This window comes from Domibacillus sp. F004 (assembly GCF_057814295.1).
Genome location: NZ_JBVATB010000004.1, coordinates 1 through 115,343 on the forward strand (window position 1 = coordinate 1; position 115,343 = coordinate 115,343).

At 37.4% G+C, this 115,343-nt stretch carries 108 protein-coding genes, 2 tRNA genes, 11 pseudogenes and 1 riboswitch (1 of these 122 running past the window's edge); of the genes and pseudogenes, 36 read left to right on the forward strand and 85 right to left on the reverse strand.

Features of this window, described 5'->3' with window-relative positions; all coding sequences use genetic code 11:
* Positions 1-448 precede the first annotated feature (448 nt).
* Entirely contained in the window at positions 449-715 is a 267-nt protein-coding gene (locus ACZYRN_RS11520) for a hypothetical protein (RefSeq protein ID WP_488911764.1), read from the forward strand.
* A 127-nt stretch (positions 716-842) separates the two neighbouring features.
* Here the strand turns inward: ACZYRN_RS11520 and ACZYRN_RS11525 are convergent, their stop codons facing one another.
* Positions 843-1,022 (reverse strand): XtrA/YqaO family protein, encoded by a 180-nt coding sequence (locus tag ACZYRN_RS11525; protein ID WP_488911765.1) that lies wholly within the window; start codon positions 1,020-1,022, stop codon positions 843-845.
* 306 nt (positions 1,023-1,328) lie between these two features.
* Between ACZYRN_RS11525 and ACZYRN_RS11530 the strand changes: the two genes are divergently transcribed.
* From ACZYRN_RS11530 to ACZYRN_RS11540, 3 genes are all read left to right on the forward strand, one after another.
* Complete coding sequence (locus tag ACZYRN_RS11530; protein ID WP_488911766.1) at positions 1,329-1,499, forward strand: aspartyl-phosphate phosphatase Spo0E family protein; 171 nt, start codon at positions 1,329-1,331, stop codon at positions 1,497-1,499.
* A 595-nt stretch (positions 1,500-2,094) separates the two neighbouring features.
* The gene (locus tag ACZYRN_RS11535) at positions 2,095-2,397 is read left to right on the forward strand and encodes a hypothetical protein (protein ID WP_488911767.1); all 303 of its coding nucleotides are present in this window, start codon (positions 2,095-2,097) and stop codon (positions 2,395-2,397) included.
* Positions 2,398-2,478: 81 nt separating this feature from the next.
* Entirely contained in the window at positions 2,479-2,601 is a 123-nt protein-coding gene (locus tag ACZYRN_RS11540) for a YjcZ family sporulation protein (RefSeq protein ID WP_488911768.1), read from the forward strand.
* A 130-nt stretch (positions 2,602-2,731) separates the two neighbouring features.
* On the opposite strand, the gene ACZYRN_RS11545 is transcribed toward ACZYRN_RS11540, so the two are convergent.
* A complete protein-coding gene (locus ACZYRN_RS11545; protein WP_488911769.1) occupies positions 2,732-3,025 on the reverse strand; it encodes a hypothetical protein in 294 nt (97 codons plus the stop codon).
* Positions 3,026-3,245: 220 nt separating this feature from the next.
* Here ACZYRN_RS11545 and ACZYRN_RS11550 point away from each other — a divergent pair, with 220 nt between their 5' ends.
* Complete coding sequence (locus tag ACZYRN_RS11550; RefSeq protein ID WP_488911770.1) at positions 3,246-3,653, forward strand: MFS transporter; 408 nt, start codon at positions 3,246-3,248, stop codon at positions 3,651-3,653.
* 67 nt (positions 3,654-3,720) lie between these two features.
* Here ACZYRN_RS11550 and ACZYRN_RS11555 read toward each other — a convergent pair.
* A pseudogene (locus ACZYRN_RS11555) lies at positions 3,721-4,428 on the reverse strand (IS6 family transposase).
* Positions 4,429-5,027: 599 nt separating this feature from the next.
* On the opposite strand from ACZYRN_RS11555, the gene ACZYRN_RS11560 reads away from it, so the two are divergent.
* Positions 5,028-5,471 carry a GNAT family N-acetyltransferase gene (locus ACZYRN_RS11560; RefSeq protein ID WP_488911771.1) on the forward strand — a complete coding sequence of 148 codons (444 nt, stop codon included), beginning with the start codon at positions 5,028-5,030 and terminating at the stop codon, positions 5,469-5,471.
* 124 nt (positions 5,472-5,595) lie between these two features.
* Here ACZYRN_RS11560 and ACZYRN_RS11565 read toward each other — a convergent pair whose 3' ends face one another.
* Both ACZYRN_RS11565 and ACZYRN_RS11570 read right to left on the reverse strand, forming a co-directional pair.
* Positions 5,596-5,733: a hypothetical protein gene (locus tag ACZYRN_RS11565; RefSeq protein WP_488911772.1), complete on the reverse strand. Its 138-nt coding sequence runs from the start codon at positions 5,731-5,733 to the stop codon at positions 5,596-5,598.
* A gap of 453 nt (positions 5,734-6,186) precedes the next feature.
* The gene (locus ACZYRN_RS11570) at positions 6,187-6,732 is read right to left on the reverse strand and encodes a TetR-like C-terminal domain-containing protein (RefSeq protein WP_488911773.1); all 546 of its coding nucleotides are present in this window, start codon (positions 6,730-6,732) and stop codon (positions 6,187-6,189) included.
* 188 nt (positions 6,733-6,920) lie between these two features.
* On the opposite strand from ACZYRN_RS11570, the gene ACZYRN_RS11575 reads away from it, so the two are divergent.
* From ACZYRN_RS11575 to ACZYRN_RS11585, 3 genes are all read left to right on the forward strand, one after another.
* Positions 6,921-7,667, forward strand: a complete 747-nt coding sequence (locus tag ACZYRN_RS11575; protein ID WP_488911774.1) for an SDR family oxidoreductase — start codon at positions 6,921-6,923, stop codon at positions 7,665-7,667.
* 392 nt (positions 7,668-8,059) lie between these two features.
* The gene (locus ACZYRN_RS11580) at positions 8,060-9,232 is read left to right on the forward strand and encodes an MFS transporter (RefSeq protein ID WP_488911775.1); all 1,173 of its coding nucleotides are present in this window, start codon (positions 8,060-8,062) and stop codon (positions 9,230-9,232) included.
* A 141-nt stretch (positions 9,233-9,373) separates the two neighbouring features.
* A complete protein-coding gene (locus ACZYRN_RS11585) occupies positions 9,374-10,081 on the forward strand; it encodes an SDR family oxidoreductase (RefSeq protein ID WP_488911776.1) in 708 nt (235 codons plus the stop codon).
* Between the two features lie 305 nt (positions 10,082-10,386).
* On the opposite strand, the pseudogene ACZYRN_RS11590 reads toward ACZYRN_RS11585, so the two are convergent.
* Positions 10,387-10,560: pseudogene (locus ACZYRN_RS11590) on the reverse strand (hypothetical protein); the annotation flags it as partial.
* A gap of 284 nt (positions 10,561-10,844) precedes the next feature.
* Here ACZYRN_RS11590 and ACZYRN_RS11595 point away from each other — a divergent pair.
* Together ACZYRN_RS11595 and ACZYRN_RS11600 are read left to right on the forward strand one after the other, a co-directional pair.
* Positions 10,845-10,931 (forward strand) — tRNA-OTHER (locus tag ACZYRN_RS11595).
* A 650-nt stretch (positions 10,932-11,581) separates the two neighbouring features.
* Positions 11,582-13,138 carry a zinc-ribbon domain-containing protein gene (locus ACZYRN_RS11600; RefSeq protein WP_488911777.1) on the forward strand — a complete coding sequence of 519 codons (1,557 nt, stop codon included), beginning with the start codon at positions 11,582-11,584 and terminating at the stop codon, positions 13,136-13,138.
* Between the two features lie 234 nt (positions 13,139-13,372).
* Here ACZYRN_RS11600 and ACZYRN_RS11605 read toward each other — a convergent pair whose 3' ends face one another.
* The 4 genes from ACZYRN_RS11605 to map form a co-directional block, all read right to left on the reverse strand.
* Positions 13,373-13,621, reverse strand: coding sequence for a DUF3006 family protein (locus ACZYRN_RS11605; protein WP_488911778.1), 249 nt, complete (start codon positions 13,619-13,621; stop codon positions 13,373-13,375).
* Positions 13,618-14,136, reverse strand: coding sequence for an excalibur calcium-binding domain-containing protein (locus ACZYRN_RS11610; protein WP_488912029.1), 519 nt, complete (start codon positions 14,134-14,136; stop codon positions 13,618-13,620). The genes ACZYRN_RS11605 and ACZYRN_RS11610 overlap by 4 nt, the downstream gene beginning before the upstream one ends.
* Before the next feature lie 96 nt (positions 14,137-14,232).
* On the reverse strand, positions 14,233-14,589 hold the full coding sequence (locus tag ACZYRN_RS11615; protein WP_488911779.1) for an MBL fold metallo-hydrolase: 357 nt from the start codon (positions 14,587-14,589) through the stop codon (positions 14,233-14,235).
* 198 nt (positions 14,590-14,787) lie between these two features.
* Positions 14,788-15,531 carry a type I methionyl aminopeptidase gene (gene map / locus ACZYRN_RS11620; protein ID WP_488911780.1) on the reverse strand — a complete coding sequence of 248 codons (744 nt, stop codon included), beginning with the start codon at positions 15,529-15,531 and terminating at the stop codon, positions 14,788-14,790.
* A 155-nt stretch (positions 15,532-15,686) separates the two neighbouring features.
* On the opposite strand from map, the gene ACZYRN_RS11625 reads away from it, so the two are divergent.
* On the forward strand, positions 15,687-16,310 hold the full coding sequence (locus tag ACZYRN_RS11625; RefSeq protein WP_488911781.1) for an HAD hydrolase-like protein: 624 nt from the start codon (positions 15,687-15,689) through the stop codon (positions 16,308-16,310).
* Positions 16,311-16,381: 71 nt separating this feature from the next.
* Here ACZYRN_RS11625 and ACZYRN_RS11630 read toward each other — a convergent pair whose 3' ends face one another.
* The 6 genes from ACZYRN_RS11630 to parE form a co-directional block, all read right to left on the reverse strand.
* Positions 16,382-17,581, reverse strand: a complete 1,200-nt coding sequence (locus ACZYRN_RS11630) for an MFS transporter (protein WP_488911782.1) — start codon at positions 17,579-17,581, stop codon at positions 16,382-16,384.
* Between the two features lie 233 nt (positions 17,582-17,814).
* Positions 17,815-18,195 carry a large conductance mechanosensitive channel protein MscL gene (mscL, locus tag ACZYRN_RS11635; protein ID WP_488911783.1) on the reverse strand — a complete coding sequence of 127 codons (381 nt, stop codon included), beginning with the start codon at positions 18,193-18,195 and terminating at the stop codon, positions 17,815-17,817.
* A 97-nt stretch (positions 18,196-18,292) separates the two neighbouring features.
* The gene (locus ACZYRN_RS11640; protein ID WP_488911784.1) at positions 18,293-18,436 is read right to left on the reverse strand and encodes a hypothetical protein; all 144 of its coding nucleotides are present in this window, start codon (positions 18,434-18,436) and stop codon (positions 18,293-18,295) included.
* 10 nt (positions 18,437-18,446) lie between these two features.
* Entirely contained in the window at positions 18,447-19,895 is a 1,449-nt protein-coding gene (locus ACZYRN_RS11645; RefSeq protein ID WP_488911785.1) for an ATP-binding protein, read from the reverse strand.
* 224 nt (positions 19,896-20,119) lie between these two features.
* A complete protein-coding gene (gene parC, locus ACZYRN_RS11650; RefSeq protein ID WP_488911786.1) occupies positions 20,120-22,543 on the reverse strand; it encodes a DNA topoisomerase IV subunit A in 2,424 nt (807 codons plus the stop codon).
* Between the two features lie 3 nt (positions 22,544-22,546).
* Positions 22,547-24,523 carry a DNA topoisomerase IV subunit B gene (gene parE / locus ACZYRN_RS11655; protein ID WP_488911787.1) on the reverse strand — a complete coding sequence of 659 codons (1,977 nt, stop codon included), beginning with the start codon at positions 24,521-24,523 and terminating at the stop codon, positions 22,547-22,549.
* 233 nt (positions 24,524-24,756) lie between these two features.
* Here parE and plsY point away from each other — a divergent pair, with 233 nt between their 5' ends.
* Positions 24,757-25,356: a glycerol-3-phosphate 1-O-acyltransferase PlsY gene (plsY, locus tag ACZYRN_RS11660; protein ID WP_488912030.1), complete on the forward strand. Its 600-nt coding sequence runs from the start codon at positions 24,757-24,759 to the stop codon at positions 25,354-25,356.
* A 119-nt stretch (positions 25,357-25,475) separates the two neighbouring features.
* Positions 25,476-25,769: a HesB/YadR/YfhF family protein gene (locus ACZYRN_RS11665; RefSeq protein ID WP_488911788.1), complete on the forward strand. Its 294-nt coding sequence runs from the start codon at positions 25,476-25,478 to the stop codon at positions 25,767-25,769.
* A gap of 1 nt (position 25,770) precedes the next feature.
* Here ACZYRN_RS11665 and ACZYRN_RS11670 read toward each other — a convergent pair whose 3' ends face one another.
* Together ACZYRN_RS11670 and ACZYRN_RS11675 are read right to left on the reverse strand one after the other, a co-directional pair.
* Positions 25,771-26,076: a hypothetical protein gene (locus ACZYRN_RS11670; protein WP_488911789.1), complete on the reverse strand. Its 306-nt coding sequence runs from the start codon at positions 26,074-26,076 to the stop codon at positions 25,771-25,773.
* Positions 26,076-26,498, reverse strand: a complete 423-nt coding sequence (locus tag ACZYRN_RS11675; protein ID WP_488911790.1) for an acyl-CoA thioesterase — start codon at positions 26,496-26,498, stop codon at positions 26,076-26,078. Before ACZYRN_RS11675 ends, ACZYRN_RS11670 begins: the two co-directional genes overlap by 1 nt.
* Positions 26,499-26,619: 121 nt before the next feature.
* Here ACZYRN_RS11675 and ACZYRN_RS11680 point away from each other — a divergent pair, with 121 nt between their 5' ends.
* Together ACZYRN_RS11680 and ggt are read left to right on the forward strand one after the other, a co-directional pair.
* On the forward strand, positions 26,620-27,753 hold the full coding sequence (locus ACZYRN_RS11680; protein WP_488911791.1) for a M20 family metallopeptidase: 1,134 nt from the start codon (positions 26,620-26,622) through the stop codon (positions 27,751-27,753).
* Positions 27,754-27,774: 21 nt separating this feature from the next.
* Positions 27,775-29,457 (forward strand): gamma-glutamyltransferase, encoded by a 1,683-nt coding sequence (gene ggt / locus ACZYRN_RS11685; RefSeq protein ID WP_488911792.1) that lies wholly within the window; start codon positions 27,775-27,777, stop codon positions 29,455-29,457.
* A gap of 40 nt (positions 29,458-29,497) precedes the next feature.
* Here ggt and bluB read toward each other — a convergent pair whose 3' ends face one another.
* The 5 genes from bluB to ACZYRN_RS11710 form a co-directional block, all read right to left on the reverse strand.
* Positions 29,498-30,145 (reverse strand): 5,6-dimethylbenzimidazole synthase, encoded by a 648-nt coding sequence (gene bluB / locus ACZYRN_RS11690; RefSeq protein WP_488911793.1) that lies wholly within the window; start codon positions 30,143-30,145, stop codon positions 29,498-29,500.
* 14 nt (positions 30,146-30,159) lie between these two features.
* A complete protein-coding gene (gene cobT / locus ACZYRN_RS11695) occupies positions 30,160-31,209 on the reverse strand; it encodes a nicotinate-nucleotide--dimethylbenzimidazole phosphoribosyltransferase (protein WP_063964424.1) in 1,050 nt (349 codons plus the stop codon).
* A gap of 143 nt (positions 31,210-31,352) precedes the next feature.
* Positions 31,353-31,504: riboswitch (cobalamin riboswitch) on the reverse strand.
* Between the two features lie 76 nt (positions 31,505-31,580).
* Entirely contained in the window at positions 31,581-31,721 is a 141-nt protein-coding gene (locus ACZYRN_RS11700) for an FbpB family small basic protein (protein ID WP_488911794.1), read from the reverse strand.
* Between the two features lie 149 nt (positions 31,722-31,870).
* The gene (gene acnA / locus ACZYRN_RS11705; protein ID WP_488911795.1) at positions 31,871-34,597 is read right to left on the reverse strand and encodes an aconitate hydratase AcnA; all 2,727 of its coding nucleotides are present in this window, start codon (positions 34,595-34,597) and stop codon (positions 31,871-31,873) included.
* A 150-nt stretch (positions 34,598-34,747) separates the two neighbouring features.
* Positions 34,748-35,689, reverse strand: a complete 942-nt coding sequence (locus ACZYRN_RS11710; RefSeq protein ID WP_488911796.1) for a magnesium transporter CorA family protein — start codon at positions 35,687-35,689, stop codon at positions 34,748-34,750.
* 167 nt (positions 35,690-35,856) lie between these two features.
* Here ACZYRN_RS11710 and ACZYRN_RS11715 point away from each other — a divergent pair, with 167 nt between their 5' ends.
* Positions 35,857-36,150, forward strand: a complete 294-nt coding sequence (locus ACZYRN_RS11715; RefSeq protein WP_488911797.1) for a hypothetical protein — start codon at positions 35,857-35,859, stop codon at positions 36,148-36,150.
* A gap of 69 nt (positions 36,151-36,219) precedes the next feature.
* Here the strand turns inward: ACZYRN_RS11715 and ACZYRN_RS11720 are convergent, their stop codons facing one another.
* The 3 genes and pseudogenes from ACZYRN_RS11720 to ACZYRN_RS11730 all read right to left on the reverse strand — a co-directional run bounded on the left by ACZYRN_RS11720 (position 36,220) and on the right by ACZYRN_RS11730 (position 38,782).
* Complete coding sequence (locus ACZYRN_RS11720; RefSeq protein ID WP_488911798.1) at positions 36,220-36,816, reverse strand: lytic transglycosylase domain-containing protein; 597 nt, start codon at positions 36,814-36,816, stop codon at positions 36,220-36,222.
* A gap of 115 nt (positions 36,817-36,931) precedes the next feature.
* Positions 36,932-37,189: pseudogene (locus ACZYRN_RS11725) on the reverse strand (BCCT family transporter); the annotation flags it as partial.
* Positions 37,190-37,276: 87 nt separating this feature from the next.
* On the reverse strand, positions 37,277-38,782 hold the full coding sequence (locus ACZYRN_RS11730) for a hypothetical protein (protein ID WP_488911799.1): 1,506 nt from the start codon (positions 38,780-38,782) through the stop codon (positions 37,277-37,279).
* A gap of 230 nt (positions 38,783-39,012) precedes the next feature.
* Here ACZYRN_RS11730 and ACZYRN_RS11735 point away from each other — a divergent pair, with 230 nt between their 5' ends.
* The 3 genes from ACZYRN_RS11735 to ACZYRN_RS11745 are packed head-to-tail and all read left to right on the forward strand — an operon-like array spanning position 39,013 to position 41,639.
* Complete coding sequence (locus tag ACZYRN_RS11735; RefSeq protein WP_488911800.1) at positions 39,013-39,366, forward strand: DUF485 domain-containing protein; 354 nt, start codon at positions 39,013-39,015, stop codon at positions 39,364-39,366.
* On the forward strand, positions 39,363-40,886 hold the full coding sequence (locus tag ACZYRN_RS11740; RefSeq protein WP_488911801.1) for a solute symporter family protein: 1,524 nt from the start codon (positions 39,363-39,365) through the stop codon (positions 40,884-40,886). Before ACZYRN_RS11735 ends, ACZYRN_RS11740 begins: the two co-directional genes overlap by 4 nt.
* 60 nt (positions 40,887-40,946) lie before the next feature.
* Entirely contained in the window at positions 40,947-41,639 is a 693-nt protein-coding gene (locus tag ACZYRN_RS11745) for a L,D-transpeptidase family protein (RefSeq protein ID WP_488912031.1), read from the forward strand.
* Between the two features lie 43 nt (positions 41,640-41,682).
* Here the strand turns inward: ACZYRN_RS11745 and ald are convergent, their stop codons facing one another.
* The 6 genes from ald to ACZYRN_RS11775 all read right to left on the reverse strand — a co-directional run bounded on the left by ald (position 41,683) and on the right by ACZYRN_RS11775 (position 50,151).
* Complete coding sequence (gene ald, locus ACZYRN_RS11750; RefSeq protein ID WP_488911802.1) at positions 41,683-42,801, reverse strand: alanine dehydrogenase; 1,119 nt, start codon at positions 42,799-42,801, stop codon at positions 41,683-41,685.
* 109 nt (positions 42,802-42,910) lie between these two features.
* A complete protein-coding gene (locus ACZYRN_RS11755) occupies positions 42,911-44,137 on the reverse strand; it encodes a PucR family transcriptional regulator (RefSeq protein WP_488911803.1) in 1,227 nt (408 codons plus the stop codon).
* A gap of 440 nt (positions 44,138-44,577) precedes the next feature.
* On the reverse strand, positions 44,578-44,757 hold the full coding sequence (locus tag ACZYRN_RS11760; protein WP_488911804.1) for a hypothetical protein: 180 nt from the start codon (positions 44,755-44,757) through the stop codon (positions 44,578-44,580).
* Positions 44,758-44,942: 185 nt separating this feature from the next.
* The gene (locus ACZYRN_RS11765) at positions 44,943-45,530 is read right to left on the reverse strand and encodes an SCO family protein (protein ID WP_488911805.1); all 588 of its coding nucleotides are present in this window, start codon (positions 45,528-45,530) and stop codon (positions 44,943-44,945) included.
* A 102-nt stretch (positions 45,531-45,632) separates the two neighbouring features.
* Positions 45,633-48,749, reverse strand: coding sequence for an SbcC/MukB-like Walker B domain-containing protein (locus tag ACZYRN_RS11770; protein WP_488912033.1), 3,117 nt, complete (start codon positions 48,747-48,749; stop codon positions 45,633-45,635).
* A 289-nt stretch (positions 48,750-49,038) separates the two neighbouring features.
* The gene (locus ACZYRN_RS11775; RefSeq protein WP_488911806.1) at positions 49,039-50,151 is read right to left on the reverse strand and encodes an exonuclease SbcCD subunit D; all 1,113 of its coding nucleotides are present in this window, start codon (positions 50,149-50,151) and stop codon (positions 49,039-49,041) included.
* Positions 50,152-50,275: 124 nt separating this feature from the next.
* Between ACZYRN_RS11775 and ACZYRN_RS11780 the strand changes: the two genes are divergently transcribed.
* Positions 50,276-50,701: a DUF2621 family protein gene (locus ACZYRN_RS11780; protein ID WP_488911807.1), complete on the forward strand. Its 426-nt coding sequence runs from the start codon at positions 50,276-50,278 to the stop codon at positions 50,699-50,701.
* 13 nt (positions 50,702-50,714) lie between these two features.
* Here the strand turns inward: ACZYRN_RS11780 and ACZYRN_RS11785 are convergent, their stop codons facing one another.
* Entirely contained in the window at positions 50,715-51,239 is a 525-nt protein-coding gene (locus tag ACZYRN_RS11785) for a CcdC family protein (protein WP_488911808.1), read from the reverse strand.
* A gap of 13 nt (positions 51,240-51,252) precedes the next feature.
* Positions 51,253-51,960, reverse strand: a complete 708-nt coding sequence (locus ACZYRN_RS11790) for a cytochrome c biogenesis CcdA family protein (RefSeq protein ID WP_488912034.1) — start codon at positions 51,958-51,960, stop codon at positions 51,253-51,255.
* Positions 51,961-52,116: 156 nt separating this feature from the next.
* Between ACZYRN_RS11790 and ACZYRN_RS11795 the strand changes: the two genes are divergently transcribed.
* Positions 52,117-52,287: a Spo0E family sporulation regulatory protein-aspartic acid phosphatase gene (locus tag ACZYRN_RS11795; RefSeq protein ID WP_488911809.1), complete on the forward strand. Its 171-nt coding sequence runs from the start codon at positions 52,117-52,119 to the stop codon at positions 52,285-52,287.
* Positions 52,288-52,332: 45 nt separating this feature from the next.
* Here the strand turns inward: ACZYRN_RS11795 and ACZYRN_RS11800 are convergent, their stop codons facing one another.
* Together ACZYRN_RS11800 and ACZYRN_RS11805 are read right to left on the reverse strand one after the other, a co-directional pair.
* Positions 52,333-52,851 (reverse strand): hypothetical protein, encoded by a 519-nt coding sequence (locus ACZYRN_RS11800; RefSeq protein WP_488911810.1) that lies wholly within the window; start codon positions 52,849-52,851, stop codon positions 52,333-52,335.
* Between the two features lie 234 nt (positions 52,852-53,085).
* A complete protein-coding gene (locus ACZYRN_RS11805; protein WP_488911811.1) occupies positions 53,086-53,265 on the reverse strand; it encodes a YjzC family protein in 180 nt (59 codons plus the stop codon).
* A gap of 250 nt (positions 53,266-53,515) precedes the next feature.
* Between ACZYRN_RS11805 and ACZYRN_RS11810 the strand changes: the two genes are divergently transcribed.
* From ACZYRN_RS11810 to ACZYRN_RS11820, 3 genes and pseudogenes are all read left to right on the forward strand, one after another.
* On the forward strand, positions 53,516-53,860 hold the full coding sequence (locus ACZYRN_RS11810; protein WP_488911812.1) for a hypothetical protein: 345 nt from the start codon (positions 53,516-53,518) through the stop codon (positions 53,858-53,860).
* Positions 53,861-54,856: 996 nt separating this feature from the next.
* Positions 54,857-55,864, forward strand: coding sequence for an LLM class flavin-dependent oxidoreductase (locus ACZYRN_RS11815; protein WP_488911813.1), 1,008 nt, complete (start codon positions 54,857-54,859; stop codon positions 55,862-55,864).
* 108 nt (positions 55,865-55,972) lie between these two features.
* Positions 55,973-56,479 (forward strand): annotated as a pseudogene (locus tag ACZYRN_RS11820) (hypothetical protein).
* Between the two features lie 542 nt (positions 56,480-57,021).
* Here ACZYRN_RS11820 and ACZYRN_RS11825 read toward each other — a convergent pair.
* Complete coding sequence (locus ACZYRN_RS11825) at positions 57,022-57,324, reverse strand: YunC family protein (protein WP_488911814.1); 303 nt, start codon at positions 57,322-57,324, stop codon at positions 57,022-57,024.
* 669 nt (positions 57,325-57,993) lie between these two features.
* Between ACZYRN_RS11825 and ACZYRN_RS11830 the strand changes: the two genes are divergently transcribed.
* The gene (locus ACZYRN_RS11830; RefSeq protein WP_488911815.1) at positions 57,994-58,320 is read left to right on the forward strand and encodes a hypothetical protein; all 327 of its coding nucleotides are present in this window, start codon (positions 57,994-57,996) and stop codon (positions 58,318-58,320) included.
* 133 nt (positions 58,321-58,453) lie between these two features.
* On the opposite strand, the gene ACZYRN_RS11835 is transcribed toward ACZYRN_RS11830, so the two are convergent.
* From ACZYRN_RS11835 to ACZYRN_RS11865, 7 genes are all read right to left on the reverse strand, one after another.
* Positions 58,454-61,576, reverse strand: coding sequence for an AAA family ATPase (locus ACZYRN_RS11835; RefSeq protein WP_488911816.1), 3,123 nt, complete (start codon positions 61,574-61,576; stop codon positions 58,454-58,456).
* A gap of 5 nt (positions 61,577-61,581) precedes the next feature.
* The gene (locus ACZYRN_RS11840) at positions 61,582-62,154 is read right to left on the reverse strand and encodes an ABC-three component system middle component 1 (RefSeq protein WP_488911817.1); all 573 of its coding nucleotides are present in this window, start codon (positions 62,152-62,154) and stop codon (positions 61,582-61,584) included.
* Positions 62,147-63,475: an ABC-three component system protein gene (locus ACZYRN_RS11845; protein WP_488911818.1), complete on the reverse strand. Its 1,329-nt coding sequence runs from the start codon at positions 63,473-63,475 to the stop codon at positions 62,147-62,149. Before ACZYRN_RS11845 ends, ACZYRN_RS11840 begins: the two co-directional genes overlap by 8 nt.
* Before the next feature lie 4 nt (positions 63,476-63,479).
* Positions 63,480-64,535 (reverse strand): ComEC/Rec2 family competence protein, encoded by a 1,056-nt coding sequence (locus ACZYRN_RS11850; protein ID WP_488911819.1) that lies wholly within the window; start codon positions 64,533-64,535, stop codon positions 63,480-63,482.
* A 408-nt stretch (positions 64,536-64,943) separates the two neighbouring features.
* On the reverse strand, positions 64,944-65,030 hold the full coding sequence (locus ACZYRN_RS11855) for an HNH endonuclease (protein WP_488912035.1): 87 nt from the start codon (positions 65,028-65,030) through the stop codon (positions 64,944-64,946).
* Positions 65,011-65,277 (reverse strand): HIRAN domain-containing protein, encoded by a 267-nt coding sequence (locus tag ACZYRN_RS11860; RefSeq protein WP_488911820.1) that lies wholly within the window; start codon positions 65,275-65,277, stop codon positions 65,011-65,013. The genes ACZYRN_RS11855 and ACZYRN_RS11860 overlap by 20 nt, the downstream gene beginning before the upstream one ends.
* 324 nt (positions 65,278-65,601) lie before the next feature.
* Positions 65,602-67,392 carry a hypothetical protein gene (locus ACZYRN_RS11865; protein WP_488911821.1) on the reverse strand — a complete coding sequence of 597 codons (1,791 nt, stop codon included), beginning with the start codon at positions 67,390-67,392 and terminating at the stop codon, positions 65,602-65,604.
* 1,382 nt (positions 67,393-68,774) lie between these two features.
* Between ACZYRN_RS11865 and ACZYRN_RS11870 the strand changes: the two are divergent.
* A pseudogene (locus ACZYRN_RS11870) lies at positions 68,775-68,999 on the forward strand (site-specific integrase); the annotation flags it as partial.
* 825 nt (positions 69,000-69,824) lie between these two features.
* On the opposite strand, the gene ACZYRN_RS11875 reads toward ACZYRN_RS11870, so the two are convergent.
* From ACZYRN_RS11875 to ACZYRN_RS11945, 15 genes are all read right to left on the reverse strand, one after another.
* The gene (locus ACZYRN_RS11875) at positions 69,825-72,017 is read right to left on the reverse strand and encodes a CHAT domain-containing protein (protein WP_488911822.1); all 2,193 of its coding nucleotides are present in this window, start codon (positions 72,015-72,017) and stop codon (positions 69,825-69,827) included.
* A 591-nt stretch (positions 72,018-72,608) separates the two neighbouring features.
* Positions 72,609-75,458 carry an ATP-binding protein gene (locus ACZYRN_RS11880; RefSeq protein WP_488911823.1) on the reverse strand — a complete coding sequence of 950 codons (2,850 nt, stop codon included), beginning with the start codon at positions 75,456-75,458 and terminating at the stop codon, positions 72,609-72,611.
* A 34-nt stretch (positions 75,459-75,492) separates the two neighbouring features.
* Positions 75,493-78,321: a DUF1156 domain-containing protein gene (locus tag ACZYRN_RS11885; protein ID WP_488911824.1), complete on the reverse strand. Its 2,829-nt coding sequence runs from the start codon at positions 78,319-78,321 to the stop codon at positions 75,493-75,495.
* Between the two features lie 33 nt (positions 78,322-78,354).
* Positions 78,355-81,864 carry a helicase-related protein gene (locus tag ACZYRN_RS11890; RefSeq protein WP_488911825.1) on the reverse strand — a complete coding sequence of 1,170 codons (3,510 nt, stop codon included), beginning with the start codon at positions 81,862-81,864 and terminating at the stop codon, positions 78,355-78,357.
* A gap of 192 nt (positions 81,865-82,056) precedes the next feature.
* Positions 82,057-82,287, reverse strand: coding sequence for a recombinase family protein (locus ACZYRN_RS11895; RefSeq protein WP_488911826.1), 231 nt, complete (start codon positions 82,285-82,287; stop codon positions 82,057-82,059).
* 377 nt (positions 82,288-82,664) lie between these two features.
* Positions 82,665-83,225 (reverse strand): hypothetical protein, encoded by a 561-nt coding sequence (locus ACZYRN_RS11900; RefSeq protein ID WP_488911827.1) that lies wholly within the window; start codon positions 83,223-83,225, stop codon positions 82,665-82,667.
* A 133-nt stretch (positions 83,226-83,358) separates the two neighbouring features.
* Positions 83,359-84,240, reverse strand: a complete 882-nt coding sequence (locus ACZYRN_RS11905; protein WP_488911828.1) for a hypothetical protein — start codon at positions 84,238-84,240, stop codon at positions 83,359-83,361.
* A gap of 102 nt (positions 84,241-84,342) precedes the next feature.
* Complete coding sequence (locus ACZYRN_RS11910) at positions 84,343-85,011, reverse strand: YHYH domain-containing protein (protein ID WP_488911829.1); 669 nt, start codon at positions 85,009-85,011, stop codon at positions 84,343-84,345.
* A 520-nt stretch (positions 85,012-85,531) separates the two neighbouring features.
* Entirely contained in the window at positions 85,532-85,765 is a 234-nt protein-coding gene (locus ACZYRN_RS11915; protein WP_488911830.1) for a hypothetical protein, read from the reverse strand.
* A 77-nt stretch (positions 85,766-85,842) separates the two neighbouring features.
* Complete coding sequence (locus ACZYRN_RS11920) at positions 85,843-86,238, reverse strand: helix-turn-helix transcriptional regulator (protein ID WP_488911831.1); 396 nt, start codon at positions 86,236-86,238, stop codon at positions 85,843-85,845.
* 163 nt (positions 86,239-86,401) lie between these two features.
* Complete coding sequence (locus tag ACZYRN_RS11925; RefSeq protein WP_488911832.1) at positions 86,402-86,935, reverse strand: ERCC4 domain-containing protein; 534 nt, start codon at positions 86,933-86,935, stop codon at positions 86,402-86,404.
* Positions 86,936-87,224: 289 nt separating this feature from the next.
* Positions 87,225-88,595 (reverse strand): virulence-associated E family protein, encoded by a 1,371-nt coding sequence (locus tag ACZYRN_RS11930; protein ID WP_488911833.1) that lies wholly within the window; start codon positions 88,593-88,595, stop codon positions 87,225-87,227.
* Complete coding sequence (locus tag ACZYRN_RS11935; RefSeq protein WP_488911834.1) at positions 88,550-89,194, reverse strand: CHC2 zinc finger domain-containing protein; 645 nt, start codon at positions 89,192-89,194, stop codon at positions 88,550-88,552. Before ACZYRN_RS11935 ends, ACZYRN_RS11930 begins: the two co-directional genes overlap by 46 nt.
* Before the next feature lie 632 nt (positions 89,195-89,826).
* Positions 89,827-90,012, reverse strand: a complete 186-nt coding sequence (locus tag ACZYRN_RS11940) for a helix-turn-helix domain-containing protein (protein WP_488911835.1) — start codon at positions 90,010-90,012, stop codon at positions 89,827-89,829.
* A gap of 2 nt (positions 90,013-90,014) precedes the next feature.
* Positions 90,015-90,206 carry a hypothetical protein gene (locus tag ACZYRN_RS11945; protein ID WP_488911836.1) on the reverse strand — a complete coding sequence of 64 codons (192 nt, stop codon included), beginning with the start codon at positions 90,204-90,206 and terminating at the stop codon, positions 90,015-90,017.
* Between the two features lie 130 nt (positions 90,207-90,336).
* Between ACZYRN_RS11945 and ACZYRN_RS11950 the strand changes: the two genes are divergently transcribed.
* Positions 90,337-91,320, forward strand: coding sequence for a hypothetical protein (locus ACZYRN_RS11950; protein ID WP_488911838.1), 984 nt, complete (start codon positions 90,337-90,339; stop codon positions 91,318-91,320).
* A 92-nt stretch (positions 91,321-91,412) separates the two neighbouring features.
* Positions 91,413-92,603, forward strand: coding sequence for a tyrosine-type recombinase/integrase (locus tag ACZYRN_RS11955; protein ID WP_488911839.1), 1,191 nt, complete (start codon positions 91,413-91,415; stop codon positions 92,601-92,603).
* Between the two features lie 127 nt (positions 92,604-92,730).
* Here the strand turns inward: ACZYRN_RS11955 and ACZYRN_RS11960 are convergent.
* The 13 genes and pseudogenes from ACZYRN_RS11960 to ACZYRN_RS12020 all read right to left on the reverse strand — a co-directional run bounded on the left by ACZYRN_RS11960 (position 92,731) and on the right by ACZYRN_RS12020 (position 101,329).
* Positions 92,731-92,803, reverse strand: a tRNA-Val gene (locus ACZYRN_RS11960).
* 44 nt (positions 92,804-92,847) lie between these two features.
* Complete coding sequence (locus tag ACZYRN_RS11965) at positions 92,848-92,991, reverse strand: S-layer homology domain-containing protein (protein ID WP_488912037.1); 144 nt, start codon at positions 92,989-92,991, stop codon at positions 92,848-92,850.
* Positions 92,989-93,118 (reverse strand): annotated as a pseudogene (locus tag ACZYRN_RS11970) (undecaprenyl diphosphate synthase family protein); the annotation flags it as partial. The pseudogene ACZYRN_RS11970 and the gene ACZYRN_RS11965, both read right to left, overlap by 3 nt.
* Positions 93,119-93,214: 96 nt before the next feature.
* Complete coding sequence (locus ACZYRN_RS11975) at positions 93,215-94,087, reverse strand: ABC transporter permease subunit (protein ID WP_488911840.1); 873 nt, start codon at positions 94,085-94,087, stop codon at positions 93,215-93,217.
* Entirely contained in the window at positions 94,071-95,006 is a 936-nt protein-coding gene (locus tag ACZYRN_RS11980) for an ABC transporter ATP-binding protein (RefSeq protein WP_488911841.1), read from the reverse strand. Before ACZYRN_RS11980 ends, ACZYRN_RS11975 begins: the two co-directional genes overlap by 17 nt.
* Positions 95,007-95,070: 64 nt before the next feature.
* On the reverse strand, positions 95,071-96,204 hold the full coding sequence (locus ACZYRN_RS11985; RefSeq protein ID WP_488911842.1) for an anti-sigma factor family protein: 1,134 nt from the start codon (positions 96,202-96,204) through the stop codon (positions 95,071-95,073).
* Entirely contained in the window at positions 96,201-96,746 is a 546-nt protein-coding gene (locus tag ACZYRN_RS11990; protein WP_488911843.1) for an RNA polymerase sigma factor SigX, read from the reverse strand. The genes ACZYRN_RS11985 and ACZYRN_RS11990 overlap by 4 nt, the downstream gene beginning before the upstream one ends.
* A gap of 238 nt (positions 96,747-96,984) precedes the next feature.
* Positions 96,985-97,206 carry a helix-turn-helix domain-containing protein gene (locus ACZYRN_RS11995; protein WP_488911844.1) on the reverse strand — a complete coding sequence of 74 codons (222 nt, stop codon included), beginning with the start codon at positions 97,204-97,206 and terminating at the stop codon, positions 96,985-96,987.
* 10 nt (positions 97,207-97,216) lie between these two features.
* A complete protein-coding gene (locus ACZYRN_RS12000) occupies positions 97,217-97,699 on the reverse strand; it encodes a DUF2975 domain-containing protein (RefSeq protein WP_488911845.1) in 483 nt (160 codons plus the stop codon).
* 232 nt (positions 97,700-97,931) lie between these two features.
* A pseudogene (locus tag ACZYRN_RS12005) lies at positions 97,932-98,084 on the reverse strand (glutaredoxin family protein); the annotation flags it as partial.
* A gap of 41 nt (positions 98,085-98,125) precedes the next feature.
* Positions 98,126-100,585 (reverse strand): heavy metal translocating P-type ATPase, encoded by a 2,460-nt coding sequence (locus tag ACZYRN_RS12010; RefSeq protein ID WP_488911846.1) that lies wholly within the window; start codon positions 100,583-100,585, stop codon positions 98,126-98,128.
* An 18-nt stretch (positions 100,586-100,603) separates the two neighbouring features.
* Positions 100,604-100,819 (reverse strand): copper chaperone CopZ, encoded by a 216-nt coding sequence (copZ, locus tag ACZYRN_RS12015; protein ID WP_488911847.1) that lies wholly within the window; start codon positions 100,817-100,819, stop codon positions 100,604-100,606.
* Between the two features lie 21 nt (positions 100,820-100,840).
* The gene (locus tag ACZYRN_RS12020; protein ID WP_488911848.1) at positions 100,841-101,329 is read right to left on the reverse strand and encodes a CopY/TcrY family copper transport repressor; all 489 of its coding nucleotides are present in this window, start codon (positions 101,327-101,329) and stop codon (positions 100,841-100,843) included.
* A gap of 378 nt (positions 101,330-101,707) precedes the next feature.
* On the opposite strand from ACZYRN_RS12020, the pseudogene ACZYRN_RS12025 reads away from it, so the two are divergent.
* Positions 101,708-102,077: pseudogene (locus ACZYRN_RS12025) on the forward strand (ABC transporter permease); the annotation flags it as partial.
* Between the two features lie 190 nt (positions 102,078-102,267).
* On the opposite strand, the gene ACZYRN_RS12030 reads toward ACZYRN_RS12025, so the two are convergent.
* Positions 102,268-102,711 carry an Lrp/AsnC family transcriptional regulator gene (locus tag ACZYRN_RS12030; RefSeq protein ID WP_488911849.1) on the reverse strand — a complete coding sequence of 148 codons (444 nt, stop codon included), beginning with the start codon at positions 102,709-102,711 and terminating at the stop codon, positions 102,268-102,270.
* Positions 102,712-102,830: 119 nt separating this feature from the next.
* On the opposite strand from ACZYRN_RS12030, the gene ACZYRN_RS12035 reads away from it, so the two are divergent.
* The 3 genes from ACZYRN_RS12035 to ACZYRN_RS12045 all read left to right on the forward strand — a co-directional run bounded on the left by ACZYRN_RS12035 (position 102,831) and on the right by ACZYRN_RS12045 (position 106,075).
* Positions 102,831-103,379, forward strand: coding sequence for a cysteine hydrolase family protein (locus ACZYRN_RS12035; RefSeq protein ID WP_488911850.1), 549 nt, complete (start codon positions 102,831-102,833; stop codon positions 103,377-103,379).
* 474 nt (positions 103,380-103,853) lie between these two features.
* The gene (locus ACZYRN_RS12040) at positions 103,854-105,167 is read left to right on the forward strand and encodes an MFS transporter (RefSeq protein ID WP_488911851.1); all 1,314 of its coding nucleotides are present in this window, start codon (positions 103,854-103,856) and stop codon (positions 105,165-105,167) included.
* Between the two features lie 632 nt (positions 105,168-105,799).
* The gene (locus ACZYRN_RS12045; RefSeq protein WP_488911852.1) at positions 105,800-106,075 is read left to right on the forward strand and encodes a hypothetical protein; all 276 of its coding nucleotides are present in this window, start codon (positions 105,800-105,802) and stop codon (positions 106,073-106,075) included.
* 28 nt (positions 106,076-106,103) lie between these two features.
* On the opposite strand, the gene ACZYRN_RS12050 is transcribed toward ACZYRN_RS12045, so the two are convergent.
* On the reverse strand, positions 106,104-106,490 hold the full coding sequence (locus tag ACZYRN_RS12050) for a DUF5412 domain-containing protein (RefSeq protein WP_488911853.1): 387 nt from the start codon (positions 106,488-106,490) through the stop codon (positions 106,104-106,106).
* A gap of 35 nt (positions 106,491-106,525) precedes the next feature.
* Between ACZYRN_RS12050 and ACZYRN_RS12055 the strand changes: the two are divergent.
* Positions 106,526-106,621: pseudogene (locus ACZYRN_RS12055) on the forward strand (hypothetical protein); the annotation flags it as partial.
* Positions 106,622-106,651: 30 nt separating this feature from the next.
* Here the strand turns inward: ACZYRN_RS12055 and ACZYRN_RS12060 are convergent.
* The 9 genes and pseudogenes from ACZYRN_RS12060 to ACZYRN_RS12100 all read right to left on the reverse strand — a co-directional run.
* Complete coding sequence (locus tag ACZYRN_RS12060; RefSeq protein WP_488911854.1) at positions 106,652-107,440, reverse strand: alpha/beta fold hydrolase; 789 nt, start codon at positions 107,438-107,440, stop codon at positions 106,652-106,654.
* A gap of 326 nt (positions 107,441-107,766) precedes the next feature.
* Positions 107,767-108,123, reverse strand: a complete 357-nt coding sequence (locus ACZYRN_RS12065; protein WP_488911855.1) for a hypothetical protein — start codon at positions 108,121-108,123, stop codon at positions 107,767-107,769.
* Positions 108,124-108,529: 406 nt separating this feature from the next.
* A complete protein-coding gene (locus ACZYRN_RS12070) occupies positions 108,530-108,760 on the reverse strand; it encodes a hypothetical protein (RefSeq protein WP_488911856.1) in 231 nt (76 codons plus the stop codon).
* Positions 108,757-108,927, reverse strand: coding sequence for a hypothetical protein (locus ACZYRN_RS12075; RefSeq protein ID WP_488911857.1), 171 nt, complete (start codon positions 108,925-108,927; stop codon positions 108,757-108,759). The genes ACZYRN_RS12070 and ACZYRN_RS12075 overlap by 4 nt, the downstream gene beginning before the upstream one ends.
* Before the next feature lie 141 nt (positions 108,928-109,068).
* Positions 109,069-109,590: an SRPBCC family protein gene (locus tag ACZYRN_RS12080; protein ID WP_488911858.1), complete on the reverse strand. Its 522-nt coding sequence runs from the start codon at positions 109,588-109,590 to the stop codon at positions 109,069-109,071.
* Positions 109,591-109,679: 89 nt separating this feature from the next.
* On the reverse strand, positions 109,680-110,015 hold the full coding sequence (locus ACZYRN_RS12085; protein WP_488911859.1) for an ArsR/SmtB family transcription factor: 336 nt from the start codon (positions 110,013-110,015) through the stop codon (positions 109,680-109,682).
* Positions 110,016-110,541: 526 nt separating this feature from the next.
* On the reverse strand, positions 110,542-111,441 hold the full coding sequence (locus ACZYRN_RS12090; RefSeq protein WP_488911860.1) for a hypothetical protein: 900 nt from the start codon (positions 111,439-111,441) through the stop codon (positions 110,542-110,544).
* 72 nt (positions 111,442-111,513) lie between these two features.
* Positions 111,514-112,032 carry a TetR/AcrR family transcriptional regulator gene (locus tag ACZYRN_RS12095; RefSeq protein WP_488911861.1) on the reverse strand — a complete coding sequence of 173 codons (519 nt, stop codon included), beginning with the start codon at positions 112,030-112,032 and terminating at the stop codon, positions 111,514-111,516.
* Between the two features lie 452 nt (positions 112,033-112,484).
* Positions 112,485-112,757: pseudogene (locus ACZYRN_RS12100) on the reverse strand (WapI family immunity protein); the annotation flags it as partial.
* Between the two features lie 168 nt (positions 112,758-112,925).
* Between ACZYRN_RS12100 and ACZYRN_RS12105 the strand changes: the two are divergent.
* Complete coding sequence (locus tag ACZYRN_RS12105; RefSeq protein WP_488911862.1) at positions 112,926-113,744, forward strand: mechanosensitive ion channel family protein; 819 nt, start codon at positions 112,926-112,928, stop codon at positions 113,742-113,744.
* A 117-nt stretch (positions 113,745-113,861) separates the two neighbouring features.
* Entirely contained in the window at positions 113,862-114,092 is a 231-nt protein-coding gene (locus ACZYRN_RS12110) for a hypothetical protein (protein WP_488911863.1), read from the forward strand.
* Here the strand turns inward: ACZYRN_RS12110 and ACZYRN_RS12115 are convergent.
* Positions 114,080-114,420, reverse strand: a pseudogene (locus ACZYRN_RS12115) (IS6 family transposase); the annotation flags it as partial. The gene ACZYRN_RS12110 and the pseudogene ACZYRN_RS12115 overlap by 13 nt on opposite strands.
* 186 nt (positions 114,421-114,606) lie before the next feature.
* Positions 114,607-115,343, reverse strand: partial view of an amidohydrolase gene (locus ACZYRN_RS12120; RefSeq protein WP_488911864.1) — the 3' portion only. Its footprint extends 445 nt past the window's final position; the window shows 737 of its 1,182 coding nt (coding positions 446-1,182); the start codon falls outside the window, past its right edge; it ends in the stop codon at positions 114,607-114,609.

A 115,343-nucleotide genomic window follows, 5' to 3' on the forward strand; every position in this document is an offset into this window, starting at 1 on the left:
CTTTTATTTTATCATATCTTTTTATAATTACTCAGCTTCTTTGGTTAAATAAGACAATCAACATGACTGTTTAATAGATACATATTTCTTAGTCAACAGTTTCCGTCAACTGTTCATCAATCGTCTTCCCGACTGCCTATTTTAATTTCACTTAAACAACCAAATATGAGTACGATCCATAACGTCGTCCACCACGGATACTCGAAAAAGATTTCCACGTTACACCTTCCGTTTCTGTGTAGTCTCCAGACGGTCCACCTTGCCGTCCATCGTAATAACGACTGTTTCACCATAATCTCCGGTAGCTCATGCGGAATCAGCTAACCGTCGTTCACCAGGTGCGTTGTTTTGTTACTCATATGGAGTAATATATTTTCACCCCTTGGACATACTTACTGTTGTTAATGTTTAAATCATTCTTAATTTTTAACAAAAGGAGATATCTAATATGTCTAATGAAAATAATTCATCTATACAAACGAAACTAGAAAACATTTGGTTAAATACTTGTGGATCATGGCAAAATTGCACGAGTACAACTATCCAGTCGTTCCTAGCACAATCCCAAGAAAACAATATAGATCCGCAATTTTGTATGAGTTGGGTGGAACAACATAAAGCACAAATACCTGACTGGCCTGAGGTTTCAAAGGTATCGCTTGACTGGATTAATCGGCATACTTCAACTGGATCTCCCATTGCATTTACTGAATAGAATAGGATCCCAATTAATCAGTGGAGAGAGTATTTATACTCTCCACTTTAATTAAGCGGTTTGAGTTGATAATTATTTTATCAAACAATAACGTCCTCTCTTTTGTATATAATGGGGCAACTGTTAATCAAATTTTCCGTTTCTGTGTGGTCTCCAGACGATCCACTTTGCCGCCCATCGTAATAACGACTGTTTCTCCGTAATCCGGCAGCTCATGCGGAATCAGCTGACCATCCTTCACCACATACATTGTCTTGTTGCTCATCAGATCTATTTCAGCTGTCATTTTTTCATGATCAATCTTCATAGCGCAGGACGCCCCCAGTCTGTTAAAATAGAATTGCGAGTACTATTTCAAGAGCCGGGGACTTTCCCTGGCTTTTTTTGCATTATTTTCTTTTTTTAGGGTAAACTTATTTTAATTGGAACATTTTGCTATGATGATTCCTATGTTTTAAAGCTAGGATGACCTGGCTTTTTTCTTTTCTTCAACCTTTCAAAAATCGGAATGTTTTTAGATATTTTGTCGAATGTATAGTAATTCTTTCTATGTTATTTTATGATTTTTTTTGTTGCATCTTAGCAAACAAGCTCGCACAGGGAGTGTAATATAATGTTCTCTAATCAATTAAGTCCGGAAGACTTATCCGCTCAAATCAATGATATGCGTAAGTTACTGATAGCCGCAGGTTTGAAAAAGGGATTTACAGATATCGAAACCCTTAAATATAGTGAAGAGTTGGACAAGTTAATTATCCAATTTCAATTGCAAGGCAGACTTTAAAAAATCTATCAAAATACATATTATTTTTTGTATAATTTTCTTTTGATTGGTTAAACTGTTACTGTGTTAAGTTTTCTCATGAGTAAGAACCTTCCAGTATTTGTAGCCGGGGATTTTCCTCGGTTTTTTCGTATAAACTTTTCTGATAAGTGCATACTGTTTTTGTACGACGGTTCCCCGTCATACCCCGATTTTTTGTCACTTTCAACTCTTTTACAGTCAGGTGTTAACCTGGCTATTTTTTATTGCAAAATACATACCTGATCTTCTTTGCATAATCTTTTCTGACAGGGGCATACTGTTATTGCTTTGTTTCAACCTTCTACCTTTCAACCTTTTACAGTCAGGCCCTGGCCTGGCTATTTTTTTGTTTAAAACTCCACTTCCACTTTGATCTTCATCGGGATCTCTTCTGCCATCCGCATCGCTCTTTGTCCCTCGCCTCTCAATTCATCCTCGCTCCTGCTGTTTTTTAATGCAGTACTCCTTGCTTACTATAATCTTTTAAAACAAATTTAAAATCTCACCTGTGTTGTTTGTGCGTTTCAAAGTTACTAAGAGATGCATTTACTAGAGTAAACAAGGAGGTGTTTTTTTGAGGTGTCGTCCTGTTAGACCAATCATCTGTCCCCCAAAGTGTGTATTTCATGATTCCTACATTCAACGTGAGGTTCCAGTTATCCATCCAATCGTGAATGTTAATCGGCAGCACATTGTCAATGTCCCCCGTCATATTTATCAGCCAATGACAAGAAACGTCGTGGTAGATCCAGGCTATATGGATCCATCACAATGTCACATGGGTCCATCACAAAATTACATGAATCCATCACAAAATTACATGAATCCATCACATAGTCACATGAATCCATCACATGGCTGCAATCGCTGCAAATAATACTTTTTTATTTTTATAGGATCATTTGTACAAGATTTCATTGAATTTTTTCATACTATAATCAACAAAGAGGTGATAATTATGAGTTGCGAAAAATCTGGTGGATACGGCTCTGGCTTTGCGCTAGTTGTTGTCTTGTTCATTCTATTAATCATCATTGGAGCATCTTACATGGGTGGTGGATATGGCGGCGGATGCTGCTAAACACCAAACCATTATCTAGAATTAATCTAGCTCTGGCCATCTTCTCTTCCTGCTGTGGCCACTAATCCAATATTGTGCGACTGTATATGTAAATACAGCCGCTTTTTTTTGCTCAATATTTGTGAATGTTTTACACATTGGCCATCATCCTTTCTCTTAACTCTAAGAACCATTCCTTATCTGCATTCATGATTGCTAAATCGATAAGTTCGTCATAATCTTCTTTCAAAAGCGAGGAATCCAACGGCACAATTAAACTCATTGAGCACGTAGCTGGAGCTGGTTTGATGTTTTCGGGAATACCTCTTACAAACCTGGTTATTTTCGTCACATGCACCGTCTCTAAATCTTGTGAAAAGCTATCAATATAACTCATGTACCAATACCGGCCAGACACTGCTAAAACCCAATCTCCAATGTTCATTACGCCACCCCTTTTAATCAATATTTAGATGAATCGTATCAGTAGGTGTTAACTTCTAAATAACTGGGTATATATTTTCCTAGATTCTCTCGTTTGATCCTTTACACGAATTTTTCTCACTCCCTTTTCAGGTTTAGAGAAATCTTAGTGGGAGGTGATGAAATGAGAAGAATTCAAGGAGTACAAAAGCTAAATTGTTGCTTTTAGGCGGGGGGCCTTGATGCAGTTCTTTCCTTGGCCGCGTAATCCCGTTACACGGATGCGTATAGGGATCCTGTTTCTTGCCATTGGATCATGGGTTATTGTTTTTTCTGGTCAGACAGCGAATTTATTTTTGCTCTGGGCCGGCATATTCATTCAAGCAATTGGCGCCGGATGGACGTTTCAAGTTTCTTTAAGGTTTGCCAGCCAATTGCCGAAGCCGGAAGAACGTCCGCGAGCAATTTCGGCATTTTATTTATGCGCATATTCTGGATTTATTGTTCCCGTTATTGGAGTTGGAGTACTTACTCAATTTTTTGGTTTGATTTTTTCACTGATTTTGCTAAATTTATTTGCTTCAATTATTATTGTTTATGTTCTGATTTATTCAGTCAAATTTAACCGTTCTTTTCAGGGCAACTTATGATTAGGTCCTGGTGCAAATAATTGGGGAAGATATAAAGTGGCGAAAAGTTTCCTAGTGGAATCTGGTCTTAAGCAACAATTCCAAATAGTTGATGAATGAACGTTATTTGATTTTGGACAGAGTTATCCCTTAGAAGGAGTTGCTTCTTTTTCAGCATATGCATCGCTTCCACTCCATAAATAATCCGTTCAGCCGTTCGGAAGGACTTCAATCCTAACATAGAACGAACTCGCTTCTTGATAAAACGATGATCCTGTTCTACGATATTGTTTAATTATTTCTTTTGTCTGAGTTGCATGCCTATCGGCATGCTTTTTGTTTCTTTTAAGGCTTTGATGGCTAGAGGATAAGCAGGGTTTTTATCCACTGTTATGACACGAGGTTTCGAAACATGAAAAAACCGCAAAGCTTTCTTAAAAAAGCGTTTTGCAGCCTTGTAGTCTCTTGTTTTGCTTAGGTGAAAATCGATAGTGTTTCCTTTCGAATCGACAGCACGATACAGGTACATCCATTCACCTTTTACTTTGACATACGTTTCGTCGACTCTCCAAGAGTCATTTGTTGGTTGAAGATGACGCCGTACTCTTTCATCTAATTCCGGGCTATATTGATGAACCCAACGCATAATCGTTGTGTGAGCTATCGATAAGCCTCGTTCCTCCATCATCTCCACTACGTTACGAAAGCTCAAATTGTACCGCAGGTACCACCTCACTGTTAACAAAATAATGTCAGGCTGATAATGTTTCCACTTGAATAAATGTTGCTTTTCCATACTGATCACGCACCTTTTTTAAAGTAATAGTATCAGTATCTCCAAGATTTAAAGATGATTTGCAATTGTCCCTAAGTTCTTGCACCAGAACCAAACTTTGTCTACAGGCTCAACAAAGACATTCACTGGAGTCCGGAATGCCCTTGTTTTCTATCATCTACCGTTATTAAAGAATGACATGAAAGAACCAACCTGTCTTAACATATTGACTCCATTTGATACATTCCCCACATGTGTCATAACCCGATTTAGATTATTCCACATATCAGGAGATTGTTGCCCATTATACTGGTCTTGGCGCTGTCTAGGATGTAGACCAGACGGATAATACCCAGGCGGGCGGAACATTTGTCTAGGATAAGGCCGTGATGGTCTAGGACCGGGATTTGGAGGATAAAACGGCATTCTTCATCACCTCCCTTCTTTTAAAAGATTTTAGGTTAAATCTCGCAAGTGACCATTTCGCTCTTCATACTACCTATATCTTTATCATATGAAAAAAGCCATAGATTGACTGGGACACATTCATTTATCACACCTTTAGTTACAACTACACATATACTATCTTACTTCTTTAATTTGATAACGAGGTGTGTCTATTGCTTATTATTAGAAAAGCAAATGAAAGGGAAGAAGCTCGACTGTTTCAAAAGATGGGAAAAACCGTGGAAGAAAGCACAGTAGGGTTTGCGCAAAACGACAACCAGGCGTCTGCAGCTATGTTTGATCTTTTATTAAAAAGCGGGGCCTATTATCTTATTGCACAGGAACATAACCTGATAAAAGGGTGGATTTTAATTGGCCAGGATTTCAGCACGCTAAAACCTGTTCAAACGGCAGGCATATTCAGCCTATATGTGAGTCCTGAATATCGGTCTTCAGGGATTGGAAGGAAATTAATAAACGGTGCCCTTACTGAATTAAAACAGCAAGGCTATCAACAAGTACAGCTATATATATTCACTGGCAATCCGGCAAAATGTTTATACGAACAAATTGGTTTTAAAGACATTTGTACACTGATGTCATTAGAGATAAAATAAACCCTTTGTCGATGAAAACAAAACAGCCTGTAGACATCGCCTTCAAAATGAAGACTTTGTCTACACTATGAACAGTCTTCTGAGACACTAATAAAAACCCTTATCTTTTTAGCCAATTTAACTATTACCAGAAAAACGCTGTTGTAAGGGCAACCCCGGCAATGGCACCGAGAGCAAACGGAATGCCCAAACCGCGGCCATACCCATAGCTAAATCCTCCAGGTTTTCCAATAGGCTGGAGCCAAACATGTTCTCTCGTCACCCTAGTGATTTTCCCTACATGCACTCTGCCATCATGACATGTTAACCGCACATGCTTTCCATGATATTTGCAGCAAAGACTATACATTGAACTAGACATTTTTATTTTCCTTTGTATTTAATGGTACTGCGTACTATTACCTTATGCAGAAAGAAAGATTTTGTAGTAGACATGCGTCTACGTTTCTTCTTTTTAAAACTCAATCTTCACATCGCCTCTTACCCTCTTTTCTCAGTTTAAAATCACTTCTTTTTGTAGGCTCTGTTAAGATCCAGTGCTGATTTTTAACCAAAAAAAGACCGAAAAAATCGGCCTTTTTTTGTCTCTGTTGCTGAACTAACGCACTTGTTAGTTTAAGTGCAACCCTTCAAATACAACATTTTTATTGAAGAGGGAAGGACACATTATCCTCCTCATTTCTTAATAAATAATAGTGATTTTTTATGCATAAATCTATATAATCCTCTCTAATAAATCCCCCACTTTTTCTGCCATTTCCTGCGGTGGATAAGGTATGCCATTTTTTAGCCACCATTCCACTACACCTACGTAAGCATTTGCAACAAATTCGGCAACTATATCTTCGTTTTGACCGAGATTTTTGCCTTTTGTTACATCGACGTCTTTTTTGAACTCTTCGATATTATGTTGTACAAACCGGCTACGAAAATATCGTGCTCCTTCACTCGCCAACATCGTCGAAAAAAATAAATAATTACTTTCAAGATATTCCATGCAGATTACAGTCGATTCAATCCAATCCATTTCAGATTCCAACTCACAAAGATTAGCCATGTTATGGATATGTTCTTCTATGATCTTATCCAACAGATCGAATTTATCCAAGTAATGAAGATAAACAGTTGCACGGTTAATATTTGCCCTGTCAGAAATATCCTGAATGGTAATGCTATCGAAATTTTTTTCTGACATCAATTCAAGAAATGCTTTTTTAATTGCCTCTTGAGTTCTAACAATTCTTCTATCCACTTTTGCCATTGTTTCAACACCATACTTTCCTTGAGATAGTCTACAATTTTTATTGATTTGTTGTTTAAACAACAAAACTGATTAAATTAACGATTTATATGCCTTGTTTTGTTTATATTTATATTTTAAATTATAGACAGTTGTCGAGAAAACATCAATTGTAGTTTTATTTTAATTTGAAAGGATGAATAAACGAAATGACAATTGAAAACAAAGTAGTTATAATCACTGGAGCTTCATCTGGAATTGGTGAAGCAACTGCAAAATTATTGGCCAGTAAAGGTGCTAAAGTTGTTTTGGGCGCTCGTCGCGAAGACAAATTAAAAGCATTGACTGAGGAAATTCAAAAAGCTGGTGGACAAGCTACTTATCGCGTCACAGATGTTGTTAATCCAGATGATAGTCAGCAGCTTGTTCAACAAGCTAAAGACACTTTTGATGGTGTCGATGTAATCTTCTTGAACGCTGGAATAATGCCTAATTCACCACTTTCCGAATTAAAAACTGACGAATGGAACAGTATGGTTGACGTTAATATTAAAGGTGTATTGAATGGTATCGCCGCAGTATTGCCAACATTCACATCGCAAAAGTCTGGACATATCATCACTACTTCATCAGTAGCTGGGCTTAAAGCTTACCCAGGCGGTGCGGTTTATGGCGCAACAAAGTGGGCTGTTCGTGATTTAATGGAAGTTTTGCGTATGGAATCTGCCCAAGAAGGTACTAACATCCGCACAGCAACTATTTATCCAGCAGCGATCAACACGGAATTGTTGGATACGATTACTGATAAGAATATTTCAGAAGGTATGACTGCGTTGTACGAACAATATGGTATTTCACCTGATCGAGTTGCCAATGTTGTTGCATTCGCGATTGATCAGCCAGAAGATACGAACATTAATGAGTTTACAATTGGACCAACAAGTCAACCTTGGTAATAATTACAAGACAAGATAAAACTAAGAGCTATATGCAACGAATTGACGACAGAACCAAAAGAGCTGTACATCGTTCTAAACGCAGGACACGTTGATTTGTATGACAAGACGGATTTGATTCCATTCGACAAGTTGGAAGCATTCTTTACCGAGAATTTGAAGTAACAATCGTTTCGTTGGATCGGTGGTTCAGATTCCATCGCTAGCGCAGAACAGAAATTCGCAGAGCTTCAAAAGCAGATCAGTACCTATCTTGATCTTTCAACTTCCCTCACTTATGAGGATGCAAAAGCTTTCAGACCAAGTTAACTTTGAATTCTTCGGGAAGAAATTTTAACAAAATGCCTCCATTGCTTTTTGGGGGCATTTTATTGAAGATAGGAGTTGTTTTTTTGACTAAACGAAATAATTTGTTGATTTTCATATTGACCATAGGAGTTTTCGGCATTTTAAATACTGAAATGGGGGTTATTGGGTTATTGCCTTCCATTGCTGATCACTTTAATGTCAGCATATCAAAAGCAGGATGGCTGGTGAGTCTTTTTGCTCTTACTATTGCTGTATCTGGACCAACGATGCCGTTATTGTTTTCCGGGATAAATCGTAAGAAGGTCATGTTACTTGTATTAGGAGTTTTCGTTATTGGAAACATTGTATCCATATTTACATCTAATTTTACCATTCTATTAATTGCTCGTATAATTCCAGCCTTTTTTCATCCAATTTATTGTTCTTTGGCATTTACAGTAGCTGCTTCCTCAGTAAGTAAAGAAGAAGCTCCAAAAGCTGTTTCTAAAGTATTTATAGGAGTATCTGCTGGTATGGTAGCCGGCGTACCGATCGCAAGTTTTATTGATAGTGCCGTTTCGTATGAAATGGCGATGGCATTCTTTGCTATTGTTAATTCTATTGTATTCATTGCTACATTGATTTTTGTGCCATCTATGCCTGTTGAAGAAAGACTTTCTTATGGTACACAACTTTCCGTATTAAAAAAACCTATTATATGGCTTTCCATCGTGACTGTCATTTTATTAAACTCAGCTATATTTGGGGTTTATAGTTATTTTGCTGAATATCTGAAAACAGTAACGAATATGTCTCCGAATACCCTAAGTTTAACGTTATTCATCTTCGGTGGAGCCAGTATTATTGGAAACATTGTCGCAGGAAATTTACTTACTCATAGTGCCATTAAGTCTGTAGTATCTTTTCCTTTGTTATTAGGTGCTGTTTACATCATTTTATTCTTCACAGGACAGTTTACCGTACCTATGGCAATTATAACTTTAATTTGGGGAATATTGGCTGGAGGAATAATGGCAAATATTAATCAATATTTGATTGCGTCTTCAGCTCCCGAAGCGCCTGATTTCGCCAATGGCTTATTTATATCATCCTGTAACGTAGGAACAACAATTGGTGCAGCTGCAGGCGGGTTATTTATATCAGAAATGGGTACACAATACGTCGTATTAGTGGGAATCCTATCATTGATACTAAGTTTGGTAACTATCTTACTTAGAAACTACATGTTTACTCCTACACCACAACTTTCTAGATAGGGAATAAATTCAACATTCTTTAAGAGCTCTCTGTTCATTATTGCTTTATATTCCCTGTCCTACTTTCTTTTATTAAATTTCTAGGGTGTGGAAAAATCTACTCTAGCCCAAGATTAGTAGCCGAAAAAAGGAGGATATTAAATGTCAAAGGATATAAAAGTTGCACTTGTCACTGGCGGGAATCGAGGAATTGGATATGAGCTGGTCAAACAATTGGCTTTAAATAGTTTTAAGGTCATTTTGGCAAGTCGGGATCCAGAAATGGGTCATGAAGGTGCGCAAAAACTTAAGGTGTCAAATCTTGACGTGTCGTTTATGGTAATGGATGTAGACAATCAAGAAAGCATCCGTCAAGCTGCGATTACTGTAAATGAGCGATATGGAAGATTAGACTTATTGATTAATAATGCTGGCGTGTATTTGGATGATAATAAAAATTTAGTGACTATGGACCCTTCCATTCTGGAGAAAACAATGGCAACCAATTTCTTTGGAGTTTACCATGTGATCCGTTCTTTTATTCCCCTCATGGAAAAACAAGGCTATGGGAGAATTATTAATGTTTCCTCAAATTATGGGGCGATGAGCGAAATGTTATATCCAGGAGTAGGAGCTTATAAGTTGTCTAAATTTGCCCTGAATGGATTGACACGATTGGTAGCTGCAGAAATCAAAGGTGATATCAAAATAAATGCGGTCGATCCGGGATGGGTAAATACAGATATGGGTGGATCATCTGCTCCAAGAACACCCAAGCAAGCAGCTGAGTCTATCCTGTGGTTAGCAACTATTGGACCTGAAGGACCTAATGGCGGGTTTTTTAGAGATGGAAAACGAATCGATTGGTAACATTACAGTATAAACACATTATTCTGTGTTTAAGTGTGGTTCGATGAAACCGGATTTTTGTAATTGTTATTGTTTAAAATCGAATTAAAGAAAAAAAGCCGATTTTCCTTTTCCTGACTAGGATGATCGGCTTTTTCTGTAACTTTGTAAAGGGATATACTTAAACTAAACTGCTCCGTTAGTTCAATAAGGAAATTAACACTATTCACTAACAGAGCCTTAATCCAAAGTTTTGAAACTCCCCCCAAACCCTTATTTACATAGTGGAAAAGCCGTACCAGTATAATAACTGACACGGCTTTTACTTATTGATCTCGATTAAGCAGCTGTTCTTTGATTGCTCTAGCTCTCTCTTTAATGCTCTCCGTTTCTTCTTTTAAAATCTCCACTTTTGTGCCGTCTGGAAAGGATTCTATTCTGAGTAAGTCCCCTTCCTTCACATTAGATCCAAGCTTTTCAACTGATATTAACTCCTCATTTGATTCATTCTCGCACCAGAAGAGCTTTGCTGGAGGAAATGGGGCAGATCTGGGAAATAATCAAAAAACGAGGATTAAAAAATAAACACGTTGCGACGCAGCGGCGTGTTTATTTTTTTACATACGTTGTATTATAAGTATCCTTTATAAAAATTTATTAAAAATATATAATACCATATCAAATTACTCAATAATATTGAGTTTTAAAAATACTGAAAACATAATGTGTATCGTTTCTAATTTTTATCTGCATATTAATTCGTTCAGCTGCCCATACTAAAAATGGACTTGTAGCTCAGTGATCAGAGCAGCCAATAGCCCTACATACTGAACTATTGTGTGTCTCGTGGGTTTAAATCCCACCAAGTCCTTTTTTACAGCCACCTATGTGAAAAAGCCGTATCAGTCAGTATACTGACTGATACGGCTTTTACTTATTGATCTCGATTAAGCAGCTGTTCTTTGATCGCTTTTATTTTCTCTTTTATCCTTTTCGTTTCTACTTTTAAAAACTCAGCCTTCACATCGCCGTGGGGCTATTCAATCCTTATTAAGACCCCTTGCAACAGAACAGCTTTATTGGAGGAAATGCGGCAGTGAACTTTTGATCCGCTATGATACAATCCCCCTTACCTAAACATTCAAAACTTTGTATCCTTTATTATCTTAATAGTCTGATGACTTAGATTTGATTCTTCGAGGTATGAGAAGCATCTTAGCAAAGCTATTCAATATGAAAAATCTCTCTCTTACAAAAGAAAAAACACATCTATGATTCAGCGTGTTGGAAAGGCAATTTTACTTATAGAATTATTATTGTAATTGTACTAAATCATCACATCTCAATACTCTTCCATTTTGCGTATAACATTCATTTAATGTGACCAAGCCTTATTAACAATTGCCACTTTCCCACATACAAATCATAATTTCCTATCTAAATTCTACATTTACAGTAAGTACCAATAAATCACGATGTTTTTTTTGCTACAATTAGCAAGTTATAAAGGAGTGAGATTAAATGGGGAGTAACAAATTGACGGATGAGAATCGTTTATCCATCAAACGTCCAGACGTTGCAAAATGGCTTGCATCAACAGAAATAAATAAAAATATTACAGCTGATAAGTTAACGATCAATAGCAATAAAAAAGTGTCCTGGATTTGTGAAGATTGTGGATTTATTTATCCAATGATTGTTCAATCTAGAGTAAAAGGGAGTAAACCTAGACTATGTGATTGTAATAGACTTTCGATAAATAATCCTTACTTGTCAGCCCAGTGGCATCCAGATAAAAATGGGACACTTGTTCCGGAAGAAATTAGTACAGGAAGCCAAAGAAAAGTATGGTGGAAGTGTCATAGATGTAATTATGAATGGGAAACGACTGTTTGGCTACGCCATGTCAGAAATACAGGTTGTAAAAGGTGCAATAGTAAAGGCACCTCACTTCCAGAACAAGCTATTTTATATTACCTTTCCAAAGTCTATTCAGACATTCAACATCGACATATTTTAAAAATTGACAATAAATCTTTCGAAGCAGACCTTTTTATACCATCGTTAAGCGTTGTAATTGAATACGATGGTCACTATTTCCACTCTGGAAAAACTAAAGAGACATATGACATATATAAAAATAGACAATTATTTAGCGCAGGATTGACAACCATTCGTATTAGAGAGAAACTACCACCTTTAGAGCAATCAATTTGTTTCATTAGAAATAATCCTAATAGTCTTTCTTCGCTGGATGAAGTAATAAAAACCTTATTAACTTATCTGACAGAAAAAGATACCTCAAACACTGAGAAACTTAATGAAGTAAAGGTAAACACATTCGCAGACTTCATTGCAATCCAAAGCCAGTATTATAAAAGTGAAATCAGCAACAGTGTTCTGTATTCGCATAAAGAAATAGTGGAAACCTATTGGGACTTTGAAAAGAACCTGATTAAGCCTGAACATGTTTCTTCAGGAAGTAAGGTAAGGTTATTCTTTCATTGCAAAACACACAAGCAAAGTTGGCAAGCCTATGCTTATAACATTTTTAACGGTAACTATATTGGATGTACAAAATGTGAAGCGAACAAAAGTGCGAGTACCCGAAGAAGCAAAGTGGATTTTAAAGATAGTGTAGCCTTTACCCATCCTAAAATAGTCGAGCAATATTGGGACTTTGAAAAGAATAGAGTAAAACCCGAAGAGATTACAGCAGGTTCACACTTCAAGCTTGATTTGTATTGCAAAGAACACCATAAATCTTGGCAAGCAGTAGCATTTAGTGTTTTTGGTAATAATTCAAGCGGTTGTAAGGCATGTGAATCGAAAAAAAAGTCTGCTGCACGTCGAAGAGTTTCGTTTGAAAAAAGTGTCGCTAATACACATAGTGAATTAGTTGAAAAATATTGGGATTTTAAAAAGAATACCATCACACCTGATAAGATTTCCTATGGTCATAGTGGACGTATTTTCTTTTACTGTAAAGAACATCAAACGGCATGGGATAGCATTGCTTCTAACGTATTCCGTCTTGGAGCTATATCATGTCGTAAATGCAGAACTGCAAATAATTAAATATTATATGTTAGCACGAAGATCGCAAAACCATCCTATTTTGATGGTTTTGCGGTTTTTAATGATCTATATAATCCGGCTCTCAGCCAATTACTGTTTACTTGGAAGCCAATTGAAGTCTTCTCTACCGAGGAAGTTTAAAGTTTAAGAATCAATTTTAGAAATTTTGTTTATTATCTCTCTTACCAAACAGATAAAAAGCCGTACCAGTATACTGACTGATACGGCTTTTACTTATTGATCTCGATTAAGCAGCTGTTCTTTGATTGCTTTTATTTCCTCTTTAATACTCTCCATTTCTTCCTTTAAAAATGTAATCTTCACACCAGCATCAGACAATTCAATTCTTACCAAATCCCCTTCTTTTGCTGCGTAACTAATTTTTTCAACAGCTATTAACTCTTCAATCGATTCATCTTCTCGCCAGAGTAACTTTGCGTGACCTTTTTCAATAGAATCAATCGTGTAAATACCATTTCTCATCGCTCACACGCCCAGCCGTCGTTATCTCGATCCATTTTATCTTGGTAAGCAGGATGCCCCTTCGCTACACCATCTGGATATACTTCTCGAAGTTCAGTACAGTTGGCGAATCCTGTTTGAACAGGTGGTTCTGGAGTCGGTTCCGGTTCAGGCGTTGGCTCTGGTTCCGGAGCTGGAACAGTTCCTAAATTATCTTGTTCAAAGTAAATGTCTTGTCCATCTGTCCAGGTTTCAACCGTACCTTCTGGTGTATTCCATACATCGATTCCCTGTAAAAATAATCGTTTCAATACATCTGAAGTGGGATGACCATATTGGTTTCCTTCCCCATATGACAGAATCGCATCGAGTGGATCCACTGCATTTAAAAACGCCTGCGATGTGCCTGTTTCAGATCCGTGATGAGATACTTTCAATACCTCTGCATCTAAATCATATTTTTTAATTAATTCAGCTTCTACTTCTACGCCTGCATCACCAGTCAAGAGATAATCAACTTCACCATAGCTCACCATGAGCACAATGGATCCCTCGTTTAAGTCTGCCGCCGCCCCGTCTACGTGAAGTACTTTAACAGTAACCGTTGAATCAAGCGTGATGTTTTGTCCCTCTTATGCCACTTTAAACGCTGCACCTTTTGACTGAACCGCTGTTAAATAATCTAGATAGGTTTGCGTTGTGTGATCTTGGCCGGAATCAACGACAGTTTTAACGCCGTAGTTCTTAATGACATAATCCGCGCCGCCGATATGATCTGCATCAGGGTGTGTAGCTACGAATGTGTCGATAGATGAAACACCTAGCGCCTCAAGAGCTGTTTTAACCGCATCATCACTGCGGCTTGCGTCCACTAGCATGTTTTTACCATTCGGAAAGCCCAGCAAGATGGCATCGCCTTGTCCGACATCAAGGAAATCGACACTGAACGGTAGCAGTGTTTCACAGTGACAATGGATGTCTACACCCACCTTACGAAAGAAAGACGCACAAAGATCAATGACGTTCTTCGAAATTACATGGAATCAAATTAAATATGGTCAATTTATGGTCAGTGAGTGCAAAAAAGACAAAAAACAGCCCCATAATTTATTGTTATATGGGGCTTAAAACGTTGATATATAAGCATTTCGAACAATATCTATTGTATCTTGAGAAATAGAAACCGATTATTTCGTTAAAATAATCGGCTCACCTTTCGTTACAATAACAGTATGTTCAATTTGCGCTACTCGGCTGCCATCAGGTGTTTTGAACGTCCATCCGTCCCCTGATTCTTTAATCATATCTGCTTTTTCTGACACGAAAGGTTCAAATGCAAGTACCATTCCTTCTTTTAAAAGGGCATTGTCCCATGGATCAAAATAATTCATAATATGATCTGGTGCTTCATGAAGGGATCTTCCTATACCATGGCCTGTTAAATTTTTAATGACCGTAAATCCATTCCGGCGTGCTTCATTGGCAACGGCTTTCCCGATTTGATTTTGCTTGGTACCTGCTTTTATTTTCAGAAGACCGCGTTCAAATGACTGCTCTGCTGCTTCACATAATTTCGTCAAAATCGGTTCACCTTTACCAACAACGAATGAAATACCTGTATCTGCAAAATAGCCATCATAAGAACCGGATACATCAATATTCACAAGATCGCCTTCTTGAATCACACGGCTTCCCGGAATACCATGCGCTACTTCATCGTTAACACTAATACATGTATAGCCGGGGAAATCATATTCGCTTTTAGGACCAGAAATAGCCCCGTGCTCTTTAAATAAACGTCCTCCCAGCTCGTCAATTTCTTTTGTTGTAACACCTGGTTTCGTATAAGCGCGCATTTCATCTCGAATGACAGCCACAATGCCGCCAATTTTTTTTAATGCTCGCATTTCCTCATCTGTTTTTACGATCATATTGGTCATTCCTTCTCTTTTGATTTTCCAATTCTTATTATAACAGAATGGGCACATCGTGAAAAAAATCTTTTTTATGTGTGATGTACCGTTCCAGTGTTAAACTAACAGTATACACGGACAATTTTGTCCTTATTCGAAAGGGTGATATGCATATGGCAAAATGTGTAATATTTGATTTTGATGGAACACTTTCTGATTCTTTGCAAGTATTTATTAAAGCTTATAACAATTTCGCTGAAAAGGAAGGCTATACTAAAGTGAATCCAGAAGATTTGGATGATTTAAAAAAAATGAGTATTCCCGAGCGGTGCCATCATTTAAATTTCCCTATGCGCAATATACCCTTTGCCGCTCCGAAATTATACCGTTACATACGTGAATCTCGAGAAACACTTCCGCTTTTCCCCGGTGTAAAACAGATGCTTGATGAATTGAACAGCCGTGGCATTCATATCGCCGTTATCTCATCTAACGCAAGCGATATTATTAAAAATTGCCTTGAATCAAATGGCATCAACTATGTACATGATATTTTATCTTCTAAATACATTTTCAGCAAAGACAAACTTATTAAAAAGCTGCTTAAGCAGTATGGTTACACAGCTGAAGACGTCTTTTATGCCGGCGATGAACAGCGTGATATTGATGCAAGTAAAAAATCTGGCCTTCGTGTCGTCTGGACATCATGGGGCTATGACGACGAATCGTTAATCAATGGTCCTGATTTTAAAGCCGCGACACCTGATGATATTGTCGATTTTGCATCAAGAGGATAAAAAAGTGTCCCGGTTGCTAGACTATGTCTAACAACCGGGACACAGTTCAACTTCGCCTGTGCTCTTTTTGATTAGATAGAACTGGAGACGTTTTGTCTTTTCCGGCCTTTTGCCCAATTCATGCAAATAATAAGTGTAACACCGATAATAAGCGTACCGAATATATAAGGTAGGCCCATGCTTACATCAAATAACATTCCAGCCAGAGCTGGACCGATCATATTTCCGATGCTCATATACGCATTGTTCATTCCTGCAGCAAAGCCTTGCTCATTTCCTGCCATTTTGGAGACAGTCGTATTAATAGCTGGACGCAAAAGGGATGCTGCCGTAAAAAATACACCAGAAATAACTAATACCGATATAAATCCAGTCGCGAATAAAATACTAAGCATGGATATTCCCGCAACAATAAGCATTGTATTCATGACACGTACTTCCCCAAAACGCTCCAGTACACGATCGAGTACAAATGCTTGAACAATTACACCAACAAGACCACCGACAACCATTAAAATCGAAATATCTGATGGACTAAAGCCAAATTTTTCATCTGCATACAAGCTGATCGTTGATTGGTAATTAGCAAGACCGAACGAAAGAGTAAACATCATGACGAGTAAAATAAAATACGGCTTTTTTACTGAGAGAGCAAGCTGTTTCAATAAATTTTCTCGTTGCTTGATTGCTGTCTGCTCTGTTACCTTTTTTTCAGGCTCTTTCAAAAAGAAAATAGACAAAGCAGCTGCAATTCCTGCTACTATACCAGCTATGACAAATGGTGCCCGTAAACCGAAAGCTGCCAGAAAACCACCAATACCCGGGCCGACAACAAACCCGAATGACATCGCAGCACCAAGCCTTCCCATTCCTTTCGCGCGTGTTTCAAGTGTCGTAATATCCGCAACAAACGCCATCATAGACGGAATCATAAACGCTCCGCCAATCCCGCCGATTGCACGGGATATATATAACAATGCAAGATTATCTGAAAAGGCAAATAAAAACTGTGAGAATGCAAATAACACTAATCCGAAAATAATGGCTTTTTTACGACCGTAGCGATCAGATAAATCACCTGCTAATGGGGAGAATAAAAATTGTGCAAAAGCAAACGTAGCAATTAAAAATCCATATGTTTTTCCGCTTGCTCCAAATTCATGAATAATCGTCGGCATAATAGGAATGACAAGTCCGATTCCCATCATCACAATAAACATATTCATCATCAAAATGAATAACGGGAAATTTTGTATATTTTTTCTAGACACACTAAAACCTGCTTTCTTATTATCAAGGATTTCTAGCGTTTTTTTTGGTAGATGCCTGTTTTTGTGAAAATTTTATCTTTCCAAATACATCGCTTATTTCCCCTATTCTTATTTCATTTAAAATGGCTGAGCTTTTAATTCTACCATACGTAAATTAAATACGCACAAAATAGATGTCACTTTTACAAAGCTTTCATAAAAAAAAGATGCCAGACGGCTGCCTGAACATCTTTTTATAGCTGTTTTGTTTGTAATAGATCACGAATTTCAGTTAACAACTCTTCTTCTTTCGTTAAAGAAGGGGGTGCTTCTTCGACTTTTTTCTCACGAGTGTAAATTTTATTAAAAAGTTTAATAAACAGGAAAATAGAAAAGGCGATAATCATGAAGTCAACAATCGTTTGAATAAATAGTCCGTACTTTACTACCGCTTCACCAACAGTAAGTGACAAATTGGAAAAATCAATTCCACCAAGTAAAAGACCGATAAGCGGCATAATGATATCACTAACCAGTGACGCTACAATTTTCCCGAATGCTGCCCCGAGAATAACCCCTACTGCCAGATCAATGACGTTCCCTCGCATCGCAAATTCTTTAAATTCTTTGATCATCTTTTTCACCTTTCATTTTTTGTCTACTTCAATATATCATCACTTTATAGTAATGTAATCCATTTTTCGACAAAATAATGAAATCAGTGAAAAGGACTTATTCTTCTTTCTTCATCCGGTCTCTTTCACTTAAACGCCGATTCAATTTTTGTTCTGATTTAAATAAACGGACGAACAGCGTCACAAAAAAAACGGGAATGGCATAAATGAAAAGATGAATGAAAAAAGCAATAATCTGCACATTATTCACCTCACCTTTCTTTGCTTACAGGTAATGTGATCGTTGCTTTCGTTCCTTTTCCTTCTTCACTTGTAAAAGACAAATTGCCATTGTGATGATGAATCATCTTCATGCTGACCATTAGACCGAGACCTGTTCCTTTTTCTTTACTTGAATAAAATGCCTCCCCAAGGCGTGGAATAGCCTCTTCAGGAATACCCACTCCCTGATCAATGATATGAATGAAGATGGATTCCAGTGCAGAGGATGCTGAAACGATGACACATCCACCTTCACACATCGCCTCCATACCATTCTTTATCAAATTAATAAGGACCTGCTTAATTTGCTTTGGTTCCAGCTCAATCAATGGCAGCGATTTTTCTATATCCACTTTAATTTCAATATCCTTTAAAGACGCTTCCGCGCGCATAAATGTGACGACTTCATCAATCAGGTCATGCAAATTGACGACAGTCGTTTTTCTCACTTTCTGCGGCTTTGCAAGCATTAAAAATTCGTTCATAATAAACTCTACTCGAGCAAGTTCCGATAAAATAATTTCACTATAGGGATTGAACGATTCTTGCTGCCAAAGTTGTACAAAGCCTTTAATAGATGTCATTGGATTACGAATCTCATGAGCAATACCTGCTGCCAGCTGGCCAATTGCTCCAAGCGTATCAGCATTATGAATGAGCTCCTCTTTTTCTTTTAATTCCGTAATGTCTTCCGAAACACTAATTACACGTATAGGTTCTTTCTGATCATTATACACGACATTCTGACGGGAGCGAATCCAGCGTATACAGCCATCAGCTCGAATGATCCGATAATCAAAAGTGCCTTCGGGTTGGTGTATTTGTCTAATAAACATATCTCGGTCTTCTAGACATACCATCTCCATAAATAATGCAGGGTTTTTATAAATCATCTCTCTCTTAATTCCCCATATTTCTTCAATTGATTTGCTTATATATAATATCTCTCTATCCTTAACGGTGCGAATACAAAACATTTCCCGTATGTTTTCACTCATTTCTATCATTTGCTGTTCTATTTCCTGTAAACGCGTATACATCATATGTTGATCATGTATGTCTTTTATGAAAATAGACAGTCCGGTTAACTGAGGGAATGCACATACTTCAAAGTACCGATTATGCATTTTTGAAAAAATTTCAAACTTCATCACCTGTCGTGTTGTGGCCGCTTTTTTAAGATTTTGCTCATATAAACTACCAGCCCAATCCGGGAATATACTCCACATGGATTTTCCGATCAATGATCCGCTTTCAACATTCAGCAGTGATTCATACTGCTCGTTTATATATGTTAATCTCCATTCATCGTCAACAAATAAAGACCCTTCTGCTACATGTCCAAAAAGCTCTTCAAATTGATTTTCCTTATCGCGGGTAAAACGATTCACAGAGAGTGATTCCAGCTTCTGACATTCTGATTTTAAAAGTTTCTCCACTGACCACGTATTCCCCTTTCTTTCTACAAAAAAGTCAAGACGCTGTACTATTTAGTAACTTCATTTCGGCATATTTATAGAAAATCCCTCTTCACCTACCATAAATTATGCAATTGTTTTCACTTATATTATATCATTGGTTATTTTTATAAATTTTATTTTTGAATTTTGCATATAATGTATTTAAAAAAAGCTTTGCATCAGTATGACACAAAGCTTTTTCATTAATCAGCTATTTTTTTCGACAAAAGAAGACGCTCAACGGCTCCCTGTTCTTTTTCATCAATCACAAAAGAACCATTTGAATAGCGGTCTACTTTTTTAAATGACTGTACATCTATCTCATTATCTTCCCCTTTTTTCGTTCTCAACAAATACGTATACTGGTCATCAAGGAGGGCGGCACCAACAATACGATGTGGATTGTTTTTTAATTCTCTCAACAACACAACACCGCGCTTTGATCGTGCTGTTCGTTCAAATTGGTCAAATCCGCTCCGTTTTACAGCGCCGCGATTTGTCACCACGATAAATTGTGCTTGATCTCCATCTGAAGAGACAATTGCCGCAATAGCGTAATCATTTTCTTTTAAACTCAGACCTTTCACTCCAGCAGCTCGGGGACCAACAATTGGTATTTCTTCTTCTCCAAAGCGGACACCATAGCCAAAATATGTAACAATCATAACATCAGAATGGCCATCAGTCATCACAACTGTACATATTTCATCATCATCTTTTACATTCATTGCCATAAGCGGGCGCGAGTATCGCTGTACTTTAAATTGAGAAAGCCCCGTTCGCTTCACCATACCAGTTTTTGTTGCAAATAAAAGATAATTTGTTTTTGTGAAATCACGGATTGGAAAAACGGCTATAATGGATTCATCTTTCAATCCATTTATAAGCCCTGCTACGTGCTGGCCAGTATCTTTCCAACGAATATCTGGCAGCTCATGCACTGGTAAATACAAATAGTTGCCTTTGTTTGTGAACGCAAGAAGAACATCGGTTGTATTCATTTCTTGCTTAAATAAAAGACCATCTGATTCCTTCATTGCAGGAAGCCCTCCAGATGCCCCATAAGATCGGGTGCCCGTTCGCTTAATATATCCCTCACGTGTAACAGACACAATGACGTCTTCGCTTGGAATCATTGCTTCACGATCAATTTTTATTTCTTGAATTTTCTCTTCAATACTTGTGCGTCTCTCTGTTACATACATTTTTTTCAATTCTTTCAGTTCGCGTTTCACTACTAACACAAGTTTACTCGTACTTGCTAAAATGGCTTCTAGCTGCTCAATTGTTTTTTCAAGTTCTGCCGATTCTTTTTCAAGCGCGGTAATATCTGTATTTGTTAAACGGTATAACTGCAAGGTGACAATAGCTTCCGCCTGTGCTTCTGTGAAGGCAAATTCCGCTACAAGACGGTTTTTCGCATCCTGTTTATCTTTGGAAGCGCGAATACAGGCAATTACTTCATCGAGAATCGACAAAGCTTTTATTAAACCCGCTACAATATGATGTCGCGCTTTCGCTTTTTCAAGATCATATATAGACCGGTTTGTCACCACTTCTTTTCGATGTTCGATATACGCATCAAGCATGCGGCTCAGCCCCATTAAAACAGGACGTCTATTGTAAATTGCTACCATGTTGAAGTTATACGCTACCTGCAAATCTGTTGCTTTGTATAAATAGTTTAATGTAAGTTCAGCATCCGCTTCTTTTTTCAAATCAATAACAATACGAAGACCCGTTCGATCCGTTTCATCACGTACTTCTGAGATCCCATCAAGCTTTCGATCAATACGAAGTTCATCCATTTTTTTCACGAGCGATGCTTTATTCACTTCGTAGGGAATTTCCGTTACCACGATTCGTTGACGTCCGCCTCGGATGTCTTCAATTTCTGTCCGGCTGCGGATAACAATTTTGCCCTTACCTGTTTTATACGCTTTTTCAATGCCGTCAACGCCTTGAATAATACCACCCGTTGGAAAATCAGGGCCTGGAATAACAGTCATCAACTGTTCGACCGTACAATCAGGCTGTTCCATTCGCATAATGGCTGCGTCAATTACTTCATCAAGGCGATGCGGCGGAATTTCCGTTGCATACCCTGATGAAATTCCTGTTGATCCGTTAACGAGTAGATTTGGAAACCTTGCCGGAAGCACGATCGGCTCGCTCGTCGATTCATCGAAGTTTGGAATAAAATCAACCGTCTGCTTTTCAATATCGGTTAACAATTCACCCGCAATAGCAGATAATCTTGTTTCAGTATAACGCATGGCAGCAGGCGGATCCCCGTCTACAGAACCATTATTCCCATGCATTTCAATGAGCGGTGTTCTTATTTTCCAATCCTGACTAAGGCGGACCATCGCATCATAGACGGACGTGTCACCGTGAGGATGATAGTTACCAATAACATTCCCGACTGTTTTAGCCGCTTTTCGAAACGGCTTTTGATGTGTATTTCCTTCTATATGCATCGAAAATAAAATACGGCGCTGTACTGGTTTTAATCCGTCACGCGCATCAGGCAGTGCCCGCTCTTGTATAATATATTTACTGTACCGCCCGAATCGGTCACCAACGACGTCTTCAAGCGGTAAATCTTGAATGTTTTCCTTTTCCATTAATTATTCCTCCCTGATGCCGGACAACTGATCATTTTCTAAGAGCGCTGCTTCTTCTTCAAGTCCAAATGCAACATTGGATTCGATCCATTTCCTGCGCGGCTCCACTTTATCTCCCATTAAAACTGTAATACGGCGCTCTGCCCGGGCAATGTCGTCAATCGTTACTCGGATCAGCGTTCTTGTTTCGGGATTCATCGTCGTATCCCAGAGCTGATCAGCATTCATCTCACCGAGACCTTTATAGCGCTGAATTGTCGTACCCTTGCCCATTTTCTTCATCACAGCATCCAGTTCACGTTCTGTCCAAACATACTCAATAACTTCTTTTTTTCCGGTGCCTTTGCTTATTTTAAATAACGGCGGCATTGCAATAAATACTTTTCCATTATCAATGAGCGGCTTCATATATCGGTAGAAAAAGGTTAAAAGCAGCACTTGAATATGCGCACCATCTGTATCAGCATCTGTCATAATAATAACTTTATTGTAATTTGCATCTTCTACAGCAAAATCCGGTCCTACGCCTGCACCAACCGCATGAATAATGGTATTAATTTCTTCATTTTTGAAAATGTCCGCAAGTTTTGCTTTTTCAGTATTAATTACTTTCCCCCTAAGCGGCAAAACAGCCTGGAAACGGCGGTCTCTTCCTTGCTTCGCTGAACCGCCCGCCGAATCCCCTTCGACAAGGTACAACTCATTTCTTTCTGGATTCCGTGATTGTGCCGGTGTTAGTTTCCCAGATAAAATAGATTCGCCTTTTTTGCGTTTTTTTCCGCTTCTAGCATCTTCACGTGCTTTTCGAGCCGCTTCACGTGCCTGCGCAGCTTTTATCGCTTTTTTTATAAGTAGTGTGCTAATTTCCGGGTTTTCTTCTAGAAAATAAAGAAGCTTTTCCGATACGCTTTGATCAACTGCCGAGCGTGCTTCTCCTGTGCCAAGCTTTCCTTTCGTCTGTCCTTCAAACTGAAGCAAGTTTTCCGGCACACGGACAGATATAATTGCTGTCAGCCCTTCACGGATATCTGTTCCTTCTAAATTTTTATCTTTTTCTTTTAACAGACTGCTTTTGCGTGCATATTCATTAAATGTGCGCGTCATTGCTGCACGCGCCCCAGACTCATGTGTTCCACCGTCTTTCGTCCGTACATTATTAACAAATGAAAGAATATTTTCTGAAAAACCGTCATTAAATTGAAATGCAAAATCTACCTCAATATCATTTTGTATGCCGAAAAAAGACGCAACAGGATGAAGAGCATCTTTTTCTTCATTCAAGTATTTGACGAATTCTTCAATGCCGTTTTCATAATAATATTCTTCTATTTGTTCCTGGTCTTTTCGTTTATCTTCAAGCGTTATTTTTAATCCCTTTAACAAAAAAGCCGACTCACGCAGCCGTTCGCTAAGCGTATCAAATTGATACACAGTCGTTGAAAAAATAGTCCGATCCGGCTTAAAATGAAGTTTTGTTCCGGTCGTTTTCGCTTTCCCTTTTTTCTCAAGGGTTGTGGCAGGCTTTCCTCCATCTTGAAAATGTTGTTCATATTGAAAGCCATCTCGCCATATAGTAACAGTCAATGACTCGGACAAGGCATTTACAACCGATGCACCTACGCCATGCAATCCGCCGCTTGTTTTATAGCCACCTTGGCCAAATTTTCCACCTGCATGCAGAACCGTTAAAATAACTTCTGTTGTCGGTTTTCCTGTGCGATGCATCCCTGTCGGCATTCCTCGGCCGTAGTCACGCACACTGATCGAATTATCCTCGTGGATGATAACATTGATCTCTTTTCCATATCCACCGAGTGCTTCATCTACAGAGTTGTCTACAATTTCATAAACGAGATGGTGCAGTCCTCTCCCATCCGTCGAACCTATATACATTCCCGGACGCTTTCGGACTGCTTCAAGTCCTTCCAGCACCTGAATGGATTCATCATTGTATACTGTTTTTTGTTTTGAATCCGCCATAAAAATTTCCCTCTCTTTCTAAAAAACCCGTGCAGTGAAACGTATGTTCCTAACTATCATATCATACTTTTCAATCGTTCACCAATATGATCTCTATTTCGTTAAAAGAGTACGTCACTTTTAAAGGAGAATCAACCGAAATATTTTTCCCGCCGCATCAGTCATCATGGTAAAATGATGAAGGAACGTTATTCAAATGATTATACATTATGAAAAGGGAGATTGAGAAATTGATTCAAGCATTTATTTTAATTATCGCTTATTTACTCGGTTCAATCCCATCTGGACTCATTGCCGGCAAAGTCTTTTTCGGCCTTGATATACGTGAACATGGCAGCGGTAACCTGGGTGCGACTAATTCATTTCGTGTTCTCGGCAAAAAAGCGGGTGCAGCGGTCACGGCCGCTGATATTTTAAAAGGAACAGCCGCCACATTGCTGCCAATTTGGTTCGATGCAGGGATTCATCCACTGATTACCGGACTTATGGCGGTCATTGGGCATATGTTTCCTATTTTCGCCAGTTTTCGGGGTGGTAAAGCTGTGGCAACCTCCGCTGGTATTTTGCTCGCCTACAGCCCGCTTTTCTTTTTATTTTTAGCCACGATTTTTGTCATTGTCGTTTTACTGACCAAATATGTATCTCTTGCTTCTGTCTTAACCGCCGCGATCGCATTCATTTATACGATCATTCAGACGTTTTATACAAATGATCTCCCCTTTCTCGCAGCGATTACAGCCATATTCTTTTTCATTCTTTTCCGTCACCGTTCGAACATTGTTCGCATTAAAAACAAAACGGAGCCGAAAGCAAGTTTTGGTAAAAAAAATTGAAACAAGCGGTTTAACGTTATCGCGTTAAACCGCTTGTTTCTGTTCATTCATTTTTGAATACATATAACTGCACATCGTTTCATGATACACTAAGAAAAAAGGATTGGAGTTAATTCATCATGAAAATTGAATTGAACACTCTAGCAAAAAAATGGTTTGAACAAGAAATGTATGCAGCTAAAGGGGACTATATTCGTTTTTACGTACGCTACGGCGGATTTAGCCCGCTGCATGATGGATTTTCACTCGGCGTTTCAAAAGAAGAGCCAATTGAAGCGGCTGTGACAGCAAATCACGACGGCATTATCTATTTTGTCGAAGAAAAAGATTTATGGTATTTTAACGGGCATCATCTAGTCGTCGAATTTAATGAACAATTAGACGAACCCGCTTATAAATATATACGTGATTAATCTATTTCAGTTGAAATTTTTGAATATGATCGTCTAACCCTTCATGTTTTAAAATAATTAGCTGTTTTTCACCAAGTAAGTCAAAATGCGGCCGGGATGGGGTGCGCATATCAATCCATTCCGGCATCAATCCGTACGTATATCCCCATTCCACCAGCCTGTCTACGTATATACAGCCCGCTTTCGTTACCGTACAATACTGTGGAAACCGCTCATCGTACCAGTAATGTGTTAAAAAGGCAATATGACCTGCTTCCATTTCTTTCTTCCATCGCTCTATATCTGCCCGTTTAAGTCCAAATGCCATTAAACCGGTTTCTTTTCCTGTTCATATACATGATGCCATTCTGGAAATTCTTTTTTGAATTTCACTGGCCGAAATGTATCTTTATTTACAACCGTATGAACACTTGAACCTAACACACATACATCGCCCTTTTCATTCAAAATTTCATATCCATACGTCGTGCGGATACCATTGTGTGCCTCAATCCATGTTCGGACTGTCGCGATTTCTCCGTAGCAAAATGGTTTTTTATATGATAGGTGTATATCAACCACCGGTGACACAAAACCTGCTTTTTCCATTTCCGCATAATTAAAACCGAGATCTTTAATTAATTGTGTACGGCCGATTTCAAACCAAACCACATACTGGCCGTGGTAAACGACTTGCATCGCATCTGTGTCCGCATAGCGAACTTCTACCTTTGTTTCTGAAATAAACAATATAAAAAACTCCTTTATCCGATCTCGTTGCTTTATCTATTTTATCATGTTTTTGATTATCGTTTATCTTTTTTGTCTTTTGGGGTACATATATAGATCATCCTTAAGGAGGATTTTTATATTGATTGCATATTTGAAAAATGAAAAAGAGAACATGATTGCACTTCTTGAAAAACTCGTCAATACTGATAGTCATTCTTACAATAAACAAAATGTCGATAAAATAGGTTCGATTATTCAAGAAGAATTTGAAAAAGCGGGTATGAAAGTGGATGTGCATAGAGAAAAAGAATTCGGGAATCATTTAAGTATTACATCTCCAAATGCAAAAAAATCTAGTATTTTAATTATTGCCCACATGGATACCATATTTCCAGATGGTGAAGCTCAGGAACGGCCGTTTAAAATTATTGGAGACAGAGCGTATGGACCTGGTGTAAACGATGAAAAAGCGAGCCACGTTCAAGTTTTATATGCGATGAAAGCACTAAAAAATGCGGGATTATCATCCTTTCATAACGTCCATATTATCTTTAACAGCGATGAGGAAATTGGTTCCCCTTCTTCAAAATCAATTATTATAGAAGCAGCTAAAGGGAAAGACTACAGCCTTGTTGTTGAGTGCGGACGGCCAAATGAAGGCGTCATCACAGCACGAAAGGGCGTGGGACGATTCAAACTGAATGTGACCGGTAAAAGTGCCCATGCAGGTGTAGAGCCTGAAATTGGTCGAAGTGCCATTGAAGAAATTGCATATAAAGTAATTAAATTGCAGCAACTAAATGATATTGAAAATGGACTGACGGTCAATGTTGGCTTAATTACCGGAGGGGTGTCTGCGAACACTATTTCACCCGACGCCGAAGCAGTCATTGATGTACGTGTTCAAAACAAAGAACAAGCAGATGAGATCGTAAAAGAGATCTATACGATTGCGGAAGAAGATAATGTGCAGGGTACCAATACAAACGTGGAAGGCGAAATCTCAAGACCTCCAATGGAAATGACGAAGGAATCTCAAGAGCTTTTAGAACGTGTGAAAGAAGCAGGAAAAGAAATTGGTCTCGATATTCACGGTGAATCAACAGGCGGTTCATCCGATGCCTCTTTCACTTCAAGTATTGGGGTAGCAACGATTGACGGGATGGGCCCGATCGGTGAGTTTTCCCATAGTGAAACAGATGAATATACAGTAGTTGATTCTTTAATTGAACGAACAGCTCTTCTTGCTAAAACAATTGAGCGTTTGTCATAAACTGAGATGGAGGAAATGAGCATGACAATAGAAGAGATATGGGCCAATCAAAAAGAAGCATCACATAAACAGAGGGCACGCGGGAAAAACGGCATGACGGCCAGTGCAACAGAAGAAGCATCCCAAATTGGGGCAGATATTTTGTCAAATGGCGGGAATGCAATGGATGCCCTTGCTGCAATGCAGTTTGCTCTTGCAGTGTCAGAACCGTTCAACACAGGACTTGCCGCAAGTGGATTTATTATGTACTATGATGCGAAAAAGCAAAAAACATTTGTTGTTAATGGACATTCCATCGCCCCAAATAAAGCGCATAAAAATATCTTTGTGGACGAGCACCAGGATGTCATCTCATTTATCGAGCGGTCGACGCCTGGAACAGCTGTAGCGGTACCCGGTATTTTAAAAGGGGTCGAAAAAGCACTGAAAGAGTTCGGGACGATGAATTGGGCAGATGTAATAGCACCTGCTGTTAAATTATCTAAGGAAGGCGTTCGCGTCAATTTAACGTGGAATACTGGCCTTGAACGATTTAGTGATCGGCTTGGTGAAGAAGCCCGTACTTTTTTCTATCCAGATGGCATACCGCTGACAGAAGGTGAAGTAGTCGTAAATGAACAGTTAACGAAAACATTGATACTGTTACAAGAAAAAGGAGCAGATGCTTTTTATAAAGGTGAAATTGCAGATGCGATTATTAAGACCGTCCAATCATTTGATGGATTTTTAGAAAAAGAGGATTTATTAAAATATGAGGCAACGATTTCTGAAGCGATCACTGAAACTTATGGCACTTATAAGATCGCTGTCCCTTCCCCGCCAAATGGCGGCGGCTTTTCACTTCTCTATATGTTAAGACTAGTAGAAAAGCTGAATATCGCGCAATATGGCGTTCGCTCATGGGAGAAGTATTATATAATCGCTGAAGTGCTTCGCATCATGACTGCAGATAAACTTGCTTTTATGGGTGATCCCGCTTTTTATGATATCCCTCTTGCAGGACTTCTCCATGATGACTATTTGACAAAACGGGCAGAATTGCTTAACTTTAAATTCCGCAATGATTCAATAACAGAAGGTAATCCGTGGGATTATGATAAAGAAAAACAGCCGCATTATCAAAACCCAAATAAGAAAGAACCTGGACCGGAAACGACACATTTCATTGCGGTCGACAAGGAAGGCAATATTGCTACATGTACATCTTCTCTCGAACATTTTTTCGGTTCTGGCATTATGGTACCTGGTTATGGATTTTTACTGAATAATGATATGACTGATTTTGATCCCGATCCTGCTGGTATTAACTCTGTTGAGGCTGGCAAGTACCCTGTTAGCATGAAAACACCTACCATTGTATTTAAGGACGGGAAACCGATCTTAACACTCGGTTCACCGGGCGGTCCGACGATTCCTGCGTCGGTTTTACAAACGATGATCCATATTCTTGACTATGGGATGGATGTAAAAGATGCTATTGAAGAGCCTCGCATTTATAATGGGACCGGACCGCTTATCTGGCATGAAGATGGGATTCCAGAAAAAGCAAAGCGAAAGCTGGAGCAGATGAATTACCAGTTCGATAACATTGCACTTTCCATTGGCAATGTGCAGGCCGTATTATTAAACCCCAAAACAGGGGAATTATTTGGTGGCAGTGATTCTTCACGCCCTGGTATTCCAGTTGCCGTAAATCCATTTTAATATAAAAGGGATCCCGTTTATGTAAGGGATCCCTTTATCATTACGTTAATACCGGCCACTTATTATAGTATACTAATTTTTCTAGTTCTTTTCTTTTTTCCCATTTGGCTGTCTCCAAAATAGGAGCTTTCGGATAACCATCTGTATAACCTATGGAAATTAAGGCAACTGGATCTATATGAGGCGGTATCTCTAATATATCCCGTACATCGGATTTTTTATAAAAACTAACCCATCCCATTGCCAGCCCTTCGGCACAGGATGCCAGCCACATATTTTGAATGGCACATGCTGTCGACATAATGTCTGTTTCCGGTATTGAATTCCGTCCAAGTACGTGCGACCCTCCCCTCGTAGGATCGGCAGTGACGCATATCGTTAATGGTGCTTCCTTCATTCCCTCAATTTTCAAATTCAAAAATTTTGATGAACGATCATCGTTTTCATAATGAATCGCAAGGGCTCTTCGCTCTTTATCTGCCGCCCATGCTAACCGATGTTTGATTTCTTCCTCTTCGATCAAAATAAAATTCCATGGCTGCATAAATCCGACTGATGGTGCGTGATGAGCCGCTTCTAAAATCCGTTCTATCGCTGCTTTAGGAACTGGATCAGATGTAAAGCTTCTTACATCTCTTCTGGAATAAATTACTTTGTAAATCGCTTCTTTTTCTTCATTTGTAAACAAACATTGATCCTCCATTACTCCTTATTGGATACTTGGGCCGTTTCAAATGTGGCCATTTCTTTCACCATTAGTACAGCTGATTGTAATATTGGAAAAGAAACCGCAGCGCCACTGCCTTCTCCCAGTCTCATTTCGAGATCGAGAAGCGGCTTTTTTCCCAACAACTGAATGAGAACGTCATGCCCAGGTTCTAAAGAACGATGCCCCATAATCATATAATCGGCGACTTGACTGGAGATCATTTTCGCGATCAAAGCAGCAGTTGCAGAAATAAATCCATCGACAAGAATAGGTATCCGGTTACTTGCAGCAGCAAGCATTGCACCTGCCATTCCAGCAATTTCAAGCCCCCCAATTTTCGATAAAATGTCGATAGGATCATCTGCCCTCGGATTTCTTTTTTCAAGAGCACTTTTAATAATTTGTTGTTTATACTGAATTTTGTCCTTCTCAATTCCTGTGCCTGTTCCGACTAGCTTTTGAATATCTTGTTCGCTGACAGCAGCTGCAATAGCACTGCTTGTGGTCGTATTGCCGATTCCCATCTCACCGAGAATGAGGCATTTAGCTCCCTCGTTAATCATTTTTTGTGCCTGCTCATAGCCAACTTCAATAGCTTTAACTGCTTCATCAGGTGACATTGCGTTTTCCTTATAAAAATTAGCTGTTCCATATCGTACTTTTTTCTTTATCAACCCTTCCTCATCTATATCACTAGCTACCCCGATATCCACGATGTATAAGCTGGCGTTGATTGATTTACTAAATACATTAATGGCTGCGCCACCATTCAAAAAATTACGGACCATTTGACCTGTCACTTCCTGTGGATAAGCAGATACACCCTCATCAGTGATACCATGGTCCGCTGCAAACACAATAACCCCCGGCGGTGACACGTCCGGAAAAGGATCTCCTGTCATCTTTGCCAGTTCAATCGCCAAATCCTCCAATCGGCCTAAACTCCCAAGAGGTTTTGTCAGTGAGTTAACATATTGCTGTACATGAGCACCTGTTTTTTCATCAAGTTTGGGTATATGTATTGTTCGTAATAAGTTTCCCATCCCCCTATATCATCCTTTCTTCTTACAGAATTCTTATCTATGCAAAAAACCTTAACATGTGGAGTTAAGGTTTTAAATAAGCACTCAATTTGCAATAGAAACAAAGCGTGATTAAAAATCCTTTTCTTCCCTCCGAAGAATACAGAAACGTTCATTCATAAGCAGGTCTGCTGACTTAAGCCTATTTGGTTTAACAAAAAGCTTTTACAGTAGCGGGGGCTGCTCCGGCTTTTCACCGGATTCCCTATTATCTCTCAACACATTTGTTGCAAGCACTTACAAATTATTATTCAGTTCTAAATTCCATTAAACTATAATTACCTTTTAATAGCAACTAACAATTATGTATACAGTCCGGTACAAATACCGGCCTATTTTCCTGTTTTATCATATGCAAGCCACTTTAACTCAAGTCTTTCTTCAAGCGCTTTCATCGCTGCTGTATCTGCAAGTAACTCTTCCTTATTTTCTTTTATAAGATCTGCAAATGTTTTTTTCTGAATTTTGCGCATTTTCTCACTCCTTTCTTTATATTGCTATTATTTCCCGAAAAAATGATTTTATACAAAATATTCAATCATCTTGCCACAAAGAAACACCCCAATCATTAGATTTTTTCTAACAATTGAGGTGCAGTTCTGATCTGACTTTTTTGTATTACTTATTTGTTTGTATTTACATTTTGCAGTTTGCCACGAAGAACCATTTGTAAAATGCCACCATGACGGTAGTAATCTACATCTACTTCAGAGTCAAAGCGTACAAGCGCTTGGAATTCTGTTTTCTTTCCTTCTTTGTTTGTTGCTGTAACCGTTACAACTTCACGTGGTTTCACGTTGTCTGTAATTGCTACTTCAATTGTTTCTTCCCCTGTAAGTCCAAGCGTTATTGCATTTTCGCCCAATTTGTACTGAAGTGGAAGCACACCCATCATAACAAGGTTTGAACGGTGAATACGTTCATAGCTTTCTGCGATAACCGTTTTAACGCCAAGCAAGTTTGTACCTTTTGCTGCCCAGTCACGTGAAGAGCCCATTCCGTAATCTTTACCAGCAAGAACGACAAGTCCTGTTCCTTGCTCTTGATACTTCATGCACGCATCATAAATTGGCATCACTTCGCCTGTTGGCCAATAGGTTGTAAGACCGCCTTCTGTCCCTGGCGCAATTTGGTTACGAATACGAATATTCGCAAACGTACCGCGCATCATCACTTCATGATTGCCACGGCGTGAACCGTATGAGTTAAAATCACGTGGTTCAACCCCTTTAGAGCGAAGATATAAGCCTGCTGGTGTATCTTTACCAATTGCACCTGCTGGTGAAATATGGTCTGTTGTAACAGAATCGCCAAATTTGCCCATTACACGCAAGCCTGTGAGCGCTTGAATCGGCTCTGGATTTGTTGAAAGATCCTGGAAGAATGTTGGATTCGCAATGTACGTTGAATCTTCATTCCAGCTGTAAAGTGCTTCATTGCTCGTTTGAATTTGATTCCATTTCGCATTACTGTTGAATACTTGAGCATATTCTTTACGGAACAATTCAGGTGTAACGGTACGTTTCACCGCTTCTTTTACTTCAGCTGTTCCAGGCCAAATATCTTTAAAGAAGACGTCCTGTCCATCTTTGCCTTTACCAATCGGCTCATTTTGAAGGTCTACGTTTACATTACCAGCCAGCGCATAGGCAACAACGAGTGGTGGAGATGCAAGGTAGTTGCCTTTTACAAGCGGATGAATGCGGCCTTCAAAGTTACGGTTACCTGAAAGAACAGATGTAACGAGAAGATCCGAATCAACAATCGCTTTTTCGATTTCTTCTTTGAGCGGGCCAGAGTTACCGATACATGTCGTACAGCCGTAACCAACAAGGTTGAAACCGAGTTTCTCCATATATGGGAGGAGACCGGAATCACGAAGATAGCCTGTCACCACTTTTGAACCTGGTGCAAGAGACGTTTTTACATATTTAGGCACTTCAAGACCTAGTTCAACCGCTTTTTTTGCTACTAAACCAGCTGCAAGCAGAACATAAGGATTTGATGTATTTGTACATGATGTGATCGCAGCAATGCCGATCGCACCTGTTTTCATTTCTACTTTTTCCCCATCTTTGAATTTAACCTTTGTCGTTTTGTCCAGTTCCTCTTCCGTCAAACCAAAGCCATGGTTACCTTGAGGCGCACTGACTGCGTCTTGGAATGCTTTTTGCATTTGAGTAAGTGGAATTAAATCTTGCGGACGTTTTGGACCGGACAAATTCGGCTCGATTTCAGCAAGGCTTATTTCAACCACTTCTGTATATATTGGATCTTCATTTTCTGGTGTGAAGAACATATCGTTTTCTTTTAAATATTGCTCAACGACTTGAATGTGTCCTTCTTCGCGCCCTGTCAGACGCATGTAATCAAGTGACTCTGCGTCAACCGGGAAGAAACCACATGTGGCACCATATTCAGGCGCCATGTTCGCAATTGTCGCCCGGTCTGCAAGCGGAAGTGAAGCTACACCTGCACCGAAGAACTCAACGAATTTACCTACTACCCCTTGCTGGCGTAGTACTTGTGTTACTTTTAAAGCAAGGTCAGTAGCTGTTGCACCATCTGGAAGTTCACCTGTTAATTTCACACCAACTACTTCTGGAATAGGGAAATATGAAGGCTGTCCAAGCATACCTGCTTCTGCTTCAATTCCCCCAACACCCCATCCTAGAACACCAATTCCATTAATCATTGTTGTGTGAGAATCCGTACCGACAAGTGTATCTGGATAGGCTTCAAACTCACCTTCAGTCGTTTCAATAGCATGTACGACATTTGCAAGATACTCTAGGTTTACCTGATGAACAATTCCTGTTGCTGGTGGAACGGCACGATAGTTATCAAATGCTTTTTGCGCCCAGCTTAAAAACTCATAGCGCTCCGCATTGCGGTCAAATTCAAGCACCATATTACGCTCAAGTGCTTCGGGTGTACCGTAGGCATCTACTTGCACAGAGTGGTCAATAACAAGGTCAACCGGGATTTCCGGATTGATAACCTGCGGATCACCGCCGATGTCTGCCATAGCTTTACGAAGAGACGCAAGGTCAACAACAACTGGCACGCCTGTGAAATCCTGCAGAATAACGCGTGATGGTTTAAACGGAACTTCTGCTTCTTTATCTACATTCGGTCCCCATTTTGCTAAGTTTTCAACGTGGTCTTTTTTAATAACATAACCATCAAATTGACGAAGTACAGATTCAAGTAATACTTTAATCGAATATGGCAAGCGGGAGACTTTTGCTATCCCTGCTTCTTCAAGAGCCGCTAAACGGTAGTAATTATATCGCTTACTATTAAGGTCAAAGCTTGCGCGGGCGTTAAATACATCATTTTTCGCCATTTCGGTTCCCCCTCTTAAATATCAGTATGTAAGACATCCGAGAAATTAGTTATTTATTTTTTCTTCTAATTTCCCACGTCCTTTATCATATTATACGGATTAATATAAGTAAATAACAAGAAGTTAATCACCTTTCATAAGAAAAACTAATCACTTGAAAAATGATTTTTTTGAACGGACTGATAAAATGTCACCCATCCATCCTTTTTTCTTCAAATATGCATATAGAATAAAGGTCGATGCAACAATTAATACACCTGCATACAAATAACCCAATTTCCATTCGAGCTCCGGCATATGTTTAAAGTTCATTCCCCAGATGGCGCCAAATGCCGTCACCGGTGTAAACAACGTTGTAATAACCGTCAATGTTTTCATAATTTCATTTCCTCGATGTGTAGAAACAACACTTTCAAGATCGATCAATGCGTCGATTTCTTCTTCATATTCGCGTATCAATTCACGCGCCCGTGTGATACGGCGCTTCGTTCGTTTATATTGGGGCTGTTCCATAATCTCGTCACCAAATGCTTCTTCCACTGCCATACGTATTTCGATCATCGGAATAATCAAGTTTTTCCAGATAAGCAGTTCGTGGTCAGCATTCGCCGTTCGATCGAGCGTATTTGTATTATTGCGCTCTTTAATATCCCAGAGCAAGTCACGCAGCCGCACTTCAAATTTATCAATTTCTTTTAAAAAGTGAGTCATAATTTCCCCAATTAGTACAAGAAATCCTTCAATCGCTGTTTCTGATTGATGCATTTTTTCTTTCATTGCTTTTACATTTGCAAAATCTAGTTTATTTAAATCTAAATCTGATGTCAAAAGTTCATCTCGTGTTAAATAAAAATGAAACACAGATTTATCTTGTTTTTTATGGATATCCTGCATATAAACGAGCGATCCCCAGATGAATTCTTTCCCGGGCATGCCTGTATACATTTCGAGCAAGTTCGTTTCATTTTTTTTCATATCTCTAATCCATTTTTTACACGCAGGATGCTTCTGTGCAAGCTCTTTCACTTGCTCCTCATTTTTCATGTCGAGCTCTGTCCATTTCCATTGCGAAGAGTGGAATGTGTGTTCCATTTTAATCCTGTCCTTCCCCTCATGTCCTTACTTTAATTTTAATAATGTACCCTCATTTTTCTTTTCAAAACGTTTTGCTTTCTCATTGCCAATGTTTTGAATATGCCCCATCCGGGTAAACTGTTTTTAAGCAGGCGTCTATGCAGAAATATGAAGGAGGAAATTCAATGTATAATACGATGAATAAAAAAGCAATGAAACAAAAAAACGGTGGGCTTGGTTACCTTCTTCTCGGTGCCGGTGCCGCAGCCTGGTGGCTGTCAAAAGATGAGAATCGTACAAAATTTGATGGCTGGATGACCCAGGCAAAACAGAAACTAAGTGGTGAAACATCTCCTGGAGATGCATTCCCGGTTCATAAAGGCGGCAATCCTCATCCAGAAGATATTGACGATAATAAAATGGTCGACGAAGGTTCTCAATTTGCTGTTAATTATTACAATAAAAAAGAAAATCAATGAAAAACCGTCTTTGCTCCTTGCAGCAAAGACGGTTTTTTTACTTCAAAGATTCTAATAAATCTTCATTTATCATTCTTCTTGTTTCGAATATTCTTTAACATAATATAAAATATCTGAGACATACTGGTCGCTTCGATTATAAGCAAAAATGGCTCGCTCTAAATCACCTTCAGCAGCTCCATTTGACTGCAAATAATTTGCTGCACTAAAAATAGCATCTTCAATATCAAATGGGTCAGCCTTGCCATCCCCATCTGCATCAACACCGTATCCTCCGTATTTAGCAATGACCTCAGGGTTTACTTTTTCTTTTTCAGGTATTTCTCCCTCACCAAGTTCGTCGCATGTAGGGTGCTGCCAACCGACAAATGTGCATGGCATAAACTGCATAGGTCCTTCTGCACCAACCGGTGAAATCATTGGATCCATGGTTGAAAATTTAGTTTCCACCCGGTGATGCGCAGCGAGGAGCTCCCATGGAATTCCATATTCTTCTGCTGCCGCTTTGTAAATTGGAATAAATTCTTCTGGAATGTTTTTTGAACCTATTAATTTAGATGTTGAGTCACTAAGCGCAAACAGTATCAATAAAAGCAGCCCTAGAATAATAAATGGAGTTGATAAAAAATACATTGCCCTCTTTCGTAACTTTCTTCGTTTCACCATGTTGTACTCCTTTATTAAAACGTGCTCTTCTCATCATAGAAAAGACTGGAGAAAACTTCAAGCAAAACAAATGAAAGAGTGAAAGAGAGTGTCGTGCTGACACTCCTTTTGCGATTTAGGTAAGCGGAAGGCGCCCGCCTTTCTTGCGCATCTCTTTCCGCTCTTTTGAAAAAGCACGAAAAAGAGAAATCATCATTAAAATAATAATGAATGAAAACGGGAATGCTGCAGCAATTGCCGCATTTTGCAGCGCCTGAAGCCCACCGCTGTATAGAAGAACAACGGCAATCATGTACTGGAATATGCCCCATATCACTTTCACATTGTTTGGCGGTGTCAGCGAACCATTCGTCGTCAGCATACCAATTCCAAATTACGTACGCTGACAATAACAAACTCATTATATTGGCATTATGTCCTTTGACAAACCTTTCATAGCCGTAACAAAAAAAGAGCCCTATCAAGTAATAGGGCTCTCCGCACGTATTTCAACAGCTTCAAACTGCTTTAATCCTGGTGTTTTAGAAGCGGCTTCCGCCGCTTTTTCGCGCAGTTTTAACTCTTCGCTTTTCAACTGTGAAAGCGACTTGACAGATTCGGCTTCTTTTTTCTGCAAACGCTCCTTCTCGAACTGCCACTGGTTTGCTGTGACAAAGGCAGTGTTCATCTCTGAGATTAAATCCGTTTCATAATATGGATACTTTCGCATAACTTCATCAGCCATGTTTTCAAAGGATACATTCAGCTTTTTTTCTAAATTGTTTTTTTCTGTCTGCCAATACGTATTCGACACCCAAGCCCCGACAGATTGAAGAAGCCCTTTTTTCGTCTCATTCGCTTTCATTTTAGACTGCACACGGCTTAATTTTTCTCTAATTCTTGTATTAGATACGCTAATATCTCCTAAATAAGGGCGTGCCGGATCTGTTTTTAAAATAGCAATGAGACGCTCCCGTAAATTACGATATACCGATCGAGCTCTCTCTTCCGCACTCATCGCATTTTCAAGTTCCAACCGAACCGATTCAATCTGCTTTTCTTTCTCCTGCTGTTCTACTTTTAATTCATTAACTTGCCGGATTAATAACTGGTAACCGGTCTCCCTCCGCACCCATTCTGCTGCAACAACGGCTAAGTCGGTTTCTTTCAGATCATCTTCCGGCGGCATATACATCAAAAGTAATGCGGAAGGCAGCATCCAACTTCCTGACACAAGGCTTTTCAATGCGACATCTGTCGTAAACAATGCATCAGGATGAAGCATCCACAAATAACGTGGATTACCGCTTGGCACATCCGCAATAATAGTAGATAACAACATTTCATACATCGATAAACCGCTTCTCGTACCCATTTCAAATAGAAAAGAAGCAAGTCCTTTTTCTTCCACTATTTCTTCAAATAATGTGTCGTGGTTTAACTGAAAATGCTCAAAGATTTGCACCTTTTTGTATTCTGGCATCCCTTCCCAGTAACCGCGAATCGTTTCTTGAAGGGGCTCTTTCTTTTCATCTACTTTTTCATTTTTTAGCACACGTTCTACTCTTTTCACACTTTCATAGTGAAGCATAAATTCAAGTTTATCTGTAATAAGAGACTGATCAAATTTCTCTTTCAATAATTTATCTTGTTTCGCTGCTTTTTCAAACCATTTATGAGCGATTTCATCAGAACGGGCAGCTACCTTTTCTTTTTCATTTAAACGAGCAGCGGGAAGCTTTAACATCTTTGTTAAAGCAATAAACACATCGAGCTGCAGTTCAGCATCAGTTTGCTCATTTCGTTTGTTTGCCTCTGTTATAATGGCACTAAAAAATGGCGTCATCTCTTCTTTTGAAAACTGACTTTTTGCTTTTAACGCAATTAAATCGCGCGCATTAATGTTATATAAAATTGAATGGACGACGCGCAACCGTGTACCTGTCATTGATGAAACAGCTGCACCAATCGATTTATTTTCCTTCATAACCATCCGCTCCATTTATTGTCTTTTTTTTGATTGTACACGAATTCCGCGGGAAAGAAAATGAATGCGAATTTTCACTATATACATAGGTAGATTAAGTAAATATTAAAAAAAATGTATTTTTTGTCGAAAAGAGTTGCTATTTGGAAATTGCTTTTTTAGAATAGAGTTATAATTCTGTAACTTGCAACCATTTTCAGAATTATAAACTACTAAGGGAGGTCTTTAATATGGAACAGAAAGCAGGACGCAACGAATTGCTGCAAACGGAACATGACTACGCAGCGATTGCAGCCAGTCCAGAGTTCAAGTCGCTGGTTAGAAAGAAAAACAAGTTCTTGTTCCCAGTTACTGTTTTTTTTCTTTTGTTTTACTTTACATTGCCGCTTTTAACATCTTTTTCGACTGTCTTGAACAAACCGGCAATCGGTGACATTTCATGGGTCTGGATATTTGCCTTAGCCCAATTCATTATGACTTGGTCCCTTTGCATGGTATACGTCAAAAAAGCAAACAAATTTGATAAAGATTCAGAAAAAATTCTAGCTGTTCACACATCTAATGAAGGGAGCAAACATTCATGAGTGCTCTTGGACTCTTTTTCTTCGCCGCTATCGTCGGACTCACGCTTATTGTTACCTACTGGGCTTCAAAACGAACAAACTCAGCTAGTGAATTTTATACAGCTGGCGGAGGATTAACCGGCTGGCAAAATGGGATTGCCATTGCAGGCGACTATTTATCAGCGGCTTCTTTTCTCGGGATCGCCGGTGCCATTGCTTTAAATGGATTTGACGGATTTTTTTACAGTATCGGCTATTTAGTCGCATACTTAGTCGTGCTGTACATTGTTGCCGAGCCACTTCGAAATCTTGGAAAATACACGCTTGCTGACATGATCACAGCCCGCTTTGAACAACAAAAAATTCGCGCAACTGCTGCCATCAGCACACTGACCATTGTTCTTTTTTATATGATTGCCCAACTTGTTGGCGCAGGTGCACTTATTCAGCTTCTACTTGGCATTGACTACTGGATTGCTGTATTGATTGTCGGTGTTATGATGACAACATACGTCTTATTTGGCGGAATGGCTGCAACAAGCTGGGTGCAAATTATTAAAGCTGTTCTTTTAATGATCGGTACAATTATTATCTCATTCCTTGTATTAATGAAGTTTGACTTTAATATTTTAAATATGTTCAGCGAAATGAAAACGGTTACACCATCTGGAGAAAGCTTCCTGCATCCTGGCGTGAAGTATACGAATGGAATTGATACAGTTTCGATGATGGTAGCACTCGTTTTCGGTACAGCCGGTCTTCCTCACATCTTAATGCGTTTCTTTACCGTAAAAGATGCGAAAACAGCCCGTAGTTCCGTCGTTTATGCTACATGGATCGTTGGTATATTCTATATTTTGACTATTTTCCTCGGTTTTGGAGCCGCCGCATTTGTTGGTTCTAAGAACATTATTGCAGCGAACGCAGCTGGAAATATGGCTGCACCGTTACTCGCGCAAGCTCTTGGCGGCGATTTACTTATGTCATTCGTTTCAGCTGTCGCTTTTGCCACTATTCTGGCTGTTGTAGCCGGTCTTGTATTATCAGGGGCATCTGCCTTTGCGCATGATATTTACGGACAAATTATTAAAAAAGGGAACGTAACCGAGAAAGAACAAATGGCTGCAGCGCGCTATGCATCAATCGGTGTTTCGATCGTATCAATTTTGCTTGCTTTATTTGCTCAGTCGATGAATGTCGCATTTCTTGTATCACTGGCCTTTTGTATTGCAGCAAGTGCAAACTTGCCTGTTATCCTTTACACAATTTACTGGAAACGTTTTAATACAACGGGTGCTATTTCCGCGATGTTAACAGGGTTAATTTCGGCCCTCGTGCTCGTTGCACTAAGCCCGAATGTATGGGGCCCTGAAGGAACCGCTATTTTTGTCGGGACAGCCCTATTTCCATTGACAAACCCAGCAATCATTTCCGTACCAGCTGGCTTTATTGCAGGTTTTATCGGTTCAATCATTTCAGAAAAAGCAGACGAACGCAAATATGCAGAGGTAACGGTGAAAGCGAATACCGGACTAAAATAAAAAGGATGAAAGCAGACGGAATAGTCCGTTTGCTTTCAAGGAGGCTTTATAGTGAAGCGTATGATTTGTTTATGTTTATCGAGTTTTTTACTCCTTTCCGTTTTCCCTCAATCACCGGAAGCAGCCACTGACCCATACGCCGCTGGATTATCCAATGTCACTGACAGCAAACAGGTGATCGTTGCAGAAGGCCAGACATCATCTAGTCTCGCCACAGTAAAACTGTATGAAAAATTCGGAAGCAAGTGGGTGTTAAAACGAATCTCACCGGCTGTCACCGGTAAAAACGGACTTTCTTTTACGAAAAAAGAAGGAAATGGTGCCACACCAACAGGGATATATGCCATCGGTGAAATGTTTGGCTTTGCGGCAAAACCAGCTGGCGTCAAATCACGCTATACCGTCACAAATCGCTTTCATTATTGGATAGATGATGCTGCGTCAAAAGACTACAACAAGTGGATATACTACCGCGGTAATCCATCTACACGCTGGAAATCGTTTGAACGGCTGAATCACACGCTCTATAAACATGCAATTATTATTCGCTATAATGAAGATCCTATCGTAAAAAATGCCGGCAGTGCGATCTTCATTCATCGGTGGCGCAGCGGCACTACACCCACAGCGGGCTGCATTGCGCTTAGTGAATCGCATTTAACCGTCCTAATGAAATGGCTTGACCCAGCAAAAATGCCTAAAATCGTCATTGGCACACCAGACTCTATCCAAAAAGAACTGAATGCCCTTTAAAGACATAAAAAAACCGGTCATCCGCCGCTGACCGGTTTTTGTTTTACTGCTCCTTTAGTTCATCGGGCTGCTTATACTCATAGCCGAGATCATAAGCAACCGCTTTGTGTGTGACGAATCCTTTTAGCGTGTTAATACCGTGTTTTAAAGACTCATTTTCAGACATCGCTTTCTCAAACCCTTTATCCGCAATTTGAAGCGCATATGGAATGGTTACATTCGTTAATGCAACAGTTGAGGTTCGCGGGACAGCTCCTGGCATGTTAGCTACCGCATAATGAACGACGCCATGCTTTATATAGGTTGGATTGTCATGTGTTGTAATGCGGTCAACTGTCTCAAAAATACCGCCTTGATCCACTGCTACATCCACAATAACCGAACCATTTGACATCGACTTAACCATCTCTTCGGTTACAAGCTTCGGTGCTTTAGCTCCCGGAATTAATACGGCACCAATCACAAGATCGGACTCTTTCACAGCCTCGGCGACATTCAATGGATTCGACATTAACGTTTGAATCGATGAACCAAATATATGTTCCAACTGCCGAAGACGATCTGCACTTAAATCTATAATCGTAACATCAGCACCTAGACCAATCGCAATTTTAGCAGCATTCATTCCAACCGTTCCACCGCCGATGACGGCCACCTTCCCTTTTTTAACACCCGGTACACCGCCAAGTAGGATCCCTTTTCCACCCTCTTGTTTCTCTAAAAACTGTGCGCCAATTTGCGCGGCCATTCGTCCTGCCACTTCGCTCATTGGTGATAATAGCGGCAGCGTCCCATTCATACTGACAGTTTCATATGCAATGGCTGTCACTTCATTTTCCACAAGTGCTTTCGTTAACATCGGCTCTGCTGCAAGATGAAGGTACGTAAATAGAATAAGTCCTTTACGAAAGTATCTATATTCCGACGCGAGCGGCTCTTTCACTTTTAGGACCATATCCGAACGGTTCCATACCTCATCCGCCCCATTCAAAATTTCCGCGCCTGTTTTTCTATATTCTTCATCAGAGAAACCGCTGCCATTCCCGGCACCGCTTTGTATAAGCACGTGGTGTCCTGCTTTTACAAATGAACTAATGCCTGCTGGTGTAATGGCGACTCGATTTTCATTGTTTTTAACTTCCCCTGGTATGCCAATAATCATGACGATTCATCTCCCTAGCTGGTTATTTTGCTTATCTTCATAGTATGTCAGATGAATGACATATTTATCGATTCAAATAAAAAACCATAAGAGATGTTCTTGTTGATTTTCATAAAAAAGAATTGTTCATCTGCCAAATCAATAAATCAATATAAAGCAACGTTTTTTCATTCATATCTTTCAAATCCAGTCCGGTAATTTCTGTAATCCGTTTCAAGCGATAGGCGAGTGTATTCGGGTGAACATGCAAAATTCCAGCCGCCCCGTTCATATTACCGTCATGTGCTAAATACGTATAAATCGTTTCCATCATATTTGCATGATGCATGTGATCATAAGCATTCAGTTTTTCAATAATAGGATTTCTTTTCCCTTCTCGAGCAGTGCGAAAGTCATCTATTGATTTAAAAATACCTATTTTTTCGTAGCAGTCTGGTATTTGAATCGTCGAAAACAGTTCTTTCATACGCAGCACATATAAAGCTTCTTGATAGCTTGTCTGAACATCGAGTGGATTCTTTACAATACTTCCTGCTCCTCCTGCCGGTTGCACTTTCAGCCGTTCGGATGCCTTTGCAATAAAATCTTGAATATAATGCTGCACTGTATTTATTTCACCTGTATCTGGAAATCGAATGAGTAAGATAAGCTGATCTCCATCATAGGTTCTTGCTATGCATGATAATTGCTGGAGTGTTTCAACTAGATAGTCTATCTGACGTCCAAGTGTATGGTCAATCGTCCGTCTAAAGTCAAAAACAACCGCCAGCAGTTCACCTGTCAACGGCATTCCGTAACTTTTATTCACTTGATCCACTTCATTTCGTCCCTTGAAGTGTCCAGTTAACAGCTTCCAAAAAAACTCTTGATGGCTTTCTTCAGCTGCGCGCTTTCGCTTCTCATACTGGAGAAGCTGACTTTTGACCGCTTTTGCGGCTTCCTTTAAAATAAACATTTGCTCATCTGAAAAATGAGCCTTTGACTGTGCCCAGATGAAACCGATCACTTTACCTTGTTTTCGGACAGAAATGGCCACGCGCTCACCGAGTTCAACTTGATCAATCGCCGGGATGATGACAGGCTCTTCTGTTTCAAATAGTTTTGGAATAGCACCGCTTTTCCATAAACTATTAATAACATGCTCCGGCACACGACGACGCATAATCGTTGCAATCCGCACAGGATCAATTTCTCCTTCGTGGCGGCTGTACGCAATAATTTGATGATTCGCATCTTCAATTGTAATGGGACAATGAAGGGCATCACTAATGCGATCGGCGAGCATTTCAATCGATTCATATTCATGAGCAAAATATTGATTGACTATGTTTGACATGTTACTCCCCCGCTCATTTAATTTTCTCTATTATAAATGGCAAAAGAGTGATTATGTCTGCTTCTAAAGCTAAAGTCATAAAATTCTTTTTTGTAAACATCCCACTGACATTCTTTTACGCCGCGTATCACAAACATAGAATCGCCCTTCTTCCTCACTTTATATGCCCATTATATTCGAATATACGTTCCTAACGCAAGTGACATACACTGAAAAAAGACGAACAATTAACATGGCAAAAGATAGACCTCGTTCAACCTTACTCTTACCCTATGTCTAAAGACGACAGCTTTCCTGTATAGATATTATGTAAAAAATAGGAAAAGCGGAATCTTGAGGATGATTCCGCTTTAAAACATGATGACAAATAGCTTTTGGTGATCATCGCAGTCTTTGTAGAGATAGTTCATATAAGGCGAAGAAAAGGATGTGGAGAGGAATTAATATTTTCTAGATCCACAGCTCGGGCAAATGTAGACATCTTCGGCATCGTAAATGGAACCGCACTTTGTTTGTTCAAGCACGACAAGCGCACTTCGGAGTTCAGCACGCTGTCCTTCCCAGCCGCATTCACATTTTACGCTGTTCATTGAGCCAAATTTGTGTAATCCATAGTTCATACAATCACCCCTTAACAAAATATTCAGAAAAAACCTGTACACTTATCTTACACAAAAAGCCATTTTCCCGCAACTAATAAATTATTAATTTTTTGTGAATTTTGCAAAAGTCAAGTCTTGTTTATTTATTTTATGCTTGTTTATTTATATGCAAAAGCCCCGAATACATGATTCGGGGCTTTCTATCAAGGTTGTTCCGTTAACTGCTTCACATCCAGTACAATTTCATCGAACGGCACGTCCATATTGCCTGCATAGCTCTTGACAACAGTACCTTTTTTATCTACTAAATAAAAGCTCGTTCCATGCATGAACTGGTCGGAATTTGGATCTGGAACTGCTAATGTTTGAAAGCTCTTTTCCGCGAAATCACGAATATAGTCACCGTCATAACCCGTTAACAAATCCCAGTTTGATTCATCTGCTTCATAGTGGGATATATATTCTTTCAATGCTTCCGGTGTATCACGTTCTGGATCAACACTAAATGATACAATGTGGTAATCTTTTATCCCTTCTTCATTTAACATATCTTGAAGATCACTCATGTTTTTTGTCATCGGTGGACAAACAGTCGTACAATTTGTAAAGACAAAGTCAGCAATCCACACTTTCCCTTTCAAATCAGACAAGCTAACTTCTTTTCCATCTTGATTCGTATTCTTAAAATCCTTTACTTCTACATCCATGTTACCTTGAAAATCACTGTTGCTGCATGCAGACAACACAATCATCACCATTATTATGATTATCTTATAGCGAAATAACTTCAAAAAAATGACCTCCAAATGATTTTTATACATTTATCGTAGAGGAATTCGCCTCATTACTCAATGAGCAAATTCACTTTCTCGTGAACTATTTATGAAATGTGATTACACTTCTCCTGAAAATACGAACTTCGCCTTGCTTCCCGTCTCTGACTGCTTCACTTCCAAACGAGCATCAATTCGCTCCTTCAACTCAGGTACATGAGATATAATACCGACAAGCCGGCCGTCAGATTGAATATCCATTAACGTTTCAATCGCTTGATCCAGCGACTCTGGATCAAGTGTTCCAAATCCTTCATCTACAAACATCGTCTCTAATGACACACCGCCCGCATAATTTTGTACGATCTCTGCAAGACCGAGTGCAAGAGCAAGTGCCGCTTTAAAACTTTCACCGCCTGACAATGTTTTTACAGGACGGCTTGCCCCCGTATATTGATCAAAGGCCAATAAATCAAGTCCGCTCTGCGCATTTCCTTTGGCACGCTCCGTTTGCCTTTCCAGCCGAAACCGTCCATTTGTCATATTGACAAGCCTCGTGTTCGCGGCATTTAAAATATCTTCTAGAAAAGACGCAAGTACATAGCGCTCAAACGTCACTTTCAATTCATTTTTCCCATGAGCAATATCATACATATGTCCAGCAAGACGATATTCTTCCTCAACACGCGCGATTTGCTCGGACAAGCGCATGATGGTCTCTTTTGTCCGCTTCGACTCACTCATCTGCGCCGCAAGCATCCCCGCCTTATTTGTCCATTCGTTCATCTCATTATTCAATGCATCAATTCGATCATTCATTTCATTAAGATTAATCCGCTCGAGGCCATCTGTTGCCTTTTTGAATTCGCGAATTTTCATATGAATCGCACGTTGTTCTTCGTTATACTGTTCCACTGATTCCTTCAGCCGTGGCAATTGTTCAATAAACAGCTTTGCTTCCTGATAGGACTGTTTATCAACGAATTCATTTTCATAAAGCTTTTCAGAAAAGGCAGCTGATGCTTCTTTGAATAATACGTCTGCTTCTATCATTGTCTGTTCTCGTTCATTTAGAATGGAGACTGCTGACTGAAGTGACGAACTCCATTCATAGTAAGCAGTACGGGCTTGTTCGAATTGCCGTTTATCCTGCTCTACTTGCTTTTTTACTTGATCAAACACTTCAATAAATCGATTCACATTCCGCATCTCATCCGGGACGCTTTTTTTCATTTGCACAAGAAAACTCTTTGCCTCAATATACGCATGCTGTTCAGCTGCTTCCATTTGCCGATTCCGCTCCAGTTTTTGTACAATCTTTTCTTTTTCGTGATGGAGCAACCTCAGCTGTTCAGTCAGTTGTTGTTTTTTCTTCCGATCATGCTCAGCTGTCTGCCGATCTGTTTTTGCACATTGAAGCATTTCTTGAATGTCTTCAATCTTTTGATTTTTAGGCAGTTTGACTTTCAGTTTTTCAATTTCTTTTTTGGCCGTATTAATGGCAAACTGGATGGCAGACTGGTTTCGTTCTTCATTATGGCATTGTTGTTCCATCAATGAAGCCTGTTTTTCCGCTTCTTCAACATCCTCATCACGAATCAGCGAACCTTTACTATCACCCGAATAAGCCGGTTTAGGATGATGCAGAGCCCCACAAACGACACACGGTTCGCCTTCGGTCAAATGCAATGCGAGAAGAGCAGCTTGTTCACGTTTTAATTCCTGCCGTAAAGCAAGTACTTGTTTTTTCCCTTCCTCTGCTTTTTGCGCGGCCTCCATGAACCGCTGCTCCGCTACCTCTTTCTCCACTTCGAGCGTTAACAATTGAGAAGTTATAGCTGATGCTTCTTTATACAGCTCAAGCATCTGCTCTGCTTTTTCAACGAGATGGTCTGCTTCGATAAAACGTTCACCCGCTAACTCGAGCGGTTTGATCATACGTTCTGTTTCGGTTATTTTCTCTTCCATTTCCTGAAGGGTCTCGCGTAACCGAACACCGTCAGCTACTGTATTTTCCAGCTGTTTCTCGTATTTTGCTTCAATCTGCATTGCTTCTTTAAAGGCATAAACAGATTCTTTCATTGATTCCAGCTGTTGATAACGCTCAGTCATTCTATCACGTTCCTGCTGTCGGTCTTCTTCTCGCTTCAACACTTCTGCCGCTTGCTCAAATCGCACACGCGCCGATTTTTCGTTTTGCGCCGCTTCCTTTTTTCGCTCATACGCCAATACGAATGCTTTTTCTGCTTTTTGCATATGCACTTCATATAAAAGCAGTTTTTCAGCTCGTTCACCACGGACGATATTTCCAGTAATCAATTGTATTTCTTGCTGTCGGTTATCAAGCTGTCTTTTTATTTCATTTAATTGTATCAGTTGATCAAACTGCCGGTTCAGCGCTATACCTCGCTCGCGTTCTGCGACACATTCATCGCGTTTTCTTCCTATCTTCACAATGTTTTCCTTCATCGTTTGATGCTCTTGCCGCATCATCTCCATGTCAATATCCAGCTGTTTGAGGACCGCATCTTTCATCATGTCCTCCTCTTCCAGAAGGATACGCATTTCATCTGAATATGGAGACAAATTTTTTAACATCATGATTTGTTCAGCTACTGTTTTTCCTGCTTCCTTCTTCAATATATCCGCTTTTTCTTTTAAGTGATCCTCTACTTGTTTGTAAAAAGCCGTTTGAAACAGCTTCTGCAAAATTTTTTCTTTTTCCTGGCTGCTTGCCATGAGCAGTTTTTGAAATTCACCTTGTGGAATCATTAAAATTTGCCGAAATTGATTCGCCTCTAAGCCAATTAGTTCATTTATTTTTTCATCTGTCTCACGCACATTGGCCGCTAACAGCACTTTTTTTCCTTCATCTGTTATTTCACTTAATTCAGCCGTCGCACCCACTGTTGTCGTACCCGTGCCGCGCGCTTTCACTTTTTCTTGCTGCGGCGTACGCCGGATCACGTATTGGCGACCTTTCAGTTCAAATAACATCTCTACTTCCGTTAATTGCCCTTTTTGCGCAAACTGACTTCTCATTTCTTGTGCACTTCGATTGTCGCCACTCGGCCTGCCGTACATCGCAAAGCTGATTGCATCAAAAATGGTTGTTTTGCCAGAACCGGTCTTACCTGAAATAACAAACATTTTTCGATTTTCAAGCAGAGAAAAATCAAGTTCCTCCCGTCCCGCATATGGACCAAACGCGGTCATCGTTAATTTTACCGGTTTCATCTTATTTCGCACAGGATACTCTCTCTTCAAATATGTGCAGAGCAGAAACTCAGTATGAAGGAGGGAGAGGGACGTTCGCTCGGCGTTAGCCAAATCTCCTTCCTGTGCTACCTTCCTTTCTGTAATAGAATAAGTAAGGGAGAAAACCGTTGAATGACGAATTGTCAATAAGGCACTCCTTTATTCGTTGACAGCCTAAGATCATTTGACTCTATTTTAAGGTAGGAGTCACAAGCCCCCACTTCAAATAAATCATTAGATTGCTAAATGGCGGGCAGCTGATAATTGATTACATTCTTTTTTTCACGTCATCAATCACCGCTGCCATATAAGCTTCTTTTTCATTCGTAAAATCAAGTCCCGTCATCGCCCTGTAAAATTCACCGAACAATTCCAGTTCGTTTTTTTGCTTTCGACTATCAGAAACCGTTTCAATCGAGGAATTTTTTCTTATCGCTCTTTCCATATGTAATATGTTCGGGAACTTTCGCTTCAACTTCGCCATCGGATCAATTAATGCACCTTCATCCTGCAGCGTTACTTTCATATAGTCATCTGTTTCATCCATTTCCATTACTTCATCAAGTAATCCTTTCACTTCTTTCATATCACGAATCGGTGTTAACGCTTCTTTCCGTACGTTTAATACCCCTTTTCTGTTCACTTCTACTACAGCTACACTTTTTGTATGCGCCGCTTCTGAAAACGAATATTTTAAGAGTGAACCAGAATAGTGTACTGTTTCATGACGAATGGCGTTTGGGTTATGCAGATGGCCAAGCGCCGTGTAATGAAAGGGACTAAACAGTTCAGCCCCTACATTTCCTGTTCCGCCTACGGATAAAATACGTTCCGAGTCACTCGTCTCCCCCCCGGTTACAAAAGCATGGCCGACGGCAATATGAATGGCATCACGGTCCATTTTTTCGCTTAAACGCCCCGTTATTACCTTCATCGCCTCATGATGAGAATGAATCGATTCATCTTCATACAGATGACGAACGATTCCCGGTTCTGCAAATGGTATACAGTGGAACTGAACCTCGTCGATGACAGGAGAATACATCTCATTCTCGATTTTTCCGGCCAGATAAAAGCGGCTTTGACGGAACCAGGTTGAGCCAAATGCCAGCCGATCTGCACTATCATGATTGCCTGAAATCGCCACAATCGGCACATTCATTTCAACATTAATTTGAAAAAGTACTTCGTTTAATAGATTCACAGCCGAAGCCGGTGGAACCGAACGATCGTACAAATCACCTGCAATCACAAGCGCATCCGGTTTTTCACGTTCAATCAGCATAATTAGTTTTTGTAAAACGAAACGCTGATCTTCTATCATTGATACACCATGCACAATTTTTCCAAGGTGCCAATCAGCCGTATGTATAAATTTCACATGATTCACCCCTATTCGTATGTACGTTCCTATCATAATGGAATTGCGTGTAAATGAAAAGGATGAATAAGCGCCCTTTTCTTGCTATAATAGCAGTAGAAGATAATCTTACGGAGGTTAGGTCATGCTTGAAGGCTGGTTTTCTTATTTTATTATGATATGGACAGTTATTCTCGTCTCCTTGTTTGCGATCGGTGGTTTTTTTATGTTCCGCAAGTTTTTGAAAAAAATGCCCAAGCAGGATGGCCGATCGGATATGGACTGGGAAGAGTATTATGTCGATCAAACGAAGAATTTCTGGGGCAAACATGAAAAAGACATGCTAGAAGAACTCGTTAGTCCCGTGCCTGAATTATTTCGCGACGTTGCCCGCCATAAAATTGCCGGCAAAATCGGTGAGCTTGCATTAAAAGAAAAGGCACGTCGTATATCAATCGATCTTATCGTACGCGGCTACATTATGGCTACACCAAAACGCGATCACAAATTTTTGCGCAAAAAACTCGATGAAATGCAGATTGATGTCTCCCCTTATAATCATTTGTTTTAGAAAAAAGCACCATTCATCCAATTGGACGAATGGTGCTTTTTTCCGTGGCATCAATCGGTTGAACAGACATCTGCCGTTTCAATTTTATATATTGATTGTACATTGCCATACGCCATGGGATAATCATTGCAAACGCTAAAATGAAAAACATACCACCTAGTTCGGCGATATCAATCTTCGTTGATAATACAAGTTTACTAATGATACGGACAATTAAGAGGGTCATTAAAATAAGAGGGAATGCCTTCGATCGTTTTAAATAAATAGCGTTATCGCGTATTTCAAAATTTGTTGTTTTCATTAATAATAGAGAGAAGATCATTCCAACCGCCGTTGCTTCAATCAGCTCAAGCCAGGATACTCGGAATGCAGGAAATAAAAACATAAGAGCACCGGTACTCATAAATAGAGGCGGCATAATAATCTTCTTCGCTGTTGTCGGCTTTTTCGCTGCCCGCATTCTAACAAAAAATGCAGCGATCCCCATCATAACAGCGGCTACTGATGATGCCGCAATCATCCAATCCATGTCAATCATTCCTTCAAACGTGTTAAAAACCAGTGAATCCTCCAAAGAGTGGAGTAAGAATCATAATAATTTTTGTCATCCAGTCAAAAAAGAGCACAATCCCCATAACGATCATAACATAACCACCGATTTTTACAATCTTAGCACTATTAGTTCGGATCCATTTCATCCGGCCGATAAAGAAGGAAAGTGTAAAAAATGGAATGGCAAATCCGAGTGTATACGCGATCATATACAACATCGCTGAATCAGGATGCGTGCCGGCCATATAAATCACAGCAAGTAAAATGGGGCCAGTACACGGTGTCCAGCCTGCACCAAATGCAAGACCAATTAGGACGGATCCTAAATAGCCGACTGGACGATTTTTAAATGCTACCCGTTTCTCCGACATCATAAACTTAGGCTGCAATATACCTGTTACGATAAGGCCAAAGAAAATAATAAAAATGGCGCCGAGCTGACGGATTAAATCATCCCATTCTTTCAAAAACTGACCGATAAAGGACGAGCTAAATCCGAGCAAAATAAAGACAAGGGAAAATCCAAGTAAAAAGAATAGTGTGTGCAGCATACTGCGGCGCTGAAGCATCGCATTATCGTTTTTTAATTCATTCACACTCATGCCAGTAATATACGATAAAAAGGCAGGATACAGCGGCAAACAGCACGGCGAAATAAAACTCAAAAACCCTGCTCCGAATGCCAGAAAAATATTTAAGTCAGCCATCATCAACATCCTTTCCTCCTCATTGTAACAGAACCAGCCTTATCCGTACTCTGAATAAATTGTGAACAGAAAAAAAAACAAATTAACACTTCTTTTTGAAAATAAGTCAACGATTGGGTATACTGTTACAGGAAGAATAGGAAAGGATTGTCCAATATGGATAAAGACATGCTCCTGTCCGCAATTGAAGAAAAGCGGATGGAACTACTCAATGTTGCGTTTAATAATGGGCTGACTTCCCCGCTTGCGATCGAGTACAGCCAAGAATTAGACCGGCTTTTAAATTTATATGAGGATTTACATATTCAAAAAATCAAAAAATATTGAATTAAAGTAAAAGAGCGATCCTTTTAAAAAGACCGCTCTTCTTCTCTATCTTTTTTTATACACACAGATTAAGCCGCTTTCAACAAACATTTGATCAAACTCAGCTGTAACATACTGACCTGCCTTTAGTTGCTGGCCTGTTACATTTTCTTCTGTAAAAATAATATTGCCATCTAAAGTGCTTGTTCCTTCATAATACGTTTTATTATGCTCGGTCCATGTACGTGTTATTTTATAATCAATCCGTTTTGGCTTCACATATTCTGCAATATTAAAATCGCCGTCTTCCCAGTATGAACGGATGCGATCGCCGACGTATAATTCTATTTCAACATCAGATTGTTTAAAACGAAGAGTTTCACCATTACTAGAAATAGCCCGATAGTAGCCTTTTTCGATATCTCGTGATTTAAATGTGACAATATAATGTTTTAATGAAATGCCTTCTTTTTCGAGCTGTTCAAACGGTGTGCCTGTCGGCTCATTTTCATAGGCATAGATAGGGGCGCTTGTACCAATTGTAATAAAGATCGTTATGAATAAGGACACATAGCGTTTTTTCATGGCAATCACTCCTTTTTCTTCATTAATATATTTTACCCACCACTTCATGCAATTATTCATCAAAAAATAAATAAACCGCTTTTCTTTTAAAAAGCGGTCTTCTATCAATCTGATCTATTTATCTTACGCAAATTATAAGTTTCATTGTTTTTAAATATGTGCCGTTAAAAAAAGGAAAGCCAGTCATTAATGACTGGCTAAAGAAGCTGTTTTCAACTTGAAATGCTAATTTGTTTATAGCTTGCGCTGATACGTCCAAACACGATTGTGATTTGTTGTATCCGGGAAAGTATCACCTGCTTCAAGGGTGATTTTCTTTGGATCGTTTACATTGCTCCCTGTTTCACCAATTTCCATATAAGATCCATTGTTCGGCACCTTTTGTCCAGGTTTAAATTGATGATTTTGCCCCATAGTGCTCACTCCTTTTTAACGATTTCTTTTTTAGCCTTTCCGAATTTACACTCATTTATGAATGGTTTTAATAAAAAAAAAGGAAATGTCTGAATCATGATAGAAAAACAGTGAATAACCTTCAATTTTCACATGCGAAGAATAGTGGTTTTTAATTTGGTTTTTTTGGTTACAATGGAGATTATAACCTCTTATTCTGAAAAAAGAGCAATAAGATTTTTCCATTACGTGTGAAAGGGAGTGGCAGATCATGAAGGAAATGATTATCAGTCTTTTAGCGACTATGGAATCGTTGACCATGAAGGATGTAATCTATTTTGCGGCATATGCGTTTTTCTTTGTTACACTTGCAGTCTTTGTCTGGCAAGTACATCGATACGTCATTTTTGTCAAAAAGGCGATTCTTGTGAAAAAAATCGGGTTAACGATTATCGTGCAGAGCTTTTTTACCATCTATCTTGTCCTTATTGCCATACTTTCTGCCGGAATCAACGGGTTTGCAGGTGTTTTTTGGGTGTTTTCTTTTATCGGCTTTTCCCTCACACTCATCTTTATGATCGATCGAGCAGCGAAACGAGAAAATAAGATATCTTAATGAACAGGTGTCAGCATAAAATCTATATTTAAAAGAAGTATATTTATTTTTATGCAAAGGCCATGTTAAACAATATTATTAATAAAACGAAGGAGAAAGCGAGCTTTCTCCTTCGTTTCGTTGAGCTGGAGCTAAAATGAGCCAAAAATCAACAACGTTCTATAACAAAACCTATGCGAAAGAGATCATTTTTACTTATTGTGCTAACAAAACAGGTTAAATTAGATGGTACAACTATAAAAAGAAATCGTAGGTGATAACATGTTTTTAAACAGAATTGAACTTCAGCATGAACCGATTCCATCTTCTAATAAGTATCCTTTCTCTATTCCCTTCCATTAAAAATCTTCATCAATTCGATATTAGCCTGCTCTAACTAACCTGAATTTTGACCAATCTTTTTTTCAAAATAGATTAGTTTGCTACTATATAAGGTAAATATTTTAATTATGAATTTTGCACAATATGTATTTTGAATAGATTAAAATTGTTGATATGTGTTTTTGAGTATGCAATACGATCTTTGCCGTGAATTAAGATGGTCGATTCTCTCACATTTTCAAACAGAAGCGTCTAATCTTCATTTGCTTATAGCGTATATACACCCCTAAATCATCATCCATATGGACACTTTCGAATTGCTCAATACTACCGGGCTTCGCTTTAAAATATGAAAGCATACACTTGTACTCTCGTCATTTATTTATCATCGTTTTTTCATTGAATCCTCTGGCTATACAATGATAAGCATCTTCCAACAACACAAAAAACCATCTCTTCCGATATAATTTCTGCGAAAAAAAGATAGTTCTAGTTGGTCTGTATGATAATTTTAATGAAATTATTTTATAAAAAGTGATTAATTCTCCATCCATGATTTTGTTCCCTGTGACGATGAATACTGCCGTTTATATTCCACTTAAGCATTTAAGTATGTTTTCAGTGTTCCCGCTGTTAAGATTGTTTTGACACTTCATTAAGAAAGGAAAAAACCGAATGACAAATATTCGAATACCTGTATCAGTCTTAAACTTAGCCCCTATCCGTAAAGGGCAGGAGGCTAAAGAAGCCATCGATGATATGGTTGATCTGGCGCAAGTGACTGAGAAAATGGGCTATACACGATATTGGATTGCCGAGCATCATAATACGTCAACACTTGTGAGTTCAGCTACATCTATTTTAATTAAACATACCTTGGAACATACCGAACATATACGTGTCGGGTCTGGCGGAATTATGCTGCCGAACCATTCCCCTTTGGTCGTAGCCGAACAATTCGGAACGATGGCCACGATCTATCCAGGCCGCCTAGATTTAGGCCTAGGACGGGCTCCAGGGACAGACATGAAGACCGCAAGTGCACTAAGAAGATCGCAACATGATTCTGTCTATACATTCCCTGATGATGTTAATTCATTGCTTACATATTTTGGGCCCGAAGAGCTGCAAAGTTCTGTCAAAGCGTATCCAGGCGTCGGCACAAACATTCCGATTTATATTCTCGGTTCTTCGACGGATTCAGCTTTTTTAGCAGCTGAATTAGGTTTGCCTTATGTATTTGCTGCTCACTTTGCACCAAAATATATGGAGGAAGCGATTTCCATTTACCGTAATCGATTCAAGCCATCCCAGTACCTTGACTCTCCCCATATGATCGTCTGCCTGAATGTGATTGCAGCGGAAAGTGATGAAGAGGCCCTATTTGAATCGACCACAATGCAGCAGTTTTTCTTAAATGTGGTACGTGGCTCTCAAACGCGGTTAAGTCCTCCAGTTGAAAACATGGATCAGCTGTGGAGCCAGCCGGAGAAACAAATGGCGGCCTCTATGTCCAGTGTAACGTTGCTCGGAAGTAAGCAGTCCATACGGGAACAGCTGACGAGCTTTCAAGAAAAGTATAACGTAGACGAAATCATGGCCGTATCCTATATTTATGATCCTGATAAACAAAAACGTTCTTATGAAATTTTAAAAGAAGTGGTTGACGGGGGAATATCGTGAACGCTCGTTAAAATAACACAGTAAAGAATATTGTTAATTTTCTTGTTAAACGAACGGGGCAAGAGTTTAACAAGGTATTTTGATGATTTAGAATCAAAAGACAAAGGAATCCAATATGAGGCTTATCAGAATTTACTAACCGTAACAGAAAAGAAAGTGATATGGGCATATGAAGTTTGGGATCAATTATAACAGGAACTAACCGACCGTGATCATCATAAAAGATCCCGTGCAGCACAATTTCTTGCTAACTTAGCGGTAAGTGACCCGGAGAAAAGAATGCTTAATGATTTTCCAAAGTTGTGGGAAGTAACGAAAGATCCTAAGTTTGTTACTGCAAGGCATAGTTTACAATCCATTTGGAGAGTCGGCTTAGCTAGAGATGAACAACAAAAATTAATAATTAATCACTTTACTGACCGTTTTACAAACTGCGTGGGTGAAAAAAATTATACGTTAATTCGATATGATATTATTCAAGGTCTGAGACACTTATATGATGAAGTGGAGAGAGAAGAAATAAAACAAAAAGCTCTTAATTTAATAGCAAGAGAAGAAGAGAGTAAATATCAAAAGAAATATGCAATGTTATGGCGAAATACATACAGTATTTAATGTAACTATTTGCAATACTACAATTTAAACAATGTATATTTCTTTGCTTACTCAACTATCGAGTGCGTTAGCTCGAATAGGAATAACTAAAAGAACCTCGCATGGTTCTTTTTTTCTTTTGTTAAAAATCAATATTGTTTTTTAACACAGCCCATTTTAAAATAGTAAAAATGAACCTAGTTTATCTATTTTTGAATTTTGCCAATAATGTATTTAGTATATTTCAATACACAATATATAAAAATGATATGGCCAATTAAAATGGATCGATTTATGCCGCTTCATATACATTATATGTTGTCTGATCATATCTGATCTGAACAGAAAACATTGTTGTACCAAGCTTAAATACCGCCATTCCTACGTTCCTTTCCGTTCTTCTGGGTGGTAAAAGATTTAAGTCCACCACCCATCTGTACATACCTATACAGAAAGAAAACAAATCCTCCTCATAATAATTTCTTCCTTATTGAAGTATCGCACCCGTTAGTCATAGACAATACTACACACAAAAAAGCCAGCCTTTAGGACTGACTCCCTCCTTAAATCATTTTTAACATAGCATCTTTTCCAAGCATACCTTTATGAATTCCGATTGTCTCTGCTTCCAATGTAACTGATTCTAATGGTGCTTCCAAAAGCTGTTCAACTGTTTTTACACCAACCGCTCTACCAGCAATAATCTTTCTATCACTCAACCTCTCATTTAGCAATGAGATATCAAGAGCCCCACACATAATATATCCTTTTTCGCTGGTAACCATGACCAAACCTGTTTTTGGCAACATAACAGAGATGCCTAAAAAGATATGTCCATTTATTTCAACGGGAAATAAATTGACCACCTATTCCTCCCTCCCCTCCCATTTTCCTTATTAAATAATATGTTGGGAGGGGAAAAACGTGTCTCTTTTGGTTTTGTCCTAGCTTCAATTCTAATAAAAAAATTATAGGTTAAACTATACTCTCGCCAATACCGCAATTCGTCTATTTCATACTTATGGTAACATTCTCTAAAATAGAAAAGCGGCTTTTTGAAATGAAAAAAGATTCTCCATGTCTCATGCGAATAAATTGTTCTCCGCTATTAAGCACTTCTGACTACTTAACATTTTTTGTAGCTAGTTGCAGCCCTTCTTCCTTCAAACGGTTATTTACGAACATTTTATCGCCAAACTATAGCAGAACAAAGAACGCGGATACCTTTGAAACATAAGGAGTACCCGCATTTTATTATTAGATGATTCCTACTGGGTTCGAACCAGCGACCTCTACCCTGTCAAAGCGAAAGAAGCAGGTTTCTTACTTTTAAATGTGATAGGTCTTACCTGAATCATTTAAAAAACGCTGATTTAACAAGATTTATGGATTTTTAAATCGTGCAGGTTTTACCTGCTAAATCGAAGGGCACCGTTTCGGCACCAAAAATCGCACCATAATAAATTCCCTCTAAATGTTGATATGGCAAGCTTCTTCTATACTTTAATTTATCAAGATGGAGGTTATTTATTAATATGCCTTGGGGTGTTAAAACATTAAAATTAATAGGTGATGGTCTCGTTCAAGAATCCGATTTAACCAGCTTCGAATTTCCTTTAGGACACTATGAAGACTATATTGTACTTGACGAACAGCATAGAGAAATAATTAAAATTGTAACCTTCCCGACGTTCTTATTTGAGGAGAAGTTTTATGGCAAAGAAAATGAGTTTTATACCATGCATTTTATTAAATTTGAACAAGGTATTCCTGAATTTATCAAGGAGCAAGATTGCAGAAGAATTGCTGATAAGTACAAAGAGGTTACGAGAAAAAAACTTAGGATAATAGAAGAGATTTAAATAATTAAGTAAAATAAGCCACTCTGCTTTCAAGAGTGGCTTATTATTTTAAAAAACATTATATCATTTATTGCTTTAAAAAAATGAATATAAATAGGATCTTTAAGCACTTTAATCGCAAAAAATTAAGTGATTATACTATATCACTTTGAGCAATCCTTCCATGTGAATCAAGTTTGATAAACTTTGAATTACAGTAAGATGGGTTTATCTTTTGTTCAATTAACTTAAATAAGCTTTCATTATGTGTAGTAATTACCAGCTGCCTGTCGAAATCTAAAGCTATTGTTCGCAACAGATCAATAAATGAGAGTACATTAACACTGTCCATATGGTGTACTGGATCATCCATAAAAATAGTATTTAGTAATGGTTCAGGTTCCATTAATGCTTTTGCGAAAAATATACTTAGCGATAGTATATCTAGTTGGGCAGAACTAAAAAATATTATTGGATTATCTTTTCGCTCTCCACCCATAGGAGCATATATTTCTAAAGAAGGTTTATCATCAATGAAAACTGGAACTATTTCCATGAAGTTCAACTCCGGGTGGGGCTCAATCCTACTATATATTTTATTGATGACATTAAGATTAAATGCTTTTTTTATTTTTTCTACAATTATTTCTTGACTATCCTTTAGTGACTTCCTAACATGTAACTCAAGCTCATTAAGTTTTTCCAAATGTGCCATTAGATCATTTTTTTCTTTTACTTTACTTGAGTTTTCAAGTACCTCACTAGTATACTGAAGTTTTTCGTGTAAATTGTCAAAACAACTTAATAACTGATTTGTTGATTCTATTTCTTTTTTTATACTATTTATTTTTTTCAGGAAGGTACTTTCATTAACCTCATTTGAATGCAGAGACTTTTTATATTTAGCTAAGTATTTTTCTACAAATTCTTTACATTTAGTGTATTCATCTTTAAGGTTTTGTAATGTTAACTGCAATTCATACAATTCTTTGCCTGTTTGATTTGCTTGGATTGATTGTATACTGCGCTGTACTTTTAGCTTCCTTTCCTCAATTAAGTTAAGCTCTTCTCTTAAATGTCTTTCTTTTTCCAGCACACTTTCATTATCAATTGAAATATCAAAGCTTTTTAAGTAACTGGACACTGTTTGGTAATCTTGTTCTGATTTTAAAAATTTACTGATAGCTTCTTTCTCTATATTATGCTTTTCTAAAGAAAGGATTAATTCTTTATTTTTGTTAAATTGTTCTTTAAGTTTGTATAACTGTTGCTCCTCTTCCTGAATTAATTGATTTTTTTCTTTTATTAACTTTAAAAAACTATCATTAATTATTTGCGTATCTTTATCAAAGTTCTCTTTGTTAAACAGCGGGTTATGGCCAATAAAATAATCAGTTAGCACTTTTAAGCGATTATTTATATGTGCTTCCTCCCTTGATATTCTTTCTAAAAACGCGATTGATTTCACAAATTTTTTGTATTCCTTGCTATTTTTATCTTGTATAACTCCTAATTGATCTTTTATTTTATCTCTTAAAAAATAAAGCGAATTTTTGTATTCTGTATTCAGATCTTCAATATCTCTTTCTAATTTTTGTATTTCTTCATTAATTAACTTTAACTTAAAAACATCTGTTATATTCTTATCTACTTGATTTATTAAAATCTCAAAATCTGAAAAGCTTGTGGAACACAGAGGACACTCAGTTTTTTCGGTATTTTGGATAATCTGCCTACCGATTTTCCTTATTTTGTTTAAATCGTCATTTAATTTTCCGAACTGTTCGTACTCTTCTTTTTTCTTCTTTCTTTGTTCATGCATAACATCAAGAGACAATTTAATCCTTTTTAGGACATTAATTGTTTCCAAGTAATTATCCTTCTTAAATTTATAGCTGCTTAATGTATTAAAGTCTGAAAGCAAGAGGGCTTCTAACTCGTTAATTTCATTCTTTGCAATTTGAAGGTTTTTTGATCTCTTATTAATTACGTTGTTAATTCTAGCTAATTTTTTTCTCAATTTTAATAAAGCGTTATCAAGTTTTTTGTATTCAGCAATTTTTTGATTAATATTGTTACTTTCTTCTATGTAATTATTATAAGTTTGTCTATTCTTCTCGCTGCTGTATTGAATTTCTAATGTTTGAGAAGAAAGTTCATTGTTTATTTTTTTAAGCTTGAGTCTCTCCCTCTCGTTCCTGATTAATTCCTTTTCTATGCTAACTATTTTAGCATTAGCATTTCTAAAATAATCAGCTTTTTGTTTAATAATATCGACCATATTCAATTTTTTTGAAATATTAAGGAATTCTTTATTAATTTCCTCATTTTGATTTTTTAATACTTTTATAAAAGTATATTCGTTAATACTTTTTTTTGTTTCTTCTAACCAATTTTCAAGTTCTAATTGTAGACTAACTTTTTGATAATATTCCTTGAGCAAGTTGTATAATTGATCAATATCGCTATACTCTTGATGCAACTTTCTTTCTTTATTCAATACTTCAGATTTCTGACTAATCACGTTCATTACAATTTCGTTTAATTCTTCTTCTGTTAAATCATCTGAAATGTCGGTCAAATGCACCCCTTCTATTTTAAAATTGTTTATTTGATTTATGATTAAGTTAAGAGCATCACTAGGTATATAAATATCTTTAATATCCTTAGCTAATTTCTTCAATTGCTTTCTTTTCTCGGTTGTCTCTTTTTTAATCTCATTCCATAATAAAAAAATGGTTTTATAATTTTCTGTGTCATTTGAATAATCCCAGAATTTAGATAAGGCTTCATATCTGTCTGCTCCAGAAGAAACGAGTAGAAAAGAGTCTATCTTGTCATGAGAAAGTATATTATCTTTAGCTAGAACAGAATCCCTTAACAACCTTAATTCTGAAGAATCATCAATTACTATACCTTCATTGTAGTCACTTCTATACTTTCTTCCTCGGACTTGTGTGTTTAGTATTAAAGTGTCGTCTTTATCGTCGATAAATTTAACAACGCCACAAGAATTCTCACTAGCTCTATTTTTAAGAATAAATTCTTTTTCTAATTTGGTTACTTTTTTAAGTACACCATTATTAGAAAACCGATTTATTTCTTTGCTAAGACCCCATTCAATTGCATCAAGTAAAGACGTTTTTCCAAAACCGTTTGGAGCAAAAATAACAATCAGATTTACAACTTCGCCTTTTTCATTGGTGAAATTAAAAAGCTGCTTATCCTTATAACCTCGGAATGAATCTAATTCAATTGCCTTTAATTTAATATTCACTTAGCTCACTCCATATATATATTAAATAATTTTTCAGGCTTAACATTAGAGTTTTTATTTACATATTTGACTATTTGGTATAGTTTTGAATCATTTTGTTTAACCATTTCCTCTACACTTATTACTGTTAAAGAATCATTTCTGTCTTTTTTTAATTCGTATAATTGAAAACCAAACAATTTATTATCAATTATACTTTTGATTTGCAAATCTAAAGACTCATTCTTAATGATATTAAAATCGTCGTATACAATTTTTCTGGACGAGTACTTATCTTGTTCAATTTTATATTTAAGTTCTTTATCCACTACCTCGTTTACCAAAAACAACACATAAATATTCCATATTTCTATATCCTTTTCCAACAAACTTTGAAAATGTACGGCAATGCTATTAGTTAACTCTTCCCAGCATTCATTTAACTCATTGTTGCCACTTAACAATACAGTAAAAATGTTGATATCATAATTTTGTTGAGGTTTTATCCAAGCTTCTACATTATATTTTAAAAAAACCTCACTCATTTCTTTTAACCTATCAACAACTTCTCCTTTTTTTATTAAATTAAAATCATTCATTATTTAACACCTCTGTAATAGAGCATCTCAAGCTTTCTTCTAGTTCATCAAAATCTTCAATATCAACAAACTTTTTAAATTCATCGGTAAAACAGTCAACATGCATTAACGAAATATCTTTTGTTATAGTGTGGTGATCTATGTTAGGTATGTTGGGTAAAGTAGGTATTTTATGCCTAAACTTTAAATCATGGACTCCAATGTCTGTTACGATTTTACCCATTCGTTTTCTGCTCATTCTTACGATCTCTCCAGATTTTCCTTCATGGTTAATTACTATACAATCATTTGCTCCAATGTCTCTGTATATTTTAGTATCATCTATAATTAATTTGAACAAATCTTCGAGCCTTTTATTGGTTTGAACATAAAATAGTTTTACTCCTTGTTTTTCTCCCTTTCTGTCTCTTGAAAGAAGTTTATCTAACTCATCATTTCTTGATTCAATGTACAAATATGTTAATAAGGTTATCCAACCCATCCATAAATTTTTCTCACTTAAATTAATTTCACCATAGGGTAATATAAGTTTTTCTTTTAGTAATTCTTTTATGGCCATAGGCGTTATTTTCGATATTTCTTCTGCTCTTCGGCTTAATAACATTCCAATATTTTTTGAACGAGCTTCAAACGCTGGAAAAATATGATCTTGAAAGCTTGCCAAATAATTAGGGATCAATGGCGGCTTTTTAGTACCTTCTAATAACTTATTAAATTCTTCAGCTTTTATTACTTCTAATGATTGATAAGCTCCCCCATCCGCTTTAAAAGCGGGAAAAATACCAATTAGAAAAGGATAACCATCTATTTCATTAAATACTCCTGAACCTGAAAAACCTTCAACTAAGTCTGTTTCATTATTCCCATAACTGGTTAATTGTCCATCACTAACAATAGTTTCAAACTTAGGTTTACTTTGTGACCATTCATGGAGAGAACATTTTAAACTTTTACGTTCTCCATTCATAAAGTCAGGATATCCATTCAATACAATTGGATTTTGTTGATTAGGATTAGCAATCATGTACTGTGGAAAATCAGCTATAAATTCAACAATTATAATTGCTATATCCAATTGATTATGTAGGATACAATCAATTACTTTTATTTGAAGACCACCATTTAATTCTTCAGAACCCGTAATTTCAATATCTTCTATTTCGAAGCTAATTTCTTCACCCGTTTTGCCTTTTAAGCAATGTTTAGCAGTTAGCACATATAAATACTCCTGCGTATTTGGCTGATACAAGCAGCCACTTCCTCTATTATTTTTACAACTGATTGTTACAGCTACCTTTTGATAAAAGTTATAAAGGTCCATTGCATCATTCACCTAACTTGTATGTATATCCTTTTTCAGATAAGTAATTACAATCAAAATTAAACTTCTCGTAATCGCTGGCCAAAAAAACATTTTTCAAGCCATAGTTAAAATAAAAGCTTGTACACTGATCTTTTGAGCGTGTTGAGACAATTCGAGCTAAACATTCTTTATTTGGTAACCCATGGCTTCTTCCATTGGTGCTAATTACAAAATTTTCACAATCGATACAATTAAGTAGTGACTCACTAGTATTGTATTTGCTACCGTGATGCGAAACTTTTAAAACGTTTACCTTTAATTTTCGTGTAGGTGAATACCCAAGTTCTTTTAGTGATGCTTCAACTACTGAAGGATGAGAGTCACCCAACATCAAAATTTTTTTATCACTATACTCCAGTATAAAAGCTATACTACTTCCATTCGGCATTCTGCTGTCTTCCTGAAATTCATTCTTTAATAGGTCTTCCATAGGAATTAAATAATCAGTTTTAACAGAAGCCATTTCCTTGTTTTTAGCCTTTTCATATTCCCAAGCCTTGTTTAGCTTCTTTAAACCTGTGATATTTGGAGAAAGTACAGTAACCTTTGCTTCACCTACGTAATCTTCTAAAAGACTCATGATCAAAGTCTTATCCCAACATCCAAGTCTGTTTAGTTCTTTTTCAAGAGTAATACCTTGCCTAACACTTTTTTCTTTTGAACTATTAATAACTAGAGGAATTTCCCGATTGCTTTCTGCAATATTTTCTTCTAACCTCTCCGCAATTAGTGAACCTGAATTAAACCATACTTTTTTAATAATTTCTTTATCTATTGTACTATCTTCAAATATATCAATTATTCCTTTGATATGGTCATCATCACAATGGGTAACAATCAACAAATCGATGAATTGACCATCTCTCTTAATCCGCTGAAACACTCCCTTTAACTGGCGGTAGCTTTCCCTACCCGTCCCCCCGTCAACTAAAATATTTTTAACACTGTTCCCCTCACCAAAAGTTATTAAGAACGAATCTCCGTGATTAGCGGGGAAAACCTTAAGATCGAACCTCATATAGTAAGACACTTCCTTGAAATTTTATGATAAAATCCTTATTTTTTCATTTGCCTTCAATCAGTAGCTTTTTCCTGTTCTCTAACTGCCCTATAAAGCGTTGCCCTGCTTATTTTGGTTATCGCCTCAATCTCTTTAACAGTCATCTTATTTGTTGTTCTATTGTTGAATAATTCTAAGGCCTATAACAAGCCTGTCTAACTTCGTAACAACAATAGTGTCACCTTCTTGTACTGTCTCAAGGGTTCGATTTCGGCAGTTCTTCTAGTTTATTACTATCTACTTTCCACAGATTCATGCTAAACGACATAAATTTTTCTCCTTTCAATTTTTATTATGTAAATTTAAAGTACGACATTTATCAGCATAACTATATAAAATCCACTTTAAAAATTAGCAAAACATTTCTTATTCCGGTATCCCAAAATGAGCTTTTCGATGGCAATTTGGACATATAGCGACTACATTTAAAACATTATCTTCCCCTTCTTCCATCAATCTGATAAACAACAAGTACTCTAGTTCCAAATTCCCTTGCTACTTTACACTTAATTTCCATCCCCATAATATCCATTTGGAATGAAATGTGTTTGGCTAAATCCCCTGGTACAAAACCAAGTTGCATTTCATGAGACAGTACTTGAATAGCAAAGGGATCAAATTCATTATCTGGCTGCCTTTTTAAATTTAGAGTATCTCCAATTTTAAGTCTTTTAGCAACAATCAATTTTACTTGATTCATATGGTATTCCTTTTACATTAAAAGTTTGAATAGATTGAGGTTTACTAGTACCTTTTTTTACTTTTAAACGATCCGATGGTGTTAGCTGAAAGAATTCTTTGAAAAACACCGGATAAAACGTACATTGTTTGTATAACACGGCAAATCGGGATTCAAATTCGCATTCGGGGACTTTCGCTTCCTCCTCTGACAATGCGGTAGGTTCTTCATTTTTCGCTTTTTCAATTGCCAACTCCTTTTGTCGTTTTAGCAGTTCTTCTTCCGGCTGGTTTTCTTTTCAAAAGTAAAAACTACTACTTCTTAAAATATTGCATCCATATAAACTTATATACTGAATTGTTTTTTTTCTGGATCCCATAATGCCATTTCATTAGATGTTAATGAGAACATATATCCAATTAGATCATCTATATTAATATAATGGTAATTACCATCAATAACAGTTTCACTATTGTGATTTCTTATTATATAAAAATCAGGAATATATGAAGAAGTTGTATTAATTCTAGGAGTGACCCGCAAAATTGAATTTATGTAACTGTTATCCGCCATTATATAATTACGTAAAATATGGAAATAAGATTCACTATTATAAAAATTTTTAAAATACTCAAAAGCAAAAGAGCTATATGACTCTTCAAAGTTTTTTTCACCAAAATAAACAAAATAGTGATTTTGATATGTTTTTAACCATTTAATAAGATCAAATCCATTATAAATGTATTTTTTCCCCTTCATCGTCATTAATATGATGCCATACTTTTCAAACTCTATATTATCTATTTTTTGAATATAAGAGTATACCATCTGCTCTAATTCCATTTCATTTAAATCAATTTCTAGACCATCATAATATATATGTAACTCTTTAATTTTGTTAAATAAATATTCCACATCAATTATTATGAAAAAATTAAAACTTTTAAAGAATGCCCCTAATTGTTCATCAATTTCAAATTTAAGTTTCGTATATAATTCTCTAAGATCCAGATCGTAGATTTCGTTAATATCCGTAACTTTTTCTTCTAATTTATTAAATTTAATATGCTCTTCTCGAGTAATATATTTTCTAGGAAAAACTTTAACCTCCTGAAAAGAAGGTAGTATATCAATGTTTTTCTTAAAATTAACCATTTCTGTAAATGTTGGGTCGAAAAGAAAAGCATAATTGTTATCTTCAATATTTCTCTTTACATACATATAGATACATGAATTATAAACTCTTCTGTTAGTTTCTATAAAATAAATATCATTATTGTAAGGACTATAAAAAATAAAATAATCTGGTTGTCCATAGTTAAGAATTTTTGCTATTGCATTTTCTTTATATTTGTTACCAATGATATCTCCATCAGTACCAATATTTAAAAAATATTTGTTTAAACCATCAAATCCCGAAGCAGAAAATATACCATCAAATCTCCCAATTACCGATACAATTGATTTTTCAGAATCATCAATATTTTTAGCGTAAAATAGGTATAATAAGTCTCTACACCACACTATTTCTTTATCTAAATAAGCGCCAAAGAACGCTCCGCCAATGCCATGACTGATCAAATGATTTTTTATGGAAAAGCATTGAGTATATGAAACAATAGTGGCTAAATACTTATCAGCGTTTTCATTCCACCTTTGTCTACTTTTTATGAATGAAATTATAGGTTCAGAAATTGATGGTATCAGAGCCCCAGAACCGATCTCTTTATAGTCATTTATTTCATAAAAGCCCTTCTTATTATTAAAATAAAATAATTTATTATTTTGATCAGAATCTTTTAAAGCAATTAATAATTCAAATTCTTGATTTGAAGAGGAATAATTTTGTTCTAACACTTCAAGCGCATTAATAATACCGTTATCTATTAACATCTTAAGATATTCAAGGGCCTCAATTGCCGGTTTTTGTATTCCAGCATAAGTTGCTATAGCACCTTTACTTAATCTAATTATTTTCAAGTCTTTTTCTTCTACAACATGCTTTCCATATACATCATGTTTTTCTCCGAAACTACTAGTAGGTGTTATAAGATCCTCTGAATTAAATGATGATATAGCAGTATCTGCTATTATATAAACTTTGTCATCTTGCTTCCAACCTATACAATAAGTCATACGCTCTTCCTCCTTCCAAATAAATTCCAGTTTATTCATTTTAAAAATATTCGTATTACTGCCCTTTTTAAGTCCTTTACAGATTGTGTTCATCACTGGTAATTAAGGATACAAAGTAACCCCTTTACCATCTGGCAGGACTTTGTAAGGTAAAAGCATACCTTTTTTTAGCTTATATTTTGTATAGAAAGTCACTCTTTCCGTAGTAAATTATACCAATTAATTATAGAAAACACAAAAACGCTCCCATTTGCAGTATATAAGACCTATCTCATCTATGAGGGTATTTCAGCTAAGAACGTAAGTCTCGAATTAGTAAGGCATTTATAAGGTTATAACAATCCACTTATCCACTGACACTTCTCAAACTTCTTTTCTTATTTAATCTGGCTTGAAAATATATGTCATAATTTTTCCATTTAGTTACTATGAACCCGTTAACCCTTACTTTGTCAGCAACCTCCTTATCAGTTTTACCTGTAATTAATAAATCGATGTAATTTAATTGTTCAACTGCTAATCCCTTTTCCCTTTTGTAACTCTTTGCAGCTTTAGCATGCCAAAGAGTTACAACTGTTATCTGTTCCAGAACAAATTACAGTGCTGACCTATGCTTTAAATTTTTAAGAAATAATAATGCCATTTTTACCAAAAAAATTAACAGGCATTTAGAATGATAGTTTTTTGTAAACCCATTTTGTATAAAGTATGTAATAAAGTAGAATATCTTATTAATCTAAACGAAACAAAGAGAAGATATACCTTCTTGCATAACATCAAATTTTTGTTAAACTCCTATACCCTCACAGTACATGACCTGGCGTATGCGGACCAATTCAATTTAAAAGACCGCTTCGGCATACTCGGTAGTCAAATGTACTTCCACACCTGGGGCGTTAATTATACAGTGTTCTTTCCAAAAAAGTTGGACCAATAGAAAACCATATTCCAAAGGCCTAATATTAAGAGGGGTTATGACAATGAGTCTGACAATATCATCGTCACGAAAGAAATGATTGATGAAGTAACGATGCGATTGCGTCGGTATCGTCTGGTATTGCTCTCGGTATCTCGTATAGCCTTGATATTAAGGAGCACAGCTTCCAAGCTTCCATCATCAGATGCTGCTGCAGCGCAGCACAAACAGCACTCATGAGTTATCAACGTATTTTGTTCAGCTGATCAATGTCTGCTTTTGTTTCCATTAATATCCTCCTGTTTTATAAAAACCCTTTTCACAGGATTTATCTTTTAGTTAGTAACAACTTTTACCGATAATTCAAAAGTACTATTTTCTATTTCAAACAATTCTAACAAAAACTTATAAGCTAATAAACCCATCAACATTTTAACATACCTATTGTCTGAACCAACCTGAATGAAATTCATTTATTCAAGAAGCGGGTGTACCAAGGATTCGTTTCCATGATCTACGTCATACCCATGCTACTATGCTTTTAACCCAAGGCGTACATGCTAAAGTGATTTCTGAAAGGCTGGGTCACAGTAACATTAAAACAACTTTGGACATTTACTCACATGTACTCCCTAACATGCAGGAAGAGGCAGCGAATCAGATTGATGCCCTGTTCTCAAAATCAAAATAGATAGCTTCGGCACCAATATGGCACCAAACCCGATTTATAGCATTACAAAACAAAAAAAGACCACCTCCGAAGAAGTGATCTTTTCATAGAGAAACCGTGTTCCTGACGCTCTCTCAGGGGTTTTAACACCCAATGATTCCTACTGGGTTCGAACCAGCGACCTCTACCCTGTCAAGGTAGTAAAGCGAATGGGATTATAACAGATATAGTTTGAAATCGTTGATATAATAGGCTTTAATCTTTCCTATTTATGATTTAAACAGATGTAATTGGTGGCAACATGATTGGTTTTGCCACCAGTCTGCCACCAACTTGCCACCATTATACAACCAGCTTAACTCCTTGTCCGCTAAAGGTTATAAGACCTTTTTGCAAGAAATCCCCCATCAATTACTTGCTAAATTAAGAATACAGCAAATATTTAAAAATAGGGACAAGACACATATTTCATTGTACCTAGGTCTCAAGCAGTTTTGAAGTTAGAGGGAAGAGAACTTTTTTAGTATTATTTAATGTTGTCTAATGGTCTAAAGTCTTGATTTAATAAGCTTTTTGACTGTCGAAATTTCATTAAATTATATCTTCTAATATTAAAAACATTTAATCCGTGACCTAGATGGGACCAAAATTGTTACCATTTCACTTGAGTCCATAGATTATTTTCGCACATAGCATCCTTAGGAAAAAGAGGCAGTTTATAACAACCGCTTCTTTTTCTTAATCCATTGACTTTCTGTTTCATGTCACACTGTCAAACAGTAAGATTATATGAACGTATACTTTAATTGGACCAAAGAAAAAAGCTGGTTTACGCCATCCTTACCTTTATTCAAAAACTACACCAGACATTGAATAAAAAGGTAAATTTAACGGAATGGAGGTACGATTTACACGCTCTATCATTTCTAACCTTGAATTAATAGTATTTAAGGCATCGATTATGGTTTGATTTCCTTGAGTCATTATCAAAGAAGCCTTTTTTATAGATGATTGTAGTGATTCTCCGTTAATTAGCTGTCCTAATGTTAAAACCCCTAAAACTCCTGCAGCGAGTGTATCGACAAACCATAAATGACCTAAAACAATTTGATTTTCATTTGTTGCGCTTGGAGCTAACCCTAAAAAACCCATACTATCATTTCGAACATTGGCACAGCCGGTGTAACAAGCGTTTAAAATAAGATAGCGTCTCTTTTTCGTTTGAGGAATGAATTGTTGTAATTCCCAAGCAGTTACTTCCTCAGCTTTTGAAATAGTAAGAGTAGAATGAGGTGGATTGTTTGAATTAAAAAATCCATGAGATATAACCCAAATTAAATCATATTTAGGGTCTGAGTATTTTTGTAAAAAATCTTCTTTCGTACACTCGGAACCTTTAATAATTTCGATATTCACATCATTATTTTCAAAAATTGTTTGTATCGCTTCTAATTCAAATATTGATGTATACAAATTCTCCGCAGGATCACACCATATTAGAACTTCTTTTATCTTATCGGTTAATGGATGATGGTGGTTACCGCCGCTTATTGTAAAAGTATGTTTTGTCTTATTTGAAAGAACTGAAACTATTGGAGTATTTGTCCATGAAGTCTCCAAGTATTCAAAATTAGTTTGTGTTGGTAAGGCATCAAGGACATTCTGTAGTGTTTCTATTCCAATAAATTTTTCAATAGCTATTAAATATTCTTTCGAATCTTCCACTTGTTGACGGGCCATTAAAGACTCTTCCTCAAAAGTTAAGGGAATGTCACTACCTATTAACGTATACCAACTAGCTTCGACTTTGCTTTTCATCTCCATTATTTCTTCAAGTTTAACATTACTTTTTATAGGGATAAAAGTAACTTCATCACTGTACTTCACTATAAAAATCGGCCCATCAAAATTCCCATAATTAGGGACACAAGCAAATATATTCTTATCTTTTATATCTTGATATCCTTGTTTCCCCGGTCTAAAAGAGTTCCAATTATAGGCTACAGATAATAATAAATGAAGCTCGTCCTTTTCAAGACATGTCACAAGGATTTGAGTAAATATTATGCTATATTTTTGTTTTATTAACTCAAATATGGTTCGATCCTGAAACAAACTATGAGCTTTTCTCATGAATTCCGCTAACAAATTTATAATTTGTGGACCATCAATCGAATTTGCATGACATAATTCTAATATTTTCATATGGATTAATTCAGCCCAAAAGTGTGTCTCAGTTTCGGCAACGGCTTTTTTAGTCCATTCCAGGCTTTTGAGATTAATTGCAAGTGATGAAGCTATCATAAACCTATGGTTAATATCACTTTCTCTTGAATAACAATTCGATAATAAATCTACTATTTTTTTAGCTTCAGTTGAATCAGAAGGGAGCAATTCTAAATAATTAGTGAAAAACATCAAATCAAATTGAGTTGGATTAGATACTGTAGCAAATCTTTTATATGTTTCATACACATCTTTGGCTTCATTTCCCACATTCCCCATTACCTTAGATAAACGGAAACTAATGGACGCACGCGAAACAAAAAATTTCCTTACTAAGTCTGGAAACAAATATCCTGTATCTAGTAAAAATTGATCAATTTCAAAGCTTCTAGATAAATAAAAATCACCTTGATTAGTTAATGGATCAAAGGGAGTTACCCAAGGATCTTTAGCTTTTAATAATGCATTATGTGCTTCTCCATATAACCCTAACAATTCAAGCTTATAAGCCAAGTTAAGATTTATCGTTACTATTGCTATATGTGGGAACCCTATCTGATCTTGCGTACCTGGATCATCATTCAACCGTCCTAATGCCAATAACTCAGTGGTAAATGTATTTGTTATTTTTATCATGTTCAAATACTCAACATCAGGAATTAAATGTAGAATAGCACTTAATTTATTTGCCATTTCAGAAAAATCTTCAAGTAGAAAGGCCTCATTTTGCCAAATTGCAATTAAATCTTCAACTTTTTCATTTGAAAATTGTTTTACTTCGTTTAAAACCCTAATTGTTTCACCAAAAGACATTGTTTTCTCCCTCTCAATCATTAATAAAGGAACCTTTGAAGAACCGCCTTAAATTATGAAAATTATACCGTATAATGGGTTAAACATTATAAAGAAGCTAACCAGAGATACTCGCATATCAATTGCTCAGAATAGGCTACCTCTTTAATATTTTTTGTAGGATTTAAGTTCGTTTAATTAACAAAAATGAAAGTGGTAATATCTCATATTTTAACCTTCATCTTCTCTTTTAGGTCACCTGGATTTACGATTGATCCAGTTACCAAATGGCTTATACGAATAGACATGAAGAATTTATAGATTGCTTTAAGAAGATATGGCGGATTAGGATAAAGGGGGAACACTTTACAAAGAAAGATATGGCAGTCTATGAAGAACTGGTTATAAAATTATCAAAAATTAGAGAAGAATACTGTCCAAAACTCACTAAAAAAGAGAATCAGTAGGCGGTAAAACATAAGAAAGAATTAAATTACTAATAAAATATACTCGAAGAAGGGGAACCCATGACTAAGGATTCTCCTCTCTTCTATCAACTACCCGCTTCTTTCAACCATTGATAATATTCTTTTTCTGTTTTCGTTCCTTTACTTATTCTTCCTCAAATTCAGTTGTAGTGAACTTCAACTGTCCTCCATTTTCCTTCACTATTCTCTGGAAGTCTTCATCAAATCCTCCAGTAGATGTAGATTCTATTTCAATAGAGATCACTACATTTGCATCATGTTTTTGAACAAAATGACTTAGGACTTCATCAAAAACTTCCGAAAATTGGATTTTAGCAATTGTAGGGTTCAAATTTACTTTTCCATAAAATCTTTTCTTAACTAAATTTTCATTTATTATAACTGACCCACCTGAAGATCCATCAATTTTAGTTTCAATAGGATAGGTAACTCCAGCATTTGATCCTATACCAATATTTGAGCTATATTCCGAGCCTAATATAGTATCCGAACCAGAATTCAGGTTTGTTTCATTTTGACGTTCTCTCTTCTGTTCTTCATCGTATAATTGGGCTATGATTGGATTTATTAATAATAATGAATTATCTAATATTACACTACTGATTTGTTCTAATACAAATCCTTTATAATGATCGTCAATATACCCATACGCAATTCCAAAGAAATCATGGCTTTGCATACCAATTTCAATAGTCTGTCGATATACGTCTTGATTAATTAATCGTGGAAGATATAGATATTGGCAAGTTTTTTGCCAAACATCAAGAGCAGAAACGTGCTGCAGGTCTTCTTTCCAGAACCATTTTTTAAGTATATTATTTAAATGAACTGGAGCCCAATTAGTAATTAGTAAGTCATTCTCTCTCAATTTATTAATGATTTCTTGGACAGTATCTTGAGCGTTTGATTGAATTGAGATAGTTTCCCACATAACATCACTTATTTTACCCTGCCTAGCTTCTTGAAAGGGAATAAGGAGCCATTTGTACGTTTCACGCAACGTACGCCCAACTACTTCCTCGGATCTTTCAAACTGTTCTTTCGCTTGTTTTTGTTGAATAAGATCCAAGTTCAATCGTGCATCTTTGATATCTGTCATAATGGATTGCCATGATAACATACTACGAACACTGTCACGTAAACGTTGCATTACCTCGTAATCAGGAGCTAAAAAGATTAATCTATTTTGGTTACTCCTAGGTTGCGAACCCTTCTTTGTTAAAATTCCATTAGCAAATACCTCTGCCTGATTATGTTGAGAACGACTATATCCAGCATTTATTGGCAAAATTATCAAACGTAGCTCTTCATCATCAGGCACATCAGTTGAAGGTGTAAAGATATGTACACCTGAAAATTGTTCACGTCTGCCTAGCCACTTACTTATACGTATTCGGATATCTTTATCTAGATCTGTAAAGCGTCTTTTACGCTCTTCCATTTCCCTTCTAAGATTCGGACGAGTGTCATAATAATAACGGTTATTCACTGTATTTAGGTAGTGTAGGCTATCACTCATCCGACGTACAACATCCTTATAGACACCTATGGTCTGCCCTGGTTGTACACTTCCAAGCAGAATACGTTCAAGATCAACTCCTCGTTGTGTTTGTAACATCCCACTAGGTGCGCTTCCTAAAAATATCGTTCTAGCTACCCTTCTTGCAGCCTGATATGCACCAAATCGAGAATCCCGATCAATATTTACCGTTTCGGCTCGTGATCCATCCACATCCCGTTCAAGCACAGGGTCCCAGCCTTGAGGTAAATAATATACTAATTCATTGCGGACGTTCTGATCATATAAAGGTAAGTCACTTGCTTGGATTATAGGTGCAGTATTCCCTTCAGTCCATAACTTATGAATAACCTTAGCCATTAATTTAAGAACACCGCGTGTCCGTTGAAACTTCTCTAAGGAAGACCAATCTTCGTACAAACGATCAAACACTTCTGGATGAACTGGATACGATTGTTTCAAGCGATCTAAGTAGTGGCTTTCCTGTGTTTCTATAGGAAAATCTGCACTGTTCTGTACATACATCTCAGCATAGGCACGGCAGCTTTCCTCTAATGAGCGAACATCAGTTAAGGTGGAAAATAATCTACGTCGTACAATTTCAAATGCTTCTTCTGTTGCCACAGGCTTCCATAGTGCTTGTATACGTCCAAAATACCTCTCTAATGCGTCAAGTGATTGTTGTCCCCTGACACCGCCCAATTCAGCCTCTGATTCAGGTAATGAAGCGAGCATTATGGATTGAGGAGAAGCTTTCAAGGATTCAGTTAGCGCTTGAATAAAGGATAAATTAGAGTCAAAAGTTCCACCTGTATAAGTTCTGCCTTCTTCAAACTGCCGAAGATAAGCAACTAATTCATCAACAAGAATAACACAAGGGGAGTATCTGCTGAATAGTTCTGTTAACACTCCTTTTCCAGGTGAAGTACCACTTACATCCGCCTCTTTTACAAGATTGTAAGCCTCCATTTGACCAAGTTGCCAGGCTAGCTCCCCCCACATTGTATTCACTAAAACTCCATCCCGAAGCTGGGGCTGATTAGGAGATAACTGATTTCCATCCAAAACAATCACTTTCGCTTTTGGAACTTCAATAACACCCGTTGCATCAATAATCGGAGATAAACCATGCAGTTCACTTATTGGAACCTTCCGACTAACCAAATGATACACAGCAAGCATCGTATGCGTTTTCCCACCACCAAATGCAGTTTGTAATTGAATAACCGGATCTCCTCCCTGACCACAAATCCGACGAACAACTGAGTCAAGCAGTAACCGCATTCCCTCAGTTATGAATGTTCTAGCATAGAATAGTTTTGCATCACCGTATTCTGTGGATGCTGTTCCAGCATGAACACGGCTTAAATCAGCAGCAAATTCGGATTGTTGAAAAGTACCTTGCAGCACATCCTTATGTGGTATAGCGATCTCCCGCCACGGTTTTAATGACATGGATATTCACCTCTCCTTACCATATTGTGATTTATTAAAATAATTCAATCTGTGTATCTTTATAGCCGATCTCATTCGCAACCGCATCAATCGCATCCCAGCTTTCAATTAACTCATTATAAGCTCTGGCATCTTCCGCCCAACCTTTACGCTCACACAAAGTATAAAGACGATATGCCAAAGTGCGAATAGCCTCAGATTGAACAGCCATACCTGTTAAGAGGCCACCTGCAGTTTGTTCACCTTCTTGCTGTAATGCACGGATTAACTGATGCAATCCTTCCCATACTGGAGTTCTAGTATCTTGTTCAGGTATCCATTCTGCTGAATGTTCCTGCCATTTAAACAAACGCACCTCACCATGTGAAGCGGAAAGTACACCAGCGTTTCTCATACTATCAACTGTAGTTCCTTTAGCAGTTGCTAAAACTTCTGCCTGTCCGTATTTACCAGTCTTCCAACCATATTGCTCGAACCAGTTAAGACAAAACGAAGTTTCTGGGTCCAATTCTCCATCTGAGGAGTTTAAGTAAGCATCCACAACTTTATTGATCAATTGCAATGCCGTTTTTATAGTCATTGGAGAACCATCCGCTTCCAGAACAGCAGTGTATTTTGAAAACACAGCCATACCTGGTCCGATAGCTGCTTGTTGTAAATCTACAGGGGCAATTGGAGAAATATCCCCTTTTCCACCTAGCATCTCTTCTAAAGCTTCAGGTATAACTTCATTTAAATCTCGAATAAAAGATCGGCGGGATATAGCCTCATTTTCATCTTTTCGAGGACGACAAACTAAAACAATACTAGAAGCCAAGGCATTTGTTGCAGAACCAACCATTCTATTAGATAGTTCCGTTCTCATCGGCCAAGTACCTGTAATTGTAAATCCTGCTTTTATAACAGCATCTAAAAATGTTACCCAACCAGTTGAAGATGTTCCACTTTCTTCTGTTTCAGATTGTTTAAAAGCGTAATATATAGTTACTGGGAAAGCAGGATGCACTTGATTTGTTAAGTTGTACATTACGTTTTTCATACCACGTAAAAAAAACTCTTCTGCTTTCTCCTTGTTCCCATGACGATATGGTGATGCCACTAGTTCCTCTGCTTTAGGAACTGCAAGAGTTGCAAATAAATCTGGATAAAGGGGTTTTAATGAACGGCGAAGCCAAATATAGAAAAAATCTGATAGATCGGCATACCCTATGTTGTCATAGTACGGTGGATCGGTTGAAACCACTTTAAATTTACTAATATTTTGTATCGAAGCATTACTTTGAATTGCTATTCCAGGTGTATTTGACGAAAGACCTTGTAATACACGAACTGCCCAATCTACACCGTTTAGAAAATTGCCTGTTGAACTTGAGAATGGGTTTGCTTCTGCATAGTCCCAAGTCATCGGGATTGCTTGTCGCCCAAATGTATTACGAAGGCTATCTCTTGATGAATCCCAAGAACATATTGTAGAACCTCTATCTGCTAATTTGTTTACAGCAAAAGCAAGATAAACACATACAGCATTTGCGTAGTCTTGAGGTTTTAGACCTGAATCAAATTCTACCTTGCTCGCATCTAGCAACACCCTCTCATGGGCTTTAAGTACCAAATCCGAAAAAGTTGTTAGAGAAGCAAGCTGACGCGTAGTAAAAAGATGTTGAAAATGTGTAAGTCCATATAATGGGGTGAACATCGATCGACGATCACCTGGTATTTCTGTTTCTGGAGCCCAATAAGGTTCTATCGAAGTAGAGAGTTTCTCCACATCCTCTGTTACAGGAAGATAAACCCTTCCTAGCGGACCTTCTGCAACTACCGCAATTAACTTATTACCTAATCTCCCTTGCACACCTTCACTTTTGATGTAGTTTGGAGACATGGGCGTTTCCGACAATAAACATTGAAAGTTAGCCCCTCTTGCTAACTTGGTACCATTCTTTATAGTTTTGTCATTTTCGGGTTTCCCTTTTTTCACTATAAAGCTATACTTGTCACCTTCAATTACAGGTTCAAGATAGATTTCATTCCCTTTTCTTTTTGAAAGATAAAAGCTTGAAATTAATGGCACATCAACATGGCTAAAAGCTGGGTTAGGGCTTTTAACCGTTCGAGCCCATATCCACGCGATCACAGTACCTTTACCCCCACCATTCTCTACTGGTAAATCTACCTCGGGGTAAAGTTGACCTATCCGTTTAAATGCTTCTTCACGTATCCACTTCCCATAATAGCGTACATCATCTGCTAGACCTGCAGCTCCTTTCCACTCAGCAGAAGTTTCCATTGTAATCCTTGCCTCAGGATTAACTGGGGGTAGTCCTGTGAATTTTGGAGGAATTTCGATCATGGCTTTGTTGATCATTACTGCGACCGGATTTAAATCAGACCCATATGCTTCTAGCCCAAGTCGCTGTGCCTCTAGCGGAATGGTTCCTCCTCCTGCAAAGGGATCATGGAAAGCAGGAAGTTTATCTGGATCAAATCCTTCAACCCCTTTATTCAATTCACATGTTTCGCGCCAACTCTTCCAGATTTCTTCTTTCGCTTCACGTAAAACGCCTTCGTTATTCCTATTCTCCCATTTAACAAGTCTGCGCATTATATCAAATAATCGCTCTCGTTCCTTTTGTGCTACTTCCTTGTTTACCCCTCGTTGTAGGTGTCGTTCATATCCTGGATCATTAACAAGTTGTGCAAATAATACAGCACGAGCTGCGGCTAATGGCCGCCTTGCCCACCAAAGGTGGAGTGTTGATGGATGCCCGTGACGGACCGATTTTTCACGGCTAGCTTCTATATTAATATCATCAAGTGGTAAAGCTACCTCGATTAATTTCTTTGGAATTTTAATTTTACTCATTTTTCGCCCACTTACTTTCATATTGTTTTATGATTATAAATTTTGTTTCTCGGCTTTCTCTATAAGGAGCTTTAAGTCAAGATTTTTACTTACTTCAGCCCAATCAGGCTTTTCATGGAATGGGTTCCTTATATAATATGGTCCATCAACATTATGACCGTCAACGATCACAATAGCTAGAATAAATTTATCACCTTGGTTTAAGGCATAGAGCATCTCGTTACGGGTAACTGTTATGGTATCTTGGCCTTTAGCACGACCTTTTACTTCAATGTGTCGCTCCTTATCATACCTTCCATCGCCAAGAGGTATACGAGCTGTTATATCCCAGCCACATTTTTCGGCAGATACATCGATTACTTCATGTCCCATCTGGCGTTCTATATCCATAACAGTCTGCATAGCAAGTTGTTCAATACGCTTCCTATTAATAGCATCTACAGTTGGTAGTTGACCTTTTCTAAGATCTAACAATCCAGCAGGGATGACTAATGCACCTCCAACTATAACTGGAGTGGCAGATACGACATGACGCTTTTCTTCTAACTCCTTTCGGCGTTGTTCGAGACGAGCAGTAAGTTCATCTATATTACGTCGCACATTCTCTAATTGCATCCGTGGCTGTTTACCAGCAGCAATATCTTCCGATAGCTTTATATAACGGTCTTGCCAAAAGTTAATCTCTTTTACGAGTCGTTCATGAACAGCTTGAATGGTGCGTTCTACCTCTCGTTCACGGTGTTCTCTCACCTCTTCATAATGGGGAGCACCCAGGTACTGAGCCGCATAACGAGTTGCAAAGGATTCTAGGTCACTTGCCAACCATGATTGGTTTAATACATCCTGAATTAAGACAAGTTCTTCATCAGAAGCCCTTTGTAGATCGAGGTGGGGAGCATCCCCTGCCATAGAAACACTACCTTGCTCATCAATTGTAACAAATTGTACGCGACGGGACACTTCTCTAGAATTATTTCTAACTTGCTGTTCCTTTACTGCATGCTCCACCATAAACAGCATACAAGGTTTAACACTGTCATCAGTAAGATCAATAAAAACAGCCCCTTGTTTTAATTTCCCTCGCTCACGCTCTAAGACTAGGTCTGTCACTGCCTGCATAAGAGGGTGTCCAGTATGGATTAAATCTGCCATAGGCTTACCTTTGACACGAATTAACTGCTTATCGAAGCAAATTCTTTCATATTTTTTAAGTACAGGTTTACGATTACCTCGATCACGGCCATTAATCTGTCGATCACGCTCACGGATTACAGCTGGTACATGAGAAATCTCATAACGATCGTGTTCTCGTACCTTTAACTCTCCACCCAACCATGCAAAAGCCTCTCTGAAAAAAGCACGAATGAAATATGGCTGTAGCCTTCGAGCTTGTGCTTTCTCCATTTCATCTCTTACCTTGTATAATCTCTCAGGGCTCATTACTTCTTCAGACAATGCGTTTCTATTCATAATTTCCTTTAAATGCGCGGTGTCAAGAGAACCTTCAACCTGTTCTTCCAATCGGGCTCGTACCAATGGGTTATCACCGTAACGAATCGCTTCAATAAGCAGTTCACGTAGCGACTTGTGTTGAAAAACTTCCCCTAAGATATCAAACACTCTTCCTCCGAGAGCTTCGCGTTCTATTTCAAGTTTATTAAGCAATCGCTGGAATACATCCCCTTCACGAGTCTCAGATGCTACAAGGTTCCATAAGTGGCATATTTCTGTTTGTCCAATCCTGTGAATACGTCCAAAACGTTGTTCCAAACGATTAGGATTCCAAGGCAAATCATAATTAACCATAAGATTTGCGTTTTGTAAGTTTACACCTTCTCCCGCCGCATCTGTAGCAATCAAGATAATTGTATCCGGATCATTACGAAATAGCTCTTGTATCTTGCGACGATCAATACGTTTGATACCTCCATGAATGGTCACCACTGCATTCGAGCGGCCAATCAAACTCGTGATTTTGTGGTGCAGGTAATTAAGGGTGTCGCGATGTTCGGTAAAAATAATTAATTTACGATGATTTCCTTCTATATCCCGCATATTCGGTTCATCAAGCAATAGTTTCGATAGTTGAAACCATTTGGTATCCTGATTAGATTGGACTACTTCATAAGCCAGCTGTTCAAGCTGATGCAGTACCCTAATTTCACGCTCTAACTCTTTAATTGTTTGTGCTGCAGTAGCCTGAGAGACCACTTCCTGCTCAAAATCTTCAAATTCTTCGTTATTCATTTCATCTTCAGATTCGTATATATCTTCTGGGACATCCATTTCTATATCCCATAGATTTCTACCACGTTGCTGGATTTTCATTTCTTCTATTCTACGTTTTAAACGCTCTTTACGTTTTTTCAATGATTGATATATCGCTTCTGGACTAGATGCTAATCGTCTCTGTAATGAAGTTAAGGCAAATCCTACGGTGCCTTTTCTTTTCTTATCCGCTAGCTTATCAGCCCTATCCATTTCTTCTTTAACATAAGTGGTTACTTGAGAATAAAGTTTAGCTTCCAAATCTGATAACTCATAATTAACGGTATTTGCACGTCTTTCAGGAAAAAGTCGGGTTCCGTCAAATTTGACCAAATCTTCTTTTACCATTCTTCTCATTAAATCACTGACATCTACCTTGTGAGCCCCATCGCGGAATTTCCCATAAAATCTATCTGAATCAAGGAGAGATAAAAAAAGTTGAAAGTCTTCCTCTTTCCCATTATGCGGGGTAGCCGTCATTAAAAGAAAGTGTCTAGTAATGCTTCCTACCAGTTTCCCAAGTTTAAACCTTCTGGTTTCATGAACTTTTTGTCCGTACCAGCTTGCAGACATCTTATGGGCCTCATCTACTACAATAAGATCCCACTGAGTTGCTTTAAGCTTTTCCTGTAACTCATCACTCCGACTTAATTGGTCGATTCGACTAATTAACAATTCCTTTTCTTCAAAAGGATTTCCCGTTAAGCTTGAATTTACCATTTCTCGAGAAAATATCTCGAAATACATATCAAATTTCTCGTACATTTCATCTTGCCACTGTTCAACCAAACTACCAGGTGCAATAATTAAAATTTTCCTAGCATCTGCACGGATTGAAAGTTCACGCATTAAGAGACCTGCCATGACTGTCTTACCTGCACCAGGGTCATCTGCCAATACAAATCTTAAGGGTTGGCGTGGCAACATTGACTCGTAAACCGCAGTAATTTGGTGTGGCAATGGTTCAACATTTGAAGTATGAACAGCCATCATAGGATCAAATAGATGGGCAAGATTTATACGATAAGCCTCAGCTACTAACTTAAATGCATCTCCATCAGCATCAAAAGACCAAGGTCGTCCTATTTGAGCAAGAGACAAATTCGTTTCATCACTACGAAATAGCATTCTCTCTTGAACAACACCACTTGCCGACTTAAAATAAATCGTTACGGCGTCTGTCCCAACGGGATCATAACTCAATATTCGAACAACTTCATTAGGTATTAAGCCATTAATCATTGCATCTTTTTTAATATCTTCAAGCTTGAGCAACCTTAACGCACCTCTTTCCAATAACCGTGAGGAATGATACCTTAGTTATTCATTGACACATTCCTTTTTGTTCAATTTTAACATAACTATTGATTCCAGCTATTAGAAAGCAACCTAAGGGTTTTATCCTCTCGCAGAGAGATAAAAAAGGACACTCTTCACTTTCATCGAACATTATACAGGGATAATTTCCTATAAATTCAATAAATGAGGATTTTTCAAAATGCCTTTAACTGTAGAGCCATGCCAATACTGCCCTGCATTTTTCTTTTCTGCGACAAGAGCAGGAGTCGAGTATCCCGCTTTATCCATTTCTTTTGCAATTGACTCGAATCCAACACCCTGAAGATACAGGGAAAAGATTTTTTTTATAGCTTCTGTTATTTCATCATTGCATCGAAGGAAGTTTTGACATTGGAGCAAACAATTTGCAGGAACTCCTTGATCATGAAAGGTATAATGATATCTTTCATAATAAAATAACAGTGACCCGTGTTTTTGGTTGGAAAGGTTATTTAGAGTAGGAATTAAATAACGTAGTAAATATAGAAAAAAAAAGCTTATTAAGGCCTGTACTTTATGTGGAAATATAATCTATGAAAAAAAAGATAAAAAGTATTGTAGTAGAAAAGAAAATCCTAATTGCTTTAAACAAAGAAGATCATCTGATAAAAGAAGGAAAAGAAAAAATAAAAGGGACTATGTTTCCCTTTTATTAGATAATTACAGATTTAAAATAGTAAAAACATAATTAATTAACCTTTATATAACTAACAAACAATCTCAATGAGTCTTAATATTTAAATTTCCATTACCTTTATGACTTCGTTGATTTCTGGCTTTAATTTGTAATGAAATTTAGGGACACCTAAAATTCCACTGATCTCCAGCATATGTTTATTCATTTGTTTTTCCTGAAATAAATAAGCTTCCCTTTCAGAAGGAAGATTCAAATACTCGCTTTTACGACCATCGATGATTTTAATTTCCTCTTCTTTAGAATACAATCCAGTGCTCGACTGATAAGCATGACATATCTCGTGAAAAAGATTAGCTACGATTTCTATTTTATATTGTTCCTCATTTCGCATTCTAATGTCTTGCAAATTAAATAAATACAATCTTATCAATTTTTTCATAGGTATCGTTTGGCCGGCTGGTTGCTCTTTACCATTTAAGATTTGTTCATATATTTCATCAGAATAAATAGGTTTCTTAGCTCGTTCATATTGTATGCGTTCCGGGGTCTGGTGAAATTCAATTGTGTAATTTAAAGCGGTATATTCTTTATCTAAAAGAGCTACGCAACGTTCAACTGGAACTGAAATGCTATGTGAAATACCAACATGTTTTACTTTCATTTTGCACCTCTTTCTTAGATATATAATGTTTTACATAAGGTTATATTCTCTATGATAACTCCCTTTTTGAAATTGATTTTCTACTATCGACACCAGAAAAGGCATTATCAAAAATTCATTCTAATTTTTCAGATCAATAGCTAAGATAGTTAAGTTCTTTGAGTATATCTTTACCTAAATTGTTTAAATCTTTAGTCGTAAAGCTTCGCGGATTCCCTAAATTTATTGATAAACCAACAAGTTTATAGGAACCAAATCTACCTATCCAGTAAGTACAGGGAACTTGTTCCCCATTTTTATTTTGATGATAGTGCTTCTTACCTTTTTTAGTCACAATGCTTTCAGGAAATAACCTTTTTAGTTTAAGAAAATTTGTCCTTCCAAATACAACTATAAGTTTTGGTGATGGAGTAAACGTTTCTAATAATTGATCTAAAAACTTTTGTGCCCATCCATTATCAAATAAATCCTTTTCGGCCAAATGGGTGATTTCTTTAAAATCAGAAACAGTTGCCAAAGGAAATAAATCTATATGTATAGCATTAAAGTTATACTGATTATTTTCATTATAATAAGAAGCATTTAAACCGTTTAGAAACGCTTCTACTTTAAATCCGCTAGGCTTACCAAACCAATTTATATAGGGGTTTCCTTCCTTAGAGAAATAACTATTGTAACTCTCTATTATTTCTTCTTGTAGAGTTTCATCAGAAAGAATATCAGTTAAAGATTCGTTCGGCATCAATGTTCTAAATCGAGGTTTGCTAAGATATTTTAAAGAGTTCTCTTTCTTATTAACAATTAATGATTGGGCATCTTTTTTGTGATGTTCTAAATATTCCTCCCGTGATGGGTTTGCTCCTATAGTAATAATTTTAGGTAGCTTGGTCTTTGTATCCCCGAACCACAATATAGGTGGAGCCTTTTCAAGTAACTCATCCTTCCAATTAGGATTACTTTTTAGTTCAATATTCTTTTGCACTGCCTCTATTAATAAATCTTTTGCCTGATCCATTAGCATCCCACCATTTAATTTTTTACCACTGATTAACATTTCACTTTTAAATTATATCAATTTTTCACCTGAAATTTTAAATGTATTATTTTTACCTTATTATTATGGAAATTTATTATAAATTGAATAAATTATAATAATTCCAACTATTACCACAATACCTGCTATAAAAGGCAGTGCGTTTTCTTCCTCCTCTGATTGTTCTTTTTGATTAATTGGTGTTTCCTCAATTAGATAATCCTTTTTATCTACTATTGCATCAGCATAGGCATCCTCATTGTACCCTGCTGCATATCCCTTTAGATATGAATTCGTATCATACAAATCTTCAATTTCCTGATCCTCATTATATTTTATGCCTTCGTATGACTCATCTTCTCCAATTTCCATTCCAGCTGCATAACTATCTTCATAACATACCTCTAATCCGCCCCAATGTCCGTCCTCTATTCCATCTTCAAAACCATCTCCATAGTCCTGAGTTCCTTCCCATTCCCAATTATAGTCTTTTTCGCATTCTGATGTATTACCATAAGCCAAGTCATATCCATTATCATACCCTTCCTCATAATCACCTATTGAGTCATAATAATCATAGGTGTCACTGGAACTATCATGATAATGATATTCACCATAATTCAATCCCCAGTCGTCGCAATTCGTCCGACATGTATGCCCACCACTACTGTCAGTGTTCCCTGGATGTGCTGCAATAACTGTAGGGAAAATAAAATAGATGATTATACAGATAAAGTAAAATTTTTTTATCATAAACACCCTCCCCTGTGTAAATTTTACCACGATTAAGTAATCAAAAAATTCAATTTTTACATAATTCTCAAAACATAAAAAGAAAATGGCTATAAGACCAGAAAAAGAAATATAGTCATTTATGCTAGATAAATAAAAAAACTCCAACCAAAAGGCTAGGGATTTAACCTTTATCTATTTTTATTTTTTAATTTTCCCAGTAAGTTTTCGGCTTTCTCTTTTCTCTTTTTAGTTTCGAATTCAAGAGGTATAGGAATCAACTTCCCATCCTCAATTTTTATCTTGAGAACGTCACTTTGTTTAATAGACACCAATGGAACCGTCGATCCAATCCGAACAAATGAAGCAAGTGCTCCTGTTCCATCGAGTACATCTCACCGTATATACAGGTTGTGACACAATAGAACTAATCGAAGAAAATGTGACTGGCAAACAGTTCACATACGGATACGAACTGCAACAGTTGTTCCTTTTGTTGCGACTACATACGCAAATATAAAAAAACGAGTATTTCTACTCGTCACTTCATCCAATCAGTCTTGATATTGTTTATAATAACAAAAAAACATTCATCATGATTTTTGCTGTATACTTTAAATTCAGCCTCAGTCCCTTGAAAGACGATCGTTTCTTCATTAGATGGTCTGACAGTATATTGATTGTTCTTCAAATCAACGAAAAAGATACCGCTTATTTTACTTTTCGTGATTTTATCTAACTCTTTTCTCATCAACTTGATTTGCCGTTTAAGCATAAGCGTCACCCCTTTCTAGGTTCCACTCTTTCAACCCAGGCTCCACGCTCCAGATTCTTTAATTCATTAACTGTTCGTTATTTTGCCGCAGCTTTAACTTCTTCGATATCTTCTTGCATCTCTTCAATTTGTGCCGCTAAATCTTCCATTTCATAAGCTTTAAATGCCATCTCAAGAACCGTTTTCGCCGCTGTTACACGACTACTCGCAGGAGATTCTTCATTCTCCATAACAGATTTCAGAGTTTCAACTGCACTAGTTGTTGTTTGTTGTAATCTCGAAATCGTTTGAGAAAGAGCCACCTTTTTTGCCTCTTTAAAAGCTTTGTCAAAATCCTTTTCTTGAAGCCATCTATAAAGCGTAGTTTCTCCTACTCCTGCCTTTTCAGCCGCTTGTCGAATGGTAGGTTCCGTTAACAGAGCCATAATGGTCTTTTCTTGTTTCAAGTTTAATTTTTGCAGATTATCTTCCATTTTCTTCTACCACCTTTCAGAGCGGATGACGTACTTTCCAATTTCGTTCAAGTGCGGGTTTTAATTGTTCGATCCCATTCAGCCCCAATTCGCCCAACTACGAAGTTTCTATCTCATTAAAATCAAATTCCTAGTCAACTTTCACGTCCATGTCCTCATGCACTTAAAGCTGTTTTAATTCATCTCTCATTTTGTAGTAAAGATGATGATAAATCCATAGTGGAGACAGCTTCTTGTCTACAAAGATAGTATTAAACTTGTAGCGGATCTCGAATGACTTTAAAGTGCCAATCACCGAAGCAGGCTTCATTTGTGATCGGTAATTGTAAGCCACTATATCCTCATATCCGTTCTTCTGCTCTACCATTAGGACAAAGTCCATTTCCCGGGAACGTATCAATTCATTCTGAAAGGCCGTTCGTTTATCCGCTTTAAAATTGCCTATAAGTTCATCTATGCTATTTTTTCGTTCAATGGCTACCGGTAAGTATAAATCCCTTTGTATCCCCAGCGCAGTCATCTGTGGAAGCATAATAGAATAATCACCTGTATCCAGCTTCGCGTTCTTATAAGGAATCTTCTGTTGCTGAAAATAGCTAATGATATGGTCATTAACTCTTTCCCTAGTGTCAATCAAGATAATAGCTGTTAATAGTAGTTTTTTCACTTCTGTATCCGTATAGCGATATTTAAGCATCGTTTCACTTCCTCGTATCTACATAAGAACATTATATGTCCACTATATGTCCGCACTCTTTCCCTTATGGCTGTAAGGCTAAGGGACTTGAGGACATATAAGACATATAAAACCTTGATTCTCTTACAAATGAATAGTAATTGCTGTTTTATCTATATATTGCTCTGTATCTACTCACCACTTATAAAGTTCATATAAAATCATATGTCTTATATGTCTTTTAGTTCCTCTATCCCTTGTGGCTGTAAGGCTCAACCCTTGCATACATATAAAAGACATATGTCCTCTGTTATTTGTCCTTTCGCTTATAAACAGTCTGTTTTCCGTAATCTCTAAACTGCCTTCTACCTAGACACTCCCAACTTTCAATATTTTTTAATACGGCATTTATTTCTCTAGCTGTTGCTTTGTTTAAATTACATTTATGTTGGCCTAATACTTCTTCCCATATATGAACAGCACATGTTTCATTAATAGGTATTTTTGTGTTGACTTGAAAGCCTTTCTTTTCGATGTACCCCCTTTGAAGGACATACTCAATTTCGGCAGCATAAAGACCTTTATCTGTATTCTCTGATTGTATTTTTCTAGCTTCATTTTCAAGATAATTCGGTAATTTTAATTGTTCCCCGCGCAATTCCATTCGGTCATAAACATGAACCGCTTCTGCCCATATTTGATCGACTTCCATTGGAAAATCCTTTTCAAACCATTTACTTTTAACTTCAACTATCCACCAACGTCTGCCGCCTGTATCATCTTTTAGAGGTAATTCATCATTAGTCGTAGCGACAAAAATGCATTGTCTTGGATAACGGTTTGTTCTTCTCCCATAGGGTGATCTAAATTCATCGTATTCTGAGGAGATAAACTGCTTTGTTCGTTTTTGATCTCCTTTTCCGACAGCTGCCATTTCTCCTAATTCGATTATCCATTTACCTTGAATTTGCTCTTTTGCTTCCTTGCCCCTCATATCATCTAAGGAATCAGAAAACCATTCTTCCTTTTTTGTTATTTTTTTTAGGAGAGTTGATTTACCTATACCTTGGTCTCCCTTCAATACCAATACATAGTCCCATTTGCATCCTGGCTTAAATGCACGTTTAACCGCTCCGATCAACGTCAACCTTGTTTGCCATCTAATCAATTCTGTATCATCAGCATCGAAAAAATCAATGAGCAATGTGTCTATTCTTGCCTTACCATCCCATTTATCCCGAATGCTATTTAAGTAGTCTCTGATAGGATGATATTTGTTATCTAATACAACTTGATTCAATGCGTCATATATGACGTCTTTTGCTTTGATGTCATAGTATATGGATAAATAATTTCGCAAGCAAGAGTCATCATGATCTGTAATTTCTTTACAGTCATCTAACCTCTCCCAAGGTACGGCCCCGGTGATCTCCAGCCTTTGTGTCAAAAGATTAAAAGTAAACTTCCCTTTTAGCTGCTCATCATTTCGAAAGATTAATAATGTATTAAAAGCTTGACTATAATTCCTACCATTTTGTGTTTTCTGCAATTGATCTTTCCAATCTTGAGCATAGTCTTGTTCATCTTTTTTTGTATCAGCCCATTCGTTGTCTATGTCCTTCATAAGCATTTCCTCTAAACCGTCGTATCCTCGAATCGTGTCTGCAAGAGTTTTCCCCATCGTTCTACAACCTCCTTTGCCACTGAAAATATTTCTATTTGTCGTTCAAAACTGATTTCTTCTAGTAATCCATCATGTAACCACTCTAGTAAATATTCGTGGTAGGCTCGATCATGATAGTACCGAATAAGTAATTCATCATTCTCTACATCTTCCAAGTAGTCATATTGCTTGGCTAAACCGGTCATCATATCTCGTATCGTACATAGATCATAAAAAACTTGTTTATAAAATTGGAGAAATCGTCCCTCTAGGTTCTTATCCTGTATCTTTTTGGCATATTGACGTTGTATGGGTTCCGGTAATGGCTTACTATTAGATAACCCTAAACGCTTCCCTAATTGATATATGGCCTGTCCATTCGATACATTATTGAGTGCAGCATATAAGCTGATAACATCGCCACCAATTCCACAGCTAAAACACTTGAACCTTTTCTTCTTTGAACTAACTGAAAATGACGGATCACTATCCGAATGAAACGGACAACTGGCCATTCCTTTTTTGCTTAAATTAAGATGTTCCCCTGCAATTTCTCGGACATCAATGTTCTCTTTGATCTGCTCTATGATATACTCAAGAGCATAGTTATTTTTCATAAGTAATCACCCCCAACATGGTTACTACTTTTTAAAACCGCTATTGTCCCAACAAGAAACGGTTTATTTTTCCTGTAACTAGTAACAATGTAAGCCTCCCCACCGTGATTAATAATGCTTTGCTTGGACTACTTCCATGTCTGCTGCATGAATACCGTCTCTAACATCAAGTTCAGCCCATACATACGGTAAGGAAACAATATCCGTATTTGCTCCACGCTTGAACTCTCCTAAATTATCTTTTTGCAACTCTAAACCAAAATAAACGTTTTTTGATTCACGGAGTTGTACAGCATTACTGCTGATTAAATCTCCTGTACTTGATACGACTGTGATTGTTTATCATCGGAAGTCCAAAGGTTAAACTAGCCGCTCGATTCGTTCCATATAAAGCTTGAAGGTATTTTTTTCGTTAAAATCATCTTTATATAAATCCGCTGGTCCGTGCGTGTGCATTCTCCTAGATGAGAAGCACCTTTTTTATATCTTCTATACAGTTTTCACTCTACTTGTTATAAATAAGTTAATTATTCTTAAACATAATTCAATGACCACTACGATGAACTATATTTTACAGAGCATGTTGTTTTGAGGTGATTTTTGAGTTATCGTTATATCTTCTTGTTTTTTGATCAATTGCAAAGAGAATCGCTTTCCTGTTTTTCCAACCAACCATTTAACACTTCTCTTCTAAATAAAATACGTTTTCCCACTTTCACATGAGGTATTTGTCTTTGACGTACCAGTGCATAAATTAAATCTTTTGAAATTCCTAAGTACTCAGAAGCCTCTTTTACCGTGATCGTTTGACAGTCCATAATCAATTTTCTCCCTTCAGTTCATCTTTAATTTCGTCAATAGCAGATAATACTCTCGCCTTTTCTGTTTCTGTCATCTCTTTCCGCATATATCGAATGAATGTTACCTCGTGAATCCCTAACTTATCTGCAATCATCCAATTCGTGATCTTACCTTTTGCACTACGAATATCTTCATTAGCTCTATGAAACATTTTTAGACAACTCCTTCTTGATTAAGGTTATTAATAATGCTAATATTATTGTAATTACAATGTCACGATTAGTAAAATTGTTTATAAAACGTGACAAATCTAAACATAGATATCTCAAGGAGAAATTGAATTGAAAAAAACAATTATTTTTAATAAACAAAATGTGACAAATTTATTAGCCTTTTCAAAGGATACTGAAGTTTTCGAACAACACATATTTGGCTCAGTCCAGTCTCGAGTCGAACTTTCAGAGGGACTAAGGGAAAAGTCAAATCCTTTACCGATAATCAATTCATTAGCAGTAAAATTCTTCGAACAACTTAACACAGATCCAGATAGTTTGTTACCACAGTCCCTACCAGATAAAAACATAATAGTTAATTTAATTAAAGAAGCTTATGAGAATATTGACATTGATTATTCTAGTGTTTTTCTTAAGTTGAATTCTTCAAATACCGAATACCTACTACATAATCAAGTAAACCTTAACGGAACACCATTTAGCCTTACATTTGAGCTAATTCAACTATTTTATTTGTGCTGGAATTATACAAATGGCGAGAGAGCAATAAACTGGGATTTTTACGAATTAAGAGAGAGACACATTATGGAGTTTGAGCGAAAATATAAAAAGGATTCGATATCTCCGCTTTCCTTGTACCATGATCGTTTAGGTGAAGTTCAGTTAATACCCGCAGACTTAGAATCAGAAGAAACGTGTCAATCCACCTTAAAATTATCATCGGTTATTGCAGGGGCAGCAAATAATCCATTATCTCTTGCATGGTTTGAGTTGTTCTGTGCAGTTGTCCTAAGTGGTAAATATAGTTTATGTACATTTTGCGGTAAAACTTTCAGTTTATATAAGATGAGAGGAAATGGTGTAAACAAAGCCACCTGTAGTGATGAATGTAAAAAGAGGTTGCAACAACAAAGAAATGAGCGTAAAAGGCTAATCAACCCAGAAGAAATTAGAAAACAAGATAGATTGAGACAAGATAAAAAAAGAGCAATCGATAATGTTTTATCAGGTAAATACTCAATTGAAGAAAGTGCACAAGTATATAGCCTCAATCCAAATGATCTCTTTGAATGGGTCAAGAACAAAAAATGAAAGGAGGAATGCTGAATGTAATATTCTTAATAGATGTTATGCCTAAAAAACTAGTAAATTAACATTCTAATGTTAAAAAGGAGGAACTCTATATGGCATATATTGAAAAACGTGGATCAGACTCTTTCCGATTAGTTGTGGATGCCGGAATAAATTCAAATGGAAAACGTATTCGACGCACAAAAACAATCAAATGTAAAAACAAAACAGAAGCCAAAAAGGAACTAGCGAAGTTTGTTACTGAAATCGAAGTAGGCGAATATATTGCTCCTGAAAAAATGGCTTTCTCATCATTTGTAGAAGAATGGAAGGAGAAATACGCAAAAAAACATCTGTCTCCAAAGACTTATGAAACTTACCTGGTTTACTTAAATAAACGTATTTTGCCCGAATTCGGACACTTAAAATTAGAAAATATTAAAAGTATTCATATACTAAATTTCCTTACATCCTTACAAAAAGAGGGGACTAGAGCAGATGGCAAGGAAGGTACTCTTTCTGATGCAACCGTTCAATATCATCATAGAATTTTACGTAATATTTTTAAACGTGCAGAAGAATGGAAAATTATAAAGGAAAGCCCTGCAGCAAATGTAAAGAAACCAAAGGTGGTACAGAAAAAAACCAATGTATATTCTGAACAAGAAACAAGGCTATTAATGGAAGCATTAAGATCATCTGAGATTAAATGGAGAACTATAGTTTCTTTAGCTATTACTACTGGTATGAGACGTGGGGAATTACTCGGTTTAGAGTGGAAACATATCGACCTAGAAAAAGGGAAAATACATGTTTACCAATCACTTACCTATACCAAAGCAGATGGTCATATATTGAAGGAAACAAAGACCAAAAATTCAATAAGAATAATTTCATTAACTTTTGGAGTGATTGAATTACTAAAAAAATACAAAACATATAAAAATCAGGAAAGACTTTCTACAGGAGATCAATGGCAAGGCGGAGAACACTTCTTGCTTTTCTCACAGTGGAATGGTAAACCGATGCACCCCTCTAGTGTTACATCATGGTGGAGCAAATTTTTAGTAAAACATGAATTACCCAAAATAACATTTCACCAATTGCGCCACACTTCTGCGACGTTATTAATTAACCAAGGCGTTCACATGAAAACTATTAGTGCACGCTTAGGCCATTCAAAAATAGGCACAACTATGGATTTGTATGGTCATGCCTTAGAAAGCGCTGATGAGGCAGCAGCGCAAAAGTTAGAACAATTATTTTTAAATGAATCTATGGACATCAAAAAAGAACTTTCATAAATATCTAAGTTAATTTTTTAGTATTTGCCACCAATTTGCCACCAACTCATCTGTTATACTTCAAACTATAGATCCTGTTATATCAAAAAACCCTTGACAACAAAGGGTTATCAAGGGCCTGTTATAATGATTCCTACTGGGTTCGAACCAGCGACCTCTACCCTGTCAAGGTAGCGCTCTCCCAGCTGAGCTAAGGAATCGTAAAGGTTTACGACCATTTATTTAGCTAATACTAAACGTTTGGTTACAGCTTATAGATGTTATAAATCATTATTGCTAATTCGCCCCTTGTTAAATTATCCTTCGTTCCAAATCGAGTAGCTGTTTTACACTGTACGATTTCATTAGCAACTAGTTTTTCAACGACTCCTCTGTATCGATCCGACACATCGGTAAACCCGAACTCCGTGTAGGCGAGCTGCCAGAGCAGGAAATTGCTCAGGCGTTTTTTCCCGCTGGTGCGAATAAGCAGGTCAGGGGCTTGTCATACCGGCTGTATACAGGTATCCTGAAAACTGCTGTTCAGCCACTTCATCCAGTGACAATTTCGCATCGTTTATATCCGTGAACATTTTTTTCATGGCATTCAGAATCTCGTGTCTACTTCCATTTTACACATCACGTTTTTTAAAACTATAAATGGAAAAAAGCACGGCAATTACCCCATATAGCACCGCATACCAAACCATCACATTACTAGGGTTAGAGACACTAGTGAACATCCCACCTTGTGCAATTGACAATGGATTATCCGTCGTATCAAATAATAAAATTGTCATTTTACGATACATTGAATCAACTGGAAAAACAAGACTCGTGATAATCCCGATAGTTACTAGACTCGTTTTCTCAACTAACGCTCCAAATTGTTCAATAAAACCCCCAATAAAGGCCGCACCATACAAGACAATTGAAACAATTCCTGCATTTAAAGTTGTCATTCGTGTACTTAATAATAATCCAAACGCTATCAAAACAAACGGCTGAATCGCAAACACACTTACGGCTTTAATCATCTGTATTGGTTTGATGTCCAACGCCATCCATTCTTTTCCAATCCCTTGATGAAGAAGAATGATACTAAAAAACAGGCCGACTGCATAGGTAATCATTAGAAGAGCTAGTCCTACAAACTTTCCCAACACAAATTGGGATCTAGAAATCGGGCGCATCAACCATGTATCAATTTGATGACTTGACACTTCACCTGAAATCGCACTAACACTAGACAATATCGCAAGCAAAGCTGTAATAAAAGACGAAAAATAAAGGCCGACTCCTAAAAGTTGTGAAGCGATAAACTGCTGCATTAAGATGGCTTCTGTTCCTTGAACACCATTAGGCCCAACTTCTGGTATGTCCTTTCCACCAAAATAAATAGCCGTTCCATAAAGCGCCAGAAAAACGAGCGTCATAATGATCGTAATTAAAAAGATCCGCTTCGATATAATTTCCTTAAAGGTTAATTTACTGATTATCCACATAAGCGTTCTCCTTTTTCTGGTTCACCCAATGTAAAAAAACATCCTCTAAATGAGGGATGATCGGTTTAACTTCATAGATAGGAACCTGATTTGAAGATAAATAATGAATGATTCTTGGTATATCGAATTCGTTCTCAAGCTGGATAACCCACCTTGTACGTGTTTCTTCCTCTTTTACTTTTTGATAATGTGTCACAAATGAAGGCAACGGCACACCTATAGGCTGATCTGTTACAACTTCAACTCGTGCTTCAGTCATCATTAATTCTCGCCAGGGTCCTTGTACAATCATTTCTCCTTGATGAACAATCGACACATGATCACACACAGACTCTACTTCATATAACAAATGACTATTTAAAAAAACTGTTTTTCCTTGATCTCGAAGATATAGCATGAGATCTCGTACATCTTTGCGTCCAATTGGATCAAGTGCAGAAGTGGGCTCATCAAGAAAAACTACCTTCGGATCATTTAAAATCGCACAAGCAAGACCAATTCGTTGGGACATTCCCTTTGAAAATCCACTGATCCGTCCATTTTCTCTTCCAGTCATTCCTACCAACTCTACTACTTCTTCAATTCGTTTTTTCCGTTGCCGAACTGGTATTTTACATAGTTCAGCATGACTTTCTAACAATTGCTTTCCCGTCAACCAATCTGGGTAACGAAATAACTCTGGTAAATACCCTACTTGTTCCCGTGACTTTGTCGTTCCAATCGGTTCTCCGAGAATATAACCCTCTCCACTTGTCGGTTGCAATAATCCAAGAAGTGTACGTACGAATGTGCTTTTTCCAGAACCATTAGGACCTAAAAAACCATACACAATTCCCTCACCTACGGATAACGTCACATCTGAAATGCCACCTTTTCCATTGTATGTTTTCGTTAAAGAATTCGTCTGAATAACGTTCATCATCTTCCCCCATATTTATTATGAAAAGTTCAGAGCACAATTAGATCGCTCTGAACTTTTCATTTTAATTAATTTGTGTACTTAAATGAACCAATTCATCTGCACCCATTTTACCTTTAGTAAAGATCATATGAATATCGCCATTTTCCTGCCAAACAATTGATGAATCCTGATCGCTTTCTGATACAAATCCTTGAGCTTCGCCTACACGGACTTCACTCATCCTGGATCCTTCTGTTTCTACATGGGGAATTGGCAATGTCGTTTCAAAATTATCAATGCCTGCAAGCTGCGTCTTCACGTTTTCAGGTAAAAATGGAAGAGAAAGCAGCGTAGCTCTTAACTGCCCGACAGACACTCCTTCTGGAACTTTAATTTCCGGAGATCTTGTGCGCATATATGAGATGTGTTGATCTTTCAGCTTGTAGTCTGTTTTAATGGCTTCAAATGTTGATACAGAAAATGGCTTTTCATCTAATAATGCCTCAAATTGATGTTCAGAACCTAATTGGGTTAATAATTGATTCGTTTTTTCTACATTTAGGGTAAAGGTTATGGTTGATGCTGGAGTCACTCTTACTCCCTCAACGTCAAATTCTCCTAATTCAGGTACTGGATAGCCAGCTTCTTCCGCTGATTCATATGTTTCAAAGTACTTTGGCTCTCCTGTTGTCTCTGATATTTCCAACTTTCCAATTCCCTTTAGGTCTAAAGCTCCTTCTTTATTTTCACTAACCCAATTCTCGATATTCTTTATATCGTTTTGCGTCACCTTCACCATCTCAAATTGATTAACACGGAATAATGATAAAAATTGATACGCTTCTACTCGAACTTGAGGGATCGCAAATGAGCTAAAAATAGCTGCTGCTGCAACTCCAGAAATAAGTAAACGTTTTGTGTTTGTTTTCAACGTACTCCATCCCTTTCTGGTTTTTAAATCTTTTTCTTCTGTTATTTTCTGATTTCCAGCATGTTGAAGATTTTTTTCAAATTTCGCCCATGCCTGATCGGTGTCAATAGTTACATCTTTTACCTCTAACGTTTTCTCACAAAAAGAGTGGAGGCTTTGCAATTCATCGATATTTTCACGACACGTTTGACAACTTTCTAAGTGCCTCATGATTTGTTTTTTCTCATCACGGCTGACTTCTCCATCTAAATAAGCCTGCAGCAAACCCATATCATGACAAGTCATTTATCCTCTCTCCTTTCCTCCATATAATGTTTTTTAAAGCATTTTTTCGCTCGGGCTAATAAAGTCCCAATGGATGTTTTTTTCGTACCTTTACTGTTCGCAATTTCCTCGTAGCTGTATCCGGAAAATTTCATGATCAGAATATCACGGTCTCTTTCAGATAATTTCATTAATGTTTTCTGAACTTCATTGATATCTTCAAGCTTCATGTACCTATCTTCAACTGATCCAACTGAATCACTTTCATAAATTTCTAGTTTATCTTTTCGAGCATGATGGCGTTTTTCAGTTCGAATATGGTTATAGGCTGTATTAACAGCAACCTTTGTTAACCAGCCTAGTATATTGTCAATCGTTTTTCGATCAGTATGATATAACTTTACAAATACATCTTGCGCAATATCTTCTGCAATGGATTGTTCTTTAACAATTATCATAACTTTTCGAACAACATAAAAATAATGTTGTTTAAATAAATCCTGAAACGTTTCATTTTTTGACGGATTGTTGATGTTTTCCGACAAATTCGCCTTCACCTCCATCGTCAGTTCCTCCCTTCCAAGAGCTCTCACTATAATGACACCAGATTAATTATTTTTGTGACAGTTTTCGGTTTCTAGTTTTTCCTTAAAAGACACTCGTCCCTTAATTACTCTCTAATTTATGAAGTTGGAATAGATTTAAAAAATGCATTTTATTAGTGGATAAAAAAGTATCTTTTCTTAGCTCCCGTTAGCTATCTCTGCAGCTTTTTCATGGTGTGGAAGAAATTGTTGTCTACTATGCTTGAGTTTCTTCGTCACTTTTGTATTCTAAAATATCTCCAGGCTGACATTCTAAAGCTTTACAAATTGCCTCTAAGGTTGAAAGCCTAATTGCTTTTGCCTTTCCATTTTTCAAGATAGAAAGGTTCGCCATTGTGATTCCAACCCTCTCCGAAAGTTCTGTTACGCTCATTTTCCTTTTAGCCAGCATCACATCAATATTGATTATAATCGCCATTGTTTTTACCTCAGACCGTTAAATCATTTTCTGATTTTATATTAATCGCTTCTTGTAAAAGCCTTTGGAGAACAGCAGCAAAGACTACAATCACCATCGGGGCAAAAACAAGCATCATCCCGATTATTATGACACCCGGGGCGTCGTCTAGCTCCGCAAAGATATAGAAAAGTGGCAAGCCGACTACATACAAACCGCTGATTGTGATTGCACATTTTTTTATTTTCATTAAAGCTCTTACAGACAATTCCGAGAACGCTTTGTTCTTGTCGATATATCTTAAAAGTTTAAATGCCTGATACAACGCAACGTAAAATGGAATCGCCGCTACATACATAATTGTTAAAATGCCAAGCATCACATAATCCCACCCTGAAATGCCTTCTGCTACATTCTTAGCTATCATAGGTACCATAAATATGCATAAAGCAAGAACTGGAGCTCCGATAACAAAAACAGCTAACTTTAAAAACAATGTTGAACCTCGTTTCATAAAAAGCACCTCTCTTATTTATTTTTGATTTGATATTAACACCTTATTTATCGTTTTACAATATATATTTATCATTTTTCGTATTTTTTTTATTGTTGTATACTTCGAATTTTAGACAAAGATAAAAAGCATTCCTTATTACAAAGAAATGCTTTAACTTTAAACTATTCGATTTATAACTTGTTCACCTTCCTATTGCGTTAGTTTAAGTGCAGCCGTTCACCATTTATACAGATATTTTCTTTAAATCTTCTTCTAAATGAGGATTTTTGCTGACATCTCTGTCTATATACCTGATTCCTTTTGAAGACAGATATTTTTTTGCGTCCTGACAATCTGAACATGTTGGTCTTGTATATAATTCAAGTTCTAGTGCATCATCCATTTATATATCATCCTTTTTAACAAGTTATCGATTTACCGTTATTACTTGATAGCTGATGGTTTAAATCGTTTTAAACGTAAAGCGTTTAGTAATACAGTAACAGAACTCAAGCTCATTGCTGCTCCAGCGATCATCGGGTTTAATAGAGGTCCTCCAAGGATGTAGAAGATCCCCATTGCAAATGGAATGCCAATTACATTATAAGCAAATGCCCAGAACAAATTTTCCTTGATATTTCGAATCGTGGATGTACTTAATTCAATAGCAGTTGGAACATCCATCAGATCGCTTCTCATTAACACGATATCTGCTGATTCTATGGCAACATCAGTACCTGAACCAATGGCAATCCCTACATCTGCTTGTGCGAGGGCTGGTGCATCATTGATTCCATCTCCAACCATTGCCACTTTCTTACCTTCATCTTGGAGTTTTTTCACTTCATTTGCTTTATCTTCTGGTAATACTTCACTTAGTACCCTGTCAATTCCGACTTGTTTGGCAATGGCTTCAGCCGTACCTTTATTATCGCCAGTAATCATTACCACTTCTATTCCCATTTTATGAAGTTTTTCAATGGCTTTTAAGCTGTTTTCTTTGACTGTATCTGCAACCGCAATAATACCCGCCATTTGATTGTTAATAGCAATGTACATAGGCGTTTTTCCTTGACTAGCTAGCTCATCTGATGTGTTTGCCAATATATCTAAGGATATATTGCGTACATCCATTAATTTTCTGTTTCCGGCCAATAATTTCTTGCCATTAATCGTTACTTCAATTCCATGTCCAGGAATAGCATTAAAGTTTTCTGCCTTCATAAAGTCTAGTCCTTTTTCTTCTGCTCCCCTGACAATGGCTTCACCTAATGGATGTTCAGAACCTTTTTCAGCAGAGGCTGTTAATATTAATAATTCTTCTTCTGAGATCCCATTTACTGTGACAATGTCCGTAACTTTTGGTTTACCTTCTGTAATGGTGCCTGTTTTATCAAATACAATTGTTTGTACTTTATGGGTTGTTTCAAGTGCTACACCGCTCTTAATTAATACGCCATGTTCTGCACCCTTGCCAGTACCAACCATAATCGCAGTTGGGGTCGCTAAACCAAGAGCACATGGGCATGCAATAACTAAAACGGAAATGGTAATCGTTAAGGCAAAGAGTCCTGTTTGTCCTCCAAAATACCATGCCAAACCAGAAAGAATAGCGATCACAATCACAATTGGCACAAAATATCCGGAAATAATATCAGCTAGTTTAGCAATCGGTGCTTTAGAGCCTTGTGCATCTTCTACCAATTTAATGATTTGCGATAAGGCAGTGTCTTTTCCCACTTTAGTTGCTTGATATTGAATTGTGCCATTCTTATTAATACTTGCACCTATGACGTTGTCTCCCGCATTTTTTTCTACTGGAATGCTTTCACCTGTTAACATAGATTCATCAACGGATGTCATGCCTTCAGTTACAACACCATCAACCGGTATCTTTTCACCTGGTTTTACGATCACAGTATCACCTACAACAACCTCATCTATAGAAATTTCAATTTCTTTCCCATTTCTTACGACTATAGCTGTCTTTGGAGCTAGTCTCATTAATTTTTCAATGGCTTCAGATGTTTTTCCTTTTGAACGAACTTCAAGGTATTTACCTAGTGTAATCAAAGTGAGAATAACCGCCGCCGACTCATAATACAAATTTCCTGCGTAACTTGAATAACCAAACCAAATTGCAATGGTTGCTCCCAAGCTATATAAGAATGCAGCACTGGTTCCCAAGGCAACTAAGGAGTCCATGTTTGGATGACCTCTAAATAAAGTTTTAAATCCTACTGTGTAAAATTTCCAGCCAAGAATAATAACTGGTATCGTTAAAATGAGTTGTGATAATGAAAACCATTCAGGGTTTACCATTGGATCCATTATTTCTGGCAGCGGTAAACCTATCATGTGTCCCATCGAGATATAGAGCAACGGAATAGTGAATATCGCAGAAACCCAAAATCGTTTCCACATGAATTTAATGTTCTTTTGTTTTTTATCTACTGAATCATTGATAGTACCTGATGTTTCCATATCTTCATGTGCTTCATACCCCGCAGTTGAAACTGCTTGTGTAATATCTGACACAGAAACGACAGTCGGATCATACTGGATTATCATTTTTTCTGTTGCTAGATTTACATTGGATTCAATAACACCGTCTAATTTCCGTGTTGCTTTTTCAACGGTTTGTACACAGGATGCACAAGTCATACCCGTTATAGAAAATGTTTTCTTCTCGATATCTGTTAAAGCCTTATATCCAGCTTGATCGACAGCAGCTTGAATATCTTGTACGGATACTTCGTCCTCGTCAAAAGTGATATTCAATTTTTCAGTAGCCAAGTTTACATTAGATTCTTGTACACCTGGCAATTTCTTGGTTGCTTTTTCAACTGTCTGCACACAAGATGCACAAGTCATACCTTCTATATTAAATATTTTTGTTACCATTAGTTTACAACTCCTTCCCTATTTAACCGGTTCAGCTTCATAACCAACTTCCTTCACCGCTGCAATTAAGTTATCGAATGTTTGAACGGTTTCATCATATTTAACTTTTGCAATCTCTTTTTTCAAATTAACTTTTGCTTTTACTACACCTTGCTGATCTTGTAAAGCTGTTTCAATTTTATTTACACAATGAGCACAGCTCATACCTATAATTTTTAATGTTGTTCTTTTCATTTTAATAGCCCCTTTTTAATATCATTCCATATGGTGATTTTTCTCGGAATTGCAGTGTTCAGGTGCACATTTATGGTTACTACATTTACACTGTCCTGCAACACAGTTACAAGTAACTTCTTCAACGGCATCTTTTTTCTTCATTTCGAGAACTTTTTCCATCATCTCTATATCTTTAAAACTCAATGATACTTTTGAAATTAAGTCTGCAATTGTATTACCGATGTCCCTGCTGCAAATATTATTGAAAAAATCATCTAAGGTACTCTTTATAAATTCACCTTCACTTACATTTGCGGAATAAAGATACCTCTTTCCCTCGGTTTCTGTATCCAGCATTCCTTTTTTGACAAGTCGTCCAATAAAGGTTTTTGTAGTTGCAGATTTCCAACCTTTCTTTTGTTGCAAAACTTCTATAATTTCTTTACTGGTAACTTTATCTTGTGCCCAAACGACACGCATTACTTCCCATTCGGAGTCAGTAATTTTACAATCTATTTCAGTGTTCATTATCTCACCTCTTAAATGTTTACAAATGTAAACGATTTGTATAACTAAAGTTTACATTTGTAAACGATGTTTGTCAAATAAATTATTTCATTATTTTTTCAAACCATTATATTTAAGTCTTAATAACAAGAATAATTTATATCCACAGATCTATTTTTTATCATTAACTTAGTCCTTAAATAATTTCAGAAACCTTAAAATATGAAGTAAAAAAAAATTGTATAAAAAAACGCTTGGTTTTGAACTGCGTCCCAAGCGTCTGTACCATATGTTTTTGTATCTAAATTAAAAAAGTAAAAATCCTGGATAGAATTTACTTTTTTCTCTTTTTTGAATATTCTTGTCACTTCACCTACATTAATTATTTGCACTAGAACCACATTTTTCGTTGTCACGATTCATACATTAACCGGGGTTCTTTCCATTTCAGAAGACAAAATCCGTTCAGCCAAGAGCATGGGCGCATCTGACTTTCAAGTACTGCCCTATGTTATCATTCTAGCTTCTGTTCCGTCCATTTTTACAGGCGCGAAACTTGCCATGAGCTCTTCTTTTATGGTGATTGTTGGGGCTGAAATGGTTGCCGCAAATGAAGGGGTATTTTGTGGTTTGGAACGCAAGGTTATATTTTCAACCAGACTGGATTTTTGTCGGGCTAGTTGTACTTAGATTAATGGGGTTTGTAATGGATCGACTATTTATGTGGTCCGGAAAAAAGTTCTTAAAGCGTTATACTGTTGTATCATAGTTTTAAAATGTGATGTACAGAAAAAAGCCGCGTGGAGAAAACTTACTTGCACGCGGCGTTTTGCGTTTAGCTTAGGAGGCAATTAACCATGTAATATCTTTTAAGGATGTAACATTTTAAAAAAATTAGTACTTAGAACGGTTCAAGAGGATTGGAAATACACTAACCTCCTAAGAATAAAATATATTTATTATATTGTGGCAGTCAAAGGATTACGTTGTTTAATCTCTTGTATTGATAGATACAAACTATAGTTCCCATAATCGAGAATTTTATTAAGAAAAAGATTCAATTTTTCCTGAGAATTAATTTTTATTTTTAAATGGTAACAGCCTTCTCCCGATACTCGGTGAGCTTCAACTACCTCATTTCGCTTATTTATAAAACGTATAAACGAATCATGGTTTGCCGTTTTCATATAAATAATGACAAATGCTGTATAAGAAAGTCCTAATTTCATTTCATCGACTATTAGAGAGTAGGCTTTAATGACACCACTTTCCTCAAGTTTTTTGATACGATTCCCTACTGCCTGTCCCGTCATATGAACTTGTTCTCCTAAGTCTTTCCATTGAACACGTGAATTTTCGGTTAGTAACCGAAGGATCTGAAAATCAATGTTATCAAGTTCCATAATAAATTCCTTTCACCATGAAATGATTTGATATAAAAGTGTTTCATCAAAGTATCGATAGAAATCAAGATATTGTTTATCATTATATTGTAATAAAATTTTAAAATGAGGTGGAAAAAATGAGCACTGCTTTAATTATTGTCGATATTCAAAACGACTATTTCCCAAATGGAAAGATGGAATTAAGCAACCCTGAAAAAGCAGCCGCTAATGCTGCTAAAATTCTTGAATGGTTTAGACAGAATAACAAAGATAATATTTTTCATGTCCAGCATATCGCAAGTGATCCAGGATTAGGCTTCTTTCTTCCAAATACGGAAGGAGTTAAACTAAATGAAGCTGTTCTACCATTAGAACACGAAAGTATTATCATAAAACATTTCCCTAACAGCTTTTTAAAGACTGAATTAGAAAGCAAATTAAAAGAAAAAGGAGTAACCAAACTAGTGATTTTAGGTATGATGACGCATATGTGTATTGATGCAACAGTTAGAGCTGCAGTCGATCTAGGCTTTGAAACTACACTTATTGAAGATGCATGTGCAACAAGGGACTTATCTTATCAAGATAAGGTCGTTCCAGCAGAACAGGTTCATTATGCGTTTGTCAGCGCACTTAAAAGTATGTATGCTAATGTAATTTCGACCGAGGATTTCCTGCAACAATGAGCTAACAAAATCTTAAAGACAATTAAATATCCTAGCGAATTTCGTAAGGGGTCTAGCTTGCAGACAAAGATTTCAATTTGAAAATAGTGTCTGTAAGCTTTTTCTTATTATTAGTCAACAGATTATACTTATTTCCATCGATAATTAAAAGGCTGTTTTCCCGAATGAATGAGAATATGATTTGAATCCTAATTTTGGGCATTGTAAATAATCTAGCACACATCTATTTTTTATACTAGGTTTGTATGAATATAAGAAGATCTAGGTAAAAGTTGTGGGAATGAATGGACAGCAAACAGCTTGTAATGCCTGTCTTAAATCTGACATATTAGGTGAAATATCTTTGTTTCCTGTTTCAAGACAAGGGATTATCTTAAACTTGCCGTATGAGCAAATAAAATGATGACCTTTTAAAAAAGAATGGGCTAATAAGATATGAAAACCTAAAAATAATTTTGTTAGGAAGGGTAATTTATGATAAACGAAAAAGAAGATACAAGCAGATCAAAACAGCAGCCTGTTTGGCTGCAAGGTTATATTGATTCACCAGAAAAACAAAAACAGCTCTATAAAAAAACATTACGAATTGTGATCCTTTCACAAATTTTTGGAGGGGCAGGACTTGCAGCCGGTATAACGGTAGGCGCACTTCTCGCACAAGATATGCTAGAGACGGAAAGTGCAGCAGGGATTCCAGTTGCCTTACTTACTTTAGGATCTGCAGGGGCTGCCCTGCTTGTAGGCCGGCTTTCACAGCGTTTTGGACGCGGAACAGGGCTTGCAGCCGGTTTTTTTGCTGGCGGACTAGGTGCGATCGGTGTTATTATCGCCGCCTTAATCAACAGCATCGTGCTTTTATTCGCTTCTCTACTTATTTATGGAGCTGGTACCGCCGCAAATCTGCAAGCACGATACGCGGGTACTGACCTGGCGACAGCTAAACAGCGGGCCACTGCTGTAAGCATGGCCATGGTCTCTACTACCTTTGGTGCGGTAGCGGGTCCTAACTTGGTCGATGTAATGGGAGAATTTGCGGATTCTATTGGTATTCCAACTTTGGCTGGTCCCTTTATCCTAGCGGCCGCTGCTTTTATCCTTGCCGGACTGGTTCTCTTACTGTTTCTTCGCCCAGACCCTTTGGTTGTGTCTACAGCCATAGCAAACGCCCAGGAGAAAGACAGAACAGTACAGGAAGGAGAAAGTGAGGAAAGTGCTCCAATAAACAAAAGAGGAATTGTTGTAGGTGCTACGATTATGGTTTTAACTCAATTTGTCATGGCGGCTATTATGACCATGACACCGGTTCATATGGGAGACCATGGCCATGGTTTGAGAGAAGTGGGATTGGTCATAGGTTTTCACATAGGCGCCATGTACTTTCCTTCGCCTTTAACAGGTTTGCTGGTAGATAAAGTCGGTCGTCCTGCTATGGCTGTTGCTTCGGGTGCCACGCTTCTGGCCTCTGGTATACTGGCGGCTTTTGCACCGGCAGACTCAATGGTGCTGCTTATCTGCGCACTAGTCTTGCTTGGTGTTGGCTGGAACTTTGGCTTAATAAGCGGAACGGCTCTCATTGTAGACGCAGCACATCCATCTATCCGCGCAAAAACACAGGGATCGGTTGATGTCTTGCTTGCATTATCAGGTGCCTCCGGAGGTGCGCTATCAGGAATGGTAGTTGCTCATTCTAGTTATGCAGCACTATCACTTTCTGGAGCTGTTTTGTCACTGTTGCTTATTCCTGTAATTGTTTGGTCTCGTAAGACTCAAAGCAAAGAGCTGATATAAAGTTTTTCTTATTCACATTCTTCTGGTTAGTTAGGCTGATATCAATGCAGATTTTACCTAGCAAGGTTCTATTCGATTCTAATGAATGAAAAAAGGCAGCTTTCATCAAGTAATTGAACACTGCCTTTTTTCATATTTCTGTATAACAATTATAAATGATTTTCTTGTTAAACTACTATGCTCCGTTAGTTTAAGAAGAAAATTAACACTATTCTTTAATGAGTCTTTCTTTTAGGTCAATTATCGAAAGAGCCTTTTTACTCAACAGTTTGGGTCAACTTCCGTCTAAGCTAGGATTAGTGTTACTTGCCTGTATGAACGAACTGTTCATTAAACTGATTACATCCTCACTCTTCAAATCGTTGCTACATATGCTAAAAAACAAATAGGGATCTTCTCCCTCCTATTTAGACTCCATACACCTTTTTTTCGAGCAACTATTCTGGTCCGGAGAATAGCTGCTTTGTTCGATATATGGATGCATAAATTTACCCGTCATGGTTAAACTATCGTTGTACGAGAGTTTCTTCTTGAATACAACAGTTTTACTCCTTTCAGCCGGGGGCTTGACTCCCCTCGGCTTTTTTATGCTGTAATATGAACAAACTCTTAACTAATTGGAGGAAAGAAAAGTGAAAAAACCAAACTTGCAAAAATATTTCCAAGACAATCAAGCATACGGAATTGTCGATCACGAAATAAGAGCAACAGATAATGGTGAGAATGTTTTATTTTATATTCATCCAAAGGGATTTAATGGCGTAACATTAGATTTTTCTGTTACCGGAAATGAATTAACACAACTGCATATCAGTCCGGAAGATGATTTGCGGAAGTATTTGTATGATGCAATGGAAGGCAAATCAATGGAACAACTTCGAGAGGTAGCGAAAACATTAGGCGTTTAATCAACAGTATGGGTCAACTATTTAGATATCATTTATTTCTAAAGTCAAATGTATCATAAGGAACATTAAGGGTATGACTGTTAATGACTACTGTGTTGTTGTCTGTCCATTCAATATCCGCAGTTTCCTCACGATAATTCCAATATATATTTTTTGTCTTATTATTTCGATTGTTAAATACTAATTCGCCTCGTATAGCATATGAAGTCGTGGCTCCTCCATTGGTGAGGTATGCTTTTAAAGTGTAGGTTCCATCTGGAGATGTTTCCTCTGTAAGATAATCTCCTGTTGGCAATCTATTTATATCAAAAAAAGCCCAATATACCCCATATCCAAGGAGACCAACAAAAAAGAGGCTACCTATAAGAGATATTTTTATTATCTTTTTCCGACTTTTCTTTTTATTTTCTATCAAGTTAGTAGTCAGAGTATGCCCTCCTTATTAAATACATTATAGATAAGGTAAAATATCTTGTTAATGTAAAGCCAGACAGCAAAGAAGCGCTCCGAGTTGTAGCTTGCATTGCGTCTCCCCACTTGCATGACTCACAAATCATTTACCGAAAAGGGATGTTTTTAACCTGGTATCTTTTCCCTCAAAAAGGCAAGAATGGCTGCACTTACAATCTCCGGCTGACACAAATTCGTTGGGTCAAACGAATCACAGACCACGAGAAGCTCCCCGTTGATCAAATTCTCCACAATCTCCTTTGATTTATCGACAACCGCTGGCAGCTTGTCTCCTGCAATCACCAGGACTGGCATTTTCAATTCAGTCAATTTATGCGTGAAGTCCCTTCCGAACACCTCTAGTAACTGAACCGTCATTTCTTTGGCCCGGCAGGTTTGAAAAATGGAGACCATTTGCTCCTGGGCAAGATGCCATCGTTTATACGGCGATAAATAGTTCAGCATCTTTACCCAACTCTTCGGTGCCCACCCTACAGTTACGACGACCCCAGCTAACAGCATGAGGCGAAATTCAGCCGCATCTCTCGGGAACACATTCGCATAGGTATCAATCAGTACCATTTTCTTTACTTTTTCAGGATGACGAATAGCAAAAGCTTGAGCAACAATACCGCCATACGACAATCCAACGAAAATGGCTTGCCCTATCTTTAACTGCTGCATCAAGAAGCGGATGGATTTCAGATGAGCGTCCAAATAAGAACGCTCCATGACCGATTTAGACCGGCCACTCCCCAATAAATCGACCGTGAGTATTTGAAAGTGAGGCGACAACGCCTCTACTTGCGGTGCAAACATCTGATGTGTTCCGCCAATTCCATGCAAAAAAATAAGGGTATCGCCGCTTCCTTGGATTTCATAATATAACCCATCGAGTGTGGAGCACGTTTTCATCTTCACCCTCCCCTTCTAAGACATCCGCGAGCAACGGATTCCGCCTTATTAGGTTGCACCTTTTTTGCCGGATTTATGTTTAATCAATAGTATCGGTCTAATGCTTCCTAAGCTAAGGTTAATACTACTTACCTGTATGAACGTACTGTTGATTAAAGATATCTATCAGTTTTCAGAAAGTCCTACTAAAGAAACGCTATTAATTGTCTTTTAAAGCAAAAGCTTTATTAAACGGCAATATTGATTTTTCAGCAAAAAAAGAACTCCGCGAGGTCCTTTTGATTATTCCTCGTTAAGCCAACGCCCATTAGTTTAACAAGGATTATTTATTCACCAGGCATATAGCCAATTACTTTATTGGTATCGGGATCAATGAGTATCGGCGGTGTACCAACTACCACATTTTCTTTATCTTCAAATAAAACGAATAACACTTCTTTTCCCTGATAAGTGTTATCAAGCAATTCATAGTTATTATCAGCAATTTTTTTCGTGATGTTCGCACTTTGCCAATTTTCTTTAGCAGTATCATCCCAACCTTTTTCTTTCACGAAATTCCAAGCAGATTTCCTTGCATCGTCATAACTATCTTTATTTGTAACATTCACATCATCTTGATTATTTGAACAGCCAGCTACTAAAAGTATAGTAAATAATGCTAAATAAACAATTCTCATATTCATCTCCCTATACCCCTCCCTTAATATCTTTAATTTCCTTAATTCCTTGTTCAACTAGCCTGCCTCATTAGTAAACGCTGTTTTTTTAAAACTTTGTTGTTTTTGAAAAGAAGAGCTTAGCCAAAAATTCTTAGTTGGTTTGACAGCTCTTTTCCTTTAAGTCCAAGTTGGTCTTGTAAATGACTCGGAAGTATAAAAGTCATATTTTAATAAAGAACGACTAATAAACCAAAATTAAAGTCTCAAAGCGATTACAGCTCTGAGACTTGGCAGCGTAATTTTTAATTTGCAATAGTAGAGTATTGAAAAAAATCAGTATTTACGGTTGCTAAATCATTAGGTGCCATTGCAACAGTCGAATGATCCTGTCCGGTAAGTGTAAGGAATGTATCTTGAGATAATTGATCGACTAACGATTAGCGGCATCAAGGAAGAATATTTTGCTGTTTTCACCCGCCATAACACATGTTGGAAGACGGAAATCCCAACGGTCGATAGGAAGAGATTGACCTGATTGGGTATTTCCTATAATCATACCATCATATATGAATGTATACGCCATTCCTTCCATCACCTTCCATGAAGGATCTGCTTTCCTATATTCAACAAATTCGCTTGGCACACCAACTGCCTGGGTCATAAGAATTCATCTGCGTTGCTTCGCTGGTTTGTTTCTACAAACTGGATCAATTGCTTTACATAGTCAGACGGTACCGGTGTACGCCCTTCATTAATAATGAATGGTGGTTCGTACAAAAAGAGCTTTAAAACTCTATTCACTAATTGATTGGCTGCTTCGAGAGCCAAAACTGCCCCGGAAGAACTACCGAATAGATAGGCACTGCCTCCTGCCTCTTGAACTGAGGATTCACCATACTCATCGCTTTGTCAGTACTTCCGTAAGAGGACTGCCATTATGCTGGAGCCAAAAATTTATCTTTATAATAGTTAAGCTGATTGTTCTTCCAACAAAGCATCCAAGCGTTCGTATTGGGACGATACGCCTTGGACCACACCCATTTCTACTACTTGCTGGAGCGCTTCCTCGGAAGCGAATTCAGTACGGGTAATAACCATTGTCTTCCCTTCCTGCTCAACGAAATTCATTGTAATCAATAATTCTGGCATACCTTGAATCGCATTTCCTTGATCATCAACAAATAAATCTGTATAGACAATCTTCTCAGGTTCGACGATTTCATGATAGATTCCTTTTCCACAAGACTTCTGACCATAAAAGTCCCCCTGCCCTTCATCTAAACAGGTCATGCAGTAATGCCAAACGCCATCGGGCTTAAATTCAAATTGAAGATTCTCGGTCTTCCATCCTTGTGGTCCCCACCATTTTTCTAATCGCTCTGATTCTGAGAAAGCTTTAAAGACAAGTTCACGTGTTGCATTAAATGTACGTTCCACTACCAGAACTTTCCCCTCTGTATACGAAGTCAAGCTGTTTGATTGAGTTGTCATATTAATTACCTCCTAAGTTTATTATTGGATCATCCATCAAAGCTAATTGTTCTGCAAGCCGCTCAAATGTCTGGCATTGATTTCCTCCATCAAACGTCTTTTTTATTGCTCATTTCAGCTTTCATCTCTTCCAAATACGCATCCAAACGATCGAACCTTTCTTCCCAAAGATGACGATAAGAATCCAGCCATGCATCTAAAATTTCAAATGGCTGCGGCTTCAGTCTATAGATGCGCCGGTTGGCATCTACTTCAACTTCAACGATTCCTGCCTCGCTTAGTACACGAAGGTGTTTCGATGCTTGAGGCTGTCGTATAGCTAACCGATCGGCAATTTCTCCTACAGTAAGCGGTCCTTCTTTCAGTAATTCCACCATTTTTAAGCGATTGGGTTCGGCAAGAGCGCTCAATGTTGTTATATCCATAGTTGGAACCCACCCTTATTCATAAATCTTCAACGTTCATAATGCATATAATCTTCTGTATGATTAAAATATACACACAAAGGAATATTCTCGTCAAGGAATATTGGGAAGGCGTTTTGACACCGAGCTGAACCTTGTTTGTTTAAATTAGCTTTTGACGATATGTAAGTTCCACTATCTTTTCCAAGAGTTACTGTGTACAAATAAATCTTGTCATTAACTAACTCAAACCTAAATGTCTCCTAATAAGTAGTTTTTCATTCTGAATTAGCAGCTTGCATACTTCCAAAAATCATAGTGTTTATTGGAGGTGTAAAATCCATAACAAATCCTTCACCTTGCCAACTTTCTTTTATAAAATCAAGTGCGGACAATTCCTTTGATAATTTCAGCAAATATTTGCTCATCAAAATGCTAAAAGCAGTGCGATTTTCAGTTGTGAAAAATACACTGCTTTTATATTTGCTTTTTCCTATGCGGGTACTTCAAAAGAGAACGGCTTAACAAAATGGCAGGGTTCTCCATTTTATTTCACTTTTACTAAAGGAAGCTTATCAGTTGAAAGAGTACGACCTCTTCTTTGCTTTATAAAAAAAACACCTGCAATGATTACTGTTCCCACCCAAGTTAGCAATAATAGCCCCGCCAGAATTGGCAGTGTCGTTAGTTCAAAAACGGTGCGTCCTAATGCCGTTTGGATACCTATCATCCCGATCATAAGCATCCAGGCGATACTGCTGGAATGGATTAGCAGCTTTTTATAGCGCTCATTCAAGTGAATTTTTTCTAAAAGCCAGGCTGGAACGATCAGTGTTTGAAGTGCATGGAATCCTATGCCATGAAGGACAATGAGATTTCCAGCATCCCCTGTAAACCGGCTTTGAAGCAAAATCATCCAGATTCCCACAAAATTGGCTGCTAAAATGGAGAGAAAGGCATAGCGGACTCCAATAATGAGCAATGGCCGATTAAAAGGCGCTCTCATCCGCAAGAAATGGATTGTGAGCAATATCGTTAAAGTTACAAGCACTAACGAAACAACACCAAAAAACATGCCTCCGATTGTATCAATGAGCGAACCTTCTTGAGAAAATCGCGGGTTCAAGCCTCGGAAGTTTTGAATGGTTTCAATGGCAAATGAATATATAGTCGCGATAATAAAAAACCAGCGTACCGCTTTCCTTGTACCTGCTTTAAATCTTGTAAGTGGTAAAATGGCAGCTATTGAAAGCAGAAACATTCCAATCGCAGCATTAAAGGAAAATGCATCTTTTACATTTCCTTCTGTTCCAATAATAGGTCCTTGGAAAAAGATGTATACGGCAATGCCTGCAGCAAGGATAAATCCCATAAGACCTGTAATGACCAGACTTTTTTCACCTTGAAAAAGCTTAGTAGATTTTTCAACATTTTGATATGTTTTCATTAGTAATCCCTCCCTTTTTATTTATTTATCAATTAATAAATTGATACTTAAAAAAAGGATAGTATCCTTTTTCTAACAATCATCACCAATTCCCTTTGTTAATTGCGGCAAATCCAATACTTCTGCAACCGTAATTAATAATCCTGTTCCAATAAAATGAGCTGCTGTACTTTTGGCATCAGGTATCCCTGCTCTTTCAAATTTCAGTGCTAAGGAATCAAAGATCGTTTTAAACAAATTTCGTACATGTTCTCGAATGCCCTCATCTGAAATTGCATGTGCCTGCATCACCATCAGTACCTCATCACGATGTGTTTGGATGATTTGCTCAAATGCATGACCCATTGTTTCGATTAATTGATCGGCTGGAGCATTAGTTTTTGCAAATGTGTCATAAATCCTTTCGAACGCACGATCAATGACTGCCTTGAATAATTCCTCCTTGTTTGCAAAGAAATGAAACACATAGGGCTGTGTCACTCCAGCTTCCTTTGCAATCATTGCAGTCGTTGCTTTATAATACCCCCTTTCCGCGAAAACACTTACTGCTTTTTCGATAATGATTTCTTGTTTATCTTCTCGGACTGCCAATACATTTACCATCCTTTTAGAAATTTATTTATTGATCAATAAATAAAAGATATCTAAGATTAGTTCCTTTGTCAATAATTCCTTAAAATATTTTAGACCGGCCTATCTAATTTATTGTACTCGCTATCCCAATAATGTTCGTTACCATTAATAATGGGAAATTTCTTAATATCCGTTATGCTAACATCTTGGTTTACACACATAATAACTCCAAATATTAATAAAATATCATATTTTTTTATAAATGATAATAACTCGTCTAAATAAAAAGGATTTAGGTTTTCCGAATTTTCAATACATAACCTCATTGTTTATCTCCCCTTTTAACGATGCCATTTACTTCTATATTATTTTTTATTTCTCTCCCTAAGGAGAACCGGTTAAGATGTTTGGTCCTTTGCTTTATTCCTTCTTCAACTAAAGCACCCGTTAGCACAATAAGGGAAATACTGTTACTTTAGACCTTTTAAATCACCATAATGGTCAACAAATTTCTTTAATTGTTGTAAGGTGGTTGCTAAAAAACTTTGGTCACTTTCAATTTCAAATTGTAGCTCGTTACCTTGATGTGTTTGTTCCTTAAAATAACCTTGTATGATGATTTGACCTAACCTGTTAAATTTAATATCTATCTTAAGATTAGCTTCGGAATTCCAAAAGGTAGCCTCTCCTTTTAATTCACGATAACACCTTTCTAATTGCTCATAAAACTCATATACCTCACCAGTTGTCGAAAAAGTCTTTTACTCAATAATTTCGGTCCACTGTTGAATAAGATAAGTGCCTGTGTGGACATAGTGTTTATTAACTAAGCATTGGTTTTGTTTATCTTTCTTTTAGACAAATTATCCGCATTCCTTTGGTATAGTGTAAAAAAAGTGGGGGTTGATAGGGTGTTTTTCTTGGGACTGTTCCAGCAGCTGCCCTTAAAAATTTTAACGGTGGCACTGCTGATTATACTTACGGTTTATTTGATCCGCAAATCCATCAAGCTCTTCTTTGACAAAACGAGCTTCTTGGATGAAAAGCGGGAAGAGACATTGATGCATTTCGCCAACCAAGTGACAAAAGTATTGGGACTGGTGATCTTCTTTATTTATGTGCTTAGCCATTTCTTTAACCTGACAAAATTTATCACTGGTTCGGTCGTGGTAGCAGGTGCCTTGGCATTGATCCTCCAGCATATCATCCGCGATTACATTATGGGGCTGACCTACTTGTTTGAGCGCCAGATCCATCACGGGGATTATGTCATCATCAATGGAAACCGTCAGGGGAAAATTGAGGAAATCAGCATGCGCCACCTGAAGATCCGCCAATATGACGGATACCTCTATACGGTCTCCTATAGCAACATCACGGAACTTCAGAACGGGAACCGGGGAAGGCACCGGGTGAGCGAAAGCCTTGTCCTCAACTATAGGCAAAATCCGGACGATGCCTTTAAAGTGATGGAGGAAGTGGCACAAACATGCAACGAGAAATACTGGGAATACCTGTTGAAGGATGAGCACGGCGTTCCCGTGGAGAATTTCAAATTCAACCAAATCACCGAACTGAACGTGGATTTCAGAGGTCACAGGTATGCATTATCAGGTCTTGTGAAGGAAGCGGATTTCGTGGAAGCGGGCAAAAAGGTGAGGTATGAACTGGCGATGGCTGTCTACAAGTACGACTTGAAGGCGGGAGAGAGCCTCAACACAAGCCATTAAAATCATAAAAGGCAAGAGTTCACATCTCTTGCTTTTTAGTTTTATGTAAACTAGTTTTGTATAAGGTATTCATTAGAGACTTTGAGTACAGTTAATGGGATTATAGGAAGTTAAAGTATGAATCAATTATATTTGTCATTAAATGAAGCAGGTTTGATGTTTAAGGGGTATACAGATCAAGGCGAGGTTGATTTCATTCTTCTTGAAACCTACGAGGATGGAACAACACAATCAGTGGATGTGAGTACATTCGAAACGTTTTTCGGGGATGTAGAAGCGAATCCGACTTATGAAGCCTTGTCGGGATCTCATACTTTTCAATGGGCCGATATGCATGCTATAGGGTAAGCCGGATTCTTATCGACTGTCACGACACGAGGCTCAGAATGATGAAAAGACTGCAAAGCTTTCTCGAAGAATCGCTTTGCAGCCTTGTGATTTCTTGTTTTGCTTAGGTAAAAATAATCGTGTTTCCTTTGGAGTCCACTGCACGATATAAGTACATCCATTGACCTTTTACTTTGATATACGTTTCGTCGACTCTCCAAGAGTCATTTGTTGGTCGAAGATGACGCCGTACTCTTTCATCTAATTCCGGGCTATATTGCTGAACCCAACGCATAATCGTTGTGTGAGCCATCGATAAGCCCCGTTCTTCCATCATCTCTACCACATTTCAGCCAGTGCTGGATGCTTTTTCAGAGTGGCTTCCTATACAAGCTACAAAAGCGCTACCGAAAAGTGCCTTTGGCGAAGCAACTAAGTATTATTTGACGCTTACCTATAAATTACCGAATTTTCTTCAAAAGCTAAAACTACAAAGAAGTCGTTCAAAAAGTGTTCTTTGAACGACTCTCATGTTTTATTCCTGCATACTACAAACAACTTGTCCAACGGCTTTTGCTGCAACTAGGAGTGCATCTTCGTCGATATCAAATTTTGGATGGTGGTTGAAATATGGTTTTTCAACGCCTTTTGGTGTACACGCAATATAAAAGAAACAAGCAGGGAATTTTTCAGCATAGTAAGCAAAATCTTCGGAAGGCGCCATTGGTGGCACTTCTTTTACCTCTGTAATTTCTTTCACATTCGCATTTTTAAGTGCTTCAGCCACTTTTTCTGTAAGTTCAGGATTATTGTATAATGGTGGATAATCTGGTGTATACGTAAGTTCACAACTTACATCGAACTCTGCTTCAAGTCCTTTGACAAGACGTTTTACTTCTCGTTCAATCGTTTCTTTCGTTTCAACAGTCATGTAACGGATATCACCTTCAAGCTCTACGCTATCTTTTATCACATTAAATGTACCTGCTCCATCAAACGATCCAATTGTAATTACTCCAATGTCAAATGGACTTAATCGGCGGCTTATAATGGTTTGAACTGCGGTTACAAAATGAGCACCCGCAACAATTGCATCATTTGCTAAGTGAGGCGATGATCCATGTCCACCTCGGCCTTGTATTTTCAACTTCATGTATGCCCGTCCATTGAAAACATAGCCTTTATTGTAACCAACCATCCCAGCAGGGGCAATTGGTAGTAAGTGAATTCCATACACTTCATCTAAATCATCCAACAGTCCAGATTCTACAA

What these genes read in the sequence shown, in the direction of transcription:
- ACZYRN_RS11850 (WP_488911819.1), bottom strand. Translation starts at nt 64,535, where the DNA reads ATGAGGTTCGATCTTAAGGTTTTCCCCGCTAATCACGGAGATTCGTTC.
- ACZYRN_RS12035 (WP_488911850.1), top strand. Translation starts at nt 102,831, where the DNA reads ATGAGCACTGCTTTAATTATTGTCGATATTCAAAACGACTATTTCCCA.
- ACZYRN_RS12110 (WP_488911863.1), top strand. Translation starts at nt 113,862, where the DNA reads ATGAATCAATTATATTTGTCATTAAATGAAGCAGGTTTGATGTTTAAG.
- ACZYRN_RS12070 (WP_488911856.1), bottom strand. Translation starts at nt 108,760, where the DNA reads ATGACCCAGGCAGTTGGTGTGCCAAGCGAATTTGTTGAATATAGGAAA.
- ACZYRN_RS12010 (WP_488911846.1), bottom strand. Translation starts at nt 100,585, where the DNA reads ATGGTAACAAAAATATTTAATATAGAAGGTATGACTTGTGCATCTTGT.
- ACZYRN_RS11540 (WP_488911768.1), top strand. Translation starts at nt 2,479, where the DNA reads ATGAGTTGCGAAAAATCTGGTGGATACGGCTCTGGCTTTGCGCTAGTT.
- ACZYRN_RS11840 (WP_488911817.1), bottom strand. Translation starts at nt 62,154, where the DNA reads ATGAATGATTTTAATTTAATAAAAAAAGGAGAAGTTGTTGATAGGTTA.
- ACZYRN_RS11880 (WP_488911823.1), bottom strand. Translation starts at nt 75,458, where the DNA reads ATGTCATTAAAACCGTGGCGGGAGATCGCTATACCACATAAGGATGTG.
- ACZYRN_RS11760 (WP_488911804.1), bottom strand. Translation starts at nt 44,757, where the DNA reads ATGAACTATGGATTACACAAATTTGGCTCAATGAACAGCGTAAAATGT.
- ACZYRN_RS11910 (WP_488911829.1), bottom strand. Translation starts at nt 85,011, where the DNA reads ATGATAAAAAAATTTTACTTTATCTGTATAATCATCTATTTTATTTTC.
- ACZYRN_RS11920 (WP_488911831.1), bottom strand. Translation starts at nt 86,238, where the DNA reads ATGGAAGATAATCTGCAAAAATTAAACTTGAAACAAGAAAAGACCATT.
- ACZYRN_RS11860 (WP_488911820.1), bottom strand. Translation starts at nt 65,277, where the DNA reads ATGAATCAAGTAAAATTGATTGTTGCTAAAAGACTTAAAATTGGAGAT.
- ACZYRN_RS12030 (WP_488911849.1), bottom strand. Translation starts at nt 102,711, where the DNA reads ATGGAACTTGATAACATTGATTTTCAGATCCTTCGGTTACTAACCGAA.
- ACZYRN_RS11730 (WP_488911799.1), bottom strand. Translation starts at nt 38,782, where the DNA reads ATGAAGGAAAATAAATCGATTGGTGCAGCTGTTTCATCAATGACAGGT.
- ACZYRN_RS11770 (WP_488912033.1), bottom strand. Translation starts at nt 48,749, where the DNA reads ATGAAACCGGTAAAATTAACGATGACCGCGTTTGGTCCATATGCGGGA.
- ACZYRN_RS11865 (WP_488911821.1), bottom strand. Translation starts at nt 67,392, where the DNA reads ATGACTTATTGTATAGGTTGGAAGCAAGATGACAAAGTTTATATAATA.
- ACZYRN_RS11740 (WP_488911801.1), top strand. Translation starts at nt 39,363, where the DNA reads ATGAGTGCTCTTGGACTCTTTTTCTTCGCCGCTATCGTCGGACTCACG.
- ACZYRN_RS11715 (WP_488911797.1), top strand. Translation starts at nt 35,857, where the DNA reads ATGTATAATACGATGAATAAAAAAGCAATGAAACAAAAAAACGGTGGG.
- ACZYRN_RS11625 (WP_488911781.1), top strand. Translation starts at nt 15,687, where the DNA reads ATGGCAAAATGTGTAATATTTGATTTTGATGGAACACTTTCTGATTCT.
- ACZYRN_RS11710 (WP_488911796.1), bottom strand. Translation starts at nt 35,689, where the DNA reads ATGGAACACACATTCCACTCTTCGCAATGGAAATGGACAGAGCTCGAC.
- ACZYRN_RS11805 (WP_488911811.1), bottom strand. Translation starts at nt 53,265, where the DNA reads ATGGGGCAAAATCATCAATTTAAACCTGGACAAAAGGTGCCGAACAAT.
- ACZYRN_RS11735 (WP_488911800.1), top strand. Translation starts at nt 39,013, where the DNA reads ATGGAACAGAAAGCAGGACGCAACGAATTGCTGCAAACGGAACATGAC.
- ACZYRN_RS11665 (WP_488911788.1), top strand. Translation starts at nt 25,476, where the DNA reads ATGAAAATTGAATTGAACACTCTAGCAAAAAAATGGTTTGAACAAGAA.
- ACZYRN_RS11810 (WP_488911812.1), top strand. Translation starts at nt 53,516, where the DNA reads ATGAAGGAAATGATTATCAGTCTTTTAGCGACTATGGAATCGTTGACC.
- ACZYRN_RS11975 (WP_488911840.1), bottom strand. Translation starts at nt 94,087, where the DNA reads ATGTGGATAATCAGTAAATTAACCTTTAAGGAAATTATATCGAAGCGG.
- ggt (WP_488911792.1), top strand. Translation starts at nt 27,775, where the DNA reads ATGACAATAGAAGAGATATGGGCCAATCAAAAAGAAGCATCACATAAA.
- parC (WP_488911786.1), bottom strand. Translation starts at nt 22,543, where the DNA reads ATGGAAAAGGAAAACATTCAAGATTTACCGCTTGAAGACGTCGTTGGT.
- ACZYRN_RS11885 (WP_488911824.1), bottom strand. Translation starts at nt 78,321, where the DNA reads ATGAGTAAAATTAAAATTCCAAAGAAATTAATCGAGGTAGCTTTACCA.
- ACZYRN_RS11815 (WP_488911813.1), top strand. Translation starts at nt 54,857, where the DNA reads ATGACAAATATTCGAATACCTGTATCAGTCTTAAACTTAGCCCCTATC.
- ACZYRN_RS11785 (WP_488911808.1), bottom strand. Translation starts at nt 51,239, where the DNA reads ATGATTGACATGGATTGGATGATTGCGGCATCATCAGTAGCCGCTGTT.
- ACZYRN_RS11930 (WP_488911833.1), bottom strand. Translation starts at nt 88,595, where the DNA reads ATGGGGAAAACTCTTGCAGACACGATTCGAGGATACGACGGTTTAGAG.
- ACZYRN_RS11905 (WP_488911828.1), bottom strand. Translation starts at nt 84,240, where the DNA reads ATGGATCAGGCAAAAGATTTATTAATAGAGGCAGTGCAAAAGAATATT.
- ACZYRN_RS11915 (WP_488911830.1), bottom strand. Translation starts at nt 85,765, where the DNA reads ATGCTTAAACGGCAAATCAAGTTGATGAGAAAAGAGTTAGATAAAATC.
- ACZYRN_RS11610 (WP_488912029.1), bottom strand. Translation starts at nt 14,136, where the DNA reads ATGGTGAGCTATGGTGAAGTTGATTATCTCTTGACTGGTGATGCAGGC.
- ACZYRN_RS11520 (WP_488911764.1), top strand. Translation starts at nt 449, where the DNA reads ATGTCTAATGAAAATAATTCATCTATACAAACGAAACTAGAAAACATT.
- ACZYRN_RS12000 (WP_488911845.1), bottom strand. Translation starts at nt 97,699, where the DNA reads ATGAAACGAGGTTCAACATTGTTTTTAAAGTTAGCTGTTTTTGTTATC.
- ACZYRN_RS11925 (WP_488911832.1), bottom strand. Translation starts at nt 86,935, where the DNA reads ATGCTTAAATATCGCTATACGGATACAGAAGTGAAAAAACTACTATTA.
- ACZYRN_RS11830 (WP_488911815.1), top strand. Translation starts at nt 57,994, where the DNA reads ATGCCTTGGGGTGTTAAAACATTAAAATTAATAGGTGATGGTCTCGTT.
- ACZYRN_RS11795 (WP_488911809.1), top strand. Translation starts at nt 52,117, where the DNA reads ATGGATAAAGACATGCTCCTGTCCGCAATTGAAGAAAAGCGGATGGAA.
- ACZYRN_RS11585 (WP_488911776.1), top strand. Translation starts at nt 9,374, where the DNA reads ATGTCAAAGGATATAAAAGTTGCACTTGTCACTGGCGGGAATCGAGGA.
- ACZYRN_RS11990 (WP_488911843.1), bottom strand. Translation starts at nt 96,746, where the DNA reads ATGGAGGTGAAGGCGAATTTGTCGGAAAACATCAACAATCCGTCAAAA.
- ACZYRN_RS11995 (WP_488911844.1), bottom strand. Translation starts at nt 97,206, where the DNA reads ATGGCGATTATAATCAATATTGATGTGATGCTGGCTAAAAGGAAAATG.
- ACZYRN_RS11855 (WP_488912035.1), bottom strand. Translation starts at nt 65,030, where the DNA reads ATGGAAGAAGGGGAAGATAATGTTTTAAATGTAGTCGCTATATGTCCA.
- ACZYRN_RS11605 (WP_488911778.1), bottom strand. Translation starts at nt 13,621, where the DNA reads ATGAGAAATGGTATTTACACGATTGATTCTATTGAAAAAGGTCACGCA.
- ACZYRN_RS11945 (WP_488911836.1), bottom strand. Translation starts at nt 90,206, where the DNA reads ATGTTTCATAGAGCTAATGAAGATATTCGTAGTGCAAAAGGTAAGATC.
- ACZYRN_RS11955 (WP_488911839.1), top strand. Translation starts at nt 91,413, where the DNA reads ATGGCATATATTGAAAAACGTGGATCAGACTCTTTCCGATTAGTTGTG.
- ACZYRN_RS11525 (WP_488911765.1), bottom strand. Translation starts at nt 1,022, where the DNA reads ATGAAGATTGATCATGAAAAAATGACAGCTGAAATAGATCTGATGAGC.
- ACZYRN_RS12020 (WP_488911848.1), bottom strand. Translation starts at nt 101,329, where the DNA reads ATGAACACTGAAATAGATTGTAAAATTACTGACTCCGAATGGGAAGTA.
- ACZYRN_RS11940 (WP_488911835.1), bottom strand. Translation starts at nt 90,012, where the DNA reads ATGGACTGTCAAACGATCACGGTAAAAGAGGCTTCTGAGTACTTAGGA.
- ACZYRN_RS11575 (WP_488911774.1), top strand. Translation starts at nt 6,921, where the DNA reads ATGACAATTGAAAACAAAGTAGTTATAATCACTGGAGCTTCATCTGGA.
- copZ (WP_488911847.1), bottom strand. Translation starts at nt 100,819, where the DNA reads ATGAAAAGAACAACATTAAAAATTATAGGTATGAGCTGTGCTCATTGT.
- ACZYRN_RS11790 (WP_488912034.1), bottom strand. Translation starts at nt 51,960, where the DNA reads ATGGCTGACTTAAATATTTTTCTGGCATTCGGAGCAGGGTTTTTGAGT.
- ACZYRN_RS11980 (WP_488911841.1), bottom strand. Translation starts at nt 95,006, where the DNA reads ATGAACGTTATTCAGACGAATTCTTTAACGAAAACATACAATGGAAAA.
- map (WP_488911780.1), bottom strand. Translation starts at nt 15,531, where the DNA reads ATGATCGTAAAAACAGATGAGGAAATGCGAGCATTAAAAAAAATTGGC.
- ACZYRN_RS12060 (WP_488911854.1), bottom strand. Translation starts at nt 107,440, where the DNA reads ATGAAAACGTGCTCCACACTCGATGGGTTATATTATGAAATCCAAGGA.
- ACZYRN_RS11780 (WP_488911807.1), top strand. Translation starts at nt 50,276, where the DNA reads ATGCTTGAAGGCTGGTTTTCTTATTTTATTATGATATGGACAGTTATT.
- ACZYRN_RS11900 (WP_488911827.1), bottom strand. Translation starts at nt 83,225, where the DNA reads ATGAAAGTAAAACATGTTGGTATTTCACATAGCATTTCAGTTCCAGTT.
- ACZYRN_RS11570 (WP_488911773.1), bottom strand. Translation starts at nt 6,732, where the DNA reads ATGGCAAAAGTGGATAGAAGAATTGTTAGAACTCAAGAGGCAATTAAA.
- parE (WP_488911787.1), bottom strand. Translation starts at nt 24,523, where the DNA reads ATGGCGGATTCAAAACAAAAAACAGTATACAATGATGAATCCATTCAG.
- ACZYRN_RS11745 (WP_488912031.1), top strand. Translation starts at nt 40,947, where the DNA reads ATGATTTGTTTATGTTTATCGAGTTTTTTACTCCTTTCCGTTTTCCCT.
- ACZYRN_RS11545 (WP_488911769.1), bottom strand. Translation starts at nt 3,025, where the DNA reads ATGAACATTGGAGATTGGGTTTTAGCAGTGTCTGGCCGGTATTGGTAC.
- ACZYRN_RS11600 (WP_488911777.1), top strand. Translation starts at nt 11,582, where the DNA reads ATGGGGAGTAACAAATTGACGGATGAGAATCGTTTATCCATCAAACGT.
- cobT (WP_063964424.1), bottom strand. Translation starts at nt 31,209, where the DNA reads ATGGGAAACTTATTACGAACAATACATATACCCAAACTTGATGAAAAA.
- mscL (WP_488911783.1), bottom strand. Translation starts at nt 18,195, where the DNA reads ATGATCAAAGAATTTAAAGAATTTGCGATGCGAGGGAACGTCATTGAT.
- ACZYRN_RS12090 (WP_488911860.1), bottom strand. Translation starts at nt 111,441, where the DNA reads ATGAAAACATATCAAAATGTTGAAAAATCTACTAAGCTTTTTCAAGGT.
- ACZYRN_RS11700 (WP_488911794.1), bottom strand. Translation starts at nt 31,721, where the DNA reads ATGCGCAAAATTCAGAAAAAAACATTTGCAGATCTTATAAAAGAAAAT.
- ACZYRN_RS11670 (WP_488911789.1), bottom strand. Translation starts at nt 26,076, where the DNA reads ATGGCATTTGGACTTAAACGGGCAGATATAGAGCGATGGAAGAAAGAA.
- ACZYRN_RS11985 (WP_488911842.1), bottom strand. Translation starts at nt 96,204, where the DNA reads ATGACTTGTCATGATATGGGTTTGCTGCAGGCTTATTTAGATGGAGAA.
- ACZYRN_RS11845 (WP_488911818.1), bottom strand. Translation starts at nt 63,475, where the DNA reads ATGGACCTTTATAACTTTTATCAAAAGGTAGCTGTAACAATCAGTTGT.
- ACZYRN_RS11800 (WP_488911810.1), bottom strand. Translation starts at nt 52,851, where the DNA reads ATGAAAAAACGCTATGTGTCCTTATTCATAACGATCTTTATTACAATT.
- acnA (WP_488911795.1), bottom strand. Translation starts at nt 34,597, where the DNA reads ATGGCGAAAAATGATGTATTTAACGCCCGCGCAAGCTTTGACCTTAAT.
- ACZYRN_RS12065 (WP_488911855.1), bottom strand. Translation starts at nt 108,123, where the DNA reads ATGAATATGAGAATTGTTTATTTAGCATTATTTACTATACTTTTAGTA.
- ACZYRN_RS11875 (WP_488911822.1), bottom strand. Translation starts at nt 72,017, where the DNA reads ATGTCTTTTGGTGAAACAATTAGGGTTTTAAACGAAGTAAAACAATTT.
- ACZYRN_RS11530 (WP_488911766.1), top strand. Translation starts at nt 1,329, where the DNA reads ATGTTCTCTAATCAATTAAGTCCGGAAGACTTATCCGCTCAAATCAAT.
- ald (WP_488911802.1), bottom strand. Translation starts at nt 42,801, where the DNA reads ATGATTATTGGCATACCAGGGGAAGTTAAAAACAATGAAAATCGAGTC.
- ACZYRN_RS12085 (WP_488911859.1), bottom strand. Translation starts at nt 110,015, where the DNA reads ATGGATATAACAACATTGAGCGCTCTTGCCGAACCCAATCGCTTAAAA.
- ACZYRN_RS12040 (WP_488911851.1), top strand. Translation starts at nt 103,854, where the DNA reads ATGATAAACGAAAAAGAAGATACAAGCAGATCAAAACAGCAGCCTGTT.
- ACZYRN_RS11720 (WP_488911798.1), bottom strand. Translation starts at nt 36,816, where the DNA reads ATGGTGAAACGAAGAAAGTTACGAAAGAGGGCAATGTATTTTTTATCA.
- ACZYRN_RS11935 (WP_488911834.1), bottom strand. Translation starts at nt 89,194, where the DNA reads ATGAAAAATAACTATGCTCTTGAGTATATCATAGAGCAGATCAAAGAG.
- ACZYRN_RS12080 (WP_488911858.1), bottom strand. Translation starts at nt 109,590, where the DNA reads ATGACAACTCAATCAAACAGCTTGACTTCGTATACAGAGGGGAAAGTT.
- ACZYRN_RS11755 (WP_488911803.1), bottom strand. Translation starts at nt 44,137, where the DNA reads ATGTCAAACATAGTCAATCAATATTTTGCTCATGAATATGAATCGATT.
- ACZYRN_RS11550 (WP_488911770.1), top strand. Translation starts at nt 3,246, where the DNA reads ATGCAGTTCTTTCCTTGGCCGCGTAATCCCGTTACACGGATGCGTATA.